Raw genomic sequence first — 86,307 nt, forward strand, 5'->3', positions numbered from 1 at the left:
CCGCGGAGCGGATCACGCCTCGGCGAGTTCCTTCGGGCTCCCGCCCTCACGCTGCTCGGGCACCCCCGCGTCCACGGCGCCCTCGGGCGACAGCGTGGTCTCGTCGAACGGCAGTTCCCCGGCGAGCACCGCGCGGACGCGCTCCGTGTCGATCTCCTTGGTCCAGGTGCCGATCAGCACCGTGGCGACCGCGTTGCCCGCGAAGTTGGTGAGGGCGCGCGCCTCGCTCATGAACCGGTCGATGCCGACGATCAGGCCGACCCCGTCGACCAGGGCGGGCTTGTGCGACTGGAGGCCGCCGGCCAGGGTCGCGAGGCCGGCACCGCTGACGCCCGCCGCGCCCTTGGAGGCGAGCAGCAGGAACAGCAGCAGCGGGATCTGCTCGCCGATCGACATCGGCGTGCCGAGGGCGTCGGCGATGTAGAGCGACGCCATGGTCATGTAGATCATGGTGCCGTCGAGGTTGAAGGAGTAGCCGGTCGGCACGGTGATGCCGACCACGGCCCGGCTGACCCCCAGGTGCTCCATCTTCGCGATCAGCCGGGGCAGCGCGGACTCCGAGGACGAGGTCGACAGGATCAGCAGGAACTCCCGGCCCAGGTACCTCAGCAGCGCGAGGATGTTCAGCCCGGAGACGATCCGCAGCAGCGCCGCGAGCACGACGAACACGAACAGCACGCAGGTCGCGTAGAAGCCCAGCATCAGCACGGCGAGGCTCTTGAGCGCGTCCACGCCCGCCGAGCCCACCACCGCCGCGATGGCGCCGAAGGCACCGATCGGCGCGGCCCACATGACCATGGCGAGGATGCGGAAGACCAGCCGCTGGATGTGCTCGACACCGCGCAGCACCGGCTGCCCGGCGGGCCCCATGGCCTGGAGCGCGAAACCGGCGAGCAGTGCGACCAGCAGCGTCTGGAGCACCTGTCCCTCGGTGAACGCGGAGACGAGGGTGACCGGGATGATCGACAGCACGAAGTCCACCGGAGGCAGCGCGTCGGCCGAGACCTGGTCGTGGCCGGACGCCTTGATCGCGTCGGTGAGGTGCAGCCCGTCGCCGGGGTGCAGCACGTTGCCGACCACCAGCCCGATGGCGAGCGCGACGAGCGACATCACCAGGAAGTAGCCGAGGGCCATGCCGCCGACGGCGCCGACCTTGGCGGCCTTCCGCACGGAGGCGATGCCCAGCACGATCGTGCAGAAGATGATCGGGGAGATCATCATCTTGATCAGGTTCACGAACCCGGTGCCCAGGGGCTTGAGCTCCACCGCCGCGTCGGGCCAGATCAGCCCCACGGCGATGCCGAGCGCCACGGCGGCGATCACCGCGAGGTAGAGGTAGTGGGTGCGGTCCCGCTTCGGGGCGGGAGCGGCGGATGGGTCGGGTACGGCGGGTGCGGGGACGGGGGTGCTGGACACGACTGCCCTCCTTGACGTCTTCGTCGGTAGACCGGCGTGCGGCTCACGTCCGGGGGTGATCGGGGATCGGTCGAAGGCGGATCGGGGATCGACCGGGGCGCGATCGGACCCCGACCGGAGCTCGATCGGGGAATGCCGTGACTATCTCCCTGCCTGTGACGGCGGTCACCCTTGCGTTCATTGAGTTCACGCCCGGCCCCTGGGGCGCCGCCCGGCGCGGCGGGCACACTGGCGGGATGCGCCTCCGGATACCCCGGCCCCGCTCGCTGGCGGGCCAGCTGTTCGCCGTGCAGGCCGTGCTGATCGCGGTCGTCGTGGCCGGGTACGCCCTGTTCACCTACGTCAGCGACCGGCACCAGGCCGAGGACGCGGCCCGGCGCCAGGTCCTCGCGGTGGCCGGCTCGGTCGCCGACGCGCCCTCGGTGCGCACGGCGATCGGCACCGACGACCCCTCCGCCCGCCTCCAGCCGTACGCGCTGCGGGTCACCGCCGACACCGGCGTGGACTTCATCACGATCATGGATCCGCGGGGTATCCGCTGGACCCACCCGCACCCGGACGAGATCGGCCGGAAGTTCCTCGGCCACATCGCCGAGGCCCGGCGCGGCACATCGTTCACCGAGACCTACACCGGCACGCTGGGCGCCTCGGTGCGCGCGGTGGTCCCGGTGGAGGACGACGGGAAGGTCGTCGGCCTGGTGAGCGCGGGCATCCGTGTCGAGGCGATCAGCGAGCGGGTGGAGGGCCAGGTCACGGCCCTGGTGGGGTGGGCCGCCGGGGCCCTGGCGCTGGGCGCGGTCGGCAGTTACGTCGTCAACGCGCGGCTGCGCCGGCACACGCACGGCATGAACGCCACGGAGCTGAGCCGGATGCACGACTACCACCAGGCCGCGCTGCACGCCGTGCGGGAGGGGCTGCTCATGCTGGACGGGCGGTTCCGGGTGGCGCTGATCAACGACGGCGGACGCGAACTCCTCGGCGTGGCCGGTGACGTGGTGGGCCGGCCGGTCGCGGACCTCGGCCTGCCGGCGTCCTTGACGGGGGCGCTGCTGGCGTCGGAGCCCCGGGTGGACGAGGTGCATCCGACGGCCGACCGGGTGCTGGTGGTGAACACCTCCCCGGTGTCCGGGGGCGAGCGCCGGGGCACCGTGGTGACCCTGCGCGATGTCACCGAACTCCAGTCCTTGATGGGTGAGTTGGACTCCGAGCGGGGCTTCGTCCAGGCGCTGCGGTCGCAGGCGCACGAGGCGGCGAACCGGCTGCACACGGTGGTCTCGCTGATCGAACTGGGGCGCGCCGAGGAGGCCGTGGAGTTCGCGACGGCCGAACTGGAGCTGGCGCAGGCCCTGACGGACCAGGTGGTGGCGGCGGTGAGCGAGCCCGTGCTCGCGGCGCTGCTGCTGGGCAAGACCGCCCAGGCGAACGAGCGGGGCGTGGAGCTGGTGGTGTCGGCCGACGGCCGCGTGGACGACGGCCTGCTCCCCGCGGGCCTGCCGGCCCGGGACCTGGTGACCGTCCTCGGCAACCTGATCGACAACGCGGTGGACGCGGCACAGGGCAGCACCGGGGCGCGGGTGACCGTGACGGCGTGCACCCGGCGGGCACCGGGCGAGCGGGGCGAGCTGGTCCTGCGGGTCGCCGACACGGGCGGCGGGGTGGATCCGGCCCAGGCCGACCTGCTCTTCCGGCGGGGGTACTCGACGAAACCGGCCGGCCCCGGCGGGCGGGGCCTCGGCCTCGCGCTGGTACGGCAGGCGGTCCTGCGTCACCAGGGCACACTGACCGTCGGCGAGAGCGACGGCGGCCGGGGCGCGGTGTTCGAGGTGCGCCTGCCGCTGGGGGAGCCCGCGCGGGCTCCGCGAGACGCCGTCACCGGAGGTGTCGTATGACCGAGCCCGAGGCGGGGCCCATCCGCGTGCTGATCGTGGAGGACGACCCGGTCGCGGCGGACGCGCACGCGCTGTACGTCGGACGGGTGCCGGGGTTCGTCGCCGTCGGCACCGTGCACACGGGCGCGGAGGCGTGGCGCGCGCTCGACCGCACCGCCGTCGACCTGCTGCTGCTCGACCTGCATCTGCCGGACGGGCACGGTCTCCAACTGGCGCGGTCGCTGCGGGCGTCCGGGTACCACGCGGACGTCATAGCGGTGACGTCGGCGCGGGACCTCGCGGTGGTGCGGGAGGGGGTGTCGCTGGGCGTCGTGCAGTACGTGCTGAAGCCGTTCACCTTCGCCACGCTGCGGGACCGCCTGGTGCGCTACGCGGAGTTCCGCGCGGCGGCGGGCGAGGCGGGCGGCCAGGACGAGGTGGACCGCGCCCTGGCGGCGCTGCGCGCGCCGGGTCCGGCCGCCCTGCCCAAGGGCCTGAGCGCGCCCACCCTCCAGCGGGTCACCGGGGCCCTGCGCGAGTCCGTGGACGGCCTGACCGCGACGGCCCTCGCGGAGACCACCGGCGTCTCACGCATCACGGCCCGCCGCTATCTGGAACACCTGGTCGAAACGGGCCGCGCGGCCCGCAGCCCGCTGTACGGCCAGGTGGGACGACCGGAGCTGGTGTACCGGTGGGTGAGGGGGGCGCGTTAGGGAGCGGGTGCGGTGGACCCGGTCGGCCCGGCGCTCCCGCCGGACCCGGCAGTGGACCCGGTCGGCCCGGCGGCTCCGCCCGCTCCGGCGGTCCCGGTCACGGTGGTCCCGGCCGCCGTGGTCCGCGTCGCGGTGGTCCCGGCCGCCGTGGTCCCCGTCGCGGTGGTCCCGGCCGCCATGGTCCCCGTCGCCCTGCCGGCCCCCGCGGCAGCGGTCGCCGCCGTGGTGGACCCGGGTGGGCCCAGCGGCAGCGCGTACCTCACCACGAGCACCGCCAGGCCCGTGACCGCCAGGGCCTCGATCGCCGACAGGGCGAGCAGGCCGCCGGCGGCGTCGCCGCTCGACCAGTACACGGCGAGCGCGCTGAGCGGCAGCACGCAGAAGGCGAGCAGGTCGACCGCGCACTGGATCGCCTTGCGCGAGCGGCGTCCGCGGTCCGAGCGGTGGGCCGTCTCCCACGCGAACACCGCCTCCGCGTCGGCCAGTCGGGCCAGCCGGGGGCTCAACTCGTCGCGCACGTAACGGCCGATCGCCGTGATCTTCTCGTCGTTGACCAGGTACGTCCACCCGAGCACGACACACACCGGCGCCAGCGCCAGCAGCATCGACGCCCGCCCCGTCTGCGCGGCCGCCGCGACGACGGCGGCGACCACCGTGAGGGTGACGTAGAGCAGATTGTCCCGGAACCCGATCCGCGCCTTCTGCTCGTCCTTGATGCTCTGGTACTCGGCGAGCAGCAACTCCCCCGCCGTCACACCCCGTTCCGGCATTCCGCCCCCCTCGCGCGATCCGTCCGCCAAGGGTCCCCTCCGGGCCGCCCGCAGACAACTCCCGCTTCCGGTACGGCAGATGCGCGCCGCAGCGTGCGCCCGGCCCGGGGTCGCGCGCGGCGGGGGCCGGATCGCGCCGCCGTGGAGAGCGATCCGGCCAGCGATACAGGGCACCCGACCGGGCGCGCACGACCGGCGCGCACGCCCGCACGAGAGGCTCACGCGCTGCCCGACCGGCGGTTTCCGCCCGCGCCGGACATCGCGTGTCGCGCGGTCCGGGAGGCCGCGCATATGCCACCTCACCTTGCCGTTCACCGGCGGCGGACCGGCACCGGCAGCCCCGCCGAACCCGTGCGCGCACTCCCCCGGCGACGACGGGAGGACACCTCCGTCACCCGCCCTACCGGCCCGTAGCCGTACATTCCTACGATCCGTGATCCTGGCCGAACAGACCGTAGTCGTCGCAGCCCGGGGCGCCTACGTTGTGGGTCGTGCGCCGACCGCCAGCCCCGCCCAACAGGCCCGTGCCCGCCCCGCCGCCGTTCGATCCGACCGCCGCCCGCAGGCTCCGGGCCGGCCTCGGCATGGGGCCCGAGCACGTCGCCTACGGAATGCGGGCCTCCTACGGGCTCTTCCATGTCACACCGGAACACGTCATCGCCTGGGAGCGCGGGGTCGCCGCCCCGAGCACCCCCGAACTGAAGGCTCTGGCCGGGGTGTTGTGGTGCTCCCCGGGTGAACTGATAGGCCGTCCGCGCACCTTGCGCGAGCACCGCCTGGCACGCGGGTTCGCGCCCGAGGACGTCGCCCGCGCCGTCGGGCTCGAACCGCTCGCCTATCTGCGGATGGAGGAGGGCGGGGGATGGCACGGCACCGAGCGGCAGGCGGCCGCGCTCGCCGGTCTGCTCGATCTCTCGCTCGCCGACCTGGTCACCGTGACCGGGCGCGAGCCCCGGCTCGCCGAGCTGCTGCGCGGCGCGGTGACCACCCGCTGGCAGGCGTACACCCGGCCGCTGGCCAAGCTGCTGCCGCTGGACCGGCGGCTGCTGGAGGACGTGCTCCAGGAACTGCACCTCGACTACCAGGGGCGCATGACCGCGACCCTGAGCCGCGGCGGCGGGGGCGCGGGGGCCGGTGAGGGCGGCCGGGAATTCCTCGACCGGATCGTGCAGAACTTCTGGACGACGGTCGAGGCGTACTCCGTGTAGGACCCGACGGACGGGAACCGCGGGACAAGCCGCGGCCGGGACCCACTGGGGCCCCGGCCGCGGAGAGCTGCTTCGGGAAGGCGGAGAACTCCTCCTAGAAGACCGACTCCGCCTCGTCCATCCGGTCCTTCGGCACCGTCTTCAGCTCCGTGACTGCCTCGGCGAGCGGCACCATCACGATGTCGGTGCCGCGCAGCGCGGTCATGTTGCCGAACTCGCCCCGGTGCGCGGCCTCCACCGCGTGCCAGCCGAAGCGGGTGGCGAGGACACGGTCGTAGGCCGTCGGCACACCGCCGCGCTGCACATGGCCGAGGATGACCGGCTTGGCCTCCTTGCCCAGGCGCCGCTCCAGCTCGAAGGCGAGGGCGGTGCCGATGCCCTGGAAGCGCTCGTGGCCGTACTGGTCGATCGCGCCGTGGCCGTAGTCCATCGTGCCCTCGGCGGGGTGGGCGCCCTCGGCGACGCAGACCACCGCGAACTTCTTGCCGCGCGCGAAACGCGCCTCGACCATCTTGACCAGGTCGGCCGGGTCGAACGGGCGCTCGGGCAGGCAGATGCCGTGCGCGCCGGCCGCCATGCCGGACTCCAGGGCGATCCAGCCCGCGTGCCGGCCCATGACCTCGACGACCATGACCCGCTGGTGCGACTCGGCGGTGGTCTTCAGCCGGTCCATCGCCTCGGTGGCCACGCCCACGGCGGTGTCGAAGCCGAAGGTGCGGTCGGTGGAGGAGATGTCGTTGTCGATGGTCTTGGGGACCCCGACCACGGGCAGGCCCGCGTCGTACAGCATCCGGGCCGCGGTCAGCGTGCCCTCGCCGCCGATCGGGATCAGCGCGTCGATGCCGAAGTCGCGGACGATGTCCGAGGCGTTCTCGCACGCCTCCCGCAGCCGGTCGCGCTCCAGTCGTGACGAGCCGAGAATGGTGCCGCCGCGGGCCAGGATGCCGCTGACGGCGTTGAGGTCGAGGCTGCGGTAGTGGCCGTCGAGCAGACCGGCGTAACCGTCCTCGAAACCGATGACCTCGTCGCCGTAGTTGTCTACCGCTCGGTGCACGACCGACCGGATCACGGCGTTGAGGCCGGGGCAGTCGCCCCCTGCGGTGAGAACTCCGATACGCATCGTGCTGTGTCTCCTGCTCGCTTTTGGTGCCGGTGAGCCAGATCCGATTCTTTCACGTCCCCCGCCGACGTGGCGCGGCCATCCATCCCGGGCGCCAGGGACCTCCGCCCCGGCCCCGGCGGGCCCGAGGTCCCCTCCTCCGAGGGCGCCCGGCCAGGCCCGGCGGGACACTCGCTGGCGGGCGCCTTAACCAGCGCCGGGGGTATTGTCAAGAGGGTTCCCGCTCACCTCGGTGGGCGATTTTCGCGCCCGAGACGAAACGGAGAACAGGCGTGACGCGCAGCGTGTACGTGACCGGGATCGACCGAGGCGACGGCCGGCAGGTCGTCGAGCTGGGGGTCATGGAGCTGCTGACCCGGCAGATCGACCGGGTCGGGGTGTTCCGGCCGCTCGTCCACGAGGGCCCGGACCGGCTGTTCGAGCTGCTGCGGGCCCGCTACCGGCTCTCCCAGGACGCGGCGACGGTCTACGGCATGGACTACCGGGAGGCGTCCGCGCTCCAGGCCGAGCAGGGCACCGACGAGCTGGTCTCCACCCTCGTCGACCGCTTCCACCTGGTCGCCCGGGACTACGACGTCGTGCTGGTCCTCGGCACCGACTTCGCCGGCACCCAGCTCCCCGACGAGCTGGCCCTCAACGCCCGGCTCGCCAACGAGTTCGGGGCGTCCGTCATCCCGGTGGTCGGCGGCCGGGGGCAGACCGCGCAGGACGTGCGGGCCGAGACCCGCAACGCCTACCGCGCCTACGACGGCCTCGGCTGCGACGTCCTCGCGATGATCGTGAACCGGGTGGCCCGGGAGGACCGGGACGAGATCGCCGAGCGGCTGGACGCCCGGCTGCCGGTGCCGGTCCACGTGCTGCCGGACGAGCCCGCGCTGTCCGCCCCGACGGTCGCGCAGATCGCCCACGCGCTGGAGGCCCGGGTGGTGCTCGGCGACGACGCGGGGCTCGCCCGGGACGCGCTCGGCTTCGTGTTCGGCGGCGCGATGCTGCCGACCTTCCTGAAGGCGCTGACCCCGGGCTGTCTGGTCGTCACCCCCGGGGACCGGGCCGACCTGGTGGTGGGGACGCTGGCCGCGCACAGCGCCGGCACCCCGCCCATAGCCGGTGTGCTGCTCACCCTCGACGAGGTGCCGAACGCCGACATCCTCGCGCTCGCCGACCGGCTCGCGCCCGGCACCCCGCTGCTGTCGGTGCCCGGCAACAGCTTTCCGACGGCGGAGCAGTTGTTCTCCCTGGAGGGCAAGCTGAACGCGGCCACCCCGCGCAAGGCGGAGACCGCCCTCGGCCTGTTCGAGCGCCATGTCGACACCGCCGACCTGCTGAAGCGGGTGTCCGCGCCGAGCAGCGACCGGCTGACGCCGATGATGTTCGAGCACCAGCTGCTGGAGCAGGCCCGCTCCGACCGCCGCCGGGTCGTCCTGCCGGAGGGCACCGAGGGGCGCGTCCTGCACGCCGCCGAGGTGCTGCTGCGCCGCGGGGTGTGCGATCTGACCCTGCTCGGACCGGTCGACCAGATCCGCAAGAACGCCGCCGACATCGGCATCGACCTGGGCGACGCGCAGCTGATCGACCCGGCCACCAGCGACCTGCGGGACGCGTTCGCGGAGCGCTACGCGCAGCTGCGCGCCCACAAGGGCGTCACCGTGGAGCTGGCGTACGACGTGGTCTCCGACGTGAACTACTTCGGCACCCTGATGGTGGAGGAGGGCCTCGCCGACGGCATGGTCTCCGGTTCCGTGCACTCCACCGCGGCCACGATCCGGCCCGCCTTCGAGATCATCAAGACCCGGCCGGGCACGAGGATCGTCAGCTCGGTGTTCTTCATGTGCCTCGCCGACAAGGTGCTCGTCTACGGCGACTGCGCGGTCAACCCCGATCCGGACGCCGAGCAGCTCGCCGACATCGCGGTGCAGTCGGCGGCCACCGCGCTCAGGTTCGGGGTCGAGCCGCGGATCGCGATGCTGTCGTACTCGACGGGCACCTCCGGGTCCGGCGCCGACGTGGACAAGGTGCGCCGGGCCACCGAGCTGGTCCGGCAGCGCCGGCCCGACCTGCGGATCGAGGGGCCGATCCAGTACGACGCCGCGGTGGAGCCGACGGTGGCGGCCACCAAGCTGCCGGAGTCGGAGGTGGCCGGGCAGGCCAGCGTGCTGATCTTCCCGGACCTGAACACCGGCAACAACACCTACAAGGCCGTGCAGCGCTCGGCCGGGGCGATCGCCGTGGGGCCGGTGCTCCAGGGCCTGCGCAAGCCGGTCAACGACCTGTCCCGGGGCGCGCTCGTGCAGGACATCGTCAACACGGTCGCCATCACGGCGATCCAGGCCCAGAACTCCCAGGAGAAGGCGACCGCCCAGTGACCGCCCACCCGTCTCCCGCCTCCGCCCCGAGCGAGGAGCCCCGCCCGGCCTCTCCCGCCCGGCCGTCCGACACCGGCCCGGCGGACGCGGCGCGCCCGGACCGGCCGGCCCGGGTCCTCGTCCTGAACTCCGGCTCCTCGTCGGTGAAGTACCAGCTGCTGGACATGCGCGACGGCGCCCGGTTGGCCATGGGGCTCGTCGAGCGGATCGGCGAGCGGACCTCGCGGCTGAAGCACACCCCGGCGGGCCGGGAGTCCCGGGAGCGCGACGAGCCGATCGCCGACCACGAGGCCGCCCTGAAGGCGGTGGCGCGGGAGCTGGCCGCGGACGGGCTCGGCCTGGACTCCCCCGAACTGGCCGCGATCGGGCACCGGGTGGTGCACGGCGGCCGCCGGTTCACCGAGCCGACGGTGATCGACGAGGCGGTGCTCGCGGAGATCGAGCGGCTGATCCCGGTGGCGCCGCTGCACAACCCGGCGAACCTGACCGGTATCCGCACGGCCCACACGCTCCGCCCCGACCTGCCGCAGGTGGCGGTCTTCGACACGGCCTTCCACACGACGATGCCGGAGTCGGCGGCGCGCTACGCGATCGACGTGGAGACCGCCGACGCGCACCGTGTGCGGCGCTACGGCTTCCACGGCACCTCGCACGCGTACGTCTCCCGCGCCACGGCCGAGTTGCTGGGCCGTCGCCCCGAGGACGTGAACGTCATCGTGCTGCACCTGGGCAACGGCGCGTCCGCGTCCGCCGTGCGCGGCGGGCGGTGCGTGGACACCTCCATGGGGCTGACCCCCTTGGAGGGACTCGTGATGGGTACCCGTTCCGGGGACATGGACCCGGCCGTCATCTTCCATTTGATGCGCGTTGGGGGAATGTCCGCCGACGAGATCGACACTCTTCTCAACAAGAAGAGCGGCCTGATCGGGTTGTGCGGGGACAACGACATGCGGGAAATCCGCCGCAGGGTCGACGAGGGCGACGAACGGGCGGCCCTGGCGTTCGACATCTACATTCACCGGCTGAAAAAGTACATCGGCGCCTATTACGCGGTGCTCGGCCGGGTGGACGCGCTGGCCTTCACAGCCGGAGTCGGGGAAAACGCGAGCGCCGTGCGGGAGGCTGCGGTCGCGGGCCTGGAGCAGCTGGGCCTGGCGGTCGACAGCGGGCTGAACGCCGCGCGGGGCGAGGGGCCGCGGCTGATCTCGCCCGCCGGCGCGCGGGTGGCCGTCGCCGTGGTGCCGACCGACGAGGAACTGGAGATCGCGACACAGACCTACGCACTGGTGGCAAAGAACGGCTGAGCAATACACGGCGGTAACACGCCTGAGCAGAGGCCCGCCCATTTGTATCTTCCGCCAGACGGAATATTCCGCAGCGAAACAAACCGATAGGATCGCCCCATGCGCCGTTCGAAAATCGTCTGTACTCTCGGCCCCGCGGTCGACTCCCATGAGCAGTTGGTCTCGCTGATCGAGGCCGGCATGAATGTGGCCCGATTCAACTTCAGCCACGGCACCCACGCCGAGCACCAGGGCCGGTACGACCGGGTCCGTGCCGCCTCCAAGGAGACCGGCCGCGCCATCGGCGTCCTCGCCGACCTCCAGGGCCCGAAGATCCGTCTGGAGACCTTCGCCGAGGGTCCGGTCGAGCTGGAGCGGGGTGACGAGTTCGTCATCACGACGGACGACGTGCCCGGCGACAAGCAGATCTGCGGGACGACCTACAAGGGCCTGCCGGGCGACGTCAGCCGCGGCGACCAGATCCTCATCAACGACGGCAACGTCGAGCTGAAGGTGCTGGACGTCGAGGGTCCGCGGGTGCGGACGATCGTCATCGAGGGCGGTGTCGTCTCCGACCACAAGGGCATCAACCTGCCCGGCGCCGCGGTGAACGTGCCCGCGCTGTCCGAGAAGGACATCGAGGACCTCCGCTTCGCCCTCCGCATGGGCGCCGACCTGGTCGCGCTGTCCTTCGTCCGGGACGCCAAGGACGTGGACGACGTCCACCGGATCATGGACGAGGAGGGCCGCCGGGTCCCCGTCATCGCCAAGGTGGAGAAGCCGCAGGCGGTGGAGAACATGGAGGACGTCGTGATGGCGTTCGACGGCGTGATGGTCGCCCGTGGCGACCTGGCCGTCGAGTACCCGCTCGAGAAGGTCCCCATGGTGCAGAAGCGCCTGATCGAGCTGTGCCGGCGCAACGCCAAGCCGGTGATCGTGGCGACCCAGATGATGGAGTCGATGATCACCAACTCCCGCCCGACCCGCGCCGAGGCGTCCGACGTCGCCAACGCCATCCTGGACGGCGCCGACGCGGTCATGCTGTCCGCCGAGTCCAGCGTGGGCGCGTACCCGATCGAGACCGTGCGGACGATGTCGAAGATCGTCACCGCGGCCGAGGAGGAGCTGCTCAGCAAGGGTCTCCAGCCGCTGGTGCCGGGCAAGAAGCCGCGTACGCAGGGTGGTTCGGTCGCGCGCGCCGCGTGCGAGATCGCGGACTTCCTGGGCGCCCGGGGTCTGGTCGCCTTCACCCAGTCCGGCGACACCGCCCGCCGTCTGTCGCGCTACCGCGCCTCGCAGCCGATCATCGCCTTCACCACCGACGAGGGCACCCGCAACCAGCTGTCGCTGAGCTGGGGCGTCGAGTCGCACATCGTGCCGTTCGTGTCCAGCACCGACGAGATGGTCGACCTGGTGGACCAGGAGATCACGAAGACCAAGCGCTTCAACGCGGCCGACGTCGTGATCATCACCGCCGGTTCGCCCCCCGGCGTGGCCGGCACCACCAACATGCTCCGGGTGCACCACCTCGGTGCGGCCAACTGAGCGGAGCCGGACGGCTCGTGAGGCACCACGGGCCATGAGGTACGGCAACGCGTGAACGGCGCTGAGGGCGCCCCCCGGCATGGGGGGCGCCCTCAGCGGTTGTGCGCGGCTCCCGGACGGGCCTGATGGGTCCCGGTCAGCTGTCCGAGGTGTAGACGTGCATCCCGGGCACGTGCAGCGTTCCGCCGAACTGGGCCGCCTGGGTCACCTTCACGTTGGTGAAGTAGATCAGCGGGATGTTCAGCGGCGGCGGGTTGTCGGGCGTGAACGTCACCGGGACCAGGCCGAACAGGTTGCCGGAGATGGACTCGGTGTACATCACCGTGTCGCCGCCCGTGATGGTGGACGTCGAGCCCTTGCCGGCCTGCACGTGGTAGGTCTTGCCGGACTGCTTGTCGTTCACCGTCTGGTGCATGTCGCCGATGTCGGTGCCGCCGGAGATGACGTACTTCAGCACCTTCTTGGTGGCGCCGCTGGCCGTCTTCACCTCGACGACGCCCTGGTAGTCGGCGCCCTTCAGCGTCAGCGAGCTGGCGCTGAGGTACCACGGGTCGTCCGCGACCGGCGTCTTGTTGTCGACGCCGCTCTCGTCGTCCGTGGCCACCGCGCAGTCCGAGGTGTCCGTGCTCTCGCTCGCGGACGGGCTCGGCGACGCCGTGGACGTGGCCGCGTCCTCGGCCGCCTTGACGGCGTCGGAGGCCGCCTCGGTCGCCGTGTCGCCGGCGTCCTTGGCGGTGTCGGAGGCCGCCTCGGTGGCCTTGTCGACGGTGTCCTTCACCGTGTCGGAGCCGCTCGAGTCGCCCGACGAGGCGGCGGAGTCCGAGGACGACGAGTCGCCCGTGGCCGTCGCGGACGGCGTGGCGCTCGCGCTCGCCGAGGCGGTCGAGGTGTCCTTGCCTCCGGTGAGGAGGTCGCCGATCGCGTCGCCGATGGTGTCGAGCACGTTGCCGCTGCTCGCGGACGCCGACGGGCTCGCGGTCGCGGTGTCGTCCGACGACGAGGAGCCGCCCGACGAGGACGTGGCCGACGGCGAGGGCGTCGCCTGGTCGTCGGAACCTGAATCCGACGAAGAGGACGAGTCCGAGCCGCCGGACTTCGCGTCCGAGGACTTGGTGTCCGCCGACTGCGTGTCCGTCGATTCCGAGGCCGAGGCGCTGGGGCTCGGGGACGCGGAGTCGGACGCGGACGGCGACGCCGAGGAGTCGTCGAGCGCGGCCACGCAGTCCTTGTACTCCTCGGCCTTCTGGCTGTTGGAGGCCGAGGGGCTGCTGTCGGCGGCGGCCCAGGTGGCGGTGAAGCCGAGGCCCATGAGGACCGCGGTCGGCATCGCCACCGTGGCTATCGCCTTGCTCGCCGGCATGTGGAACCTGGTGAACAGCGGCTTCTTGGGTGCCGCGTGGCGCGGCCCGGTTCTCCCACAGGACTCGTCCACATCAGTCCCGTGGGTCACCTCGTCAGCCGGCACTGTGCCTCCCGTTCGCTCCGTTTGCCGGGCTCGTTCCTGACAGGTCGTGCGCCTCGCCCACCTCGTCCACGTCGTCGCCCGCGGTCTTGTCCAGGACGACGCCGTCCTGGCCGAAGCCGTCGTGCGCGGTCCCGTCGTGCACGGTCCCGTCGTGGCCCGCCGCGTCCGGAACGGCCCCGGGGGCGCCGTCCGCGCCCGCACCGAAGCCCTGCACCGCCTGCGGCTCCGGCGCGCGGCCCGGCACCCACGACACGGCCATCGCGCCGCCGATGAGGGCGAACAGGAAGCCGATGATGAAGCCGCCGAAGTTGGCGACCGGCAGGGACACCAGGCCCAGCAGGATCGACGCGACGCCCGCGAAGACGCGTACATGCGTCTGGAACCAGAGGCTGAAGCCCAGGACGACGAGGAGCACGCCGATGATGAGGGAGCCGGCGCCCGCGGTGGTGGCCAGCGTCATCGTCAGGTAGCCGACATGCAGATGCGCGTACGGGAAGTACATGATCGGTACGCCACCGAGCATGACGAACAGCCCGGCCCAGAACGGCCGACTGCCCCGCCAGGCGCGGAACTGCCGCCTCCGGCGGGTGAACTGGCCGGGTTCGGCAGAAGTCTCGGCGTTCATGAAACAGCTCCCTGGTGCGGCTGTGGTGAGGGTGTTACTGGGGTGGAGATGTGGGGGGTTGGTGCAGACGCGCTGAAAATGGGGGGACGGGCGGGGATGCCGAAGAGGCTCCCCCGCCCGTCAAGGAGTGCTTAGTAGCACTCCTTCGCGTCCGTCGAGATCGACATGTGCAGACCGCTCAGCTTGAAGGTCTGGGCGGTGGTCGCCCAGGCCGTCTGCTGCACGTTCGTCAGCGTGGCCGAGTCGGCCTGCTGCGAGAACCCGTAGGGGTTCGTCTTGTCGCCCGTGTGGATGCCCGGACCCTTGGCGGCGTCCTTGGCGGCCACACCGATGTCGATGTTGGTGAACGTCGCGTCGGCGTTCAGGTCGGCAACATCGATGTAGATGTTGTCGGCCTCGACCGGCTTGTCCGCGCCGGCCTTCAGGATCAGGCTGACCTTGCCGAACACCGGGATGTTCGGGGTGACCACGGACTGGCACATGTTGTAGATCTTCGCGCTCTTGAACGCGGAGACCGCAACCGGCTGGATCGCGGAGCTACCGTCGAGCGCGTAGCCCGTGTCGATCGCACCGTACTGCTCGAAGCCGGTGCCCTCGAGCTTGTCGGCCGAGACCTTGAAGGACTGGCCGGACACACTGAACGACGCGGCGAGAGCGCCCTGCGCGAGGGCGACACCTATCGCTGCCGTGGCGGCGACGCTGGGCACCATGACCACAGCGAACCGCTTCCATCTGGTCCCGCCACGCACCTGGGACTCCATATTTCCTCCTTCTCGGACGTACATCTCCTGATCCCGGCTCGCCCCTATGAGATGCGGCTCGTCCGGGCAGGGATGGGAGAAGTGCTACGTCCTCGGGAAGGGGAGCGCCTGCGTCCGGTGGCGCGAAACCGCGCCCGAACTACGGCGATCACCCCCGAGCGACAACCACTGGTCGCGCCTGACACACATCACGCACAACCTTGCCGGACAGGCTTCGACCAGAGGACGAAGACCCCCCTGTCCAAGAGCCGGCTCCACTGCCGCCGGCTCTGCTCGGTGGGGACCCAGGAGATCCCGTTGGCCCGACCGGATGTCGGGGTACGGGAAGGGACCGAGCGTGGCCGATCGTGGTGCATTCTCGCCGCCCGCACAAGGGGGTTCGTTACTGGCTAGTAACGGCGGGATAACCGCGGGACGACCCATCGGTCTCGAACGGCGACGCTCGGTGGCTTTCGGGGGTGTCGCAAATCCGTTGATCCTTGGACGGAATAAGACAGAACAACGCCTTCGACTTACTGCAAGTAACAGCGGCCGCGATTACCAAGATTTGGTAAAGCGCGGCCGCAGTGGGGCGTCGTCGGCAAATCTTTCACTCGGGCACCACATGCCCTGGCGTTTAGCGACTGGTCAGAACCCGGCGCGGACGCCCGGTTCGTCCGCTCAGAACAGCGCGCGGGCGAGCGCTCGCCGGGCCCCGATCACGCGCGGGTCCTCGGCCCCGACGACCTCGAACAGCTCCAGCAGCCGGCGCCGCACCTCGTCCCGGTCGTCGCCCGCGGTGCGCCGCACGGTCTCGATCAGCCTGCCGAACGCGTCCTCCACGTGCCCGCCGACCAGGTCCAGGTCCGCGGCCGCGATCTGGGCCGCCGCGTCGGCCGGCTTCTCGGCCGCGTCCCGGCGCACCCGCTGCGGATCCATCCCCTGCACCCGCTGGAGCAACTCGGCCTGCGCGAGGCCGAGTTGAGCCTCCGGGTGGCCGGGGTCCTCGCTCAGCACGTTCTGGTACGCCTGCACGGCGCCGGCCAGGTCACCGGCGTCGAGGGCCTGTACGGCGGCCTCCAGCAGGGCGTCGTACGGCCCGACCGGGATCTCCTCGGCCGGCGCCCCGCCGGGCTCGGCGTCCGGGTCGACCACCAGACCGGTCAGCCCGAAGCGCTGCTCGGCCACCTGCACGAGCTGGTCCAGGGTCTGCCGGATCTGCGCCTCCCCGGCGGCCCCCTGGAACAGCGGCAGCGCCTGCCCCGCCACGACGGCGAAGACGGCCGGGATCCCCTGGACCCCGAACTGCTGCATCAGCATCTGGTTGGCGTCGACGTCGATCTTGGCGAGCAGGAAGCGGCCGTTGTACTCGACGGCGAGGCGTTCGAGGACGGGGCTCAGCTGCTTGCAGGGCTGACACCACTCGGCCCAGAAGTCGATGACGACCGGTACCTCGGCGGACCGCTGGAGGACCTCGTGCTCGAATCCGGCCTCGTCGACGTCGATCACGAGGTCCGCCGGCGAGACGGCCCCTCCCCCGCCCTGCCGGGCCGCTTCGGCGCGCGCCTGCTCGGCCTTGGCCTTGGCCTCCTGGGCCGCCTTCACCGCGGCGAGGTCGACGACGCCGCTCATGGACATGTTCCGTGGCTGCATGCGTACATCCTCCCCCGTTACCGCGCGTGTGTGAAAAACGATGCGAGATGCGCTGGGTCCCCACCCGCGCCACACGCTCACCGCGCACGTCCTGCGCGGGCCTTTCACCCGTGCACGTCCAGCACGGGATGTCACCCGCGCGTGGTCGTACGCGGGCGGCTTCCGCCCGTGCATGGTCGGCACGGGCTTTCGCTACGAGTCGTAGCGTAATGGCATCCGGGGGTGCCGTGGAACGGTTCGGCGGTGATCTCCCTCACCAGCACACAGGACCGCCACAACTGATACCTCCCGTTATGGTCGGGGGATGCAGAGCCGCACCCCCGCCGCCCGTACCGGCCGCCCGCGCAGTGCCGCGGCGGACGCCGCGATCCTGGCGGCCACGCGCGCCGCACTGGTCGAACTGGGCTGGTCCAAGCTGACGTTGGGCGATGTGGCAACGCGCGCCGGGGTGGCGAAGACGACCCTGTACCGGCGCTGGGCGGGCAAGAACGAGCTCGTCGTGGACGCGGTCGCCGAACTCTTCGACGAGCTGGAGCTGCCGGACCGGGGCTCGCTGGCCGCCGATGTGGAGGGCGTGGTCCTCCAGTTCGCGGCGATCCTCGCCCGGCCGGAGGCAAAGAGCGGGCTGATGGCCGTGGTCGCGGAGTCCACCCGGGACGCGGCGCTGCGCGCGCGGATCCGGGGCTCGATCGTGGAGCGCCAGATGCGGCTGGTCCTGGAGGGCCGGGCGCGGGCGCAGCGGCGCGGCGAACTCGCCCTGGAGGGTGACCCGGCGGAGGCGGCCCGCACGGGGGAGCTGATCTTCGACATGGTGGCGGGGGCGGTGGTCCACCGGACGCTGGTGAGCGGCAACCAGGCGGACGAGGAGTGGGTGCGGGGGTTCACCCGCGTCCTGCTCCTGGGCCTGACGGCCCCGTCCGCGTAGCCTGCGGCCCTGATTCGTCTGCGGCAGCGTCGTGGCCGTTCGCGCAGTTCCCCGCGCCCCTGAAGGGGCGCGGGGAACTGCGCGGGCGGCCGTCCGGCGGCCCGAGCGGATCCAGTCGGCCCAGGCCGTCGCAGGGCGGCGCTAGAAGCCGGCCGGCTCCGTGTACACGCCCCACTCCTCGCGCAGCACCCCGCAGATCTCACCGAGCGTGGCCTCCGCCCGGACCGCGTCCAGCATCGGCTCGATCATGTTGGCCCCCGAGCGGGCCGCGGCCAGCATCGCGTCCAGGGACACCCGCACGGCGTCCTCGTCGCGGGCCGCCTTGCGCGCGGCCAGCACCCGCACCTGCTCCCGCTCCACCTCGTGGCTGACCCGCAGGATCTCCAGGTCGCCGGTGACCGAGCCGGTGTGCGCGTTGACGCCCACGACCCGCTTCTCGCCCTTCTCCAGGGCCTGCTGGTAGCGGAAGGCCGACTCGGCGATCTCGCCGGTGAACCAGCCGTCCTCGATCCCGCGCAGGATGCCCGAGGTGATCGGCCCGATGGGGTGCCTGCCGTCGGGGTGGGCCCGCAGCCCGCGCTCCCTGATCTGCTCGAAGATCTTCTCGGCGTCGGCCTCGATGCGGTCGGTCAGCTGCTCGACGTACCAGGAACCGCCCAGCGGGTCGGCCACGTTGGCGACGCCGGTCTCCTCCATCAGCACCTGCTGGGTGCGCAGCGCGATCTCGGCGGCCTGCGCGCTGGGCAGCGCGAGCGTCTCGTCCAGCGCGTTGGTGTGCAGCGAGTTGGTCCCGCCGAGCACCGCCGCGAGCGCCTCCACGGCCGTCCGCACGACGTTGTTGTACGGCTGCTGCGCGGTCAGCGAGACCCCGGCGGTCTGGGTGTGGAAGCGCAGCCACTGCGCCTTGTCGCTGCGGGCGCCGTAGACGTCGCGCATCCAGCGGGCCCAGATCCGGCGCGCGGCGCGGAACTTGGCGATCTCCTCGAAGAAGTCGACGTGCGCGTCGAAGAAGAAGGACAGGCCGGGCGCGAAGACGTCCACGTCGAGGCCGCGGGAGAGGCCCAGCTCGACGTAGCCGAAGCCGTCGGCGAGCGTGTAGGCGAGCTCCTGCGCGGCCGTCGAACCGGCCTCGCGGATGTGGTAGCCGGAGACGGACAGCGGCTTGTAGGCGGGGATGCCGGCGGCGCAGTGCTCCATCAGGTCGCCGATCAGGCGCAGATGCGGCTCGGGCTGGAAGAGCCACTCCTTCTGCGCGATGTACTCCTTGAAGATGTCCGTCTGGAGCGTGCCGTTGAGGACGGCGGGGTCCACGCCCTGGCGCTCGGCGGCGACCAGGTACATGCAGAAGACGGGGACGGCGGGGCCGCTGATGGTCATCGACGTGGTGACGTCGCCGAGCGGGATGTCCTGGAAGAGGACCTCCATGTCGGCCGCCGAGTCGATGGCCACGCCGCAGTGGCCGACCTCGCCGAGCGCGCGCGGGTCGTCGGAGTCGCGGCCCATGAGCGTGGGCATGTCGAACGCGACGGAGAGGCCGCCGCCGCCCGCCGCGAGGATCATCTTGTAGCGCTCGTTGGTCTGCTCGGCGTTGCCAAAACCGGCGAACTGGCGGATGGTCCACGTGCGGCCCCGGTATCCGGTCGGGTACAGGCCGCGGGTGAAGGGGTACTCACCGGGCCAGCCGATCCGCTCGAAGCCCTCGTACGTGTCCCCCGGTCGGGGCCCGTAGGCCGGCTCCACGGGATCGCCGGAGAGCGTGGTGAAGTCCGCGTCGCGCTTGCGCGCCGCGTCGTAGCGGGCCTGCCAGCGCCGGCGGCCTTCGTCAATGGCATGAGCGTCCATGCCCTCAAATTTACTTGGACGTCCTAGTAAATGTCGATGGCAAACCGCCGCGCATCACTCGCGCGACGGTCGAGGACGCCTGACGCGGGGCTTACGCCTTCGCGGCGACCGGCTCGGCGGGGGCCGCGACCCGGCCCTCCAGCTCCCGGCTGATCCGGCGCTCCACGAAGAACGCGGCGGTCGGGATGGTGCCCGCGAGCAGCACCCACAGCTGCTTGCCGACCGGCCACCTCGCCTTGGAGCCCAGGTCGAAGGCGAAGACGAGGTAGACGACGTACAGCCAGCCGTGGGCGATGGCGACGACGCGGGTGACGTCGGCGGCGCCGTCGATGTCCAGCCCGTACTTCGCGATCATGCTCAGGCACAGCAGGACCAGCAGCACACCGGTGGTGTAGGCCAGGACGCGGTAGCGGGTCAGCACGCTCTTTTTCATGCCGTCGAGCGTAACGGCCCGTTCCGGGAGATCTTGCCCGGGGCCACCGCCGACGCCGCGCGCCGCGCCGTTCACCCGCGAAGCCGTGCCCGCTCGTGCGCGAAGCCGTGCCCGCTCGTGCGTGAAGCCGTGCCTACTCGTCCGCGAAGTCGTGCGCCGCGACCCGCAGCGGGCGGAGCATCGCGAAGATCTCCGCGCACTCCTCTGCGTCGTAGACCCCGAGCCCGAAGTCCATCGCCATCAGGTCGCGGGTGGCGGCCTCCACCACCTCGCGGCCCTTGGCGGTGATGCTGGCGAGCGTGCCGCGGCCGTCGTTGGGGTTGGGGCGCTTGTCGACCAGACCGGAGACCACCAGCCGGTCCACGGTGTTGGTGACCGAGGTCGGGTGCACCATGAGCCGCTCGCCGATCTTCGACATCGGCAGCTCGCCGGCCTTGGAGAAGTTGAGCAGCACCAGCGCCTCGTACCGCGCGAACGTCAGTCCGTACGGCTTGACCACCGCGTCGACCTCGGCGAGCAGGATCTGGTGCGCGCGCATGATCGAGGTGATCGCGGCCATGGACGGCACGCTGCCCCAGCGCTGCTTCCAGAGCTCGTCGGCGCGGGCGATGGGGTCGAAAGGAAGACTGAGGGGCTTCGGCACGGCATCAGACCTTACCCGTCGGTCATATGCTGGTCAGCCCCGTCTCGGCTTTCGGTACGACGGCCTGCGCGGGCCCGTCCCTGCGGGCCCTGCGCGCCTCGGCCGCGAGCAGCGCGCAGCACACCGCGCCGAGCGCTCCGGCGCCCGCCACCGTGGCCCGCACCCCGGCGAACTCCGCCGCCACGCCCGCCAGCGCCATGCCGGCGCCCTGGATGGTCATCAGGCCCGCGCTCAGCAGGGTCATGGCGCGTCCGCGCAGCTCGTCGGGGACCTCCCGCACCAGCCACTGGTCCAGGCCCAGGGTGTACGCCGACCCGGCGCCCGCGACCAGCAGGAGCAGCAGCGAGCCGGTGAGGCCGGGGCGCAGTGCGTAGCCGAGGTAGGGCAGCAGGGTCAGGCAGACCAGCGGCAGCGCGATCCGTTCGCGGGTGGCGGGGCCGAGCCGGGCGCCCGCCCACAGTTCGCCCGCGATGGTGCCGACGGGCAGCGCGCACATCAGCAGGCCGAGCCCGGTGGAGCCGGCGCCGAGGCCGGCGGAGTAGGGCGCGGCGAGCGCCTCCGGAACCACAAGGAACATCGCGGGCACCCAGAACAGCAGCAGCAGCGAGCGCACCCCGCGGTCGGCGAGCACCTGGCCGGCGCCGGTCAGCGACTCCCGGACCAGGGCGCCGGAGCGGCGGGCCCGCGCGGGGCGGCGCCGGGTGCCCAGGCGCAGCAGGGCGGCCGAGGCGAGGAAGGTGCCGACGGTGATCAGCAGCGCGTGGCGCGGCGCGAGGACGGTGAGCAGGAGTCCGCCGAGGCCGTAGCCGGCCAGCAGCGCGCTCTGCGACACGATCCGCAGCAGCGAGCGGCCGAGGACGAACAGGTCGCCGTCGCCGAGGACGTCCGCGAGGGTCGCCATCCGGGTCCCGGAGAACACCGGGGAGACGACGGCGAGCACGCAGCGCAGGGCGAGGAGTACGGCGATGGGGGCGCCCGGCGCCGTCATCAGCGCGACCCCGGCCGCGCACACCAGGTCGCAGCCGACCAGGACGCGCCGGGCGGGCAGCCGGTCGGCGAGCCCGGCGAGCAGGGTGCCGCCGACGAGGTAGGGCAGGAAGCCCAGGGCGAAGGCGAGCGCGCTCATCAGCGGCGAGCCGGTGAGGTCGTAGACGAGGACCGAGAGGGCGATCTCGGTGACGACCGTGCCCAGCATGGACAGGACGTGGGCGGCGAAGACGGCGCGGAACTCGCGGACGGTGAAGAGGCGGGCGTACCCGGCGGGCGGCGCGACGGGCGCCGGTGCTGCGGCTGACATGGACGGCAGCGTGCCCGCGGGTGGGGCGGGGCCGTAGAGTTTCGGCTGTGGACGAATCTCCCCCCCCCGTGAGAGCCCCGCAGGACCGGCGCCCCCATAGGGGCGCGGGGAACTGCGCGACCAACCCCCACCGGCCCGCGGCCGACCGCCAACCCCGCCCCCCCCCACCCCCGGAGGGACCCGCATGCCGTCACGTCTCCACTTCGCCGAGGACGACTTCCTGCGCTGCCGCTTCGCGGTCTCGCCGCTGTGGGAGACGCAGCAGGTGGTGCGGACCCTGAAGCGGCCGGAGCGGCAGGGCTACCACACGGGCTGGCTGCGCCGGATCGAGGCGGCGGCCGCCGGGCTCGACCTGGCGCCGCTGTGGCTCCTGATGCCGCAGCCGGGGCACTGCCCGGACTGGCTGTGCCCGCCCGCGATCGGGGCCGCCGCCACCTTCGCCGAGGAGATCGCCGCGGTGCGCGCGGCCGACCCCGAGGCGGCCCGCGCCGACACCGCCCGTTCGCTCGCGGACACCCCGGGCGGGCTCCGGTCCCCGCTGGGGCGGGCGTGGCTGGCGGATCCGGCGCGCATGGTCGCAGAGCTGGCGGACGCGATGGAGGCGGTCTGGCACACCCTGGTCGAGCCGGACTGGCCGCGGCTGCGCGCGCTGCTGGAGGCGGACATCGCCTTCCACTCGCGGCGGCTCGCCGAGGTGGGCCTCGGCGAGCTGCTGCCGGAGATCAGCCCGCGCTGCGGCTGGGACGCGGGGACGCTGACCGTGCAGTGCCGCAGCGAGCACGAACGGCACCTGGGCGGCCGGGGTCTCGTGCTGATGCCGAGCGTGTTCGTCTGGCCGGACGTGGTCTCCACCTTCGAGCCGCCCTGGCAGCCGACGCTGGCCTACCCGGCCCGGGGCATCGGCGGCCTGTGGTCGACGCCCGCGGACCACGCCCCGGACGCTCTGGTACGGCTGCTCGGCCGCGGCCGGGCCGCCGTGCTGACCGCGCTGGACGAGCCCGCGGGCACCACCGCCCTGGCCGCACGCCTCGCCCTCGCCCCGTCGTCGGTCTCCGCGCACCTGTGTGTGCTGCGCGACGCGGGCCTGCTCACCTCGCACCGCTACGGCCATCAAGTGCTGTACGAACGCACGCCGTTGGGGATCGCGCTGGCGTCGGGGGGCTGAGCGGGGGCGCGCCTCGCGGGTCCGGGCGGCCGGGGCGTCCGGCCGGTCAGGGGCGCACCGTGCGGCGCAGATGGGCCCGGACCGCGCGCTGCGCCACCGGGCCCAGTTCGTCCAACGCGGCGACCAGGGCGCCCAGTTGTTCCAGTGCGTCCAGGCCCGCGTGGGCGCCGCCCGGGTCGACGGCCTCGTACAGCTCGATGCCGACGAACGACGCCGCCACCGCGCGGGCCAGCCCGGCGGGGTCGCTGAACTCGCCGAACGGGGTGGAGCCGAGCACCCGGGTCAGCACCTGCTCGATCTCGGCGATCCACAGGTCGAGCCCGGCGGCCGTGGCGGGGCCGAGCGAGGCGTGGGTCTGCGCGCCGGCGAGCAGCTGCCCGAGCAGGGTGACATGGCCACCGGCGCGCTCCTGTTCGTGTATCTCCCGTCCCACCGCGAGCAGTTCGGACAGCGAGGTGATCGCCGCCATCCGCTCGCGGTGGCGGGCCACGGACCGCTCGGCGCCGTAACGGCAGGCGGCGGCGAGGAGTTCGTCGACGGAGCCGAAGTGATAGAAGACCAGCGCCTGGTTGACCCCGGCGGCGGCCGCGACCGTACGGGCCGAGGTCTTGGCGATGCCCTGCTCGGTGAGCGTGCGCAGCGCGCCCTCCAGCAGCCTGGCCCTGGTCTCCTGCGACCTGGTGTCCGGAGACCTGGTGTCCGGGCGGCTCACGCGGACCGCACCGGGCCGCGCGGCAGCCGGGGCACTCCGGCGCAGGTGGAGGGGGTGCGCAGGCAGCGCCGGGCGGCCGGGGTGCCGGGCAGCGGCGGCGCGAACAGGGCGAGGCCGAGGGCGACCAGCGCGAGCGGCGGCGTGGCGAAGAAGAAGAGCGGGGCGAGGCTGCCGGTGAGCGCGAGGGTGCGTCCGTAGCCGAAGCCGGCGCAGGCGGCCGCGGCCAGCAGGGCGCGCAGCAGCAGTTCGGTGAGCCAGTTGCGGCGGGCGCGCTCGGGGGTGACCCCGCGCTCCAGCCACAGCCGCAGCCGGTCCAGGGACCAGGCCGTGGCCCAGACGATCAGCGGCCGTACGAGCAGGCGGTCGGCGAGGGCACCGGCCCGGCCGCCGCGGGGGGCGGTAGTCGTACCCGGTGAGGACGCGGACGGCGTCGCCGTCGGGGACGACGCTCCAGTAGCCGCGCCCCTCGGCGAGCGGGGAGAGCGGATGCGGGGAGCCGAGCCGCAGGGCGCAGGTGCGGGTGCCGTCGAGGCGGTCGTGCTCCTCGGCGAAGACCCCGGTCCCGTCGACGGTGAGGAAGGGCAGGACGCGGGTGGCGTACGTGAACCGGGTGGGCTCGCCGGCCGTGGGCGGGAGGTGCTCGATCGCGGTGAAGCGCAGGTCCCAGCGCGGGCAGCGCAGGGGGTCCTGGGTGCGGTCCCACAGTTCGTCGAGGTCGGCGCGGATGCGCGCCTCCGTGTAGAGCCTCATCGACGCGGCTTCGGCGTCCCCCATGTCCCCCGTGTCCTTCACAGCCCGATGTCAGGGCAGGAAGGTACACCGGTTTGAGCGTTCGCTCAAAGATCGGGTACGCGAGAACCCCGGCCCTGGGGACCGGGGTTCGGGGTCGCGCGCGTCGCGTGCGGCGGCGCGCGGGGTCGGGCGGGGCCGGGGTCAGGGGCGCCCGCGCTGTGCCCGCAGGTGTTCGGCGACCGGCTTCAGCGCCTTGTCCACCTCGGACAGCGCGTCCTCCGACAGCAGGTCGATGAAGTGCCGCCGTACGGACGCCACATGGTGGGGGGCGACCTTCTTCATCGTCTCCATGCCGTGCTCGGTGAGCACGGCGTACAGGCCCCGCCGGTCGGACTCGCAGTTCTCGCGCCGCACGAGGTCGGCGTTCTCCATGCGGGTGATCTGGTGGGAGAGCCGGCTCTTGGACTGGAGCGTGGCGGAGGCGAGGTCGCTCATCCGCATCCGCACGTCCTCGGACTCCGACAGATTCACGAGGATCTCGTAGTCGTTCATTGTCAGGCCGAAGGGCTGAAGGTCCTTTTCGAGCTGATACGTCAACAGCCTGTTGACCTCCAGGTGGGTGCGCCAGGCGCACTGCTCCGCATCGGTCAGCCAGCGCGTGGCCGTCTCGGTCTCCATGAATGAAGTCTACCTAAAAGGTTGAAAGGCGAACTAGTGAGAGTGGTGTGACTGCGCGCACGCGTTCGACGTCACACTCCGCAGACTACCGCTCACAGACCGAAGCGACGCTGGAGGTCTCCCAGCTGTCCGGGAAGACGCGGTGCGCCGCCTTGTTGTGGACGACCTGTGGAGGGCATGCCGGAACCGGGGATTCCGGGCTCCTGCGGGACCGCCCCCGCGAGCTGCTCGGGCATGAGGATCTCGGTGGACTGGAGCAGGACCGTGCCCGCCCCGACGAACTCGAACTGATGCTCCTCCCCGGAGGCCCCTCCGAGGCCCGTCATCGCACGTAGACCGCCCATCAGGCCCGTCATGTACCCATGGTCGTAGTGGTGGCACGGGGAGGGGCAGTCGGCCCAGCCCACGAGTGCCTGCGGGTCCACCCGGATCGGGGGCTCCAGGAACACCACCGGGCCGTTAGATGCGGCCACGAACTTTCCGGTTCCGATGAGGGTCAGAAAACCCGGCACGATCGACTGCTTGAGCGACAGACTTGGCTGAAAAGCGAGCAGATTGCCGGAGCGAATGGTCAGATTGCCGTCGTCGAGGTCGTAGGAGTTCACGTCGAAGGCCCGGTCGGCGAGGAGCATCTTGCCCGAGCCCTCCGCCACGACCCAGTCGCTCGCGTGCAGTGGCGAATGGAACGAGGTACGGACAAGTCGGTCGAGTCGCCCGTGCCCGATGCCCTGGAAGTCGATCCGCCCGTAGTAGGCGATCATCTTCCCCTTCTGCAGGAACCACTGGCCGCTCTTGAGCTCGACGCAGAAGGTGTACTTGTTCACGTTGTCGTCGGACGGCAGCGTCATGGGGTCGTGCACGACCGGCCCGCCACCGGGCCCCGATCCGCTCACCGGTCCTCCTCCGCCGCGTTCACAGTTTGTCCTCGGACGCCTGGACGTAGACCGTGCCGCTGCCGCTCAGCTCCAGCTGGAACGCCTCCCCCGAACCGCGCCCCACCATGTCGCGCCAGCCGAGCGCGCTGGACAGCTTGTTGCGTACGTCCCCGTGGTGGGCGACGTACGCCTGCGGGTCGACGTGGACCGGGCGCTGCGGGGTGATCGGGAGCTCGAAGACGCCGCCGTGCGCCATGACGGCGACCGCGCCCTGGCCCTGGAGGGTGGTGGTGAACAGGCCCTGGCCGGTGACCTGGCCGCGCACCATGCCCATGACCCCGCCCTGGGAGCCCAGGAACATCGTGCCCTGGCGCAGGGTGCCCTCGAAGGCGAGCAGCCGGTCCGCCTCGACGTGGAGGGTGTCTCCGCCGAGGCGGATCACGTGCACGTGGTGGCCGCCGTGCCCGAACAGGACCGTGCCACTGCCCTCGACGGTCATCAGGGGTGTGGCCTCGCCCGCGACCCGGCGCCCGATCATCGACATCAGCCCGCCCTGGCCGCCCTGGAGATTGGGGGTGAAGGACACCTCGCCCCGGTACGCGAGCATCGCCCCGCGCTGGCTGAACAGCCGCTGCCCCGGGACGACCGTCGCCTCGACCACCTTGGAGTTGAGCTCCCGGAAGGCCATGTCAGAGATCCCCCGCGATCGTGTTGCGCTCGCTGGGCTGGACGTAGACGAGACCCTCGCCCTCGAAGCGGATCTGGAAGGCCTCCCCGCCGCCCTCGCCGAGCAGGGTGCGGAACGTCACACCGGACTGGAAGGACTGGCGCACGTCACCCTGGTGGGCGATGTAGGCGCCGGGGTCCACGATCAGCGGGTACGCGGCGCTGACCCGCAGCACCACGGCGGGACCGTCCGACATGATCGCCGCCTGGCCGTGGCCCTCGACCGTCGTGGTGAACAGGCCGTTGCCCTGGGAGGCGCCGCGCAGACCGGTGAAGGTGGTCCCGGTGCGCAGCCCGGCGTCGGTGGCGAGCAGGTTGCTCGACTCGACGTAGAGCTTGTCGCCCTGGAGGCGCACGAGGTTGATCTCGGCCGCCCGGTCGGCGAACCAGCAGGTCCCGTGCCCCTTCACCTCCATCACCGTCATCTGCTCGCCGGTCAGGCGCCGGGTCACCATGCCCCGCAGCCCCTCGCCGCCGCCGCTCAGCTTCTTGAAGCCCATCTGCCCGTCGTACGCGACCATCGAGCCGTTCTTCGCCTTCACGGCGTCCCCGGTCATGTCGACGGCGAGCACTTTGCTGCCCTGGAGTCGGAACGTCGCCACGGTGTGACGTTAGCGGCGGGTACGGGTGACGGACAGACCCCGCTCCCCGGGGGTGGTCCGGGGTTTGTCACAATGGGCCGGAGTTTGTGCGTGCGTTCACAAACTGTCGACCTCCTCCCACCGAAGGTGACCTGTGGACCTCAAGACCGCCACCGCCCTCCGCCGCCTGCGCCTGGTGTCCGCCCCCGAGGCGGTGTCCTTCCTCGTCCTGCTGCTCTGCTCCGTGCTGAAGCGGACCACGGACTTCAACGCGGTGCCCGTGATGGGCGCGATCCACGGAATCCTGTTCATCCTGTACGTGGTCTTCTGGGCCGACGCCTGGAACCGGGCGCGGTGGAGCGCGGGGACCGCGGCGCTGTACTTCGTGCTGTCGGTCCTGCCGACCGGCGGCTTCTTCGCGGAGCGCAAGCTGCGCCGTGAGGCCGAGTCGGCGGTCATCGCGGCGCGGGCCCGCAAGGAAGGAGTCGTGAACGCATGATCGTCGCCTTTTCCGTGACGCCGCTGGGGGTCGGCGAGGACGTCGGGGAGTACGTGGCGGACGCCGTCCGGGTCGTGCGGGAGTCGGGGCTGCCGAACCGGACGGACGCGATGTTCACGTCCGTCGAGGGTTCGTGGGACGAGGTGATGGCCGTCGTCCAGCGGGCCGTCGCCGCGGTGGAGGCGCGGGCGCCTCGGGTCTCCCTGGTCCTGAAGGCGGACATCCGTCCCGGGGTGACGGACGGACTCACGTCCAAGGTCGAGACGGTGGAGCGCTTCCTGTCGGAGTAGTGCCGGCCGGTCGTGGTTGATCACGCAGTTCCCCGCGCCCCTGACGGGGCTCGGGTCCGCCCACCCAGGGGCGCGGGGAACTGCGCGAACGAGCCCCACGGCCCGCGGACGACCACGCGCCTCAAGCAGTCTCCGCGGAGCCCCCGGCCAGGGGCTGGGTCAGGCCTTCGACCAGTTCGTCCGCCGCGCGGTAGGGGTCCAGGTCTCCGGAGACGATCCGGTCCGCGAGCGCGCCGAGCCGCCGGTCGCCGTGGAGGTCGCCGATCCGCTCCCGCAGAGCCGTCACCGCGATCGCCTCCACCTCGTGCGAGGCCCGCGCCCGCCGCCGCTCCGCGAGCACCCCGTGCTCCTCCATCCACGCCCGGTGCTTCTCCAGCGCCTGAACGACCTCGTCGACACCCTCGCCGCGCGCGGCGACCGTCTTGACGATGGGCGGCCGCCAGGCGCCCGGCGCACGGGACTCGCCGAGCCCCAGCATGTGGTTCAGCTCGCGCGCGGTCGCGTCCGCCCCGTCCCGGTCCGCCTTGTTGACGACGTACACGTCACCGATCTCCAGGATGCCCGCCTTCGCGGCCTGGATGCCGTCGCCCATGCCCGGGGCGAGCAGGACGACCGAGGTGTCCGCCTGGGAGGCGATCTCCACCTCCGACTGGCCCACGCCGACCGTCTCGACGAGGATCACGTCGCAGCCCGCCGCGTCCAGCACCCGGATCGCCTGGGGCGCCGCCCACGCGAGGCCGCCGAGATGCCCGCGCGTGGCCATCGAGCGGATGTAGACGCCCGGGTCGGACGCGTGGTCCGACATCCGCACGCGGTCGCCGAGCAGCGCGCCGCCGGAGAACGGGGAGGATGGGTCGACGGCGAGCACGCCGACCCGCTTGCCCTGCCGCCGGTAGGCCGACACCAGGGCGGACGTCGACGTGGACTTGCCGACGCCCGGCGATCCGGTGAGGCCGACGACGTACGCCCCGCCGGTGAGCGGGGCGAGCGCCGCCATGACCTCCCTGAGCTGTGGGGACGCCCCCTCCACCAGGGAGATCAGCCGGGCCACGGCTCGTGGCCTGCCGTCCCTGGCCTGGGCCACCAGAGAGGAGACGTCCTGCATCACAGCTCCGATCACAGAGGAACGTAAAGGAAATCAGGCCCTGGGGACCCGCACGATCAGTGCGTCGCCCTGGCCGCCGCCGCCGCACAGCGCGGCCGCGCCGACCCCGCCGCCGCGCCGCTTGAGCTCCAGCGCCAGGTGCAGCACCAGGCGCGCGCCCGACATGCCGATCGGGTGGCCGAGGGCGATCGCACCACCGTTGACGTTCACCTTTTCCGTGGACACGCCGAGGTCCTTCATTGACTGGACCGCGACGGCCGCGAACGCCTCGTTGATCTCGACGAGGTCGAGGTCCGCGACGTCCAGGCCCTCCTTCTTCAGGGCGTGCAGGATGGCGTTGGACGGCTGGGACTGGAGCGAGTTGTCCGGGCCCGCGACATTGCCGTGGGCGCCGATCTCGGCGATCCACTCCAGGCCGAGCTCCTCGGCCTTGGCCTTGCTCATGACGACCACCGCGGCCGCGCCGTCGGAGATCTGCGAGGCGGAGCCGGCCGTGATCGTGCCGTCCCGGGTGAACGCGGGGCGCAGCTTGCCGAGCGAGTCCACGGTGGTGTCGCCGCGGACGCCCTCGTCCTTGCTGAACAGGACCGGGTCGCCCTTGCGCTGCGGGATCTCGACCGGGGTGATCTCGGCCTCGAACAGGCCGTTCTTCTGCGCGGCGGCGGCCCGCTGGTGCGAGAGGGCGGCGATCTCGTCCTGCTCGGCGCGGTTGATGCCGAGGCGCGTGTTGTGCTTCTCCGTCGACTCGCCCATGGGGACGTTGTCGAAGGCGTCGGTCAGGCCGTCGTGGGCCATCGCGTCGAGCATCTGCACCGCGCCGTACTTGTAGCCCTCACGGGACTTCGGCAGCAGGTGCGGCGCGTTGGTCATGGACTCCTGGCCGCCGGCCACGACGATGTCGAACTCGCCGGCCCGGATCAGCTGGTCCGCGAGCGCGATCGCGTCGAGGCCGGAGAGGCAGACCTTGTTGATCGTGAGCGCCGGGACGTTCATCGGGATGCCCGCCTTGACCGCGGCCTGGCGCGCCGGGATCTGCCCCGCCCCGGCCTGGAGCACCTGGCCCATGATCACGTACTGCACCTGGTCGCCGCCGATCCCCGCACGGTCGAGGGCGGCCTTGATCGCGAAGCCGCCCAGATCGGCCCCGGAAAATGACTTGAGGGAGCCCAGCAGCCTGCCCATGGGCGTGCGGGCCCCCGCCACGATGACGGAGGTCGTGCTGTTCGTTCCTGACATGAGGTGCGATCCCCTTTCAGCTGCACAGCTGAGGAGTGAACGAGGGTTTACTTCGAATGTACTGAGGAGTATTCGACCCGTCATCAAGCTGACGGTGTGATCGCTCGCACGTTGCGTAACCATCCCGGGCGCGCTGCACTGACTCCATGCTGACGCGAATCGACCACATCGGGATCGCCTGCTTCGACCTCGACGCCACCGTCGAGTTCTACCGGGCCACGTACGGCTTCGAGGTGTTCCACTCCGAGGTCAACGAGGAGCAGGGCGTGCGCGAGGCCATGCTCAAGATCAACGACACCTCCGACGGCGGCGCCTCCTACCTCCAGCTGCTCGAACCGACCCGCGAGGACTCCGCGGTCGGCAAGTGGCTGGCGAAGAACGGAGAGGGCGTCCATCACATCGCTTTCGGTACGGCAGATGTCGACGGCGACTCGGCGGACATTCGGGACAAGGGCGTACGGGTGCTGTACGAGGAGCCACGACGCGGCTCCATGGGGTCGCGAATCACCTTCCTGCACCCCAAGGATTGCCACGGTGTCCTGACAGAACTGGTCACTTCGGCGGCTGTTGAGTCACCTGAGCACTGACCCTCGTACATATGGGCCGGTAGGGTTGGGGGCGGTCGCCTCGCCCAGCGGGGTGACCGCATTCCGGGGTCCGGTTTCGGGGGGCGAGCGTCGGGGCGGCAGCCCATGCTCCGCCGACGATCTGACACCATTCCCCGGGGGCCCCGTCCGGCGGATGGACGGAGCTCGTTTGGACAGGCCCACGACCAGGGGACGGATGGGACCGCGCAGTGCGGGGCTACGAACGCCAGGAGCGAGAGCCGGCGGCTGACGTCGACCACCTCTCTCGGTTCGAGGCCGAGATGGATCGGCTGAAGACCGAGCGGGAGAAGGCGATCCAGCACGCCGAGGACCTCGGCTACCAGGTCGAGGTGCTGCGCGCCAAGCTTCACGAGGCGCGCCGCACCATCATGTCCCGGCCCGCCTACGACAGCGGCGGCGGCGACATCGGCTACCAGGCCGAGCAGATGCTGCGGAACGCGCAGGTGCAGGCCGACCAGTTGCGCGCCGACGCCGAGCGCGAACTGAGTCAGGTCCGGGCGCAGACACAGCAGATCCTTCAGGAGCACGCCGAGCAGGCCGCGCGGCTCCAGGCCGAGCTGCACGCCGAGGCCGTGGCCCGCAGGCAGCAGCTCGACCAGGAGCTCGCCGAGCGCCGGCAGACCGTCGAGTCGCACGTCAACGAGAACGTGTCGTGGGCCGAGCAGTTGCGCGCCCGCAGCGAGTCGCAGGCCCGCCGGCTGGTCGAGGAGTCACGCGCGGAGGCCGAGCAGGCGCTCGCCGCGGCTCGCGCCGAGGCCGAGCGGGTCGCCGCCGAGGCCCGGCAGCGGTTGCAGAGCGACGCCGAGGCGGCCCGCGCGGAGGCGGAGCAGCTGCTGCGCCGCGCCCGCACGGACGCCGAGCGGCTGCTGAACGCCGCCTCCACCCAGGCCCAGGAGGCCACCGACCACGCCGAACGGCTGCGCAGCTCGACGGTGAACGAGTCGGAGTCCGCCCGCCGCGAGGCCACCGAGCTGAGCCGCGCCGCCGAGCAGCGGATGGCCGAGTCCGAGTCGGCGCTGCGCGAGGCGCGCGCCGAGGCGGAGAAGCTCCTCACCGAGGCGAAGGACTCCGCGGCCAAGTCCCTCTCCAGCGCCGAGTCGACCAACGAGCAGCGCACCCGCACCGCCAAGGAGCAGGTCGCCCGGCTGGTCAGCGAGGCCACCAAGGAGGCCGAGGCCACCAAGGCGGACGCCGAGCAGGTCGTCGCGGACGCCCGCACCGAGGCCGAGCGGATCATCGCGGAGGCGGCGGAGAAGGCCCGTACGCTCACCGCCGAGGAGAGCGCCACCCAGCTGTCGAAGGCGGCGAGGACCGCCGAGGACGTCCTGGACCGGGCCGCCGAGGACGCCCGCAACACCACCAAGGCCGCCGGCGAGGAGGCCGAGCGCATCCGCCGCGAGGCGGAGGCCGAGGCCGACCGGCTGCGCGCCGAGGCGCAGGACATCTCCGAGCAGCTCAAGGGCGCGGCGAAGGACGACACCAAGGAGTACCGCGCCAAGACCGTCGAGCTCCAGGAGGAGGCGCGGCGGCTGCGCGGCGAGGCCGAGCAGCTGCGCGCCGACGCCGTCGCCGAGGGCGAGCGGATCCGCGCCGAGGCCCGCCGCGAGGCGGTGCAGAAGATCGAGGAGGCCGCGAAGTCGGCCGAGGAGCTGCTGGCCAAGGCGAAGGTCGACGCGGACGAGCTGCGCCAGGCCGCCACCACGGACAGCGAGAAGGTCCGCACCGAGGCGATCGAGCGCGCCACCACGCTGCGCCGCCAGGCCGAGGAGACCCTCCAGCGCACCCGGCAGGAGGCCGAGCGGCACCGCGAGGAGATCGTCGAGCAGTCCGAGGGCATCCTCGCGGACGCCGAGCGGGCCGCGCGCGAACTGCGCGAGGAGACCGAGCAGACGGTGGCGGCCCGGCTGGAGGACGCCTCCGACGAGCTGACCCGGCTGCACACCGAGGCCGAGGAGCGGGTGACCTCGGCCGAGCAGGCGCTCTCCGAGGCCCGTGAGGAGGCCGCGCGCATCCGCCGCGAGGCCGGCGAGGAGACGGAGCGGCTGCGCTCCGAGGCCGCCGAGCGGATCCGTACGCTGCGCGAGCAGGCGGAGACGGAGGCCGACCGGCTGCGCACCGAGGCCGCCGCGGACGCGTCCGCCTCCCGCGCGGAGGGCGAGAACGTCGCCGTACGGCTGCGTTCGGAGGCCGCGGCGGAGGCCGAGCGGCTGAAGACCGAGGCGCAGGAGACCGCCGACCGGGTGCGCGCGGAGGCCCAGGCCGCCGCCGAGCGCCTGGCCACGGAGGCCTCCGAGACGCTGGCCGCCGCCCAGGAGGAGGCCGCCCGGCGCCGCCGCGAGGCCGAGGAGCTCCTCGGCGACGCGCGGCAGGAGGCCGACCAGGAGCGCGAGCGGGCCCGCGAGCAGAGCGAGGAGCTGCTGGCGTCGGCGCGCAACCGCGTCGAGGAGGCCCAGACCGAGGCCGTACGGCTGGTCGAGGAGGCCGAGCGGCGCGCCACCGAGATGGTGTCGGCAGCCGAGCAGCACGCGCAGCAGGTGCGGGACTCCGTGTCCGGGCTGCACGAGCAGGCGCAGGAGGAGATCCAGGGCCTGAGGTCGGCCGCCGAGCACGCGGCGGAGCGCACCCGGCGGGAGGCCGAGGAGGAGTCCGACCGGGTCCGCGCCGACGCCTACGCGGAGCGCGAGCTGGCCACGGAGGACGCCAATCGCGTGCGCCGCGAGGCCCGCGAGGAGACCGAGGCCGCCAAGTCGCTCGCCGAGCGCACGGTCGCCGAGGCCATCGCCGAGTCGGACCGGCTGCGTTCGGACGCGGCCGACCACGCCCAGCGGGTGCGCACCGAGGCGTCGGACGCCATCGCGCAGGCCGACCAGGACGCCACCCGCACCCGCGCCGAGGCCCGCGAGGACGCCAACCGGATGCGGTCGGACGCGGCGACGCAGGTCGACACCCTCATCTCGGAGGCGCGCGGCGAGGCCGAGCGGCTCCAGACGGAGACCGCGCAGGAGGCCGAGCGGGTGCGGACCGAGTCGGTGGCCCAGGCCGAACAGCTGATCTCGGATGCCACCGGCGACGCGGAGCGGCTGCGGGCCGAGGCCGCGGAGGCGGTCGGCACGGCGCGCCAGCACGCGGAGCGGACGCGGATCGAGGCCGTACGGCGCAAGGCCGACGCGGAGGCGGAGGCGGAGCGGATGCTCAACGCCGCCCGCGAGGAGTCCGAGCGGACGCTGGACGAGGCCCGCAAGGACGCCAACAAGCGGCGCTCCGAGGCGGCCGAGCAGGTCGACACGCTCATCACGGAGACCGCGGCCGAGGCGGACAAGCTGCTCGCCGAGGCGCAGCAGCAGGCGCAGCAGGCCACCGCGGACGCCGAGTCGCAGGCCGACACCATGGTCGGCGCGGCCCGCAACGAGGCGGAGCGGCTGGTCTCCGAGGCGACCGTCGAGGGCAACACCCTGGTGGAGAAGTCCCGCACGGACGCGGACGAGCTGCTCGTCGGCGCCCGTCGCGACGCGACCGCCATAAGGGAACGGGCGGAGGAGCTGCGGGACCGCATCACCAGCGAGATCGAGTCGCTGCACGAGCGGGCCCGGCGCGAGGCCGCCGAGACCATGAAGTCGACCGGCGACCGCTGCGACGCGCTGATCAAGGCCGCCGAGGAGCAGCTCGCCAAGGCGCAGGCAAAGGCCAAGGAGATCGTCTCGGAGGCCAACTCCGAGGCGGGCAAGGTCCGTATCGCCGCCGTCAAGAAGGCCGAGGGGCTGCTCAAGGAGGCCGAGCAGAAGAAGGCCAAGCTGGTCAAGGAGGCCGAGGACCTCAGGGCCGAGGCGATCCACGAGGCCCGGGAGACGGTCGAGGAGGGCAAGCGCGAGCTGGAGACCCTCGTACGGCGCCGGCAGAACATCAACGCCGAGATCTCCCGTGTCCAGGACGTCCTGGAGGCGCTGGAGTCGTTCGAGGCGCCCGGTGGCGCCAAGGACGGCGGGGCCAAGGCCGGCACGACCGTGGGCGCGCCCCGTTCGGGCGGCAAGGCGGCGGACGGCTGACGCGAGCGGCCGTCCACGGGGGCGGAGGGTTTCCGTCGAAGCGTGCGGCTTACACGGAAGCGGGGGGTTTCCGCGAGAGCGTGAGGTTTCCGTGAGAGCGTGAAATTTCCGTGGGAGCGGGTGTTTCTGTGGTGATCCTTTGAGGCGGCTTCTGGGGCATTTGACCCGGTCTTTGGCAAGCTGTCCTACGGTGAGCCACTCAAAAGGGGTGTCATTCTCCAGATCAAACACGTATCCGCTCGATGACACACCGCTTCGGCCCCTAGGATTCCCCCTATCACCTCACCGGTCTCATCGACAGGAACCCCATGAGCGACACTTCCCCCTACGGCTTCGAGCTTGTGCGGCGTGGGTACGACCGCGCTCAGGTGGACGAACGGATCTCCAAGCTCGTCTCCGACCGTGACAGCGCTCTCGCCCGCATCACCGCTCTGGAAAAGCGCATCGAGGAGCTCCACCTCGAAACGCAGAACGCTCAGGCCCAGGTGAGCGACGCGGAGCCGTCGTACGCCGGTCTCGGCGCGCGGGTCGAGAAGATTCTGCGCCTGGCCGAGGAAGAGGCCAAGGACCTGCGTGACGAGGCGCGTCGCGCCGCCGAGCAGCACCGCGAGCTCGCGGAGTCGGCTGCCCAGCAGGTCCGCAACGACGCGGAGTCGTTCGCCGCCGAGCGCAAGTCCAAGGCCGAGGACGAGGGCGTCCGGATCGTCGAGAAGGCCAAGAGTGACGCCTCGCAGCTGCGTTCCGAGGCGCAGAAGGACGCGCAGTCCAAGCGTGAGGAGGCCGACGCCCTCTTCGAGGAGACGCGTGCGAAGGCCGCCCAGGCCGCCGCGGACTTCGAGACCAACCTCGCCAAGCGCCGCGAGCAGTCCGAGCGCGACCTCGCCTCGCGTCAGCAGAAGGCGGAGAAGCGTCTCGCGGAGATCGAGCACCGTGCGGAGCAGCTGCGCCTGGAGGCCGAGAAGCTGCGCACGGACGCCGAGCGCCGGGCCCGCCAGACCGTCGAGACGGCGCAGCGTCAGGCCGAGGACATCGTGGCCGACGCGAACGCCAAGGCCGACCGGATCCGTTCGGAATCCGAGCGCGAGCTGGCCGCTCTCACCAACCGTCGCGACAGCATCAACGCGCAGCTGACGAACGTGCGCGAGATGCTGGCCACGCTGACGGGTGCCGCGGTGGCCGCCGCGAGCACGCCGGCCGTGGACGACGAGCCGATCTCCCGCGGAGTTCCGGCCCAGCAGTCCCGCTGACGCCCGGTCCCACCCGGCCCACGGCCCGCACCCCTGCACCCCGGGGCGCGGGCCGTCGCGTTCCCCCGCGGCCCGGTGGGGGCTGATCGCGCAGTTCCCCGCGCCCCTAAAAACGGGGCCCAGCGCCACCCACCTAAGGGGCGCGGGGAACTGCGCGACCAGCCCGCCACGGCCCGCGGACGACGACGTACCCCTGCCCCCACCCCCCTCAGGGGCGCGGGGAACTGCGCGACAAGCCACGACGAAGGCGCGCGGGCAAACCCACCCCAGGGGCGCGGGGAACTGCGCGACCGGCTACGACGGGCCCGCAGGCTCATATCCGGCCCGCGGCCAAGTGGCAGGCCCAGGCACAGCGCCTTAGCGTTACCGCATGATCGAGCTCGAGGGCCTGACCAAGCGCTACGGCGACAAGGTGGCGGTCGACAGCCTCTCCTTCTCCGTCCGTCCGGGCCTGATCACCGGCTTCCTCGGCCCCAACGGCGCGGGCAAGTCCACCACCATGCGGATGATCCTCGGTCTCGACCACCCCACCGCGGGCGACGTCCGCATCGACGGCCGGCACTACGACCGGCTGAAGGACCCGCTGAAATACATCGGCGCGCTGCTCGACGCGAAGGCCGTGCACGGCGGCCGCAGCGCCTACAACCACCTGCTGTGCCTCGCGCAGAGCAACGGCATCCCGAACCAGCGGGTGGCCGAGGTCCTGGACACGGTGGGTCTGACGGCCGTGGCGCGCAAGAAGGCCAAGGGCTTCTCGCTCGGCATGGGCCAGCGCCTCGGCATCGCGGGCGCCCTGCTCGGCGATCCCCGCATCCTCATGTTCGACGAGCCGGTCAACGGCCTCGACCCCGAGGGCATCCACTGGATCCGCAACCTGATGAAGTCCCTCGCCGCCCAGGGCCGTACGGTCTTCGTCTCCTCGCACCTGATGAGCGAGATGGCGCTGACCGCGGACCACCTGGTGGTGATCGGGCAGGGCCGGCTGCTCGCCGACACCTCCATGGCCGACTTCATCCACCGCAACTCGCGGTCGTACGTCCAGATCCGCACCCCCCAGCGCGAGCGGATGCTGGATCTGCTGCACGACGCGGGGGTCACGGTCGTCGAGGCCGGCACCGGGGCGCTGGAGGTGGACGGCGGCAAGGCCGAGCAGCTCGGCGAGCTCGCCGCGCGCAACCAGATCGTGCTGCACGAGCTGAGCCCCCAGCAGGCGTCCCTGGAGGAGGCGTTCATGCAGCTCACCGCCGAGTCGGTGGAGTACCACGCGCACACCGACAGCCCGCAGCCCGAGCCGGCGCAGCCGCACCCGTGGGGCGACGACTGGCAGAAGGAGCGGTGATGGCGACGGGCCAGGTCGTCCGCTCCGAGTGGACCAAGATCCGTTCGGTGGCCTCCACCGTGTGGACGCTCTCCCTCGCCGTGATCGTCACGATCGCGCTGGGGATGCTGATCTCCGCCCTGTCGAGCAGTCAGTACGACAACATGTCCCGGCAGGACCGGCTGTCGTTCGACCCGACCTACATCAGCTTCGCGGGGATGAGCCTCGGACAGCTCGCCATGATCGTGTTCGGGGTGCTGGTGGTCTCCAACGAGTACAGCACCGGCATGATCCGCACCTCGCTGGCCGCGGTGCCGCAGCGCGGCGCCTTCCTGTTCAGCAAGATCGCGGTGGCCGCCGGGCTCGCGCTGGTGGTCGGCCTGGCCACGAGTTTCGCCGCGTTCTTCCTCGGCCAGGCGGTGCTCGGCACGCACCGCACGCACATCGGGGACCCGGGCGTGCTGCGCGCGGTGATCGGCGGCGGCCTGTACATGACCCTCATCGCGGTCTTCTCCATGGGCGTCGCCGCGATGCTGCGCTCGCCCATGCTCTCCCTCGGCATCCTGATGCCGTTCTTCTTCCTGATCTCCAACATCCTCGGCAACGTCCCCGCCACCAAGAAGGTCGGGCGCTATCTGCCGGACCAGGCGGGCAGCCGGATCATGCGCGTGGTGCCGGAGATCGGCGACCACACCCCCTACGGCCCCTGGGGCGGTCTGGGGATCATGGTGCTGTGGGTGGTCGCGGCGCTGGTCGGCGGCTACACGCTGCTGAAGCGGCGAGACGCATAGCGAACCCCTGCGGAACGATCATTTTTTACTTCCGCTTGAGCGGAACCGTCATCGCCTCGATAAGCTCCTAAGCCTTACGGGGGCGTGTGCCCCGCTGTCCTGAACCTTTCGATGGGTGCGGAGCATGATCGAGGCTGTCGGCCTGACCAAGAGCTACGGCTCCAAGACCGCTGTGTACAACCTGTCCTTCCAGGTGCGGCCCGGCGCCGTCACCGGCTTCCTGGGCCCGAACGGTTCCGGCAAGTCGACGACGATGCGGATGATCCTCGGCCTGGACAACCCGACCGCGGGCACCGTGACCATCGGCGGCTACCCCTACCGCAAGCTGCCCAACGCCCCCCGTCAGGTGGGTGCCCTGCTCGACGCCAAGGCGGTGCACGGCGGCCGGCACGCGCGCAACCATCTGCTCTGCCTCGCCCAGCTCTCCGGCATCCCGGCCCGCCGGGTCGACGAGGTGCTCGGCGTGGTCGGCCTCCAGGACGTGGCCCGCAAGCGCTCCAAGGGCTTCTCGCTCGGCATGGGCCAGCGGCTCGGCATCGCCGCCGCGCTCCTCGGCGACCCCCAGGTGCTGCTCTTCGACGAGCCCGTGAACGGTCTCGACCCCGAGGGCATCCTCTGGGTGCGCAATCTGATGAAGTCGCTGGCCGCGGAGGGCCGGACGGTGTTCGTCTCCAGTCACCTGATGAGCGAGATGGCACTCACCGCCGACCACCTCATCGTGATCGGGCGCGGTCAGCTTCTGGCCGACATGAGCGTGAAGGACTTCATCTCGACCAACTCCGCGGACTTCGCGCGCGTGCGCACCCCGGACACCGAGCCGCAGCTGCGCGAGAAGCTGACGTCCGCGCTCACCGAGGCCGGCGGCCACGTGCTGCCCGAGCAGGACGGCGCCCTGCGCGTCACCGGGCTGGCGCTGCCCCGCATCAGCGACATCGCGCACGACACCGACGTACGGCTGTGGGAGCTGTCGCCGCACCAGGCGTCCCTGGAGGAGGCGTACATGCGGATGACGCAGGGCGCCGTCGACTACCGCTCCACGACCGACCAGAAGGCGGGCCTCATGCAGGCCCCGCCGCCCGGCTTCCAGCCGCCCATGCCGGTCCCCGGCCAGGGCCAGCCCGGCTGGTACGCACCGCCGCCGCCCCAGCAGGGCGGGCAGCCCTTCGCGCCGCCCCAGGGACAGCCGAGCCCGTACGGCCCCGGCCCGGCGAACCCCTACGCTCCCCCGGCCGCCACCCCGGGGCCCTACGGCGCCCCCGGCGCCCCGAACCCGTACGCGGCGCCCGCCCCGGTGGCCCCGGCTCCGGCCCAGCCGCCCGCCGCGGCCCCGGCACCGGCCCCCGCGGCCGCGCCCGCCGCACCGGCCGCGCCCGCCGCCGTTCCTTCCGCCGCCCCCTCCGCCGCCGCGGAGCCCGCCGCCGACCTGACCAAGCCCGAGGACGCCCGATGAGCACCCCCCAGCCCCCGATGCCGCAGGCCGCCCCGCCCGCCTGGCAGGCGGCGCCCGGCACGCCGCACCCGACGTACACCTCGCCCATCCCGGTCGTCCGCACCCACCTCGGGCACGCGATCGCCTCGGAGTGGACGAAGATCAGGTCGGTGCGCTCGACGATGTGGACGCTCGGCGTCTTCCTGCTGCTGGTGGTCGGCATCGGGCTCACCGCCGGCGCGCTGGTCGCGGGCAGCGCCTCCGCGAGCGACATGGGCGACGACACCGCGCTCTCCCTCGGCTTCTTCGGGCTGCTGCTCGGCAGCATGTGCATCATCACGCTCGGCGTGCTGACCACGGCCTCGGAGTACGGCACCGGCATGATCCGCACCACGGCGACCGCCTGCCCCTCGCGGCTGCGGGTGCTGCTGGCGAAGTCGATCGTGTTCTTCTCGGTGGCCTTCGTCGTGACGCTGGCCGCGGCCGCCTTCGTCGGCGTCGCCCAGGTCGGCATGATCGACCAGGCGCGCACCCCCACGGCCGGCGAGTGGATGAAGGGCGTCGTCGGCGTCAGCTTCTACATCGCGATGCTGGGGCTGCTGTCGCTGCTCATCGGCTCGATCGTGCGGCACTCCGCGGGCGCCATCACGATCATGATCGCCGCGGTGCTCGCGCCGCTCGTCATCGCGCTGTTCATGTTCGCGCAGTCCATGGAGAAGCTGCGCACCGCGCTGTTCGAGTACTCGATCCCGAACCAGCTCAGCGTCTTCTACTCCAACTCCCTCGGTGAATCCGGCCCTTCGGGCTGGGACCCGGTGTGGATCATCGTCGGCGTCACGGCCATGGCGTTCGCGGGCGCGTGGGCGCTGCTGGAGCAGCGGGACGTCTGACCGGCGGACGGCCGCGGCGGGAGGGAACCCCGGCGCGGCCGGCCACCTGCGTGCTCCGGTGCGCTCAGAACTTCGGCGCGTTGCGGGACCGCTGCACCCGGGTGGTGCGGCGGTCCTTCGCGTTCCAGCAGGCCTTGTGCCAGTGTCTGCGGTCGTCCACGCCCGCGTGTTCGGGCCAGGCCACCACGTGCGGGACGCCCGAGCCGATCGCCTGGTCGCAGCCGGGGCAGCGGTAGGTCTTGCCCTGCGAACTGGCGCCGGCCACGTGCCGCACGCTCCACTCCTCGCCCTGCCAGCTCTCCGAGGACTGCCAGCCGCCGTAGCGGCCCGACCGGTCGTCGTCGGCGCCGCGGCCGGAGGCTCCGGATCCGCCGGTCTCCTTGGGTCGGTTGCGTCGCGGGGACACGGAACACCTCTCGGGGCTATACAGGAAGCAGGGACCGTGTCCAGCCTACGCGGCGGGGACCGGGGTACGCGTAGGTCACCGATCCTGACAAGTCCCCCTCCGAAGCGACCTGTTCTCCCGACAATCCGGAAATCTCCCCGCCAGGCCGTGTCCTCGGCACGTGTCAGGCGGTTATGCCGTGTGGGGGAGCTCCGCGTCGGAGCCAAGGAAGCAGGAAAGTCCCATGCGCGTAGGAAGTTTTGTGCTGGCGGCCCAGTTCCCGGGCCAGGGGCAGGGGGAGGCGCTGCACCGGGCGGTGCGCTCGGCGGAGGCCGCCGAGGAGGCCGGCCTCGACTCGGTCTGGCTGGCCGAGCACCATTTCGTCCCGTACGGCACCTGTCCGTCGGCCGTCACCCTGGCCGCGCTGCTGCTCGGCCGCACCAGCCGTATCCGCGTCGGCACGGCGGTCAGCGTGCTGCCGACCGTCCATCCCGTCGCCCTCGGCGAACAGGCCGCGCTGCTGCATCTGACGAGCGGCGGGCGGTTCTCGCTGGGCGTCGGACGCGGCGGCCCCTGGGTCGACCTGGAGGTGTTCGGCGCCGGCCTGGAGGCGTTCGAGACGGGGTTCCCGGAGGCGCTCGATCTGCTGCTGCGCTGGCTGCGCGAGCCCGCGGTCGGCGCCGCCGGGGAGCGCTTCGCCTTCCGTCAGGTCCCCGTGGTGCCCCGCCCGTCGGAGGCGCTCACGGAGGAACCGGGCCCCGAGGTGCTGGTCGCCTGCACCTCGGCGGCGAGCGTCCGGCTGGCCGCGGAGCGCGGGCTGCCGATGCTGCTCGGGATGCATGTCGGCGACGAGGAGAAGGCCGAGATGGTGGCCCTGTGGCGGGACCACGCCCGCGCCTCGGGGCGCACCGCCCGGGAGATCCACGAGGCGGGCCATGTCTCGGCGGGCGTCTGCCAGATCGCCGACCGGCGCACGGACGCGGTGGAGACCCTGGTGAAGGCGATGCCGGGCTGGCTGAAGCAGGGACTCGAGGCCCATGTGACGGTGGACGACCGCAAGCGCGCCATGCGGGACCCGGTCGCGTACACCGAACTGCTCTGCGGGCTGCACCCGGTGGGCACCCCGCGGCTGTGCGCGGACCGGCTCGCGGCGACCGCGGAGCGGACCGGCATCTCGCGTTTCGCGCTGCTCGTCGAGGGCTCCGGCGACCTCGCGGCCACCGAGGAGAACGTATGGCGGCTGGGCACCGAGGTGCTGCCGCAGGTGCGGTAGGGGGACAGGGCCTGGGGGTCGTCAGGGACAGGGCCTGGGGGCGTCTCCCCCGGCCGGCGGGGCACCTGCCCCGCGGAGAGCTTGCCGCTCCGGTGAATGCACCTCCCGCGGATGGAGCGGCAAGCGTGCGGCTGACGGCGTCAGCGGTCCCGTCGCCGGGCGTCAGCAGTCCCTGAGCTCCGGGGACTGGTTGAGCAGCTGACTGCGTACCGAGGTGAAGCGGGCCAGTGTCTGGTCGACCGAGGCGTCCACCGGAAACACCGCCACACGGTGGCAGTTCTGGAACGCCAGCCGCACACCGAAGTGCCGCTGAAGTGCGCCGCGTATCGCGTCACTCGCGAGCGCACGCAGCAGCTGACCGCGCGCCTGCTCGTCCGGCGGCGGCGTCTGGTTGTCGGCGAAGTCTCCGCCGTCCACCTTCAGCTGGGCCACCAGGGAGCTGATCATCTCCCATGCATAGGGCAGGGAGGTCCGGACGCAGTCGACGAAGGCAGCTTCGTCGACCTCGCCTCGCTCGGCCTGTTCGAGTAGGGCCGGTGAGACGTCGAGCGACATGGGTTCTCCTCTCGCACCCCCGAACAACAGGGGTTGCCGGACAGGTAAGGGAGTTCGCGACTACGAACACGTTGCGTACACACATCGCGACCTCCCGTTCACTACGGTAGGCAACCGCTGGGGGCCGCACCAGGAGAATGCACACAAAGAGAGCTCCCATTGGGCTCACAATCGGCCACGAATGAACACTGGTTTTCCTGGGCGAATCGCGTGCACCGGTGCCCGTCGAGTAGCGTTGCGGACCATGCGTCTCGTCATTGCCCGGTGTTCCGTCGACTACGCGGGCCGGCTCACCGCCCACCTCCCCTCGGCCCCCCGTCTCATCCTGGTGAAGGCCGACGGCAGCGTCTCGATCCACGCGGACGACCGCGCCTACAAGCCCCTCAACTGGATGTCTCCGCCGTGCACGCTCAAGGAGGGCACCGGCGACGAGGAAGGCGTCTGGACCGTCGTCAACAAAGCGGGCGAGAAGCTGATCATCACGATGGAGGAGATCCTCCACGACTCCTCGCACGAACTCGGCGTCGATCCCGGCCTGATCAAGGACGGCGTGGAAGCACACCTCCAGGAGCTCCTCGCGGACCGCATCGAGACCCTCGGCGAGGGCTGGTCGCTCATCCGCCGCGAGTACATGACGGCGATCGGACCGGTCGACATCCTCTGCCGGGACGCCGAGGGCGCGACGGTCGCGGTGGAGATCAAGCGGCGCGGCGAGATCGACGGCGTCGAGCAACTCACGCGCTATCTGGAGCTGTTGAACCGCGACCCGCATCTCGCGCCGGTCCGCGGCATCTTCGCGGCCCAGGAGATCAAGCCGCAGGCCCGCGTCCTCGCCACCGACCGCGGCATCGGCTGCCAGGTGCTGGACTACGACGCCCTGCGCGGCATCCAGGACGACAAGCTGCGGCTGTTCTGAGCCCGGCCCCTACGGCCACGCACCGGGGCCCCGTCCTTCGTGAAGGACGGGGCCCCGGTGCGTACCGGACGCGGACGGCGGTCAGATGACGGTGCCGTCGGACGGCGACACCGCTCCACCGCTCGCCGGGACGCTCGCCGCGCTGGAGGAGGCCGCGGGGGCGCTGGAGGCCGGGCCACTGGCCGTGGTGGACGTGGTGGCGGGCGGGGGCGAGTCGGTCGCCGTGTCGGTCGGGTCGGGGCTGGTCGACGTCGAGGTGGACGGGTTCGGCGACGACGTGGACTTGGTCGGCTTCGGCGACGACGTGGACTTCGTCGGCTTCGGCGACGACGACTTCGACGGCGAGCTGGACTTGCCCGGCTTCGTCGACTTGCCGCCCGTCGGCTCGTCCGTCGGCCCCGTCGTGGCCGCCGGGGTCGGGTCGTCGGAGGTGCCGTAGGTGCCGTCCGGGCCCGGGTCCGTCGGACGGCTGGTCGCCGTACCCGTGTCGCCCTTCTTGGCCTTCTTCGGCGAGGCCGCGCCCAGGCTGCCGTCGTCGACGCCCTGGCTCGCGGACGGGTTGAGGCCCACCCGGTCCGTCGGGGTGTCGTCGGCGCTGTCGTGCGAGGTCATGCCGAGCGTCACCACGGTGCCGAGCACGGCCACGAGCAGGGCGCCCGAGCCGGCCGCCACCAGGTTGCGCCGGGCCAGCCGGCGGAAGCCGCCGGAGCCGCCCTCGGGCTGCTGCGGCGCCCCGTACGTGACCAGGGTCGAGGCGTCCATGCCGGGCGGGTGCAGCGCCGTACCGCCGAGCGCGGCGCCCGCGGGGATGCCGCGGGGCGGTGAGGCGGACTCCTCGTTGCGGGCGTCGGAGATCTCGTCGCCCATCAGGGCCGCGAGGCCGATCGTGATGCCGGAGCGGTCCGCGACCAGCGCGAGGGCGCGGCGGCCCGCGACGGTGCCGCGCTTGTCGGTGAGCGCGCCGCGCAGGCCGATCGAGGTCTCCAGTTCGGCGCGGGCCCGGTCGAGCAGTCCGTCGCAGAGCGCGAGGATGCCCATCTCGTGGTGGAAGTACGACTGGCCCTGGACGTCCTCGGCCCGTTCGGACGCCTCGGCGCCCGCGTGCAGGGTCTGCTCCCAGGCGCTCCAGTCGAGGCCCGCCGCGAACGCGGGTGCCGTGATGCGGGCCAGCTGGACCGCGGGGCTCTCCTCGCCCTCGGCGGGCGGCGTGCTGCGCGGGACCAGGACGGCGAGCGCGGCGAGCACCGCGTCGGCCTCCCGGCACACGCGCTCCGGGGTGACCGAGGGGTGCCCGGCCCACCAGGTGTAGTGCTGGGCGGCGGCCAGGGCCTGCTCCGGCAGGTCGTCGGCGTATCCGGCGGCCTCCAGCTGGGTGAGCACGCCGGTGGCGAGCCGGTGCCGGGCGCCGACCTGGGTGACCAGACCGCACGCGGCGAGCTCGCCGAGGGCGGCGTCCGCGTGGGTGTCGCCGACCAGTGCGGGCAGGTGCGCCTGGTGCGGGACCTCGCCGCCGAGGGCCACCGCGAAACGCAGGGCGGCACGGGCGGACAGGCTCAGGCGTGAGGCGAGCAGCCGGGCCGGGGCCGCGGCCTCGCCCAGCGACGGCAGGGGCAGTTCCTCGCCGTCGTCGGGGTCGAGGGAGTCCTCGACCGGCAGTTCCTCGGCGAAGACGCCGAACTCGTCCACGGCGCTGGTGCTGGCCCGCAGCTGGTCGCGCTGGCGCAGCAGGGCGCCCGCCTGGACGAAGCGCAGCGGCAGCCCCTCGGACTCGAACCAGAGGTCGCCCGCCCAGTTGGCCTCCTCCTCGGTGAGGCTGCGGGAGACGGCGTGTTCGAGCAGGTCGACACCGCCGGCCCGGTCGAGCCCGCCGAGTTCGATCTCCTCCACGGCGGAGTCCGCGGACGGCGCGGGCACCTCCGGGGTCGCGGAGAGCAGGAAGGCGCACTCGGGTGTCGCGTCGAGCAGTTCGTCGAGCGCCGCGCCGCCGAACTCCAGGTCGTCGAGGACGACGACCGCGCCGATCTCCCGGACCAGGTCGAGCAGCTCGTCGCGCTCCGGGCGGTGCCGGGGCGCGTCGAAGACGGCGCGGAAGAGGTCGTGCAGCAGGTCGTCCGCGCTGCGGCGGAAGCCGCTGAGGCGGACCACGCCGTCGGGGGCGAGGTCCTGGCAGTCGTCGGCGACGGTGTCCAGCACTCTGGTGCGGCCGGAGCCCGAGGGGCCGGTGAGCCGCACCGACCGGCCGCGGGCCAGCAGCCGGACCAGGTCCTCGCGCACGTCTTGGCGCTCCAGGAGCGGCAGCGCGAGCTGGGCCGGGCCGGGCGGGGTCGCGGGACGGGCGGCGCGCTCGGTCTCGGCGCGCTGCTCCGCGGTGAGCTTCGCGGGGCGGCCGGGCCGCGCGGCGGGCGGGCAGGTCTCGATCTCGCTGCCGTCGATCGGATTGACGGTCAGCAGGTTCTCGCCGGAGATCAGCTGCACGATACGGGCCGGAGCGGGTGTGCTCTGGCCGAAGTCCGAAGTGAGGGATTCCCTGGGCGGGCGCTGGCGCGGCGCGCTGTCGTCGCCGTCCTGGCCGTACGCCTCGGGTCCCGGATTGATCGGGTCCATAGGTTCAAGCCCCCCAAAAGCGTCGTGTGCTCGAAGCCCCTCCCGGCCTTGCCGCACACCGCGCTGTCGCTTCTGGTCCGGGCCCGCACGAGGGTTGCGAAGAGGCGGGCGACCGAACCTTAAACCTTCAGTCAGTATCTCCGACAGGGCGGGATACCGCGCCGTCCGAGACATCACAGTCTCGTGAGGATTGGGCGCGACGTACGTTTCGGCACCGGAACGCCCAGCTCGTTCCGGTGCCGTGCGCAACACCGGCCTCCGGGGCCCCGTGCGCGGGCGCCGGACGCGGGCCCCGTGCGCGGGCGTCCGGCGCAGGGGTCGGACGCGGGCGCCGGGCGCGCGAGGGTCAGACGCGGGGCAGCGACTCCACGCCGATGCCGCCCTCGATGGCGAGGATCCGGTGCAGCCGGGTGGCGACCAGCAGGCGCTGCATCTGAGGGGGGACGTCGCGCAGCACCAGGCGGCGGCCGCAGCGGCCGGCCCGCCGGTGGACACCCATGATGACGCCGAGTCCGGTGGCGTCCCAGGAGTCCAGTTCGGACAGGTCGAGCACGAGGTCGCCGACCCCGTCGTCGACGGCCGAATGCAGGGCCGTACGGGCGTCCGCCGCGCTGCGGACGTCGAGGCGGCCCCCGACGACCAGCTCGGCGTGGTCGCCCCTGATGTACATATGCGCTCCCCGAGAGTGCGGCGTGGTACTCCGTGACGCTGACTGTGCAACGTCTGACTGCTTCAGCGGCGAACAGGTTGCCGTCTGTAAGCGAACCGATACCGAATTCACCCGCAGGGGTGATACCCCTGGGGTCTGTGCGGTTTCGTCGCGGGCACGTGACTGGTTCTCAGTACGTGTAGAAGCCCTGCCCGCTCTTGCGCCCGATGTCACCGGCGTCCACCATCCGGCGCATCAGCTCCGGCGGCGCGAACTTCTCGTCCTGCGACTCGGTGTAGATGTTGCCGGTGGCGTGCAGCAGGATGTCGACGCCCGTGAGGTCCGCGGTGGCGAGCGGGCCCATCGCGTGCCCGAAGCCGAGCTTGCAGGCGAGGTCGATGTCCTCGGCGGTCGCCACGCCCGACTCGTAGAGCTTGGTCGCCTCCACGACGAGCGCGGAGATGAGCCGGGTGGTCACGAAGCCCGCCACGTCGCGGTTGACGACGATGCAGGTCTTGCCGACGGACTCGGCGAACTCCCGCGCGGTGGCGAGGGTTTCGTCGCTCGTCTTGTAGCCGCGGACCAGCTCGACGAGCTGCATCATCGGCACCGGCGAGAAGAAGTGCACGCCGACGACCCGCTCCGGGCGCTCCGTCACGGCCGCGATCTTGGTGATCGGGATGGCGGAGGTGTTGGAGGCGAGCACGGTGTCGTCGCGCACGATCTTGTCGAGCGCGCGGAAGATCTCGTGCTTGACGTCCAGCCGCTCGAAGACCGCCTCGACGACGATGTCGACGTCGCCGGCCGCGTCCAGGTCGGTGGTCGCGGTGATGCGGGCGAGGGCGGCCTCGGCGTCCGCCGCGTCGAGCCTGCCCTTGGCGACGAACTTGGCGTACGACGCCTCGATGCCGTCGGTGCCGCGGCGGAGCGCCTCGTCGGTCACGTCCCGCAGGACGACCTCCCAGCCCGCCTGGGCGGCGACCTGGGCGATGCCGGACCCCATGAGGCCGGCCCCGATGACGGCGAGCTTGCGTGCCACTGCGACTCCCCTGAGAGCGACTTGACGGACGCGACCGGCCGACGGGCCGGGGCGAACCACGAAGAAAGGAAGGACCGGAGGTGACGAGCGACACACGAGCGCTCACGCGCTGTCGACGTTCACCTCTCGGCGGACATTAGCGCTCTGCGAGCGCCGTGTGACCGCTAAGTAATGCGCGTCACGTCTCGCCTGACGGACATCACACCGGCGGGGGTGGAGGAGGCCCGCCAAGGGATAACTAGGCTGGCCGCATGGTCAATCTGACGCGCATCTACACGAGGACCGGCGACCGGGGCACCACCGCGCTCGGCGACATGAGCCGGGTCGCCAAGACGGATCTGCGCATCGCCGCGTACGCCGACACCAACGAGGCCAACGCGGTGATCGGGACGGCGATCGCGCTGGGCTCGCTCGCGGAGGAGGTCGTGAAGGTCCTGGTGCGGGTGCAGAACGACCTGTTCGACGTGGGCGCGGACCTCGCGACGCCGGTGGCGGAGAACCCCGAGTACCCGCCGCTGCGGGTCGAGCAGTTCTACGTCGACCGGCTGGAGGCGGACTGCGACCGCTTCAACGGCGAGCTGGAGAAGCTGCGCTCGTTCATCCTGCCCGGCGGCACCGCGGGGGCGGCCCTGCTGCACCAGGCGTGCACGGTGGTGCGCCGGGCCGAGCGCTCCACCTGGGCCGCCCTGGAGGTGCACGGCGCCGAGGGGGCGGAGGGCAGCATGAACCCGCTCACCGCGACCTATCTCAACCGGCTGTCGGACCTGCTGTTCATCCTGGCGCGGACGGCGAACAAGGAGACGGGCGACGTGTTGTGGGTTCCCGGCGGGGAGCGCTGAGGGCGCTCCTCCGCCAGGCCCGGCCCACGGGGGGTGTCGGGCCCCGGCCCACGGGGGTCTCCGCGCTCGACGCTCCTCCGCCGGCCGGTGGGGCTTCCTCGCGCAGTTCCCCGCGCCCCTGACGGGGCGCCCCTGAGGGGGTCTGTCAGTGGTCCTGTGCCGTGTCCTTGTCGGCTGCCGCGGCGGCCGACTCGGCGGCGTTCACCTTCTGCTCCATCTGCGGGTAGCCGGACGGCGTGGCGGCGTGCGGGCCCGGCTCCGCGGACCCGGTGTCGCCGCCGTGCCGGGCGCAGCCCGTGGTGAGCAGGGCCGCCGCGAGCAGCGCCGCGGCGGCCGCCCGGCGGGCCGTGGCGCGCGTCATCCCTTGCCCACCGTGATGCCGTTGTCCTTGCACCAGGTGCGGACGTCGGCGAGGTCCTGCTTGCGCTGCCGCAGGGTCGCCGGGAGCTTCTTGCGGAAGTCCAGCCGGTCCTGGAGGTAGGTGGCGACCGCGTCGTGGCCGGCCTGCTTGGCGTTGTCGACGCGGGCCTGGAGCCGGGCGACCGAACCGCGGGTGCCGGCGCCCGCGTCGAGCCGGGTCAGCGCCCGGTCGATCCGCTTCTCGATGCGCGGCACCCGCTTGCACAGGGCGGTGGAGCCGTCGCCGGTGGGGGCGGGGGCGGGCGAGCTGTCCGCCAGCGCGGTGCCGGTCGTGGTGCCCGTGAGGACGGCCGTCAGCGCGAGCCCGGCCAGCAGGGTGCGCCGACGGCGCCGTACGACCGCCGTACGCACCGAAGCGCGCGGCGCCATGGGTGTGGACGTGCGGGTGGACCTGTCCGTGGACATGCGGGTTCCCCTCTTCCGGTCTGCCGGGCGGCCGTCGTCCGCCCGGTTCGTGACGGAGGCTAGGAACCGTCTTTGGGGAAACTCTGTGACCGGTTCGTCCGGACTGTGCCGGTGAGCCAGTCGCGGCGGCCGGGCAGTGCGCCGCCGTCCGAGGGCAGCCGTACCTCGAACCGGGCCCCGCCGCCCGGGGCGTCGAGCACGGTCACCGCGCCGCGGTGCATCGCGGCCTGCTGGGCCACCAGCGTCAGTCCGAGGCCGGAGCCCGCGCTGTCGGGGCCGCGCCGGAACCGCTCGAAGACCCGCTCGCGTTCGGCGGGCGGCACCCCGGGGCCGTGGTCGTCCACCCGGACCACGGCCTGCCCGTCCGCCCCGCACACGGTCACCTCGACCGTCGCGGCCCCGCGCGCGTCCCGGCCGTGGGCCAGCGCGTTGCCGATCAGGTTGTCGCAGAGCAGTCTCAGGCCCGCGTCCCAGCCGTGCACGGTGAGCCCGGCGGGCGCCTCCAGGGTGATCCGGGCGTCCGGGGCGCGGCGCCGGGCGTCGGCCACCGCGGCGCCCGCGATCTCGCCCAGGTCGGCCGTGCGGAAGGCGTCGGCCTCCACGAGGTCGCCGCGGCCGAGTTCGCGCAGCATCACCAGCAGGCCGAGCAGCCGGGCGTGTTCGCGGCGCAGGTCGTCGAGGACCTCGGCGCGGTCGGGCTCGGCGAGGTGCGGGTGGGCGGTGAGGATGTCGACGTTGGTGCCGATGCTCATCAGCGGGGTGCGCAGTTCGTGCGCGGCCGCGGCGGAGAAGGAGCGGGCGGTCTGGAGCGCCTCGGCGGTGCGGGCGGCCTGCTCGTCGTAGCGGGCGAGGACGGTGCGCAGGGTGGCGGCGAGTTCGTCGACCTCGGTGACGCCGGTGGGCTCGTGCGGCAGGCGGGCCGTGCTGGTGCGCGGGTCGAGTCCCGCGGCGCGCCGGGTGAGCCGGCCGAGGGGGCGGGTGGCGCCCCGGGCCAGGCCCCAGGCGAGCAGCCCGGACAGCGGGGCGGCGAGCAGCGCGGTGCGCACCACACGGCGCCGTACCACCAGGAGTTGGGTGCGGTCGGCGGTGTCGGGGGCGAAGACCCACAGCGTGCCGGAGAAGCGGGCGCCGTCGAGCGGACGGGCCAGGGCGCGCCAGTTCCGGCCGCCGGAGCGCACGGTGACCGGCCCCGCGGCGGCCTTGGGCAGGGTGACGGAGGCGCCGGGCTGGGGGCCGCCGCTGAAGACGGTGCCGTCCGCTCCCACGACGCGCACGCCGACGTCGAGGGCGGCGCTGAACAGCCGCCGTTCCCTGGTGTCGGTGGCCTTGGGGCGGGCGCCGGCGGAGGCGCGCAGCAGGGCGCGGGCGTCGGGTGCCACGGCGGTCGCGCGGGCCCGCAGATGGTCGTCCCCGGCGCCGCGCAGATCGCGGGCGACGAGCTGGAGCAGCAGCCAGCCGCAGGCCAGCACGAGCAGCGGTACGGCGCAGCCGACGGCGAGTCCGATACGGGTGGAGAGCCTCACGGGGTGTCCCGCAGGACGAATCCGACGCCGCGCACGGTGTGCACCAGCCGGGGGCGGCCGTCGGCCTCCAGCTTGCGGCGCAGATAGCTGACGAAGGTGTCGACGGCGTCGCTGCGCACGTCGAAGTCGTAGCCCCAGACCCGTTCGAGGAGCTGGTCGCGGGTGAGGACGAGCCCGGCGTTGCGGGCGAGCACCTCCAGGAGTTCGAACTCGCGGCGGGTCAGCTCCAGCGGGTGCCCGTCGCGCTCGGCGGTGCGGGCGGCGGGGTCGACGACCAGTCCGGCCACCCGCAGCGGCGCGCCGGTCACGGCCGGGGGGCGGCGGCGCAGCAGGGCGCGCAGCCGGAGCACCAGTTCCTGGAGGGCGAACGGCTTGACCAGGTAGTCGTCGCCGCCCGCCTGGAGCCCGGCGATGCGGTCGGCGGTCTCGTCGAGCGCGGAGAGCATGAGCACGGGCAGGTCGCGGCCGTCGTCGCGGAGCCGGGTGCAGACCTCGATGCCGCTCATGCCGGGCATCGACACGTCGAGCACGAGGACGTCGGGCGGGGTGTCGCGGACCGCGGTGAGCGCGTCGGCGCCGCTGCCGACGGCGCGCACGGCGAACCCGCTCAGCCTGAGGCCCCGTTCCAGGGAGCGGCGGATGGCCGCGTCGTCGTCGACGACCAGCACGGAGCCCGGGTGCGCCGTCTCGGTCATGCGTCCCTCCTCACCGTCCGGCCGGGCCGGAACCGTCCGGACAGGGTAAGGCCCCCGCTCGAACGGGTGGACGGCAGCGTAAAGATCGACTCAAGTCGCTTGTGTTACGCGCAAGTTGACCTTGGGGACATTCAAGTCGGTAGTGGTCCAGACCTATTGACCCGTGGTCCAGACCTTTCTATTCTCCTCGGCACTGGGGCGTGAAGGCTCAGTCATGCCCCCACACCAAACACCCCCGAGGAGGCGCAGCATGCGCTTCAGACACAGAGCCGTGGCAGGGTTCGCGACCCTGTTGCTCCCGCTGGCCGGTCTGGTCGGCCTCGCGAGCCCGGCCCAGGCAGCGAGCACCGCCACCGCCACCTACGCCAAGACCCAGGACTGGGGAACCGGCTTCGAAGGCAAGTGGACGGTCACCAACACCGGTTCCAGCGCGATCAGTTCGTGGACGATCGAGTGGGACTTCCCGTCCGGCACCTCGGTCACCTCGGCCTGGGACGCCGATGTCACGTCCTCCGGCACCCACTGGACGGCGAAGAACAAGTCGTACAACGGCTCACTCGCCGCGGGCGCCTCGGTGTCCTTCGGCTTCAACGGCACGGGCTCCGGCTCCCCCAGCAACTGTCTTCTGAACGGCGCCAGTTGTGACGGCGGCACCACCGTTCCCGGCGACAGCGCGCCCTCCGCGCCCGGCACTCCGACCGCGTCGAGCATCACCGACACCTCGGTGAAGCTGAGCTGGAGCGCGGCCACGGACGACAAGGGCGTCAAGAACTACGACGTGCTGCGCGACGGCAAGACGGTCGCCACCGTGACCACCACGTCGTACTCGGACAGCGGCCTGACCGCCGGCACCGACTACTCCTACACCGTGCAGGCCCGCGACACCGCGGACCAGACCGGCCCGGTCAGCGGCTCGGTCGCCGTCCACACCACCGGCGGCACCACCACTCCCCCGACCACCGGTGACAAGGTCAAGCTCGGCTACTTCACCGACTGGGGCATCTACGGCCGCAACTACCAGGTCAAGAACCTGGTGACGTCCGGCTCCGCGGCGAAGATCACGCACATCAACTACGCCTTCGGCAACGTCACCAACGGGCAGTGCGCGATCGGCGACGCCTACGCCGACTACCAGAAGACCTTCACCGCCGACCAGTCGGTCAGCGGCGCCGCGGACACCTGGGACCAGCCGCTCGCCGGCAACTTCAACCAGTTGCGCGAGCTGAAGGCCAAGTACCCGAACCTCAAGATCCTCTGGTCGTTCGGCGGCTGGAGCTGGTCCGGCGGCTTCGGCCAGGCGGCGGCCAACCCGACCGCGTTCGCCGACTCCTGCTACAACCTGGTCAAGGACTCCCGCTGGGCCGATGTCTTCGACGGCATCGACATCGACTGGGAGTACCCGAACGCCTGCGGCCTCAGCTGCGACTCCAGCGGCGCCGCCGCCTTCAAGAACGTGATGTCCGCGCTGCGCGCCAAGTTCGGCTCCAGCGCGCTGGTCACCGCGGCGGTCACGGCGGACGGCTCCAACGGCGGCAAGATCGAGGCCGCCGACTACGCGGGCGCGTCGTCGTACGTCAACTGGTACAACGTGATGTCGTACGACTTCTTCGGCGCCTTCAACGCGCAGGGCCCGACCGCCCCGCACTCCCCGCTCACCTCGTACAGCGGCATCCCGACGGCCGGGTTCGACACGGCCGACGCGATCGCCAAGTACAAGTCGGCCGGGGTGCCCGCGAGCAAGCTGCTCATCGGCATCGGCTTCTACGGCCGCGGCTGGACCGGCGTCACCCAGGACGCCCCGGGCGGCACCGCCACGGGCGCGGCACCGGGCACGTACGAGCAGGGCATCGAGGACTACAAGGTCCTCAAGACGTCCTGCCCGGTCACCGGCACGATCGCGGGCACGGCGTACGCCCACTGCGGCACCAACTGGTGGTCCTACGACACCCCGTCCACCATCGCCGGGAAGATGAGCTGGGCCAAGTCCCAGGGTCTCGGCGGGGCGTTCTTCTGGGAGTTCAGCGGAGACACCAGCGACGGCGAGCTCGTGAGCGCCATCAACAGCAACCTCTGATCCACACACCGCCACCCCCCACAGCCGCCGCGGCGGGACCCCGGTCCCCCGCGGCGGTGGCATTCCCAGAGACGCCCTCACCGATGCGCCCCGCCAGGGGCGCGGGGAACTGCGCGATCAAGCCCCACGCACCCGCGGAATGTCCAGCGCCCTGAAGGGGCGCGGGGAACTGCGCGAAGAGGCCCCACGCACCCGCGGACGACCACGCACATGCGGCAGCACGCCCGAGCCGACGGGCAGCCGGGGTCAGACAGTCAGCCAAGCGGCAAGCGCCTACGCGACATTCACCCGCTGGCCGGGAGGCGCCGCCTCCAGCCACGCCAGAAAGCCCGTGAGGGCATCCTCACTCATCGCCAGCTCCAGCCGCGTCCCCCGGTGGGCACACGCCAGGATCACCGCGTCCGACAGCAGCGCCAGCTCCTCCTCGCCCTCCGGGACGCGCCGCCCCGCCACCTCGATCGCGGAACGCTCCAGCGTGCGGCGCGGACGGTAGGCGTAGGAGAAGACGCGGTACCACTCGATGCGGTCGCCGCTGTACCGGGCCACCCCGTAGCTCCAGCCCTTGCCGTCGGTGTCCGGTTTCTCCGGCACGTCCCAGCGCAGCGAGCAGTCGAAGGTGCCTCCGGAGCGCTGGATCAGCCGGCGGCGGGCCCCGAAGACGAACAGCCCGACCACCACCAGGGCCACCACGATTCCGCACACAGTCAGAGCGAGGACCATCGACACCGACCTCCTCGTCTCCTAGGTACCTGAAACAGGTAACGGAACGGAAAAAACATCCATATCTGCCTCAGCCGCGGTCGGCTCCGGATCACTCCGGTGCCGGCCGCGGCTGAGGTACTTCAGCTCACGCGAGCGGTGTCAGTGCGACGCCGCCGCACGCAGTCGTACGTCCGCGCGGCGCTCGGCCGACGCGTCGGCGTCCGACTTCGCGCGCTCCAGCGCGCGCTCGGCACGCTGGATGTCGATCTCGTCGGACAGCTCGGCGATCTCGGCCAGCAGCGACAGCTTGTCGTCCGCGAACGAGATGAAACCGCCGTGCACGGCGGCGACGACCGTCCCGCCGTCGTTCGTGCGGATCGTCACCGGGCCCGACTCCAGCACACCGAGCAGCGGCTGGTGACCGGGCATGACGCCGATGTCGCCGGACGTGGTGCGCGCGACGACCAGGGTGGCCTCGCCGGACCAGACCTCTCGGTCGGCCGCGACCAGCGCGACGTGCAGCTCAGCAGCCAAGGGTGGCTCCTCGGGTCACCACCCGGCGGTTGTGCCGGGTGTTGGTTACAAGTCTAGTGGGCGAACGAAGGGGGGCGGGACGCGCCCGCCCCCCTCACGCGAGCACGATGCTCAGGAGACGCCCAGCTCCTTGGCGTTGGCCTTGAGGTCCTCAATGCCACCGCAGAGGAAGAACGCCTGCTCCGGGAAGTGGTCGTACTCACCGTCGATGATCGCGTTGAAGGCCGCGATCGACTCGTCCAGCGGGACGTCCGACCCGTCGACGCCGGTGAACTGCTTGGCGACGTGGGTGTTCTGGGACAGGAAGCGCTCCACGCGACGGGCACGGTGGACGACGAGCTTGTCCTCTTCGCCCAGCTCGTCGATACCGAGGATCGCGATGATGTCCTGGAGGTCCTTGTACTTCTGGAGGACCGTCTTCACACGCATGGCCGTGTTGTAGTGGTCCGCCGCGATGTAGCGCGGGTCCAGGATGCGGGACGTGGAGTCCAGCGGGTCCACGGCCGGGTAGATGCCCTTCTCGGAGATCGGACGGGAGAGCACCGTCGTCGCGTCGAGGTGGGCGAACGTGGTGGCCGGGGCCGGGTCGGTCAGGTCGTCCGCGGGGACGTAGATCGCCTGCATCGAGGTGATCGAGTGACCACGGGTCGAGGTGATGCGCTCCTGGAGGAGACCCATCTCGTCGGCCAGGTTCGGCTGGTAGCCCACCGCGGAGGGCATACGGCCGAGCAGGGTCGAGACCTCGGAACCGGCCTGCGTGAAGCGGAAGATGTTGTCGATGAAGAACAGCACGTCCTGCTTCTGCACATCGCGGAAGTACTCCGCCATGGTCAGACCCGCGAGGGCCACGCGCAGACGGGTGCCCGGGGGCTCGTCCATCTGACCGAAGACCAGCGCGGTCTTGTCGATGACGCCCGAGTCCGCCATCTCCTCGATGAGGTCGTTGCCCTCACGCGTGCGCTCACCGACACCGGCGAACACGGAGACACCGTCGTGGTTGTTGGCGACGCGGTAGATCATCTCCTGGATGAGCACCGTCTTGCCGACGCCGGCACCGCCGAACAGGCCGATCTTTCCACCCTTGACGTACGGGGTGAGAAGGTCGATGACCTTGACGCCGGTCTCGAACATCTCGGTCTTCGACTCGAGCTCGTCGAAGTTCGGGGCCTTGCGGTGGATGGACCAGCGCTCGCCCGTGTACTGCTCGTCGACGTTCAGCACCTCACCGAGGGTGTTGAACACCTTGCCCTTGGTGAAGTCGCCGACCGGGACGGTGATGCCGTCGCCGGTGTCGGTGACCGGGGCCTGGCGGACCAGGCCGTCGGTGGGCTGCATCGAGATGGTGCGGACCAGGCCGTCACCCAGGTGCTGGGCGACCTCCAGGGTCAGCGTCTTCTTCTGGCCCTCGTTCGCCGGGTCGGCGACCTCGACGTGCAGGGCGTTGTAGATGTCCGGCATCGCGTCGACGGGGAACTCCACGTCGACGACCGGGCCGATGACCCGGGCGACGCGGCCCGTGGCCGTCGCGGTCTCAACAGTGGTGGTCATTAGCGGTCACTCCCCGCGGTCGCGTCGGCCAGGGCTGCGGAGCCACCGACGATCTCGCTGATTTCCTGGGTGATTTCGGCCTGGCGGGCCGCGTTGGCAAGCCGGGAGAGCGTCGTGATGAGCTCTCCGGCGTTGTCGGTGGCCGACTTCATCGCCCGGCGCGTGGCGGCGTGCTTGGAGGCAGCCGACTGGAGCAGGGCGTTGTAGATACGGCTTTCGACGTAGCGCGGCAGCAGGGCGTCGAGGACGTCCTCCGCCGACGGCTCGAAGTCGTACAGCGGAAGGATCTCGCCCTTGGGCGCCTCCTCCGCGACCTCTTCGAGGCTGAGCGGGAGCAGCCGGCTGTCGATCGCCGTCTGCGTCATCATCGAGATGAACTCGGTGTAGACGATGTGGAGTTCGTCCACGCCGCCGTCCGCCGTCTCCTTCTCGATCGCCTCGATCAGCGGACCCGCGACCTGCTTGGCGTCCGCGTACGTGGGCTCGTCGGTGAAGCCCGACCACGACTCCACGACCTTGCGCTCGCGGAAGTTGTAGTGGGCCAGACCGCGGCGGCCGACGATGTACGTGTCGACCTGCTTGCCCTCGGCCTCAAGGCGCTCGGTGAGCTTCTCCGCCGCCTTGATGGCGTTGGCGTTGAACGCGCCGGCCAGACCACGGTCGCTGGTCAGCAGCAGCACCGCGGACCGCACGACCGTCTCGGCCTGCGTGGTCAGCGGGTGCTTGGTGTTCGAGCCGGTGCCGACCGCCGTGACCGCGCGGGTGAGCTCGGTCGCGTACGGCGTGGAGGCCGCCACCTTGCGCTGCGCCTTGACGACGCGCGAGGCGGCGATCATCTCCATCGCCTTGGTGATCTTCTTGGTCGCGGTGACGGATCGGATGCGACGCTTGTAGACCCGGAGCTGGGCTCCCATGAGTCAGGTCCCTTCCCTACGTCACTTGGCCGAGGCCGGGGCGTCCTCGCCGAGAAGCTTGCCGTCCGAGGTCTCGAACTGCTTCTTGAAGGCGGCGATGCCGTCGGCGATGGCGGTGAGAGTGTCGTCCGACATCTTGCCGCCCTCCTTGATGGAGGTCATGAGGCCCTGCTCCGAGCGGTGCAGGTACTCCAGGAGCTCCTTCTCGAAGCGGCGGATGTCGGCCACCGGGACGTCGTCCATCTTGCCGGTGGTACCGGCCCACACGGAGACGACCTGGTCGGCGGTCGGCATCGGCTGGTACTGAGCCTGCTTGAGCAGCTCGACCAGACGCTGACCGCGCTCCAGCTGCGACTTCGACGCCGCGTCCAGGTCGGAACCGAAGGCGGCGAACGCCTCCAGCTCGCGGTACTGGGCGAGGTCCAGACGCAGACGGCCGGAGACCTGCTTCATCGCCTTGTGCTGCGCGGAACCGCCGACTCGGGAGACGGAGATACCGACGTTCAGCGCGGGGCGCTGACCGGCGTTGAAGAGGTCCGACTCCAGGAAGCACTGGCCGTCGGTGATGGAGATGACGTTGGTCGGGATGAACGCGGAGACGTCGTTGGCCTTCGTCTCGACGATCGGCAGACCCGTCATCGAACCGGCGCCCAGCTCGTCCGAGAGCTTCGCGCAGCGCTCCAGCAGACGGGAGTGCAGGTAGAAGACGTCACCCGGGTAGGCCTCGCGGCCCGGCGGGCGGCGCAGCAGCAGGGACACGGCGCGGTAGGCGTCGGCCTGCTTCGAGAGGTCGTCGAAGATGATGAGGACGTGCTTGCCCTCGTACATCCACTGCTGGCCGATGGCCGAACCGGTGTACGGCGCCAGGTACTTGAAGCCGGCCGGGTCGGACGCCGGGGCGGCGACGATGGTCGTGTACTCCAGCGCGCCGGCCTCTTCCAGGGCGCCACGCACGGAGGCGATGGTCGAGCCCTTCTGGCCGATGGCGACGTAGACGCAGCGGACCTGCTTCTTCGGGTCGCCCGAGCGCCAGTTGTCGCGCTGGTTGATGATCGTGTCGACGGCCAGGGCGGTCTTGCCGGTCTGACGGTCACCGATGATCAGCTGACGCTGGCCACGGCCGATCGGGGTCATCGCGTCGACGGCCTTGTAGCCGGTCTCCATCGGCTCGTGCACCGACTTACGGGCCATGACGCCCGGGGCCTGCAGCTCCAGGGCGCGGCGGCCGCTGGTCTCGATCTCGCCGAGGCCGTCGATCGGGTTGCCGAGCGGGTCGACGACGCGGCCGAGGTAGCCCTCGCCGACCGCGACGGAGAGGACCTCACCGGTGCGCTGCACCGGCTGACCCTCCTCGATGCCGCTGAACTCACCGAGGACGATGGCGCCGATCTCGCGCTCTTCCAGGTTCAGCGCGAGGCCGAGGGTGCCGTCCTCGAACTTCAGCAGTTCGTTGGCCATGGCCGAGGGCAGGCCCTCGACCTTCGCGATGCCGTCGCCGGCAAGGGTGACCGTACCGACCTCCTCGCGCGAGGCCGCGTCCGGCTTGTACGACTGGACAAAGTTCTCCAGCGCGTCCCGGATCTCCTCCGGCCGGATCGTGAGCTCCGCCATCTGGGTTCCCTGCTCTCCTTGTTGGGCCCGAAGTTTCACTTGGGGGGTATTCCACGAGTCGGGACTCCCCCCAAAGAGAGGTGAATCCTCTGTACGGCCCAACCAGGGCCGTCGTAAGTACGTACTGCTGTTGCTGCTGTGCTGCTAGCTCGCCATGCGGCGGGCGGCGTCGTCGATCCGGTCCGCGAGGGAGCCGTTGATGACCTCGTCACCGACCTGCACCCGCACACCGCCGACGACGTCGGGGTCCACGTCGAGGTTGAGGTGCATCCGGCGGCCGTAGAGCTTCGCGAGGGCGTCGCCCAGGCGCTGCTTCTGCTGGTCGCTCAGCGGCACCGCCGAGGTGACGACGGCGACGACGCGGTCCCGGCGCGCTGCGGCGAGCTTGGACAGGGACTCGAGTCCCGCTTCCAGGCTACGTCCACGCGGCGCGGTCACCAGGCGCGTCACCAGACGCTCCGTGGACACCGCGGCCCGGCCGCCGAGCAGGCGGTGCAGCAGCTCCACCTTGGCCGCGGCGGTCGCCTTGCGGTCGGTGAGCGCGGCGCGCAGCTCGGTGTTCGAGGAGACGATCCGCCCGAAGCGGAACAGCTCGTCCTCCACGTTGTCGAGCGTGCCGGCCTGCTGGGCGGCGGTCAGCTCGGCGGTGGCGGACAGCTCCTCGATCGAGTCGACCAGGTCGCGGGGCTGCGACCAGCGGGAGCGCACCATGCCGGACACCAGGTCGGCGGTCGGGCCGCCGACCTGGCCGCCGAGCAGACGCCCGGCGAGCTGGGCCTTGGCCTCACCGTCCTGCGCCGGGTCGGTGAGGACCCGACGCAGCGACACCTCGCGGTCGAGCAGCGCGGTGACGGCCGCCAGCTCGTCGGCGAGCTGCGCCGCGTCCACGGACGTGGTGTCCGTCAGCGCGTCGAGACGCTCGCGTGCGGCTGCCAGGGCCTCGCGGCTCGCTCCGTTCATCGCGCGGCCTCGGCCTTCTCCTCGAGCTCGTCGAGGAAGCGGTCGATGACGCGGGACTGCCGGGCGTGGTCCTCGAGGGACTCGCCGACGAGCTTGCCGGCCAGTTCCGTGGCGAGCGAGCCGACGTCCTGACGCAGCGCGGACGCGGCGGCCTTGCGGTCGGCCTCGATCTGCGAGTGACCGGCGGTGACGATCTCCTCGCGCTGACGCTGGCCCTCGGCCCGCATCTCGGCGATGAGCGCGGCACCCTGCTCCTGCGCCTCCTGGCGCAGACGCGCGGCCTCGTGCCGGGCCTCGGCGAGCTGAGCCTTGTACTGCTCAAGGACGCTCTGAGCCTCGACCTTCATGGCCTCGGCCTCTTCGATGCCACCTTCGATCGCCGTGCGGCGCTCCTCCAGGACCTTGTTGATGGTCGGGAGCAGCTTCTTCCAGAAGAAGAAGAACACGATGGCGAAGGCGATGGCGCCGATGAGCAGCTCGGGGCCGGGCGGGACGAGGGGATTCTCCTTCTCCTCGGCCGCCAGCTGAACCAGGTTGGCGATCACATCAGTGCCTTTCGTCTCTACGTGTCGGTGTGGGTATTACTGACCGAACACGAACGGCATAACGATGCCGATGAGGGCGAGAGCCTCACAGAAGGCGAAGCCCAGGATCTGGTTGGCGCGGATCAGACCGGCGGCCTCGGGCTGACGGGCGAGGGCCTGGGTGCCGTTACCGAAGATGATGCCGATACCGATGCCGGGGCCGATGGCGGCCAGGCCGTAGCCGATGGAGCCGAGGGAACCGGAGACGCCGGCGGCGAGGTCGATGGCAGCGGACATGCCGTTTCTTCCTTCTCTTTTACGGACCGGTGGGGGTTGGCCACCGGACGACAGGTGGGTGGAGCTGAGGGGTGGCTCAGTGGCTCTCGGAGAGAGCGCCCTGAACGTAGGAGCAGGCCAGCAGCACGAACACGTACGCCTGGACGGCCTGGACGAAGAGCTCGAACATGATCATGACGACGGTCATCGCGAAGGAGACACCGGCGCCGACGACCAGCCAGCTGTTCAGCAGGTACCAGCTGGCGACGGTGAACATCACGAGCAGCAGGTGACCGGCGAACATGTTCGCGAAGAGTCGGACCGCGTGCGTGAAGGGCCGGACGAAGACGTTCGAGAAGAACTCGATCACCACGACGAGCGGCAGGACCGCACCGAGCGACTTGTCGTAGCCGGTGATGTTCTTGAAGCCGCCCGCGAAGCCGTGCCGCTTGAAGGTCAGCACCATCCAGGTCACGTAGACCACGCCGGCCAGCACGGCCGGGTACGCGATGATCGACGAGACCGGGAACTGGGCCAGCGGGATCACCGACCAGATGTTCATGATCCAGATGAAGAAGAAGAGCGAGACCATGAGGGGCACGTACTTCTCGCCCTCGCGCTTGCCGATCGTCTCGTAGACGATGCCGCGGCGCACGAAGTCGTAGCCGGCCTCGCCGACCATCTGGAGCTTGCCCGGGACCACCTTGGCCTTGCCGAAGGCGGCGCTGAAGAAGCCGATGACCACGACGGAGGTGATGAGCGCGAGCAGCATCACCTTGTTGAACTCGAAGCCGCCCACCGTGAACAGCGGCTCGAACATGAACGAGTGCAGGCCCGGAGCCGGGAAGCCACACCCGTTGTCGGACATGACCCGACAACTCCAGTCAAAGGCGAGCTGGGTCTGGTCAGCACTCACCACGGGCTCCTTCGGCGTGACGCATGGGTACGGCAACCTCGTTGTGTCGGCGCGGCGCGCAGCCGCGGATCGGCACCGGACTGGTGTTACGGATGTGAGGGCGGCTGGGGGGCTTCGAGCCTCGCGATCGAGCAGGCGTCAGCTCAGATGCCCGCGCCCACGATGCCGCAGTTGGCACCGGACGATAGCAGGAGATCCCCCGCTGCTTTATCCCGCCCCTACCCCTCACGACGGGGACCCTGACTTCTCGGGCATCTCGCTCTTCGACGAGTCCGGATCAATGTAGAAGATCTTGGACTTCATGTGCGCGCGGGCCTGTGAGGCCATCCACACGACGGTGGAGACCACGAGCGACAGCGCGAACGCCTTGGCGTTGAAGAGGGACGTGTCCTTGAAGAGGGCCACGAAGATCATGAGCAGCAGGAGTTGGGCGACGTAGAGCATCAGCCCCATGCCCTGGAACAGCTGCGGGAGCGTTTTTGCCGTCCACTGCAGGACGTACAGGCCCAGCCCCATGAAGAGCACGGCGAGCACCGCCCCCACCGCCGCGCCGATGGCGCCCTTGCCCCCGGCGACCGCGGCGCTCACGGCGACGGCGACGGCGCCGACGGCCAACGAGGGCAGCGCGATCGGCACAAGGTTCCGGACGTCATTGGACGGCATGGCGGCAACTCCGCTTTCGCAGGGGGGCAGGGGTGTCGTCATGGACGAGCGTAGACCCGGTCCTAGGAGGGGTTCCTCGCGCCAAGGGACCGTCTCTCTACGGCCCTTCGGCTCCATCCCGGGTTCTCGTGAACGGTATCACAAACTATTTGATGAGGTCTTTACCTGGTTGGTGTGCCAGCTGTCACACATGAGAGTGATGGCGCGCGTCTGGGCAAAAACCGTGCCGACTTGTCTGATATTGGGGGTCTTTGCACCCCCACGTGTTGGCAACGCTTTAGTCAGATTCTTACCTTGGGCAAGTCACCGACAGGTCAGTGCCGGGTCAGCGCACGGTCAGCCAAGTCATCGGCGGGTCACGGGAGTCGGCGGCTCAGGGCAGCCGGCGGAAGCGGGAACGGGAGCCGACGGCGGTCGCCCCGTTGACGCCGGCCACCCCCGCGGCGACGGGCTCCCGCAGCTCCTCCCCGGCCCCTGAGGGCTCAGCGGACTCCGACGGCCGCGCGGACTCCGCGAGGGCCGCGGAACCGAGCCCGGCGTCCCCCGCGAGGGCCGCCGCCCGCCGGCGGCGGTAGCGCGGCGGCACGAGGTGCTCGGCCCAGCGCGGGGCACTCGGCGTGAACCGCGGCAGCAGGAGCAGCCCGAGCCCGATGGCGCTGAGGAAGACCACGCCGAGCACGATCCACATCGACGCCGAGTTCACCGAGTAGGCGAGCGCGCCGAAGGCGATCAGCGCCGACCAGAAGTACATGATCAGCACGGCCCTGCTGTGCGAGTGGCCGATCTCCAGCAGCCGGTGGTGCAGATGGCCCCGGTCGGCGGCGAACGGCGACTGGCCGCGCCAGGTGCGGCGCACGATGGCCAGCACCAGGTCGGCGGTGGGCACCGCGATGATGGTCAGCGGCAGCAGCAGCGGGATGTAGACGGGCACCGTCTGGTGCACGGCCGCCTTCTCCGAACCGGCGAACAGCTTGAGCGCGTCCGGGTCGACCTGGCCGGTGACGGAGATCGCGCCGGCGGCCAGCACCAGCCCGATCAGCATCGAGCCCGAGTCGCCCATGAAGATCCGCGCCGGGTGCATGTTGTGCGGCAGGAAGCCCAGGCACATGCCCATCAGGATGGCCGCGAAGAGCGTGGCGGGGGCGGCCGCCTCGATGCCGTACGAGTACCAGATGCGGTACGAGTACAGGAAGAACGCGGTCGCGGCGATGCAGACCATGCCGGCCGCGAGCCCGTCGAGGCCGTCGACGAAGTTGACGGCGTTGATGGTGATGACGACCAGCGCCACCGTGAGCAGCGTGCCCTGCCACTGGGTCAGCGCCACGTTGCCGACGCCGGGGATGGGCAGCCACAGGATCGTCAGACCCTGCATGACCATGACGCCCGCGGCGATCATCTGGCCGCCCAGCTTGATCAGCGCGTCGATCTCGAACTTGTCGTCCAGGACGCCGATCAGCCAGATCAGCGCGGCCCCGGAGAGCAGCGCCCGGGGCTCGTTCGACTTGGCGAACACCTCGTTGAGGTTGGTCAGGTGGTCCGCGACCAGCAGACCCGCGCACAGCCCGAAGAACATGGCGATGCCGCCGAGCCGGGGCGTGGGTTCCCGGTGCACGTCACGCGCACGGATCTCCGGCATCGCTCCGGCCACGATCGCGAACTTCCGCACCGGCCCTGTCAGCAGATACGTCACCGCGGCCGTGATGCAGAGCGTCAGCAGGTATTCACGCACGGGCTTCCCCACAGGTCTCGCTGGCCATCTCAGCCCCACACCCTAGCGAGGGACGCATATGTGTGGGGACACACGGGTAGCGGCGATGGTTGCACGTCTTGCTGTGCGGCGGGGCCATGACGGTGCGGGTACCCCGTCCCGCGCCGGATGCGACCCGGTTCGCGACCCCGGCGGCCTGCGGTGATCACGAAGGGTGCGTCGTACGTCACCCCCGCCCCGGACGTAACGTCCGTCACCCCGGATACGGCGGATACGGCGGGAACGCCTCCGCCAGTTCCCTCGTCTCCGCGCGGGCGCGGGCGCCGTCGACCTCGCCGCGCAGCACGCCGGCGAGCAGCACGGCGATCCGCGCCATCTCCGTCTCCCGCATCCCCTGCGTGGTGACCGCCGCGGTGCCGAGGCGCAGTCCGCGCACATGGGCGTGCGGCAGCGCGCAGCAGTCGAGGACCATCCCGGCCGCCGCGAGCAGCCCGCGCGCGGTGCGGCCGTCGACCCCGAGGGGCGCCGGGTCCGCGGTGATGAGATGGGTGTCCGTGCCGCCGGTGGTCACCACCAGCCCCTCGGCGGCGAGACCGGCGGCGAGGACGCGCGCGTTGTCGACGACCTGGTGGGCGTAGAGGGTGAAGGCGGGCATCGCCGCCTCGCCGAACGCGACGGCCTTCGCGGCGACGGTGTGCATCTGCGCGCCGCCCTGGGTGAACGGGAACACCGCGCGGTCGACGCGCTCGGCCAGCTCCCCGCCGCACAGCAGCATCCCGCCGCGCGGTCCGCGCAGCACCTTGTGCGTGGTGGCGCAGACGATGTCGGCGTACGGCACCGGGTTCGGCGCCGCTCCCCCGGCGACCAGCCCGATGGGGTGCGCAGCGTCGGCGATGAGGTAGGCGCCCACCTCGTCGGCGATGTCGCGGAACAGCGCGTGGTCGATGTGGCGCGGGTAGGCGATGGAGCCACAGACGATCGCCTTGGGCCGGTGGGTGCGAGCCAGGGTGCGGACCTGCTCGTAGTCGATGAGGCCGCTCTCGGCGTCCACGCCGTAGGCGACGAAGTCGAACCAGCGGCCGGAGAAGTTGGCGGGCGAGCCGTGGGTGAGATGGCCGCCGTGCGGCAGGCCGAGCGCGAGGACGGTGTCGCCGGGACGCAGCAGGGCGGCGTAGGCGGCGAGCACGGCGGAGGACCCGGAGTGCGGCTGCACGTTGGCGTGGTCGGCGCCGAACAGGGTGCGCGCCCGGTCGACGGCGATCCGCTCGGCGACGTCGACGATCTCGCAGCCGCCGTGGTGGCGGGCGGCCGGGTAGCCCTCGGCGTACTTGTTGGCCAGCGGCGAGCCGAGGGCGGCGAGGACGGCGCGGGAGGTGAAGTTCTCCGCGGCGATGAGCTGGAGCGTGGTCGACTGCCGGTCCAGCTCGCCGAGCAGGACCTCGGCCAGCTCCGGGTCCTGGCGGAGCAGGACATCGGCCTCTGGGGTGCGGGTGACCGTCATGGTGGGCTCCGACGCGTCGACGCTGACGTACGTCCCAATGTAGGCCCGCCCCGCCCACCCCGCCCGACCGTGGCGCCCACCGGGGTGCGGGCCGTTCGCGCAGTTCCCCGCGCCCCTGAAAGGGCACGGCCGCCGCCCGCTTTTTCGGGGGCGCGGGGAACTGCGCGAACGGGCCCCACGACCCGCAGACACACTCCTGACCGCCCGGTGGAGGCTGAGCGCGCAGTTCCCCGCGCCCCTGACGGGGCACGGATCGTCGGCGGCCTTCCCTTTAGGGGGCGCGGGGAACTGCGCGAGGAACCACGACGAACCCGCGGAGCCCCTGAAGGGGCGCGGGGAACTGCGCGAAGGGCCCCCACCGGCCCGCAGCCGGACGACGGGCGACCGTCACCACGGACCGTCAAGCCCGCGCAGCGACCCCCGTCAGGGCCGTGACGACCGGATCCAGCGCCTCATGTATCTCGTCCCCGATGGACCGGAAGAACGGCAGCGGCGCCCCGTAAGGGTCGAAGACCTCGTCCGCCTCGGCCGTCGGGGCGAGCAGCCACCCCCGCAGCGCCGCCGCCGCCCGCACCAGCGCGCGGGCGCGGGCCACCACGCCGTCCTCCAGCGGCGGCAGCGTCGCCGGGTCTATCGCCCGCACCAGGCGGGTGAACTCCTTCAGCGTGAAGGTGCGCAGCCCCGCGGAGTGCCCCATCGAGATGACCTGCGCCCGATGGTCGCGGGTGGCGGTCAGCACCAGGTCCGCCATGATCACGTGCTCGTCGAGCAGCTCGCGCCCCACGAAGCCGGAGGCGTCCGCGCCGAAGTCGGCCAGCACGGTCTCCGCGTTGGCCTCCATGGGCGCGCCCTCGTGGCCCCAGGTGCCCGCGCTCTCCACGATCAGCCCGCCCCACAGCGGGTCGCCGAGCCGGTCCGCCAGGGCATGGCGGGTCAGCCGCTCGGTGATCGGCGAGCGGCAGACGTTGCCGGTGCTGACGTGGAGGATGCGGAAGCTGTCGGTGTGCGCCCCGAAGGGCGCCGTCTCTTCCCTGTTGCCTATGCCACGCCCCTCAGGGGCCGTCAATTCGCCACCTCGAGGTCGGGTACGACCTTGCGCAGCTCCTCCGCGGAGATCGCGCCCGCGCGCAGCAGCAGCGGCACCTCGCGGGAGACGTCGACGATCGAGGAGGGCACGTTGCCGGGGGTGGGTCCGCCGTCGAGGTAGACGGAGACGGCGTCGCCGAGCATCTCCTGCGCGGCGTCACAGGTCTCCGGCGCGGGCATGCCGGTGATGTTGGCCGAGGACACGGCCATGGGACCGACCTCGGTGAGCAGCTCGATGGCGACCGGGTGCAGCGGCATCCGCACGGCGACCGTGCCCCGGGTGTCGCCCAGGTCCCACTGGAGCGACGGCTGGTGCCGCGCGACGAGGGTGAGGGCGCCCGGCCAGAACGCGTCGACCAGCTCCCAGGCCATCTCCGAGAAGTCCGTGACCAGGCCGTGCAGCGTGTTCGGGGAGCCGATCAGCACGGGGGTGGGCATGTTGCGGCCCCGGCCCTTGGCGGTGAGCAGGTCGACCACGCCCTCCGAGGAGAACGCGTCGGCGCCGATGCCGTAGACGGTGTCGGTCGGCAGCACCACGAGCTCGCCACGGCGGACGGCGGACGCGGCCTCGCGCAGACCCGTCGAACGGTCGGTCGAGTCGTTGGTGTCGTATCGCCGTGCCATGTCTAACGGGCCTCCTCGTACACGTACTGCGGGAAAGGGTCGGTGGGGGTGCTCACGGCATGGCCTTGCGGGCCGTCGCGAACCGCGGACGGTTGTTGAGGTCCGGGTGGTCGGCCGCGTCGGCCCAGCCCCGCTCCTCCGCGAAGATCCACGGCACCTGACCGCCCTGCGTGTCCGCGTGCTCCACGACGACCACGCCGCCCGGCCGCAGCAGCCGGTGCGCGGTGCGCTCGATGCCGCGGATCAGGTCGAGTCCGTCCTCGCCGGAGAACAGGGCGAGCTCGGGGTCGTAGTCGCGGGCCTCGGGGGCGACGTACTCCCACTCGGTGAGCGGGATGTACGGCGGGTTGGAGATGACGAGGTCGACCTGGCCGTCGAGGTCGCGGAAGGCGTCCAGCGCGTTGCCCTGGCGCAGGTCGACGCGGGAGCCCTCCATGTTCTTGCGGGTCCACGTGAGCGCGTCCTCGGACAGCTCCACGGCGTGCACGCGCGAGCGCGGCACCTCCTGGGCCAGGGCGAGCGCGATCGCGCCGGAGCCGGTGCACAGGTCGACGATGGCGGGCTCGACCACGTCCATGGCGCGTACGGCGTCTATGGCCCAGCCGACCACCGACTCCGTCTCGGGGCGCGGCACGAAGACGCCGGGGCCCACCTGGAGCTCCAGGTAGCGGAAGAAGGCGCGCCCGGTGATGTGCTGGAGCGGCTCGCGCTGCTCGCGCCGGCCGATGACCTCCCAGTACCGGGCGTCGAAGTCGGCGTCCTTGACGGAGTGCAGCTGGCCGCGCTTCACGCCGTGCACGAACGCGGCGAGCTCCTCCGCGTCGTTGCGCGGCGAGGGCACGCCGGCGTCCGCCAGCCGCTGGGTGGCCTGGGCCACCTCCGCGAGCAGCACGCTGCGGGGGCTCGGGGGGCGCCCCCCGGTTTCTTGCTGCACGCCGGTCCTCCGTGTGTGGTCAGTACGTCGTCAACACGCTTACGCGGCTGCGAGCTTGGCGGCCGAGTCCGCGTCGACGCAGGCCTGGATCACCGCGTCGAGGTCGCCGTCCAGGACCTGGTCCAGGTTGTACGACTTGAATCCGACGCGGTGGTCCGAGATGCGGTTCTCCGGGAAGTTGTACGTGCGGATCTTCTCGGAGCGGTCGACGGTGCGGACCTGGCTGCGGCGGGCGTCGGCGGCTTCCCTCTCCGCCTCCTCCTGCGCCGCTGCGAGCAGCCTCGAACGCAGGATACGCAGCGCCTGCTCCTTGTTCTGGAGCTGGCTCTTCTCGTTCTGGCAGGAGGCGACCACACCGGTGGGCAGGTGCGTGATGCGCACGGCGGAGTCGGTGGTGTTCACGGACTGCCCGCCGGGTCCGGAGGAGCGGTAGACGTCGATGCGCAGGTCGTTGGGGTTGATCTCGACGTCGACCTCCTCCGCCTCGGGCGTGACGAGGACACCGGCGGCGGAGGTGTGGATGCGGCCCTGGGACTCGGTGGCGGGCACGCGCTGCACGCGGTGCACCCCGCCCTCGTACTTCATCCGGGCCCACACGCCCTGACCGGGCTCGGTGGCGCCCTGGCCGCCCTTGGTCTTCACGGCGACCTGGACGTCCTTGTAGCCGCCCAGCTCGGACTCGGTGGCGTCGATGATCTCGGTCTTCCAGCCGACCCGCTCGGCGTAGCGCAGGTACATGCGCAGCAGGTCGCCGGCGAACAGGGCCGACTCGTCGCCGCCCGCACCGGCCTTGATCTCGAGGATGACATCCTTGTCGTCGCTGGGGTCGCGCGGGACCAGAAGCATGCGCAGCTTCTCGGTCAGCTCCTCGCGGCTCTTCTCCAGCTCCTTGACCTCGGCGGCGAAGTCCGGGTCGTCGGCGGCGAGTTCGCGCGCGGTGTCGATGTCGTCGCCGGTCTGCTTCCAGGAGCGGAACGTGGCGACGATCGGGGTCAGCTCGGCGTAGCGCTTGTTGAGCTTGCGCGCGTTGGCCTGGTCGGCGTGGACCGACGGGTCGGCGAGCTTCGTCTCCAGGTCGGCGTGCTCGACGACGAGTTCCTCGACGGCCTCGAACATGTGGGGGCTCCTGATGCGGCGGGTTCGGCTGCGGTGCGAAGGGAGGGCGGACGACCAAAAACGCCGGTCCCGGCGCGCCCTCGCGAAAGGGCGCGACCGTGGACCGGCGAAATGGGGCTCGCTACTTCTTGGAGCCGGCAGCCTTGCCGAAGCGGGCCTCGAAGCGGGCCACACGGCCACCGGTGTCGAGGATCTTCTGCTTGCCCGTGTAGAACGGGTGGCACTCGGAGCAGACCTCGGCACGGATGGTGCCGGAGGTGATGGTGCTACGAGTCGTGAACGACGCGCCACAGGTGCAGCTGACCTGCGTCTCGACGTACTCGGGGTGGATGTCGCGCTTCAAGGGGTTCTCCTAGATTTCGGGAGGGCACCGGGTCGCTGCCGCGGGATGCGGAGGCGTGAACCGGGGCCGACGTACCAGTCTGCCAGGACTGGCCGCATCCTCCCAAACCGGGGGGCTCGGCGATCTATTCCCGGCGCGGGCGGGACCCGCGCCCGCCCGGGCGCCCGGTGACGGCACGCGACGGGCCGGTCACGGCGCGGCCGTGACCACGCCCTTCGCCTCGCCGTTCGCGGTGCCCTTCGTCGCGCTCGCCGGGATGGCGCGGTCGTGCGCCAGGGCCGTCCAGACCTGCCGGGCCTTGGCCTTGTCGACGACCACCCGGTTGGGGTTCACGGGGTCGTACTGCACGGGCAGCGTGACCATCTTCATGTCCGAGGAGCCGATGCCCTTCAGGCCGTCCGCGAACGACATCAGGGAGTTCACCGAGCCGAGGTCGGAGTCGGTGGTGACGGACTTGGTCGCGGTGTCGGCGAGGTCGAGCAGCCGCTTGGGGTTGCCGAGCAGCCCGATGTGCTTGACCTGTTCGACGAGCGCCTTCACGAACGCCTGCTGGAGCTGGATGCGGCCGAGGTCGGAGCCGTCGCCCACGCCGTGCCGGGTGCGGACCAGGCCGAGGGCCTCCTTGCCGTCGAGCTTGTGCGTGCCGGCCTTGAGGTTCAGATGGCTCTTGGTGTCGTGGATGTCCTTCGTCGTGGTGACCTCGACCCCGCCCAGCTCGTCGACGAGCTTCTCGAAGCCCGCGAAGTCGACCTCCAGGTAGTGGTCCATCCGCAGCCCGGTGAGGGACTCGACGGTCTTGACCGCGCACACCGCGCCGCCCGTCGAGTACGCCTCGTTGAACATGACCTGCGATGCCGCCGAATGGGTGATTCCCTGGCTGTCGGTGCACGCGGGACGGCTCACCAGGGTGTCGCGCGGTATGGAGACGACGCTCGCCTTCTTGTGGCCCTTGTAGACGTGGACGATCATCGCCGTGTCGGAGCGCGCGGTGCCGTCGTCGGCGCCCCCGCCGATCTTCTTGTTGCCGCCGGAGCGGCTGTCGGAGCCCAGGACCAGGATGTTCTCGGAGCCGTTGCCGGCCTTGCGCGGGCGGTCGGTGCCGAGCGCCTGGTTGATGTCGATGCTCCGGATGTTGCCGTTGAGCTTGAAGTACACGTACGCCGCGCCCGTGCCGCCCAGCAGGACGACACCCGTGGCGGTCCAAGCCGCGATCCGCAGGCCCTTGCGGCGCCTGCTCAGGGGCTTGTGACGGGTCCCCGCGCCCTCGCGCGGGCCGCTGGGGCCGGTGCTCCCCGGTATGCCGGGGTCCGGCGTGTTCTCGGCGGACATGTGCTCCTCAGCTCTCGTCGGGTCGTCGACTACCCCCAGCTCTCGGGGTCAGGCCCGGTCAGGGCGAATCCGGCACACGGCACCATGGTCACCCCGAGGGGTCAGACGGCGAAACTCGGAAAAAGGTTGCACAACGCGCGATGCCCACCGCGGGGCGCGATGGGCATCGTCCGTCACCGGCTCACCGGCTCACCGGGCAGCGCCCGGCTCGCCATGGGGTCAGCCGAAGATGTCGTACTGCTGGTAGCCGGTACCGAGCGACTTGCGGGCGCTGAAGATGTCGCTGGTGGCCTTGCCGGTACCCGCGTACAGGTAGAGCGTGCCGCCGGGCGTGCGGGCCAGGAAGTCCGCCTTGCCGTCGCCGGTGATGTCACCGACCGCGTCGAAGGCGTTGTAGCCGGTCCAGGCGGAGCGGACCTTGATCCGCGCGGAGAACGCGCCCGTGCCGGCCGTGCCGGTGCCCTTGTACAGGTACAGGTCGTCGCTGCCGCTCTTGCGGGCGATCAGGTCGACCTTGCCGTCACCGGTGAAGTCGCCGTGGGCGCGCACGGAGTTGTACTGGTTCCAGCCCGTGCTCACCTTCACGCGCGTGGAGAAGGTGCCGTTGCCCTTGCCCGGGTAGATCCACAGCGTGCCGCCGGAGTCCACGGAGAGCAGGTCGGGGACGTAGTCGCCGTTGACGTCGCCGGGGGCGATGACGCGCAGGCGGGTCTTCCAGGCGCTGAAGATCTTCTTGACCGCCCAGTCGCCACTGTCGCCGGCGCTGTTCAGCACCCAGTGCGCCCAGTAGACGTCACCGCTGGAGCTGTCCCGGTAGACCAGGTCCTGGTAGCCGTCGCGGTCGAGGTCGGTCTGCAGGACCAGGTTGACGCCGTCCCAGTTGTTCCAGGACGTGCGGGCGCCGAGGGCGGTGCCGGTGGAGTCCTGCTCGTAGCCGGTCTTCGTGGAGGACTTGCGCTCCCACACGTCGGCCTTGAGGTCGCTGCTCAGGTTGGTGTCGTCGATGCGCGGGTAGACCACGCCGACGTACTTGCTGACCTTCGTGAAGACGCTGTACGCGCCCTTGGTGACGCAGTCCTTCACACCCCAGGAGACGACACCGACGATCCGGTTGTTGACGACCAGCGGGCCGCCCGAGTCGCCGTTGCAGGCGGACGTGGTGCCGGTGTCGGAACCGGTGGCGGCCTTGCCCGCGCACACCATGTCGCCCTTGATGAAGTCCGACCCGTAGGCGCCGGTGCAGGTGGTGTCCGACTGGATCGGCAGCGTGGCCGTCTTCAGCTGCTCGGAGATGTCCTGCGTGGTGGAGCTGGTACGGCCCCAGCCGTAGACCTTGGCGGTCGTGGCGGCCGTGCCCGTGTACGACGACGTGTCGGTCGAGGTCGTCATGCGGATCGGCGTGGCCTTGACCGGCGCCGCGAGCGTGAGGACCGCGATGTCGTTGTTGATCGTCGTCGGGCTGTACGACGGGTTGTTCCACTGCTGCCAGACACCGGAGACGGTGCCGCCGTGGAAGTCGGTCTCGCCGGTCGTCTCATCGGTGGACGGCAGGTAGGTCGTACCGGTGATGACGGCGCCGTTGGCGTGCCAGTTGTACGCCTTGTTGTTCTCGTCCCGGACGCAGTGCGACGCGGTGAGGATCTTCGTCGGCGCGACGACCGTGCCGCCGCAGAAGAAGCCGATGTCGTCCGACTCGGTGGCGGTGCCGCGGTCGTCGTAGTACCAGAGCTGCGCCATCCAGGGCGCGGAGCTGACCGTGGTGGTCGTACCACCGATGATCTTGGGGTCGACGTGACCCGCGGAGCTGCTGCTCGAACTCGCGCTGCTGCTCGGGGTGGTGGTGCTCGTGCTCGACGCGCTCTCACCGGTCGCGCCCGCGGTGTCGTCGGAGGCGACGGCGCCGGCGACGGTCTTCTTCAGCTCCGCCTGGGACGGCGCGGAGGCCACCACCGGGTTCTTGGTGGGCAGCGGCGGGGTCGTCGCCGCGTTCGCGGAGGAGGACAGCAGCGCCGCGGCGATGGCCGCGGCCGCACCGGCCGCGGCCACGGGCAGGGCTATCCGTATCCGGCGTCTGTGCCGGCCGTTCCTGGGCGTGGGTGTACCCACTGAAGTCCCCCCTAGGGATGGGTGTTCGGGGCGTAGTCGAAGGGCCCGAAGGGCGTGATCGTACACCGTTCACAGAAACGCAAGAGGTCCGGCCCCAGAGGGACTCGGACCTGGCACGGGGGGTCGCGGGAACGGCCGGGAGCAGCCCCGGCCGGGCGCGCGGGAAGGCCGAGAGCGGCCCCGGCCCTGCACGTGGGAACGGCGGAGGGCCGCCCCCGCGCGGTGCGGGGACGGCCCTCTACGACGTGGTGCTCGCCGGTGGCGGACTAGTCGTTGTTGCCCGGGGTCGGCGTCGTCTTCTGGATCTGCATCAGGAACTCGACGTTCGACTTCGTCTGCTTCATCTTGTCGAGCAGCAGCTCGATCGCCTGCTGCTGGTCGAGCGCGTGCAGCACCCGGCGCAGCTTCCAGACGACCGCGAGCTCCTCGTTGCCAAGCAGGATCTCTTCCTTACGGGTGCCGGACGCGTCGACGTCCACCGCGGGGAAGATGCGCTTGTCGGCGAGCTTCCGGTCGAGCTTGAGCTCCATGTTGCCGGTGCCCTTGAACTCCTCGAAGATCACCTCGTCCATGCGGGACCCGGTGTCCACCAGCGCGGTGGCGAGGATGGTCAGCGAACCGCCGTCCTCGATGTTGCGGGCCGCACCGAAGAAGCGCTTCGGCGGGTACAGGGCGGTCGAGTCGACACCACCGGACAGGATGCGGCCGGAGGCCGGGGCGGCGAGGTTGTACGCACGGCCCAGACGCGTGATCGAGTCGAGCAGCACGACGACGTCGTGACCCAGCTCCACCAGGCGCTTGGCGCGCTCGATGGCGAGCTCGGCGACCGTGGTGTGGTCCTCGGCCGGGCGGTCGAAGGTCGAGGAGATGACCTCGCCCTTGACCGACCGCTGCATGTCGGTGACCTCTTCCGGACGCTCGTCGACCAGGACGACCATCAGGTGGCACTCGGGGTTGTTGTGCGTGATCGCGTTGGCGATCGCCTGCATGATCATGGTCTTGCCGGTCTTCGGCGGGGCCACGATCAGACCGCGCTGGCCCTTACCGATCGGCGACACGAGGTCGATGATGCGGGTGGTCAGCACGCCCGGGTCCGTCTCCAGGCGGAGGCGGTCCTGCGGGTAGAGCGGGGTCAGCTTGTTGAACTCCGGGCGGCCGCGGCCGTGTTCGGGCGCCATGCCGTTGACGGAGTCGAGCCGGACCAGCGCGTTGAACTTCTCGCGGCGCTCGCCCTCCTTCGGCTGGCGGACCGCGCCGGTGAGGTGGTCGCCCTTGCGCAGGCCGTTCTTGCGGACCTGGGCGAGGGAGACGTACACGTCGTTCGGGCCCGGCAGGTAGCCGGAGGTCCGGATGAACGCGTAGTTGTCGAGGATGTCCAGGATGCCCGCGACGGGGATCAGGACGTCGTCGTCGGCGACCTGCGGCTCGGCGATGTCGTCGCGGCCGCGACGACCCCGGCGGTCGCGGTAACGGCCGCGCCGGCCACGGCGTCCGCCGTCGAAGTCGTCGTCGTCCTGCGGGCCGGTGTTGCGGTCCTGACGACCGCCGCCCTGCTGCTGGTTCTGCTGCTGACGCTGGCCGCCCTGGCCCGGCTGGTCGTCGCCCTTGCCGCGGCGGTCACCGCGGTCGGTGCGGTCGCCCCGGTCCCGGCCGCGCTCGCGGCGGTCACGGCGGCGGCCCTCGGCGCCGTCGGCGTCGCCCTGCGCGGACGCGTCGCCCTTCGCCTCGCCCTTCGCCTCGGCGGCGATCGTCTCGGCGCTGCCCGCGGGGCTGCCCGCGTCGGCGGTGGCGCGGCGGCGGCGGCGCTCGGCGGGGGCGTCGGCGGAACCCTGCTGCTCGGCCGCGGCCGAGCCCTTCGGGGAAGGCTGGCCCGGGATGTCGATCTGCTGCTGGGCCACGGCCTGCTCGGCCGGAGCGTCGGCCTTCTTGTCGGCGGCGGGAGCGGCCTCGTCGCCCGTGCGGGACTTCGAGGTGGCGCGGCGCTTGGGCTTCGACTCGGCGGCGGCCTCGGCCTTCGCCGGCGCGCCCGCGGAGGAGGAACCCCCGGCCTGCGCCTCCTTGATGACCTCGATCAGCTGGCTCTTGCGCATCCGCGCCGTGCCCCGGATGCCGAGGCCGGACGCGACCTGCTGAAGCTCGGCCAGCACCATGCCCTCGAGGCCGGTACCGCGGCGCCGCCGGGAGCCCGCACCGGTGGCAGGCGCGGAGGCGTCCGTGGCGGGCGCGGCAGCGGTCTCCTCGACACGTGCGCCCATCAGATCGGTGGTGTCGCTCACGAAGGGTCCTTCCCTGGAGCGGACGTCGGCCTGTCTGGCTCGGCGACCGGTTGTGCTGTCCGGCTTCGGGTCTTGGTGTGTGGCCCGAACCGGGGCGGTGGTCCGCCAAAGCGGCGGAAGAGAGATTTCTGGTGATGGCGCTACCTGGCCGTGGCACCTGGTGTCACGTGGCGTGGTTGCACCGATTCCGGAGCGTGCCCAGCGGTCCGCTCAGTGGCCGCGTACGGCGTACTGCCCAGGTACGACATACCGAACACAGTGCGTCGTGGGGAGCTCCCGGAAGAATGTCTGTCCCGGACGGGGACACGAAGCACCTCGCCATGGTGGGGTCGGGTGCAGACTTGAGGTTAACACTACCGGATCCAACAAACATTCCCCCTCTCCAAATCCGGCAACCGTGTGTCAGGGCGCAAGCGGCAGCACGCTCGCTCCCTGCGGGTCGAGGTCGAGCCGATTGGCGGCCCATTCCTCGCCGGCCAGCGCTTCCACCTTGTCGGCGGTGTCCGCGTCGGTCAGTGCCATGACCGTGGGTCCGGCGCCGGAGATGACCGCCGGAATGCCGTCCGCCCGCAGCCTTTCCACCAGTGCGGCGCTCTCCGGCATGGCCGGGGCGCGGTACTCCTGGTGCAGCCGGTCCTCGGTCGCCGGGAGCAGCAGTTCGGGCCGGCGGGTGAGTGCCTCGACGAGCAGTGCGGCACGGCCCGCGTTGACGGCGGCGTCGACGTGCGGCACGGAGCGCGGGAGCAGTCCGCGCGCCGTCTCGGTGAGGACGGGCTTCCCGGGCACGAAAACCACCGGAACGATGGACTCGGCGGGTTCCATCCGGATCGCGCGGGCGGCGCCGGCCTCCATCCAGGAGAGCGTGAACCCGCCCAGCAGGCAGGCCGCGACGTTGTCGGGGTGGCCCTCGATCTCGGTGGCCAGCTCCAGCAGTCCGGCGTCGTCGAGGCGGGCCTCGCCGCCTATGGTCACCGCGCGCGCGGCGACGATGCCCGCGCAGATCGCGGCGGAGGAGGAGCCGAGGCCCCGGCCGTGCGGGATGCGGTTGGCGCAGACGATCTCCAGGCCGCGCGGCTGCCCGCCGAGCAGGTCGAAGGCCGTGCGCAGGGACCGTACGAGCAGGTGACTCTCGTCGCGCGGCAGGGTCTCGCTGCCTTCGCCGGCGATGTCGATGTGCAGCCCGGAGTCGGCCACCCGGACGACCACGTCGTCGTAGAGCCCCAGCGCGAGCCCGAAGGCGTCGAAGCCCGGACCGAGATTGGCGCTGGTGGCGGGAACGCGCACCCGGACGGCGGCGGCGCGGAAGGCGGGACCGGCCATCGCTCGATGACTCTCCTTGAGCTGCGGGGTTGATGGAACGACCTGCGGAGACGTACATGAAACCGCGAGGGCCGCGGAGGCGGCAACGGCACCGACCGGATGCGGAGGCATATGCGGCGGGCGGGTTCAGTACAGCCTATCGAAGGAAGGTTCTGTGGCGACATAGGGCGCACAGGAGGCGCACGATGCGTGTCGTAAGCCCCTCGTGCACCCCCCGGCAGGGCGCTCACTGGCGAGGACGCCGTGCGGAGTCCGCCGGTTGCCGTCCGGTCGCCGGTGCCGCCGGTGCCGGGCGGGTCCGGGTCCCGCGAGCGGGACCCGGACGGGCGTCAGCCGTTTCCCAGCCGAATTCCGGTCGTTTCCCGAGGCGGGACAGGACCGGGCCCGCCTCGGGAAGAGGGCCGTGGGCCGTCGTCCGGCTGTCGCGGCCCGGCGTCCGGCCGCCGTGGCCTTCGATGCCGTACGACACCGAAGGCCGGGGACGGGGCCGGGACCGGACCGGGACTGAGACCGGGACTTGACCGGGGCTGGGACCGGGACCGGACCGGGGCTGGGACCGGGACCGGCCTGCGACTGCTCGGGGTCTCAGGCGAGGCCGAGGCGGGAGGCCGCCGCGACCGCGTCGACCGGGACGGTGACCGGCTGCGGCGCGCCGGCGACGGCCCAGTCGGGGTCCTTGAGGCCGTTGCCGGTGACCGTGCAGACGATCCGCTGCCCCGGGTCGACCTTGCCCTGCTCCGCCGCCTTCAGCAGACCGGCCACCGAAGCGGCCGACGCGGGCTCGACGAAGACGCCCTCCTGGGCCGCCAACAGCCGGTAGGCGCGCAGGATCTCACGGTCCGTCACCTCGTCGATGAAGCCGCCGGACTCGTCCCGCGCGGCCAGCGCGTACTGCCAGGAGGCCGGGTTGCCGATGCGGATCGCGGTCGCGATCGTCGAGGGGTCCTTGACGATCTCGCCGCGCACGATCGGCGCGCTGCCGGAGGCCTGGAAGCCCCACATGCGCGGGGTGCGGGAGGCGACGGAGTCGGCGGCGTACTCCTTGTAGCCCTTCCAGTAGGCGGTGATGTTGCCCGCGTTGCCCACCGGGAGGACATGGATGTCGGGTGCGTCGCCGAGCATGTCGACGATCTCGAACGCGGCCGTCTTCTGGCCCTCGATGCGCACCGGGTTCACCGAATTGACCAGCGCCACCGGATAGTTGTCGCTCAGCTGGCGGGCCAGGGTGAGGCAGTCGTCGAAGTTGCCGTCGACCTGGAGGATCTTCGCGCCGTGCACGAGGGCCTGGCCCATCTTGCCGATGGCGATCTTCCCCTGCGGCACGAGCACGGCGGAGACCATCCCGGCCCGCACCGCGTACGCGGCGGCGGAGGCGGAGGTGTTGCCGGTGGAGGCGCAGATGACCGCCTTGGCGCCCTCCTCCTTGGCCCGGGTGATGGCCATGGTCATGCCGCGGTCCTTGAAGGACCCGGTCGGGTTCGCGCCCTCGACCTTGAGGTGCACCTCGCAGCCCGTGCGCTCGGAGAGGACCTGCGCGGGCACGAGAGGCGTGCCGCCCTCGCGGAGCGTCACGACCGGCGTGCTGTCGGACACCGGCAGCCGGTCCCGGTACTCCTCGATGATTCCGCGCCACTGGTGGGTCATTGCTCGCTACTCCCCTTCAACCCGCATGATGCTGGCGACACCCCGCACGGTGTCGAGCTTGCGCAGCGCCTCGACCGTCCCGCCGAGGGCGGCGTCGGTGGCGCGGTGCGTGACGACGACGAGGGACGCCTCGCCGTCGGAGTCCGGACGTACGTGCTGCCGAACCGTGTCGATGGAGACTCCGTGCTCGGCGAAGACCGTCGCGACCTGGGCGAGCACGCCCGGCTTGTCGGCGACGTCCAGGCTGATGTGGTAGCGCGTGACGACCTCGCCCATGGGCGAGACGGGCAGCGCGGCGTACGCCGACTCGCCGGGCCCGGTGGCGCCGTCGAGCCGGTTGCGGCAGACGGCGACCAGGTCGCCGAGGACGGCGGACGCGGTGGGCGCGCCGCCGGCGCCGGGGCCGTAGAACATCAGCTGTCCGGCGGCGTCGGACTCGACGAAGACGGCGTTGTACGCGCCGCGGACGCCGGCCAGCGGGTGCTTGAGCGGGATCATCGCCGGGTGCACGCGGGCGGTGACGGAGCCGCCGTCGGCCGCCCGCTCGCAGATCGCGAGCAGCTTGATGGTGCAGCCCATCTCCTTCGCCGAGGCGAAGTCGGCGGCGGTGACCTCGGTCATGCCCTCGCGGTACACGTCGTCGAGGCGCACGCGGGTGTGGAAGGCGATCCCGGCGAGGATGGCCGCCTTGGCCGCGGCGTCGAATCCCTCGACGTCGGCGGTGGGGTCGGCCTCGGCGTATCCGAGCGCGGTGGCCTCGTCGAGGGCCTCCTGATAGCCCGCCCCCGTGGAGTCCATCTTGTCGAGGATGAAGTTGGTCGTCCCGTTGACGATGCCGAGCACGCGGTTGACCTTGTCGCCGGCGAGGGACTCGCGCAGCGGGCGGATCAGCGGGATGGCGCCGGCGACGGCGGCCTCGTAGTAGAGGTCGCGGCCGTGCTGCTCGGCGGCGGCGTGCAGGGCGGCGCCGTCCTGGGCGAGCAGCGCCTTGTTCGCGGAGACGACGGACGCGCCGTGCTCGAACGCGGTGGTGATGAGCGTGCGGGCGGGCTCGATGCCGCCGATGACCTCGACGACCACGTCGATGTCCCCGCGTTTGACGAGCGCGGTGGCGTCGGTGGTGACCAGCGCCGGGTCGATGCCCTCGCGCACCTTCGACGGACGCCGTACGGCGACCCCCGCGAGCTCGACGGGGGCGCCGATCCTGGCCGTGAGGTCGTCCGCGTGCGTCGTCATGATGCGCGCCACCTCGGAGCCGACCACTCCACAGCCCAGCAGCGCCACCTTCAGCGGACGCGTACGCATCATCCGACCTCGTTTCCTCATACCGTCATCGGTAGGACCCAGTCTCACCCACGGCACCGTGCTTTCTATGCCTGGTCCGGATGGTGAGACATGCATTTCATTTCGGCGAGGGGCGGGAACAGGAGATCTTCCGCCCCTCCACCAATCTGCCATGTTGCATTTGCGCGGGGGCGGTTTTTTGACGCCGCCCGGCACCTGGGTCAGCCGACGTCGAGGCGGAGCAGGTCGTCCTCGGTCTCGCGCCGTACGATCACGCGCGCCTTCCCCTCGTGGACGGCGACGACCGGCGGCCGCAGCGCGTGGTTGTAGTTGCTGGCCATGGAACGGCAGTACGCACCCGTGGCCGGTACGGCGATCAGGTCGCCCGGCGCCAGGTCGGCGGGCAGGAACGCGTCCTTGACCACGATGTCCCCGCTCTCGCAGTGCTTGCCGACCACGCGGACCAGCATCGGCTCCGCGTCGGAGGTGCGGGAGACCAGGGCGACGCTGTATTCGGCGTCGTAGAGCGCGGTACGGATGTTGTCGGACATGCCGCCGTCGACGGAGACGTACGTCCGCAGCCCGTCGAGCGGCTTGATGGTGCCGACCTCGTACAGCGTGAAGGCCGTGGGCCCGACGATGGCGCGCCCGGGCTCGACGGAGATCCGCGGCGTGCGCAGCCGCGCGGACTCGCACTCGCGCGTGACGATCTCGGTGAGCGCCTTGGCGATCTCGTGCGGCTCGCGCGGGTCGTCGGCGCTGGTGTAGGCGATGCCGAGGCCGCCGCCGAGGTCGATCTCGGGCAGCTCGACGCCGTGCTCGTCACGGATGTCGCGCAGCAGTCCGACGACGCGGTGCGCGGCGACCTCGAAGCCGGACATGTCGAAGATCTGCGACCCGATGTGCGAGTGGATGCCGATGAGTTCGAGCCCGTCGAGCTGGAGCGCCCGCCGTACGGCCTCGGCAGCCTGCCCGCCGGCCAGCGGGATGCCGAACTTCTGGTCCTCGTGCGCGGTGGCGATGAACTCGTGGGTGTGCGCCTCGACGCCGACGGTGATGCGGATCTGCACGCGCTGCCGCTTGCCGAGCGACTGCGCGATGTGGGCGACGCGCACGATCTCCTGGAAGGAGTCGAGCACGATCCGCCCGACCCCGGCCTCGACGGCGCGCTCGATCTCGGCCACGGACTTGTTGTTGCCGTGGAAGGCGATGCGGTCGGCGGGCATGCCGGCGGAGAGCGCGGTGACGAGTTCGGTGCCGGAGCAGACGTCGAGGTTGAGCCCCTCGTCGTGCAGCCAGCGCACGACGGCCCGGGACAGGAACGCCTTGCCGGCGTAGAAGACGTCGGCGTCGGTCCCGAAAGCACCGCGCCAGGCACGCGCACGGGCGCGGAAGTCGGCCTCGTCGAGGACGTAGGCGGGGGTGCCGTACTCCTCGGCGAGCCGGGTCACGGGGATCCCGCCCACGGTGACGACACCGTCGCCGTCACGGCTGACGGTCTGCGCCCACACCTTGGCGTCGAGGGCGTTGAGGTCGGCGGGCGGGGCGGCGTAGTGCCCCTCGGGAAGGACGTCGGCGTGACGGGGCCCGGCGGGGTGTGCGGAACGGCTCATGACTGTGGACTCTCAGAATCTCTCTGTCGTCGCTGTGGGGTGGGGCGATGGCCGGCGGTGGGGTGGCGCTGCGCGAAGGGTCGGCGGGTGCGAACCGTCGACGAGCGCGCACTCTCTCCTGCTCGGTGCACGGCGCTGTGCACCGGGCCGGCCGGACCGCGGACCTGCGTCGCGGACGTGCGTCGCGCACGTGCGTCGCGCACGTGCGTCGCGGACATGTACGCGGCCGTGTACCGCGGGCGGGTGCCCTCCCCCTCAGAGGTGATCGGGTGCGTCGATGCCGAGCAGGGACAGGCCACCTGCGAGCACCGTCCCGGCGGCTTCGGCGAGGGCCAGCCGGGCGCGGTGGGCGGCCGAGGGTTTCTCCTCGCCGATCGGCAGGACGGCGGGCAGCAGCGGAAAGGTGGCATCGGCGAGGGTGACGAGATGCCGGGCAAGACGGTCGGGCGCGCGATGGGTGGCCGCGGCACCGAGGATGCGGGGGTGGTCGGCGAGGGTGTCACACAAGACGTGGCCGGCGCCTTGGCCCTCGCTCTGGTCGAGGGGGCCGGGTTCGGGTGCGAAGCCGAGCCGGGCGGCGTTGCGGAGGAGGGCGCGGGTCCGGGCATGGGCGTAACGGACCCGGAAGAGCGGATTGGCCTCACGCTGCACGAGGTGGTCGGCGGTGACGCGGGGCCGGTCGTGGGCGGCGGGGTGGAGCAGCGCCCAGCGGGCGGCGTCGGGACCGAGCGGGGCGGGGTCCTCGGGCGCCGGGACGGGCCGTACGTTGACGGGTTCGCGATGGTCGATCGCGACCCGCCCGCCCTGGGAGGCGATGATCCGCCCGAGGGCGTCGGCGACGACTTCGGCGCGTACGTCGTACGGCACGCGCAACTCGACGACCTGCCCGGCGAGGGCGTCGCCATGGCCGTAGGACCGCCCCGCGGCCCGGATCTCGGCGACGAGCGCGGCGTCGGCCGCTCCCCTTCCCTCCCCCTCGAGACTGATGTTGAGGAACCCGGGCCCGGTGACGACGACGTCACGGACCCCGGTGGCGCCGGCGAGCCGGGGCCGGAGGATCTCGGCGACCCGCAGCGGCGGTTGCCCTGCGGGGCGGGCGAGCTGGAGGGCGACATTGGTGGCGTAGTCACCGCAGCCACCGGGCCCGGGGGGCGCGACCACGACCCGTTCGGGCACGGTCACGCTCAGCTCCCCGTCGTCGACGGCACGACGCACGGCATGCAGCACGGTGCGCGAGAGCTCGACGGGGGTCACGGCACAAGGGTATGGGAGGCGGGGTCCGGATATGCGAGGGGTTGGGGACGGGTCCCGGGATGTGGACGGCGCCGCGCCCGCGCACCGGCGCGAACGGCCGGCCGGATCACGGACGGGAGAGACTTCCTGGCGGCGTCGCGACTGGCCTCGCAGGCGGCTGCGCGACTGGCCTCACGGGCGACCTCGTGGGCGACCTGGGGATCGATCCCTTACGCGAGGCCCGTGGGTGACCCTCGACACGAGGCCCGTGGGTGACCCTCGCGATCGATCCCGAACGTCAGCCCCGATGCCACCCGGCGGGCTCACTGTCGTGGGCGGCACCGGACTGCTCGGCGGCCGGATCGACGACGGACCCGGAAGAGACCGCCGACCCGGAGGAGACGGCCGACCCGGAAGAGACAATGGGCCGGGAGGAGGAGGCCACGGGCCCCCCGTGCCGAGCGCCGGAGGCCGAGAGCGCGGTCCCCGGGCTGAACGATTCACCGCTCCCGTTGCCGCCCCCGTCGCTATGGTCGCCACCGCCGCCGCCACCGCCACCGGGACAGCCACTGCCGCCGCCGTCCCCATCCCCGTCAGCCTGGGCCTGCTCGGGCCGCACGGATTCAGTCCGCCCTGACGACTGCCCCCGATCCCGGCCGTCCCCTCTGCTCCCCATCAACTCTCTTACCAACCGCACAAGTTCGGCGGGCTCGAACGGCTTGGCGAGGAACGCGTCGACGCCGATGTCAAGTCCGCTCTCGACCTCGTACTGCGTACAGGCGCTGACGATGGCGACGGGAAGATCACGCGTACGGGGGTCGGAGCGCAGCCGGGCGGCGGTACGCAGCCCGTCGAGACGCGGCATGACGACATCGAGCGTCACGACATCGGGCCGCACCTGATGAACGACTTCCAGACACTCGGCACCATCGGCCGCGGTCACGACCTCGAGACCCTCCAGCTCGAGATTGACCCTGATCAGCTGCCGGATGACCTTGTTGTCGTCCACAACAAGCACCCGACCCGACGCGCCTGGCACAACTCGAGAGTAGGTCCGGACCGGCCACCGCGTCCGGGTTTTCCCCACTTCCACCCCCCTACGAGCGAGCGCCCGCTCACCACGCCCCGCGCGGGAAGAAACCTGTTCATGAACACCCCGAGGAAGCTGGTAGGGTTCTACCCGTCACCGCGAGCAACAGCCCGCACCAGACACGCCCCCGTAGCTCAGGGGATAGAGCAACGGCCTCCGGAGCCGTGTGCGCAGGTTCGAATCCTGCCGGGGGCACTCGCCGAGGATCAGCAGAAATCAAGCGCTGACCAGGGCGGATGCCGAGAGAAGAGGGCGGGAGTCAGTCTCACTGACTCCCGCCCTCTCTCGTTGTCTCTCAGTGGTCGCGACACACCTCCGACACACCAAGCTCCGGTCTGCCCCTACAGCGCCATCCTCGGTGGCTTCGCACACCCTGCGGGCACGACAGCCTCCCTGTCAGAGCACGAGGCCGTCGGTGATCCACGCCCAGGGGCCCGTATCGGCCGGCCACCGGGACAATCCTCAGCTTCCCGATCTCAAGCGGCGTACCGCCTGGGCAACCTCAGCCCTCATTTGGGCGGTGAACGGCCACCTCCCACTCTTGCGGAGATTGCAGTCGGCGCATGCGGGACGCAGGTTGGCCAAGGTGTGTGCCCCACCCTTGGCCAAAGGCTTGTAGTGATCGATCTGAAGCACGACCTTCTCCTCATCGAAAAGGTCACTGCAGATCCAGCAGGCGCCTCCGAATTGGTCCACAAGATCCTGGAGTTGCTGCTCGGTTATGTGCTCCGACTCTGCGAGCCGCTTAATGGCGCGACGGCGCGACTCTGAACGCCTACTAGCTGCGCGCCGGGACGCTTGGACCACCGGGTCCTTGCCTCGCTCGCGATGCCTTCGAGCTCTCTCCTCAGCATGTCTAAGATGACTCTCCCGAGCCTTCTGACTGCTCCAGTCAGGGTGGGCAAGATGGTACGCCCTTGTCTTCTCGTTCTTGGCTGCCGGATTCTTCTGGTACGCCTCGCGGGCGCGCCGATTCCGATCTCCCTGACGAGCGTCGTCGTACTCCTTCACGCACGGCTTGCAACGAGGTCGCCGACCGTCCGATGACCCCCTGTCCCTGTGGAAGTCGTCAAGGGGCTTCACTTCTCCGCATTCGGCACAGCGTTTTGCGCCAACCGCCGAAGTGACAGTCTTGCGCCGGCCGTGGCCGCAGGAGTTGCTGGAGCGCCCCAATGAGTAGACATCGATCTCCTTCATAGTGCCGCAGGAGCACTGGCACAGTGCTCGACGGCTCGGGGGGCCTCCGTAAGAGACAATCTTCCACTCCCCGACTGTGTCGCCCACCTTGGGTTGGCGCATTCGACGCATACACCCGCAGGAGAGCGTCTTCCCGAGGAGGAGGGAGGAGGCGTATTCCTCACGCTCGGTCCCACACTGACACTGCACCCAGTACCGAGCTCCCCCTCTGTGTTCTTGCACTGTCCAGAAGCCGAACTCGTCCCCCACTTTGATCACGGCGCAATCCTAGCTACCGCGACGCCGACCGAAAAGATCCTTTCGCAATCGCACCACTGGAAACTGTAGAGACTGTCTCCTTCAAGTACGTCACTTCAACGGAAACCGCAGGACAGCCCAGAGCAGGCACGAAAACCATCTGATTCCAGGCTGACGCTGCCTGCTAGTTCACGTCGCCGTCCTCCTCCAAAGCTTTCGCGATCTTCGCATTGGCCGCTTCCTCGTGGCCGTCGATGCAGCCGTGGTATCGACGATGGATAACCTCCGGCGAGTTGCCGACCCGCCGGGCTACCTCAGCGATGGGCACCCCTGCGTTCAGCCATCGCGTGATGCACGCGTGCCGCAGATCGTACGGGCGCCCGGCCAACGGCGAGTCGACGCGTTCCGGTGGAAGCGCGTACGCCCGCGCCTCCTCCCACACCCGCCAGTAGGTGGAGGAGCCGACCACTCCCCCACGTTCGTTGCCGAACACGCGCCCTTCCTTGGCGGTCCCGAAACCCTTCAGGTGGGCCTGGAGGATGGTGACCAGGACGGGCGGGATGGGCACCGGGCGGTCGCTGGTCGCCTCCCGCGCCTTCAGGCCGCGGCGGTCGTGCCGCTCGCCTGAGTCAGTCCACTGCTTGCCGGAGACGGGGCGTGTCTCCCGCAGCGTGAGCGTGCCCCAACCCGTCTGCGGCAGGTGGCAGTCAGACCGCCTCAGCCCGACCGCCTCAGCGGGCCGCAGGCCCGCGTAGTACAGGACCGCGTAGAAAGCCACTAGCCTCGCGCTTTCATGAAGCGAGCTGT

At 71.4% G+C, this 86,307-nt stretch carries 75 protein-coding genes, 1 tRNA gene and 3 pseudogenes; 23 read left to right on the forward strand and 56 right to left on the reverse strand.

What is annotated here, in order from left to right:
* Nucleotides 1-12: 12 nt before the first annotated feature.
* Nucleotides 13-1,416 carry a cation:dicarboxylate symporter family transporter gene (locus WN71_RS11480; protein WP_046589827.1) on the reverse strand — a complete coding sequence of 468 codons (1,404 nt, stop codon included), beginning with the start codon at nt 1,414-1,416 and terminating at the stop codon, nt 13-15.
* A 236-nt stretch (nt 1,417-1,652) separates the two neighbouring features.
* On the opposite strand from WN71_RS11480, the gene WN71_RS11485 reads away from it, so the two are divergent.
* Both WN71_RS11485 and WN71_RS11490 read left to right on the forward strand, forming a co-directional pair.
* Nucleotides 1,653-3,305, forward strand: a complete 1,653-nt coding sequence (locus WN71_RS11485) for a sensor histidine kinase (protein ID WP_046589838.1) — start codon at nt 1,653-1,655, stop codon at nt 3,303-3,305.
* Nucleotides 3,302-3,997: a response regulator gene (locus WN71_RS11490; RefSeq protein WP_046589825.1), complete on the forward strand. Its 696-nt coding sequence runs from the start codon at nt 3,302-3,304 to the stop codon at nt 3,995-3,997. Before WN71_RS11485 ends, WN71_RS11490 begins: the two co-directional genes overlap by 4 nt.
* 230 nt (nt 3,998-4,227) lie before the next feature.
* Here WN71_RS11490 and WN71_RS11495 read toward each other — a convergent pair.
* Nucleotides 4,228-4,767 (reverse strand): annotated as a pseudogene (locus WN71_RS11495) (hypothetical protein); the annotation flags it as partial.
* A gap of 491 nt (nt 4,768-5,258) precedes the next feature.
* Between WN71_RS11495 and WN71_RS11500 the strand changes: the two are divergent.
* Complete coding sequence (locus WN71_RS11500) at nt 5,259-5,975, forward strand: helix-turn-helix domain-containing protein (RefSeq protein ID WP_046589834.1); 717 nt, start codon at nt 5,259-5,261, stop codon at nt 5,973-5,975.
* Between the two features lie 94 nt (nt 5,976-6,069).
* Here WN71_RS11500 and WN71_RS11505 read toward each other — a convergent pair whose 3' ends face one another.
* Nucleotides 6,070-7,095 (reverse strand): ATP-dependent 6-phosphofructokinase, encoded by a 1,026-nt coding sequence (locus WN71_RS11505; RefSeq protein WP_046589824.1) that lies wholly within the window; start codon nt 7,093-7,095, stop codon nt 6,070-6,072.
* 272 nt (nt 7,096-7,367) lie between these two features.
* Here WN71_RS11505 and pta point away from each other — a divergent pair, with 272 nt between their 5' ends.
* From pta to pyk, 3 genes are all read left to right on the forward strand, one after another.
* Nucleotides 7,368-9,458, forward strand: coding sequence for a phosphate acetyltransferase (pta, locus tag WN71_RS11510; protein WP_046589822.1), 2,091 nt, complete (start codon nt 7,368-7,370; stop codon nt 9,456-9,458).
* Between the two features lie 122 nt (nt 9,459-9,580).
* On the forward strand, nt 9,581-10,762 hold the full coding sequence (locus tag WN71_RS11515) for an acetate kinase (RefSeq protein WP_046589833.1): 1,182 nt from the start codon (nt 9,581-9,583) through the stop codon (nt 10,760-10,762).
* A 99-nt stretch (nt 10,763-10,861) separates the two neighbouring features.
* A complete protein-coding gene (gene pyk / locus WN71_RS11520; protein WP_046589819.1) occupies nt 10,862-12,286 on the forward strand; it encodes a pyruvate kinase in 1,425 nt (474 codons plus the stop codon).
* Between the two features lie 136 nt (nt 12,287-12,422).
* On the opposite strand, the gene WN71_RS11525 is transcribed toward pyk, so the two are convergent.
* From WN71_RS11525 to WN71_RS11540, 4 genes are all read right to left on the reverse strand, one after another.
* Nucleotides 12,423-13,751, reverse strand: a complete 1,329-nt coding sequence (locus WN71_RS11525) for a hypothetical protein (RefSeq protein WP_079177810.1) — start codon at nt 13,749-13,751, stop codon at nt 12,423-12,425.
* Nucleotides 13,741-14,376, reverse strand: a complete 636-nt coding sequence (locus WN71_RS11530) for a DUF6114 domain-containing protein (RefSeq protein WP_046589815.1) — start codon at nt 14,374-14,376, stop codon at nt 13,741-13,743. Before WN71_RS11530 ends, WN71_RS11525 begins: the two co-directional genes overlap by 11 nt.
* A 131-nt stretch (nt 14,377-14,507) precedes the next feature.
* Nucleotides 14,508-15,137: a DUF6230 family protein gene (locus WN71_RS11535; protein WP_046589814.1), complete on the reverse strand. Its 630-nt coding sequence runs from the start codon at nt 15,135-15,137 to the stop codon at nt 14,508-14,510.
* A gap of 660 nt (nt 15,138-15,797) precedes the next feature.
* Nucleotides 15,798-16,769: a tetratricopeptide repeat protein gene (locus WN71_RS11540; protein WP_046589812.1), complete on the reverse strand. Its 972-nt coding sequence runs from the start codon at nt 16,767-16,769 to the stop codon at nt 15,798-15,800.
* 304 nt (nt 16,770-17,073) lie between these two features.
* Here WN71_RS11540 and WN71_RS11545 point away from each other — a divergent pair, with 304 nt between their 5' ends.
* Entirely contained in the window at nt 17,074-17,694 is a 621-nt protein-coding gene (locus tag WN71_RS11545) for a TetR/AcrR family transcriptional regulator (RefSeq protein ID WP_046589810.1), read from the forward strand.
* Nucleotides 17,695-17,835: 141 nt separating this feature from the next.
* Here the strand turns inward: WN71_RS11545 and WN71_RS11550 are convergent, their stop codons facing one another.
* The 4 genes from WN71_RS11550 to WN71_RS11565 form a co-directional block, all read right to left on the reverse strand.
* A complete protein-coding gene (locus tag WN71_RS11550; protein WP_046589807.1) occupies nt 17,836-19,536 on the reverse strand; it encodes a coenzyme B12-dependent isobutyryl-CoA mutase large subunit in 1,701 nt (566 codons plus the stop codon).
* Between the two features lie 91 nt (nt 19,537-19,627).
* On the reverse strand, nt 19,628-19,969 hold the full coding sequence (locus WN71_RS11555) for a DUF3817 domain-containing protein (RefSeq protein ID WP_046589806.1): 342 nt from the start codon (nt 19,967-19,969) through the stop codon (nt 19,628-19,630).
* Nucleotides 19,970-20,102: 133 nt separating this feature from the next.
* Entirely contained in the window at nt 20,103-20,612 is a 510-nt protein-coding gene (locus tag WN71_RS11560) for a MarR family winged helix-turn-helix transcriptional regulator (RefSeq protein WP_046589805.1), read from the reverse strand.
* A gap of 22 nt (nt 20,613-20,634) precedes the next feature.
* Nucleotides 20,635-21,909: an MFS transporter gene (locus WN71_RS11565; protein WP_046589804.1), complete on the reverse strand. Its 1,275-nt coding sequence runs from the start codon at nt 21,907-21,909 to the stop codon at nt 20,635-20,637.
* Nucleotides 21,910-22,093: 184 nt separating this feature from the next.
* Between WN71_RS11565 and WN71_RS11570 the strand changes: the two genes are divergently transcribed.
* A complete protein-coding gene (locus tag WN71_RS11570) occupies nt 22,094-23,074 on the forward strand; it encodes an ArsR/SmtB family transcription factor (RefSeq protein ID WP_046589803.1) in 981 nt (326 codons plus the stop codon).
* Nucleotides 23,075-23,120: 46 nt separating this feature from the next.
* Here WN71_RS11570 and WN71_RS11575 read toward each other — a convergent pair whose 3' ends face one another.
* From WN71_RS11575 to WN71_RS11595, 6 genes and pseudogenes are all read right to left on the reverse strand, one after another.
* Entirely contained in the window at nt 23,121-23,786 is a 666-nt protein-coding gene (locus WN71_RS11575) for a TetR/AcrR family transcriptional regulator (protein WP_046589802.1), read from the reverse strand.
* A pseudogene (locus WN71_RS42655) lies at nt 23,783-24,536 on the reverse strand (hypothetical protein). Before WN71_RS42655 ends, WN71_RS11575 begins: the two are co-directional and overlap by 4 nt.
* A 183-nt stretch (nt 24,537-24,719) precedes the next feature.
* Nucleotides 24,720-25,196: a MarR family winged helix-turn-helix transcriptional regulator gene (locus WN71_RS11580; protein ID WP_046589801.1), complete on the reverse strand. Its 477-nt coding sequence runs from the start codon at nt 25,194-25,196 to the stop codon at nt 24,720-24,722.
* A gap of 92 nt (nt 25,197-25,288) precedes the next feature.
* Nucleotides 25,289-26,044 (reverse strand): AIM24 family protein, encoded by a 756-nt coding sequence (locus WN71_RS11585; RefSeq protein ID WP_046589832.1) that lies wholly within the window; start codon nt 26,042-26,044, stop codon nt 25,289-25,291.
* 64 nt (nt 26,045-26,108) lie between these two features.
* On the reverse strand, nt 26,109-26,759 hold the full coding sequence (locus WN71_RS11590) for an AIM24 family protein (protein ID WP_046589800.1): 651 nt from the start codon (nt 26,757-26,759) through the stop codon (nt 26,109-26,111).
* A 1-nt stretch (nt 26,760) separates the two neighbouring features.
* Complete coding sequence (locus tag WN71_RS11595) at nt 26,761-27,399, reverse strand: AIM24 family protein (RefSeq protein WP_046589799.1); 639 nt, start codon at nt 27,397-27,399, stop codon at nt 26,761-26,763.
* Nucleotides 27,400-27,532: 133 nt separating this feature from the next.
* On the opposite strand from WN71_RS11595, the gene WN71_RS11600 reads away from it, so the two are divergent.
* A complete protein-coding gene (locus tag WN71_RS11600) occupies nt 27,533-27,877 on the forward strand; it encodes a DUF3817 domain-containing protein (protein ID WP_046589798.1) in 345 nt (114 codons plus the stop codon).
* Nucleotides 27,874-28,167, forward strand: a complete 294-nt coding sequence (locus tag WN71_RS11605; RefSeq protein WP_046589797.1) for an MTH1187 family thiamine-binding protein — start codon at nt 27,874-27,876, stop codon at nt 28,165-28,167. Before WN71_RS11600 ends, WN71_RS11605 begins: the two co-directional genes overlap by 4 nt.
* 121 nt (nt 28,168-28,288) lie before the next feature.
* Here the strand turns inward: WN71_RS11605 and meaB are convergent, their stop codons facing one another.
* Together meaB and WN71_RS11615 are read right to left on the reverse strand one after the other, a co-directional pair.
* A complete protein-coding gene (gene meaB / locus WN71_RS11610; protein ID WP_046589796.1) occupies nt 28,289-29,272 on the reverse strand; it encodes a methylmalonyl Co-A mutase-associated GTPase MeaB in 984 nt (327 codons plus the stop codon).
* Nucleotides 29,273-29,305: 33 nt separating this feature from the next.
* Entirely contained in the window at nt 29,306-30,508 is a 1,203-nt protein-coding gene (locus WN71_RS11615; protein ID WP_046589795.1) for an acetyl-CoA C-acetyltransferase, read from the reverse strand.
* Nucleotides 30,509-30,654: 146 nt separating this feature from the next.
* On the opposite strand from WN71_RS11615, the gene mce reads away from it, so the two are divergent.
* The 7 genes from mce to WN71_RS11650 all read left to right on the forward strand — a co-directional run bounded on the left by mce (nt 30,655) and on the right by WN71_RS11650 (nt 40,834).
* On the forward strand, nt 30,655-31,095 hold the full coding sequence (mce, locus tag WN71_RS11620) for a methylmalonyl-CoA epimerase (protein WP_046589793.1): 441 nt from the start codon (nt 30,655-30,657) through the stop codon (nt 31,093-31,095).
* A 209-nt stretch (nt 31,096-31,304) separates the two neighbouring features.
* A complete protein-coding gene (gene scy, locus WN71_RS11625) occupies nt 31,305-35,159 on the forward strand; it encodes a polarized growth protein Scy (RefSeq protein WP_046589791.1) in 3,855 nt (1,284 codons plus the stop codon).
* Between the two features lie 308 nt (nt 35,160-35,467).
* Complete coding sequence (locus tag WN71_RS11630; protein WP_046589789.1) at nt 35,468-36,406, forward strand: coiled-coil domain-containing protein; 939 nt, start codon at nt 35,468-35,470, stop codon at nt 36,404-36,406.
* A gap of 370 nt (nt 36,407-36,776) precedes the next feature.
* Nucleotides 36,777-37,745 carry an ABC transporter ATP-binding protein gene (locus tag WN71_RS11635; RefSeq protein ID WP_046589787.1) on the forward strand — a complete coding sequence of 323 codons (969 nt, stop codon included), beginning with the start codon at nt 36,777-36,779 and terminating at the stop codon, nt 37,743-37,745.
* Nucleotides 37,745-38,515, forward strand: coding sequence for an ABC transporter permease (locus WN71_RS11640; protein ID WP_046589785.1), 771 nt, complete (start codon nt 37,745-37,747; stop codon nt 38,513-38,515). Before WN71_RS11635 ends, WN71_RS11640 begins: the two co-directional genes overlap by 1 nt.
* Before the next feature lie 124 nt (nt 38,516-38,639).
* A complete protein-coding gene (locus WN71_RS11645; protein WP_071369824.1) occupies nt 38,640-39,965 on the forward strand; it encodes an ABC transporter ATP-binding protein in 1,326 nt (441 codons plus the stop codon).
* Nucleotides 39,962-40,834 (forward strand): ABC transporter permease, encoded by an 873-nt coding sequence (locus WN71_RS11650; RefSeq protein ID WP_046591540.1) that lies wholly within the window; start codon nt 39,962-39,964, stop codon nt 40,832-40,834. The genes WN71_RS11645 and WN71_RS11650 overlap by 4 nt, the downstream gene beginning before the upstream one ends.
* Before the next feature lie 64 nt (nt 40,835-40,898).
* Here WN71_RS11650 and WN71_RS11655 read toward each other — a convergent pair whose 3' ends face one another.
* Nucleotides 40,899-41,240 (reverse strand): hypothetical protein, encoded by a 342-nt coding sequence (locus WN71_RS11655; protein ID WP_046591541.1) that lies wholly within the window; start codon nt 41,238-41,240, stop codon nt 40,899-40,901.
* A 223-nt stretch (nt 41,241-41,463) separates the two neighbouring features.
* Between WN71_RS11655 and WN71_RS11660 the strand changes: the two genes are divergently transcribed.
* Nucleotides 41,464-42,492 (forward strand): LLM class flavin-dependent oxidoreductase, encoded by a 1,029-nt coding sequence (locus WN71_RS11660; protein WP_046591542.1) that lies wholly within the window; start codon nt 41,464-41,466, stop codon nt 42,490-42,492.
* Nucleotides 42,493-42,654: 162 nt separating this feature from the next.
* Here the strand turns inward: WN71_RS11660 and WN71_RS11665 are convergent, their stop codons facing one another.
* Nucleotides 42,655-43,047 carry an SCO5389 family protein gene (locus WN71_RS11665; RefSeq protein WP_046591543.1) on the reverse strand — a complete coding sequence of 131 codons (393 nt, stop codon included), beginning with the start codon at nt 43,045-43,047 and terminating at the stop codon, nt 42,655-42,657.
* Between the two features lie 244 nt (nt 43,048-43,291).
* Between WN71_RS11665 and nucS the strand changes: the two genes are divergently transcribed.
* A complete protein-coding gene (gene nucS, locus WN71_RS11670; RefSeq protein WP_046591544.1) occupies nt 43,292-43,963 on the forward strand; it encodes an endonuclease NucS in 672 nt (223 codons plus the stop codon).
* Between the two features lie 81 nt (nt 43,964-44,044).
* Here nucS and WN71_RS11675 read toward each other — a convergent pair whose 3' ends face one another.
* The 3 genes from WN71_RS11675 to WN71_RS11685 all read right to left on the reverse strand — a co-directional run bounded on the left by WN71_RS11675 (nt 44,045) and on the right by WN71_RS11685 (nt 48,255).
* Nucleotides 44,045-46,567 (reverse strand): ATP-binding protein, encoded by a 2,523-nt coding sequence (locus WN71_RS11675; protein ID WP_046591545.1) that lies wholly within the window; start codon nt 46,565-46,567, stop codon nt 44,045-44,047.
* Between the two features lie 346 nt (nt 46,568-46,913).
* Complete coding sequence (locus WN71_RS11680; protein ID WP_046591546.1) at nt 46,914-47,237, reverse strand: STAS domain-containing protein; 324 nt, start codon at nt 47,235-47,237, stop codon at nt 46,914-46,916.
* Nucleotides 47,238-47,406: 169 nt separating this feature from the next.
* A complete protein-coding gene (locus WN71_RS11685) occupies nt 47,407-48,255 on the reverse strand; it encodes a 3-hydroxyacyl-CoA dehydrogenase family protein (protein ID WP_046591547.1) in 849 nt (282 codons plus the stop codon).
* A gap of 251 nt (nt 48,256-48,506) precedes the next feature.
* On the opposite strand from WN71_RS11685, the gene WN71_RS11690 reads away from it, so the two are divergent.
* Nucleotides 48,507-49,094 (forward strand): cob(I)yrinic acid a,c-diamide adenosyltransferase, encoded by a 588-nt coding sequence (locus WN71_RS11690; protein ID WP_046591548.1) that lies wholly within the window; start codon nt 48,507-48,509, stop codon nt 49,092-49,094.
* 145 nt (nt 49,095-49,239) lie between these two features.
* On the opposite strand, the gene WN71_RS11695 is transcribed toward WN71_RS11690, so the two are convergent.
* Genes WN71_RS11695 through WN71_RS11710 form a run of 4 tightly spaced genes read right to left on the reverse strand, consistent with a single transcriptional unit; the run spans nt 49,240 to nt 52,137 of the window.
* Nucleotides 49,240-49,455: a hypothetical protein gene (locus WN71_RS11695; RefSeq protein ID WP_046591549.1), complete on the reverse strand. Its 216-nt coding sequence runs from the start codon at nt 49,453-49,455 to the stop codon at nt 49,240-49,242.
* Nucleotides 49,452-49,919, reverse strand: coding sequence for a hypothetical protein (locus tag WN71_RS11700; RefSeq protein WP_107469631.1), 468 nt, complete (start codon nt 49,917-49,919; stop codon nt 49,452-49,454). The genes WN71_RS11695 and WN71_RS11700 overlap by 4 nt, the downstream gene beginning before the upstream one ends.
* Nucleotides 49,920-49,978: 59 nt before the next feature.
* Nucleotides 49,979-51,442, reverse strand: a complete 1,464-nt coding sequence (locus WN71_RS11705; RefSeq protein WP_046591550.1) for a sensor histidine kinase — start codon at nt 51,440-51,442, stop codon at nt 49,979-49,981.
* On the reverse strand, nt 51,439-52,137 hold the full coding sequence (locus tag WN71_RS11710) for a response regulator transcription factor (protein ID WP_046591551.1): 699 nt from the start codon (nt 52,135-52,137) through the stop codon (nt 51,439-51,441). Before WN71_RS11710 ends, WN71_RS11705 begins: the two co-directional genes overlap by 4 nt.
* 250 nt (nt 52,138-52,387) lie before the next feature.
* Between WN71_RS11710 and WN71_RS11715 the strand changes: the two genes are divergently transcribed.
* Nucleotides 52,388-54,211, forward strand: coding sequence for a glycoside hydrolase family 18 chitinase (locus tag WN71_RS11715; protein ID WP_046591552.1), 1,824 nt, complete (start codon nt 52,388-52,390; stop codon nt 54,209-54,211).
* Between the two features lie 273 nt (nt 54,212-54,484).
* Here the strand turns inward: WN71_RS11715 and WN71_RS11720 are convergent, their stop codons facing one another.
* From WN71_RS11720 to WN71_RS11845, 26 genes and pseudogenes are all read right to left on the reverse strand, one after another.
* Complete coding sequence (locus WN71_RS11720) at nt 54,485-54,931, reverse strand: DUF2550 domain-containing protein (protein WP_046591553.1); 447 nt, start codon at nt 54,929-54,931, stop codon at nt 54,485-54,487.
* Nucleotides 54,932-55,072: 141 nt separating this feature from the next.
* Nucleotides 55,073-55,447, reverse strand: coding sequence for a F0F1 ATP synthase subunit epsilon (locus WN71_RS11725; protein ID WP_046591554.1), 375 nt, complete (start codon nt 55,445-55,447; stop codon nt 55,073-55,075).
* A 111-nt stretch (nt 55,448-55,558) separates the two neighbouring features.
* Complete coding sequence (atpD, locus tag WN71_RS11730; protein WP_046591555.1) at nt 55,559-56,995, reverse strand: F0F1 ATP synthase subunit beta; 1,437 nt, start codon at nt 56,993-56,995, stop codon at nt 55,559-55,561.
* Nucleotides 56,995-57,909, reverse strand: coding sequence for a F0F1 ATP synthase subunit gamma (locus tag WN71_RS11735; protein WP_046591556.1), 915 nt, complete (start codon nt 57,907-57,909; stop codon nt 56,995-56,997). Before WN71_RS11735 ends, atpD begins: the two co-directional genes overlap by 1 nt.
* 21 nt (nt 57,910-57,930) lie before the next feature.
* Nucleotides 57,931-59,520 (reverse strand): F0F1 ATP synthase subunit alpha, encoded by a 1,590-nt coding sequence (gene atpA / locus WN71_RS11740; RefSeq protein WP_046591557.1) that lies wholly within the window; start codon nt 59,518-59,520, stop codon nt 57,931-57,933.
* Between the two features lie 144 nt (nt 59,521-59,664).
* A complete protein-coding gene (locus WN71_RS11745; RefSeq protein ID WP_046591558.1) occupies nt 59,665-60,480 on the reverse strand; it encodes a F0F1 ATP synthase subunit delta in 816 nt (271 codons plus the stop codon).
* On the reverse strand, nt 60,477-61,025 hold the full coding sequence (locus WN71_RS11750) for a F0F1 ATP synthase subunit B (protein WP_046591559.1): 549 nt from the start codon (nt 61,023-61,025) through the stop codon (nt 60,477-60,479). Before WN71_RS11750 ends, WN71_RS11745 begins: the two co-directional genes overlap by 4 nt.
* Nucleotides 61,026-61,061: 36 nt before the next feature.
* The gene (gene atpE, locus WN71_RS11755) at nt 61,062-61,301 is read right to left on the reverse strand and encodes an ATP synthase F0 subunit C (RefSeq protein ID WP_046591560.1); all 240 of its coding nucleotides are present in this window, start codon (nt 61,299-61,301) and stop codon (nt 61,062-61,064) included.
* A 76-nt stretch (nt 61,302-61,377) separates the two neighbouring features.
* Complete coding sequence (gene atpB, locus WN71_RS11760) at nt 61,378-62,148, reverse strand: F0F1 ATP synthase subunit A (protein ID WP_046591561.1); 771 nt, start codon at nt 62,146-62,148, stop codon at nt 61,378-61,380.
* Nucleotides 62,149-62,421: 273 nt separating this feature from the next.
* A complete protein-coding gene (locus WN71_RS11765) occupies nt 62,422-62,859 on the reverse strand; it encodes a Cg1360 family ATP-synthase-associated protein (RefSeq protein WP_046591562.1) in 438 nt (145 codons plus the stop codon).
* A gap of 373 nt (nt 62,860-63,232) precedes the next feature.
* Entirely contained in the window at nt 63,233-64,588 is a 1,356-nt protein-coding gene (locus WN71_RS11770; protein WP_046591563.1) for an MraY family glycosyltransferase, read from the reverse strand.
* 232 nt (nt 64,589-64,820) lie between these two features.
* Complete coding sequence (locus tag WN71_RS11775) at nt 64,821-66,068, reverse strand: serine hydroxymethyltransferase (protein WP_046591564.1); 1,248 nt, start codon at nt 66,066-66,068, stop codon at nt 64,821-64,823.
* Between the two features lie 400 nt (nt 66,069-66,468).
* A complete protein-coding gene (locus WN71_RS11780) occupies nt 66,469-67,134 on the reverse strand; it encodes an arsenate reductase/protein-tyrosine-phosphatase family protein (protein ID WP_046591565.1) in 666 nt (221 codons plus the stop codon).
* Nucleotides 67,131-67,778 (reverse strand): L-threonylcarbamoyladenylate synthase, encoded by a 648-nt coding sequence (locus tag WN71_RS11785; protein WP_046591566.1) that lies wholly within the window; start codon nt 67,776-67,778, stop codon nt 67,131-67,133. The genes WN71_RS11780 and WN71_RS11785 overlap by 4 nt, the downstream gene beginning before the upstream one ends.
* Before the next feature lie 52 nt (nt 67,779-67,830).
* Nucleotides 67,831-68,670 carry a peptide chain release factor N(5)-glutamine methyltransferase gene (prmC, locus tag WN71_RS11790; protein ID WP_046591567.1) on the reverse strand — a complete coding sequence of 280 codons (840 nt, stop codon included), beginning with the start codon at nt 68,668-68,670 and terminating at the stop codon, nt 67,831-67,833.
* An 81-nt stretch (nt 68,671-68,751) separates the two neighbouring features.
* The gene (gene prfA, locus WN71_RS11795; RefSeq protein WP_046591568.1) at nt 68,752-69,828 is read right to left on the reverse strand and encodes a peptide chain release factor 1; all 1,077 of its coding nucleotides are present in this window, start codon (nt 69,826-69,828) and stop codon (nt 68,752-68,754) included.
* Nucleotides 69,829-69,949: 121 nt separating this feature from the next.
* Nucleotides 69,950-70,171 (reverse strand): 50S ribosomal protein L31, encoded by a 222-nt coding sequence (gene rpmE / locus WN71_RS11800; RefSeq protein WP_046591569.1) that lies wholly within the window; start codon nt 70,169-70,171, stop codon nt 69,950-69,952.
* 189 nt (nt 70,172-70,360) lie between these two features.
* Entirely contained in the window at nt 70,361-71,500 is a 1,140-nt protein-coding gene (locus tag WN71_RS11805) for an LCP family protein (protein WP_046591570.1), read from the reverse strand.
* 219 nt (nt 71,501-71,719) lie between these two features.
* Nucleotides 71,720-73,546, reverse strand: coding sequence for a trypsin-like serine protease (locus WN71_RS11810; protein WP_240529634.1), 1,827 nt, complete (start codon nt 73,544-73,546; stop codon nt 71,720-71,722).
* Nucleotides 73,547-73,872: 326 nt separating this feature from the next.
* Complete coding sequence (gene rho / locus WN71_RS11815) at nt 73,873-75,882, reverse strand: transcription termination factor Rho (protein ID WP_046591571.1); 2,010 nt, start codon at nt 75,880-75,882, stop codon at nt 73,873-73,875.
* 402 nt (nt 75,883-76,284) lie between these two features.
* Nucleotides 76,285-77,202 carry a homoserine kinase gene (gene thrB / locus WN71_RS11820; RefSeq protein WP_046591572.1) on the reverse strand — a complete coding sequence of 306 codons (918 nt, stop codon included), beginning with the start codon at nt 77,200-77,202 and terminating at the stop codon, nt 76,285-76,287.
* Nucleotides 77,203-77,787: 585 nt separating this feature from the next.
* Entirely contained in the window at nt 77,788-78,846 is a 1,059-nt protein-coding gene (thrC, locus tag WN71_RS40850) for a threonine synthase (RefSeq protein ID WP_046591573.1), read from the reverse strand.
* Between the two features lie 6 nt (nt 78,847-78,852).
* Nucleotides 78,853-80,151 (reverse strand): homoserine dehydrogenase, encoded by a 1,299-nt coding sequence (locus WN71_RS40855; protein WP_046591579.1) that lies wholly within the window; start codon nt 80,149-80,151, stop codon nt 78,853-78,855.
* A gap of 200 nt (nt 80,152-80,351) precedes the next feature.
* The gene (gene lysA, locus WN71_RS11835) at nt 80,352-81,743 is read right to left on the reverse strand and encodes a diaminopimelate decarboxylase (RefSeq protein ID WP_046591574.1); all 1,392 of its coding nucleotides are present in this window, start codon (nt 81,741-81,743) and stop codon (nt 80,352-80,354) included.
* Between the two features lie 255 nt (nt 81,744-81,998).
* Complete coding sequence (gene nrtL / locus WN71_RS11840) at nt 81,999-82,997, reverse strand: ArgS-related anticodon-binding protein NrtL (RefSeq protein WP_046591575.1); 999 nt, start codon at nt 82,995-82,997, stop codon at nt 81,999-82,001.
* Between the two features lie 484 nt (nt 82,998-83,481).
* Nucleotides 83,482-84,015 (reverse strand): annotated as a pseudogene (locus WN71_RS11845) (response regulator); the annotation flags it as partial.
* 174 nt (nt 84,016-84,189) lie between these two features.
* Between WN71_RS11845 and WN71_RS11850 the strand changes: the two are divergent.
* Nucleotides 84,190-84,261 (forward strand) — tRNA-Arg (locus WN71_RS11850).
* Between the two features lie 267 nt (nt 84,262-84,528).
* Here the strand turns inward: WN71_RS11850 and WN71_RS43440 are convergent.
* Nucleotides 84,529-84,702, reverse strand: a complete 174-nt coding sequence (locus tag WN71_RS43440) for an HNH endonuclease (RefSeq protein WP_167382919.1) — start codon at nt 84,700-84,702, stop codon at nt 84,529-84,531.
* Between WN71_RS43440 and WN71_RS42660 the strand changes: the two genes are divergently transcribed.
* Entirely contained in the window at nt 84,685-84,837 is a 153-nt protein-coding gene (locus tag WN71_RS42660) for a hypothetical protein (protein WP_167382918.1), read from the forward strand. The genes WN71_RS43440 and WN71_RS42660 overlap by 18 nt on opposite strands.
* Nucleotides 84,838-85,684: 847 nt before the next feature.
* Here WN71_RS42660 and WN71_RS11855 read toward each other — a convergent pair.
* A partial coding sequence (locus WN71_RS11855; RefSeq protein ID WP_046591581.1) for a tyrosine-type recombinase/integrase occupies nt 85,685-86,307 on the reverse strand: 623 nt, incomplete at its 5' end.

It is taken from the genome of Streptomyces mangrovisoli (assembly GCF_000974985.2).
Taxonomy (GTDB): domain Bacteria; phylum Actinomycetota; class Actinomycetes; order Streptomycetales; family Streptomycetaceae; genus Streptomyces; species Streptomyces mangrovisoli.

Coding starts and splice junctions, on each gene's coding strand:
- WN71_RS11660 (WP_046591542.1), top strand. CDS start 41,464: ATGCGCGTAGGAAGTTTTGTGCTGGCGGCCCAGTTCCCGGGCCAGGGG.
- WN71_RS11735 (WP_046591556.1), bottom strand. CDS start 57,909: ATGGGAGCCCAGCTCCGGGTCTACAAGCGTCGCATCCGATCCGTCACC.
- WN71_RS11805 (WP_046591570.1), bottom strand. CDS start 71,500: ATGTCCGCCGAGAACACGCCGGACCCCGGCATACCGGGGAGCACCGGC.
- WN71_RS11695 (WP_046591549.1), bottom strand. CDS start 49,455: ATGACGCGCGCCACGGCCCGCCGGGCGGCCGCCGCGGCGCTGCTCGCG.
- WN71_RS11550 (WP_046589807.1), bottom strand. CDS start 19,536: ATGGACGCTCATGCCATTGACGAAGGCCGCCGGCGCTGGCAGGCCCGC.
- WN71_RS11590 (WP_046589800.1), bottom strand. CDS start 26,759: ATGGCCTTCCGGGAGCTCAACTCCAAGGTGGTCGAGGCGACGGTCGTC.
- WN71_RS11530 (WP_046589815.1), bottom strand. CDS start 14,376: ATGAACGCCGAGACTTCTGCCGAACCCGGCCAGTTCACCCGCCGGAGG.
- WN71_RS11630 (WP_046589789.1), top strand. CDS start 35,468: ATGAGCGACACTTCCCCCTACGGCTTCGAGCTTGTGCGGCGTGGGTAC.
- WN71_RS11605 (WP_046589797.1), top strand. CDS start 27,874: ATGATCGTCGCCTTTTCCGTGACGCCGCTGGGGGTCGGCGAGGACGTC.
- WN71_RS11720 (WP_046591553.1), bottom strand. CDS start 54,931: ATGGTCCTCGCTCTGACTGTGTGCGGAATCGTGGTGGCCCTGGTGGTG.
- thrC (WP_046591573.1), bottom strand. CDS start 78,846: ATGACCCACCAGTGGCGCGGAATCATCGAGGAGTACCGGGACCGGCTG.
- WN71_RS11505 (WP_046589824.1), bottom strand. CDS start 7,095: ATGCGTATCGGAGTTCTCACCGCAGGGGGCGACTGCCCCGGCCTCAAC.
- WN71_RS11490 (WP_046589825.1), top strand. CDS start 3,302: ATGACCGAGCCCGAGGCGGGGCCCATCCGCGTGCTGATCGTGGAGGAC.
- WN71_RS11615 (WP_046589795.1), bottom strand. CDS start 30,508: ATGTCAGGAACGAACAGCACGACCTCCGTCATCGTGGCGGGGGCCCGC.
- WN71_RS11645 (WP_071369824.1), top strand. CDS start 38,640: ATGATCGAGGCTGTCGGCCTGACCAAGAGCTACGGCTCCAAGACCGCT.
- WN71_RS11635 (WP_046589787.1), top strand. CDS start 36,777: ATGATCGAGCTCGAGGGCCTGACCAAGCGCTACGGCGACAAGGTGGCG.
- WN71_RS11785 (WP_046591566.1), bottom strand. CDS start 67,778: ATGGCACGGCGATACGACACCAACGACTCGACCGACCGTTCGACGGGT.
- atpA (WP_046591557.1), bottom strand. CDS start 59,520: ATGGCGGAGCTCACGATCCGGCCGGAGGAGATCCGGGACGCGCTGGAG.
- WN71_RS11585 (WP_046589832.1), bottom strand. CDS start 26,044: ATGACGCTGCCGTCCGACGACAACGTGAACAAGTACACCTTCTGCGTC.
- meaB (WP_046589796.1), bottom strand. CDS start 29,272: ATGCAGGACGTCTCCTCTCTGGTGGCCCAGGCCAGGGACGGCAGGCCA.
- WN71_RS11775 (WP_046591564.1), bottom strand. CDS start 66,068: ATGACGGTCACCCGCACCCCAGAGGCCGATGTCCTGCTCCGCCAGGAC.
- pyk (WP_046589819.1), top strand. CDS start 10,862: ATGCGCCGTTCGAAAATCGTCTGTACTCTCGGCCCCGCGGTCGACTCC.
- WN71_RS11700 (WP_107469631.1), bottom strand. CDS start 49,919: ATGTCCACGGACAGGTCCACCCGCACGTCCACACCCATGGCGCCGCGC.
- WN71_RS11765 (WP_046591562.1), bottom strand. CDS start 62,859: ATGCCGTCCAATGACGTCCGGAACCTTGTGCCGATCGCGCTGCCCTCG.
- mce (WP_046589793.1), top strand. CDS start 30,655: ATGCTGACGCGAATCGACCACATCGGGATCGCCTGCTTCGACCTCGAC.
- WN71_RS11745 (WP_046591558.1), bottom strand. CDS start 60,480: ATGAACGGAGCGAGCCGCGAGGCCCTGGCAGCCGCACGCGAGCGTCTC.
- atpB (WP_046591561.1), bottom strand. CDS start 62,148: ATGTCCGACAACGGGTGTGGCTTCCCGGCTCCGGGCCTGCACTCGTTC.
- prfA (WP_046591568.1), bottom strand. CDS start 69,828: ATGTTCGAGGCCGTCGAGGAACTCGTCGTCGAGCACGCCGACCTGGAG.
- WN71_RS11565 (WP_046589804.1), bottom strand. CDS start 21,909: ATGTCAGCCGCAGCACCGGCGCCCGTCGCGCCGCCCGCCGGGTACGCC.
- thrB (WP_046591572.1), bottom strand. CDS start 77,202: ATGGCCGGTCCCGCCTTCCGCGCCGCCGCCGTCCGGGTGCGCGTTCCC.
- WN71_RS11545 (WP_046589810.1), top strand. CDS start 17,074: ATGCAGAGCCGCACCCCCGCCGCCCGTACCGGCCGCCCGCGCAGTGCC.
- WN71_RS40855 (WP_046591579.1), bottom strand. CDS start 80,151: ATGCGTACGCGTCCGCTGAAGGTGGCGCTGCTGGGCTGTGGAGTGGTC.
- nucS (WP_046591544.1), top strand. CDS start 43,292: ATGCGTCTCGTCATTGCCCGGTGTTCCGTCGACTACGCGGGCCGGCTC.
- WN71_RS11570 (WP_046589803.1), top strand. CDS start 22,094: ATGCCGTCACGTCTCCACTTCGCCGAGGACGACTTCCTGCGCTGCCGC.
- WN71_RS11555 (WP_046589806.1), bottom strand. CDS start 19,969: ATGAAAAAGAGCGTGCTGACCCGCTACCGCGTCCTGGCCTACACCACC.
- atpD (WP_046591555.1), bottom strand. CDS start 56,995: ATGACCACCACTGTTGAGACCGCGACGGCCACGGGCCGCGTCGCCCGG.
- atpE (WP_046591560.1), bottom strand. CDS start 61,301: ATGTCCGCTGCCATCGACCTCGCCGCCGGCGTCTCCGGTTCCCTCGGC.
- WN71_RS11710 (WP_046591551.1), bottom strand. CDS start 52,137: ATGACCGAGACGGCGCACCCGGGCTCCGTGCTGGTCGTCGACGACGAC.
- WN71_RS11640 (WP_046589785.1), top strand. CDS start 37,745: ATGGCGACGGGCCAGGTCGTCCGCTCCGAGTGGACCAAGATCCGTTCG.
- WN71_RS11715 (WP_046591552.1), top strand. CDS start 52,388: ATGCGCTTCAGACACAGAGCCGTGGCAGGGTTCGCGACCCTGTTGCTC.
- WN71_RS11680 (WP_046591546.1), bottom strand. CDS start 47,237: ATGTACATCAGGGGCGACCACGCCGAGCTGGTCGTCGGGGGCCGCCTC.
- WN71_RS11485 (WP_046589838.1), top strand. CDS start 1,653: ATGCGCCTCCGGATACCCCGGCCCCGCTCGCTGGCGGGCCAGCTGTTC.
- WN71_RS11690 (WP_046591548.1), top strand. CDS start 48,507: ATGGTCAATCTGACGCGCATCTACACGAGGACCGGCGACCGGGGCACC.
- WN71_RS11580 (WP_046589801.1), bottom strand. CDS start 25,196: ATGGAGACCGAGACGGCCACGCGCTGGCTGACCGATGCGGAGCAGTGC.
- WN71_RS11540 (WP_046589812.1), bottom strand. CDS start 16,769: ATGCAGCCACGGAACATGTCCATGAGCGGCGTCGTCGACCTCGCCGCG.
- WN71_RS11665 (WP_046591543.1), bottom strand. CDS start 43,047: ATGTCGCTCGACGTCTCACCGGCCCTACTCGAACAGGCCGAGCGAGGC.
- lysA (WP_046591574.1), bottom strand. CDS start 81,743: ATGAGCCGTTCCGCACACCCCGCCGGGCCCCGTCACGCCGACGTCCTT.
- WN71_RS11675 (WP_046591545.1), bottom strand. CDS start 46,567: ATGGACCCGATCAATCCGGGACCCGAGGCGTACGGCCAGGACGGCGAC.
- WN71_RS11535 (WP_046589814.1), bottom strand. CDS start 15,137: ATGGAGTCCCAGGTGCGTGGCGGGACCAGATGGAAGCGGTTCGCTGTG.
- WN71_RS11650 (WP_046591540.1), top strand. CDS start 39,962: ATGAGCACCCCCCAGCCCCCGATGCCGCAGGCCGCCCCGCCCGCCTGG.